The organism is Roseovarius conchicola (genome assembly GCF_041403425.1).
In the GTDB taxonomy this organism is placed as follows: Bacteria; Pseudomonadota; Alphaproteobacteria; order Rhodobacterales; family Rhodobacteraceae; genus Roseovarius; species Roseovarius conchicola.
This window is the reverse complement of sequence record NZ_JBGEHK010000001.1, coordinates 673,826-788,550: the sequence shown is the minus strand read 5'-3', so window position 1 is coordinate 788,550 and position 114,725 is coordinate 673,826. Positions and strand designations below refer to the sequence as shown.

The 114,725-nt window shown below is 58.4% G+C and carries 107 protein-coding genes, 3 tRNA genes and 1 other RNA gene (2 of these 111 running past the window's edge); 46 read left to right on the top strand and 65 right to left on the bottom strand.

Features of this window, described 5'->3' with window-relative positions:
• A protein-coding gene (locus V6N02_RS03720; RefSeq protein WP_371224563.1) for an ABC transporter substrate-binding protein crosses the window boundary here: on the bottom strand, positions 1-78 show its 5' end (the start). Its footprint begins 1,224 nt before the window's first position; 78 of the gene's 1,302 nt are visible here — the first part of the coding sequence; it begins with the start codon at positions 76-78; its stop codon lies off the left edge, out of view.
• Positions 79-194: 116 nt separating this feature from the next.
• On the opposite strand from V6N02_RS03720, the gene V6N02_RS03715 reads away from it, so the two are divergent.
• Complete coding sequence (locus V6N02_RS03715; RefSeq protein ID WP_371224141.1) at positions 195-1,538, top strand: NAD(P)-binding domain-containing protein; 1,344 nt, start codon at positions 195-197, stop codon at positions 1,536-1,538.
• Between the two features lie 108 nt (positions 1,539-1,646).
• On the opposite strand, the gene V6N02_RS03710 is transcribed toward V6N02_RS03715, so the two are convergent.
• Positions 1,647-4,031, bottom strand: coding sequence for a YbcC family protein (locus tag V6N02_RS03710; RefSeq protein ID WP_371224140.1), 2,385 nt, complete (start codon positions 4,029-4,031; stop codon positions 1,647-1,649).
• A gap of 5 nt (positions 4,032-4,036) precedes the next feature.
• A complete protein-coding gene (locus tag V6N02_RS03705) occupies positions 4,037-5,599 on the bottom strand; it encodes a proton-conducting transporter transmembrane domain-containing protein (protein ID WP_371224139.1) in 1,563 nt (520 codons plus the stop codon).
• 98 nt (positions 5,600-5,697) lie between these two features.
• On the opposite strand from V6N02_RS03705, the gene V6N02_RS03700 reads away from it, so the two are divergent.
• A complete protein-coding gene (locus tag V6N02_RS03700) occupies positions 5,698-6,561 on the top strand; it encodes a LysR family transcriptional regulator (RefSeq protein ID WP_371224138.1) in 864 nt (287 codons plus the stop codon).
• Here V6N02_RS03700 and V6N02_RS03695 read toward each other — a convergent pair.
• The 11 genes from V6N02_RS03695 to V6N02_RS03645 form a co-directional block, all read right to left on the bottom strand.
• Positions 6,558-7,388 (bottom strand): flavin monoamine oxidase family protein, encoded by an 831-nt coding sequence (locus tag V6N02_RS03695; protein ID WP_371224137.1) that lies wholly within the window; start codon positions 7,386-7,388, stop codon positions 6,558-6,560. The two genes, V6N02_RS03700 and V6N02_RS03695, sit on opposite strands and share 4 nt — an antisense overlap.
• On the bottom strand, positions 7,333-7,830 hold the full coding sequence (locus V6N02_RS03690) for an FAD-dependent oxidoreductase (RefSeq protein ID WP_371224136.1): 498 nt from the start codon (positions 7,828-7,830) through the stop codon (positions 7,333-7,335). The genes V6N02_RS03695 and V6N02_RS03690 overlap by 56 nt, the downstream gene beginning before the upstream one ends.
• A gap of 79 nt (positions 7,831-7,909) precedes the next feature.
• Positions 7,910-7,999, bottom strand: a tRNA-Ser gene (locus tag V6N02_RS03685).
• Positions 8,000-8,059: 60 nt separating this feature from the next.
• Positions 8,060-8,779 carry an alanyl-tRNA editing protein gene (locus V6N02_RS03680; RefSeq protein WP_371224135.1) on the bottom strand — a complete coding sequence of 240 codons (720 nt, stop codon included), beginning with the start codon at positions 8,777-8,779 and terminating at the stop codon, positions 8,060-8,062.
• On the bottom strand, positions 8,776-11,223 hold the full coding sequence (locus tag V6N02_RS03675) for a DUF3772 domain-containing protein (RefSeq protein WP_371224134.1): 2,448 nt from the start codon (positions 11,221-11,223) through the stop codon (positions 8,776-8,778). Before V6N02_RS03675 ends, V6N02_RS03680 begins: the two co-directional genes overlap by 4 nt.
• The gene (locus V6N02_RS03670) at positions 11,220-12,251 is read right to left on the bottom strand and encodes a cysteine synthase A (protein WP_371224133.1); all 1,032 of its coding nucleotides are present in this window, start codon (positions 12,249-12,251) and stop codon (positions 11,220-11,222) included. The genes V6N02_RS03675 and V6N02_RS03670 overlap by 4 nt, the downstream gene beginning before the upstream one ends.
• Before the next feature lie 57 nt (positions 12,252-12,308).
• On the bottom strand, positions 12,309-13,343 hold the full coding sequence (locus V6N02_RS03665; RefSeq protein ID WP_371224132.1) for an NUDIX domain-containing protein: 1,035 nt from the start codon (positions 13,341-13,343) through the stop codon (positions 12,309-12,311).
• Between the two features lie 9 nt (positions 13,344-13,352).
• The gene (locus V6N02_RS03660; protein ID WP_371224131.1) at positions 13,353-13,787 is read right to left on the bottom strand and encodes a TrgA family protein; all 435 of its coding nucleotides are present in this window, start codon (positions 13,785-13,787) and stop codon (positions 13,353-13,355) included.
• 19 nt (positions 13,788-13,806) lie between these two features.
• The gene (locus V6N02_RS03655; RefSeq protein ID WP_371224130.1) at positions 13,807-15,015 is read right to left on the bottom strand and encodes a class I SAM-dependent methyltransferase; all 1,209 of its coding nucleotides are present in this window, start codon (positions 15,013-15,015) and stop codon (positions 13,807-13,809) included.
• A 74-nt stretch (positions 15,016-15,089) separates the two neighbouring features.
• On the bottom strand, positions 15,090-16,511 hold the full coding sequence (locus V6N02_RS03650; RefSeq protein ID WP_371224129.1) for a cryptochrome/photolyase family protein: 1,422 nt from the start codon (positions 16,509-16,511) through the stop codon (positions 15,090-15,092).
• 63 nt (positions 16,512-16,574) lie between these two features.
• Positions 16,575-17,801: an aminotransferase class V-fold PLP-dependent enzyme gene (locus tag V6N02_RS03645; protein ID WP_371224128.1), complete on the bottom strand. Its 1,227-nt coding sequence runs from the start codon at positions 17,799-17,801 to the stop codon at positions 16,575-16,577.
• 329 nt (positions 17,802-18,130) lie between these two features.
• Here V6N02_RS03645 and V6N02_RS03640 point away from each other — a divergent pair, with 329 nt between their 5' ends.
• Positions 18,131-19,957 (top strand): BCCT family transporter, encoded by a 1,827-nt coding sequence (locus V6N02_RS03640; RefSeq protein ID WP_371224127.1) that lies wholly within the window; start codon positions 18,131-18,133, stop codon positions 19,955-19,957.
• A gap of 62 nt (positions 19,958-20,019) precedes the next feature.
• Here V6N02_RS03640 and V6N02_RS03635 read toward each other — a convergent pair whose 3' ends face one another.
• Entirely contained in the window at positions 20,020-20,994 is a 975-nt protein-coding gene (locus V6N02_RS03635; protein WP_371224126.1) for a hypothetical protein, read from the bottom strand.
• Positions 20,995-21,194: 200 nt separating this feature from the next.
• On the opposite strand from V6N02_RS03635, the gene ssrA reads away from it, so the two are divergent.
• From ssrA to V6N02_RS03595, 8 genes are all read left to right on the top strand, one after another.
• Positions 21,195-21,548, top strand: a transfer-messenger RNA (tmRNA) gene (gene ssrA, locus V6N02_RS03630).
• Positions 21,549-21,811: 263 nt separating this feature from the next.
• Positions 21,812-22,942 carry a Hint domain-containing protein gene (locus V6N02_RS03625; RefSeq protein WP_371224125.1) on the top strand — a complete coding sequence of 377 codons (1,131 nt, stop codon included), beginning with the start codon at positions 21,812-21,814 and terminating at the stop codon, positions 22,940-22,942.
• 178 nt (positions 22,943-23,120) lie between these two features.
• A complete protein-coding gene (locus tag V6N02_RS03620) occupies positions 23,121-23,942 on the top strand; it encodes a chromate resistance protein ChrB domain-containing protein (RefSeq protein ID WP_371224124.1) in 822 nt (273 codons plus the stop codon).
• The gene (gene chrA, locus V6N02_RS03615) at positions 23,939-25,186 is read left to right on the top strand and encodes a chromate efflux transporter (RefSeq protein ID WP_371224123.1); all 1,248 of its coding nucleotides are present in this window, start codon (positions 23,939-23,941) and stop codon (positions 25,184-25,186) included. The genes V6N02_RS03620 and chrA overlap by 4 nt, the downstream gene beginning before the upstream one ends.
• Positions 25,187-25,259: 73 nt before the next feature.
• Complete coding sequence (locus V6N02_RS03610) at positions 25,260-25,748, top strand: SspB family protein (RefSeq protein WP_371224122.1); 489 nt, start codon at positions 25,260-25,262, stop codon at positions 25,746-25,748.
• A 73-nt stretch (positions 25,749-25,821) separates the two neighbouring features.
• Positions 25,822-27,213 carry a class II fumarate hydratase gene (gene fumC / locus V6N02_RS03605; protein WP_371224121.1) on the top strand — a complete coding sequence of 464 codons (1,392 nt, stop codon included), beginning with the start codon at positions 25,822-25,824 and terminating at the stop codon, positions 27,211-27,213.
• The gene (locus V6N02_RS03600; protein ID WP_371224120.1) at positions 27,213-27,389 is read left to right on the top strand and encodes a DUF4169 family protein; all 177 of its coding nucleotides are present in this window, start codon (positions 27,213-27,215) and stop codon (positions 27,387-27,389) included. Before fumC ends, V6N02_RS03600 begins: the two co-directional genes overlap by 1 nt.
• Complete coding sequence (locus tag V6N02_RS03595) at positions 27,386-27,622, top strand: ribbon-helix-helix domain-containing protein (RefSeq protein ID WP_371224119.1); 237 nt, start codon at positions 27,386-27,388, stop codon at positions 27,620-27,622. Before V6N02_RS03600 ends, V6N02_RS03595 begins: the two co-directional genes overlap by 4 nt.
• Positions 27,623-27,638: 16 nt before the next feature.
• Here the strand turns inward: V6N02_RS03595 and V6N02_RS03590 are convergent, their stop codons facing one another.
• From V6N02_RS03590 to V6N02_RS03575, 4 genes are all read right to left on the bottom strand, one after another.
• Positions 27,639-27,836: a hypothetical protein gene (locus V6N02_RS03590; RefSeq protein ID WP_371224118.1), complete on the bottom strand. Its 198-nt coding sequence runs from the start codon at positions 27,834-27,836 to the stop codon at positions 27,639-27,641.
• Between the two features lie 215 nt (positions 27,837-28,051).
• Positions 28,052-29,419, bottom strand: coding sequence for a cytochrome P450 (locus V6N02_RS03585; protein WP_371224117.1), 1,368 nt, complete (start codon positions 29,417-29,419; stop codon positions 28,052-28,054).
• On the bottom strand, positions 29,416-30,648 hold the full coding sequence (locus V6N02_RS03580) for a hypothetical protein (protein ID WP_371224116.1): 1,233 nt from the start codon (positions 30,646-30,648) through the stop codon (positions 29,416-29,418). The genes V6N02_RS03585 and V6N02_RS03580 overlap by 4 nt, the downstream gene beginning before the upstream one ends.
• 53 nt (positions 30,649-30,701) lie before the next feature.
• On the bottom strand, positions 30,702-31,454 hold the full coding sequence (locus V6N02_RS03575; RefSeq protein WP_371224115.1) for a cytochrome c biogenesis CcdA family protein: 753 nt from the start codon (positions 31,452-31,454) through the stop codon (positions 30,702-30,704).
• Positions 31,455-31,520: 66 nt separating this feature from the next.
• Between V6N02_RS03575 and V6N02_RS03570 the strand changes: the two genes are divergently transcribed.
• A complete protein-coding gene (locus tag V6N02_RS03570) occupies positions 31,521-31,778 on the top strand; it encodes a sulfurtransferase TusA family protein (RefSeq protein WP_371224114.1) in 258 nt (85 codons plus the stop codon).
• Between the two features lie 65 nt (positions 31,779-31,843).
• On the opposite strand, the gene V6N02_RS03565 is transcribed toward V6N02_RS03570, so the two are convergent.
• The 7 genes from V6N02_RS03565 to purC all read right to left on the bottom strand — a co-directional run bounded on the left by V6N02_RS03565 (position 31,844) and on the right by purC (position 40,816).
• Positions 31,844-34,546, bottom strand: a complete 2,703-nt coding sequence (locus tag V6N02_RS03565) for an Rne/Rng family ribonuclease (RefSeq protein WP_371224113.1) — start codon at positions 34,544-34,546, stop codon at positions 31,844-31,846.
• A 422-nt stretch (positions 34,547-34,968) separates the two neighbouring features.
• The gene (locus tag V6N02_RS03560) at positions 34,969-35,868 is read right to left on the bottom strand and encodes a hypothetical protein (RefSeq protein WP_371224112.1); all 900 of its coding nucleotides are present in this window, start codon (positions 35,866-35,868) and stop codon (positions 34,969-34,971) included.
• Positions 35,869-35,932: 64 nt separating this feature from the next.
• Positions 35,933-37,270: a sigma-54-dependent transcriptional regulator gene (locus V6N02_RS03555; protein WP_371224111.1), complete on the bottom strand. Its 1,338-nt coding sequence runs from the start codon at positions 37,268-37,270 to the stop codon at positions 35,933-35,935.
• Positions 37,271-37,276: 6 nt separating this feature from the next.
• Entirely contained in the window at positions 37,277-39,037 is a 1,761-nt protein-coding gene (locus tag V6N02_RS03550) for a sensor histidine kinase (RefSeq protein WP_371224110.1), read from the bottom strand.
• Between the two features lie 87 nt (positions 39,038-39,124).
• A complete protein-coding gene (gene purQ, locus V6N02_RS03545) occupies positions 39,125-39,793 on the bottom strand; it encodes a phosphoribosylformylglycinamidine synthase subunit PurQ (protein ID WP_371224109.1) in 669 nt (222 codons plus the stop codon).
• Positions 39,793-40,032 (bottom strand): phosphoribosylformylglycinamidine synthase subunit PurS, encoded by a 240-nt coding sequence (gene purS, locus V6N02_RS03540; protein WP_371224108.1) that lies wholly within the window; start codon positions 40,030-40,032, stop codon positions 39,793-39,795. The genes purQ and purS overlap by 1 nt, the downstream gene beginning before the upstream one ends.
• A gap of 22 nt (positions 40,033-40,054) precedes the next feature.
• Complete coding sequence (purC, locus tag V6N02_RS03535; protein ID WP_371224107.1) at positions 40,055-40,816, bottom strand: phosphoribosylaminoimidazolesuccinocarboxamide synthase; 762 nt, start codon at positions 40,814-40,816, stop codon at positions 40,055-40,057.
• A gap of 159 nt (positions 40,817-40,975) precedes the next feature.
• On the opposite strand from purC, the gene V6N02_RS03530 reads away from it, so the two are divergent.
• Together V6N02_RS03530 and bmt are read left to right on the top strand one after the other, a co-directional pair.
• Positions 40,976-41,293: a DUF1476 domain-containing protein gene (locus tag V6N02_RS03530; protein ID WP_371224106.1), complete on the top strand. Its 318-nt coding sequence runs from the start codon at positions 40,976-40,978 to the stop codon at positions 41,291-41,293.
• A 258-nt stretch (positions 41,294-41,551) separates the two neighbouring features.
• The gene (bmt, locus tag V6N02_RS03525) at positions 41,552-42,562 is read left to right on the top strand and encodes a betaine--homocysteine S-methyltransferase (RefSeq protein WP_371224105.1); all 1,011 of its coding nucleotides are present in this window, start codon (positions 41,552-41,554) and stop codon (positions 42,560-42,562) included.
• 12 nt (positions 42,563-42,574) lie between these two features.
• On the opposite strand, the gene V6N02_RS03520 is transcribed toward bmt, so the two are convergent.
• Positions 42,575-43,660 carry a PA0069 family radical SAM protein gene (locus V6N02_RS03520; protein WP_371224104.1) on the bottom strand — a complete coding sequence of 362 codons (1,086 nt, stop codon included), beginning with the start codon at positions 43,658-43,660 and terminating at the stop codon, positions 42,575-42,577.
• A gap of 211 nt (positions 43,661-43,871) precedes the next feature.
• Here V6N02_RS03520 and V6N02_RS03515 point away from each other — a divergent pair, with 211 nt between their 5' ends.
• Together V6N02_RS03515 and V6N02_RS03510 are read left to right on the top strand one after the other, a co-directional pair.
• The gene (locus V6N02_RS03515; protein ID WP_371224103.1) at positions 43,872-44,576 is read left to right on the top strand and encodes a corrinoid protein; all 705 of its coding nucleotides are present in this window, start codon (positions 43,872-43,874) and stop codon (positions 44,574-44,576) included.
• 69 nt (positions 44,577-44,645) lie between these two features.
• Complete coding sequence (locus tag V6N02_RS03510) at positions 44,646-45,296, top strand: DUF1638 domain-containing protein (protein WP_371224102.1); 651 nt, start codon at positions 44,646-44,648, stop codon at positions 45,294-45,296.
• Between the two features lie 30 nt (positions 45,297-45,326).
• On the opposite strand, the gene V6N02_RS03505 is transcribed toward V6N02_RS03510, so the two are convergent.
• The gene (locus V6N02_RS03505) at positions 45,327-45,737 is read right to left on the bottom strand and encodes a SufE family protein (protein WP_371224101.1); all 411 of its coding nucleotides are present in this window, start codon (positions 45,735-45,737) and stop codon (positions 45,327-45,329) included.
• Between the two features lie 128 nt (positions 45,738-45,865).
• On the opposite strand from V6N02_RS03505, the gene V6N02_RS03500 reads away from it, so the two are divergent.
• On the top strand, positions 45,866-46,384 hold the full coding sequence (locus V6N02_RS03500) for a hypothetical protein (protein WP_371224100.1): 519 nt from the start codon (positions 45,866-45,868) through the stop codon (positions 46,382-46,384).
• Between the two features lie 6 nt (positions 46,385-46,390).
• On the opposite strand, the gene rnd is transcribed toward V6N02_RS03500, so the two are convergent.
• From rnd to purM, 3 genes are all read right to left on the bottom strand, one after another.
• Entirely contained in the window at positions 46,391-47,548 is a 1,158-nt protein-coding gene (rnd, locus tag V6N02_RS03495) for a ribonuclease D (protein WP_371224099.1), read from the bottom strand.
• Positions 47,549-47,633: 85 nt separating this feature from the next.
• On the bottom strand, positions 47,634-48,227 hold the full coding sequence (purN, locus tag V6N02_RS03490) for a phosphoribosylglycinamide formyltransferase (protein ID WP_371224098.1): 594 nt from the start codon (positions 48,225-48,227) through the stop codon (positions 47,634-47,636).
• Positions 48,224-49,270, bottom strand: a complete 1,047-nt coding sequence (purM, locus tag V6N02_RS03485) for a phosphoribosylformylglycinamidine cyclo-ligase (RefSeq protein ID WP_371224097.1) — start codon at positions 49,268-49,270, stop codon at positions 48,224-48,226. Before purM ends, purN begins: the two co-directional genes overlap by 4 nt.
• A 114-nt stretch (positions 49,271-49,384) precedes the next feature.
• Here purM and V6N02_RS03480 point away from each other — a divergent pair.
• Positions 49,385-49,461, top strand: a tRNA-Ile gene (locus V6N02_RS03480).
• An 82-nt stretch (positions 49,462-49,543) separates the two neighbouring features.
• Here the strand turns inward: V6N02_RS03480 and V6N02_RS03475 are convergent.
• The 9 genes from V6N02_RS03475 to V6N02_RS03435 all read right to left on the bottom strand — a co-directional run bounded on the left by V6N02_RS03475 (position 49,544) and on the right by V6N02_RS03435 (position 58,703).
• Entirely contained in the window at positions 49,544-50,647 is a 1,104-nt protein-coding gene (locus V6N02_RS03475) for a M56 family metallopeptidase (protein ID WP_371224096.1), read from the bottom strand.
• A complete protein-coding gene (locus tag V6N02_RS03470) occupies positions 50,622-51,029 on the bottom strand; it encodes a BlaI/MecI/CopY family transcriptional regulator (protein ID WP_371224095.1) in 408 nt (135 codons plus the stop codon). Before V6N02_RS03470 ends, V6N02_RS03475 begins: the two co-directional genes overlap by 26 nt.
• Positions 51,030-51,090: 61 nt before the next feature.
• Positions 51,091-51,486 (bottom strand): DUF2160 domain-containing protein, encoded by a 396-nt coding sequence (locus V6N02_RS03465; RefSeq protein WP_371224094.1) that lies wholly within the window; start codon positions 51,484-51,486, stop codon positions 51,091-51,093.
• 1 nt (position 51,487) lies between these two features.
• Positions 51,488-52,285, bottom strand: a complete 798-nt coding sequence (locus tag V6N02_RS03460; protein WP_371224093.1) for a carbohydrate ABC transporter permease — start codon at positions 52,283-52,285, stop codon at positions 51,488-51,490.
• Entirely contained in the window at positions 52,282-53,145 is an 864-nt protein-coding gene (locus tag V6N02_RS03455) for a carbohydrate ABC transporter permease (protein ID WP_371224092.1), read from the bottom strand. The genes V6N02_RS03460 and V6N02_RS03455 overlap by 4 nt, the downstream gene beginning before the upstream one ends.
• Positions 53,142-54,215, bottom strand: coding sequence for an ABC transporter ATP-binding protein (locus V6N02_RS03450; RefSeq protein WP_371224091.1), 1,074 nt, complete (start codon positions 54,213-54,215; stop codon positions 53,142-53,144). The genes V6N02_RS03455 and V6N02_RS03450 overlap by 4 nt, the downstream gene beginning before the upstream one ends.
• Position 54,216: 1 nt before the next feature.
• Entirely contained in the window at positions 54,217-55,281 is a 1,065-nt protein-coding gene (locus tag V6N02_RS03445) for an ABC transporter ATP-binding protein (RefSeq protein ID WP_371224090.1), read from the bottom strand.
• Between the two features lie 85 nt (positions 55,282-55,366).
• The gene (locus V6N02_RS03440; RefSeq protein WP_371224089.1) at positions 55,367-57,106 is read right to left on the bottom strand and encodes an ABC transporter substrate-binding protein; all 1,740 of its coding nucleotides are present in this window, start codon (positions 57,104-57,106) and stop codon (positions 55,367-55,369) included.
• Positions 57,107-57,395: 289 nt separating this feature from the next.
• Positions 57,396-58,703 carry an ATP-binding protein gene (locus V6N02_RS03435; RefSeq protein ID WP_371224088.1) on the bottom strand — a complete coding sequence of 436 codons (1,308 nt, stop codon included), beginning with the start codon at positions 58,701-58,703 and terminating at the stop codon, positions 57,396-57,398.
• A gap of 40 nt (positions 58,704-58,743) precedes the next feature.
• Between V6N02_RS03435 and V6N02_RS03430 the strand changes: the two genes are divergently transcribed.
• Positions 58,744-59,655: an MBL fold metallo-hydrolase gene (locus V6N02_RS03430; protein ID WP_371224087.1), complete on the top strand. Its 912-nt coding sequence runs from the start codon at positions 58,744-58,746 to the stop codon at positions 59,653-59,655.
• 78 nt (positions 59,656-59,733) lie between these two features.
• Positions 59,734-59,808: transfer RNA gene (locus tag V6N02_RS03425), tRNA-Asn, on the top strand.
• 24 nt (positions 59,809-59,832) lie between these two features.
• Here the strand turns inward: V6N02_RS03425 and V6N02_RS03420 are convergent.
• Genes V6N02_RS03420 through V6N02_RS03410 form a run of 3 tightly spaced genes read right to left on the bottom strand, consistent with a single transcriptional unit; the run spans position 59,833 to position 62,026 of the window.
• Entirely contained in the window at positions 59,833-60,963 is a 1,131-nt protein-coding gene (locus tag V6N02_RS03420; protein ID WP_371224086.1) for an alpha-hydroxy acid oxidase, read from the bottom strand.
• Between the two features lie 5 nt (positions 60,964-60,968).
• Complete coding sequence (gene comE, locus V6N02_RS03415; protein ID WP_371224085.1) at positions 60,969-61,523, bottom strand: sulfopyruvate decarboxylase subunit beta; 555 nt, start codon at positions 61,521-61,523, stop codon at positions 60,969-60,971.
• Positions 61,520-62,026, bottom strand: a complete 507-nt coding sequence (locus V6N02_RS03410) for a sulfopyruvate decarboxylase subunit alpha (protein WP_371224084.1) — start codon at positions 62,024-62,026, stop codon at positions 61,520-61,522. Before V6N02_RS03410 ends, comE begins: the two co-directional genes overlap by 4 nt.
• 119 nt (positions 62,027-62,145) lie before the next feature.
• On the opposite strand from V6N02_RS03410, the gene V6N02_RS03405 reads away from it, so the two are divergent.
• Positions 62,146-63,039: a LysR family transcriptional regulator gene (locus V6N02_RS03405; RefSeq protein WP_371224083.1), complete on the top strand. Its 894-nt coding sequence runs from the start codon at positions 62,146-62,148 to the stop codon at positions 63,037-63,039.
• Here V6N02_RS03405 and V6N02_RS03400 read toward each other — a convergent pair.
• Entirely contained in the window at positions 63,033-63,689 is a 657-nt protein-coding gene (locus tag V6N02_RS03400; RefSeq protein ID WP_371224082.1) for a response regulator transcription factor, read from the bottom strand. The two genes, V6N02_RS03405 and V6N02_RS03400, sit on opposite strands and share 7 nt — an antisense overlap.
• A gap of 268 nt (positions 63,690-63,957) precedes the next feature.
• On the opposite strand from V6N02_RS03400, the gene V6N02_RS03395 reads away from it, so the two are divergent.
• From V6N02_RS03395 to V6N02_RS03370, 6 genes are all read left to right on the top strand, one after another.
• A complete protein-coding gene (locus V6N02_RS03395) occupies positions 63,958-65,148 on the top strand; it encodes an aminotransferase class V-fold PLP-dependent enzyme (RefSeq protein WP_371224081.1) in 1,191 nt (396 codons plus the stop codon).
• A gap of 11 nt (positions 65,149-65,159) precedes the next feature.
• Positions 65,160-66,131 (top strand): 2-hydroxyacid dehydrogenase, encoded by a 972-nt coding sequence (locus V6N02_RS03390; RefSeq protein WP_371224080.1) that lies wholly within the window; start codon positions 65,160-65,162, stop codon positions 66,129-66,131.
• Between the two features lie 365 nt (positions 66,132-66,496).
• A complete protein-coding gene (locus V6N02_RS03385; RefSeq protein ID WP_371224079.1) occupies positions 66,497-67,438 on the top strand; it encodes an HpcH/HpaI aldolase/citrate lyase family protein in 942 nt (313 codons plus the stop codon).
• A 12-nt stretch (positions 67,439-67,450) separates the two neighbouring features.
• Positions 67,451-68,626, top strand: coding sequence for a malate--CoA ligase subunit beta (locus V6N02_RS03380; RefSeq protein WP_371224078.1), 1,176 nt, complete (start codon positions 67,451-67,453; stop codon positions 68,624-68,626).
• A 14-nt stretch (positions 68,627-68,640) separates the two neighbouring features.
• Entirely contained in the window at positions 68,641-69,528 is an 888-nt protein-coding gene (sucD, locus tag V6N02_RS03375; protein WP_371224077.1) for a succinate--CoA ligase subunit alpha, read from the top strand.
• Between the two features lie 148 nt (positions 69,529-69,676).
• Positions 69,677-70,159: a transglycosylase SLT domain-containing protein gene (locus V6N02_RS03370; RefSeq protein WP_371224076.1), complete on the top strand. Its 483-nt coding sequence runs from the start codon at positions 69,677-69,679 to the stop codon at positions 70,157-70,159.
• Between the two features lie 318 nt (positions 70,160-70,477).
• Here the strand turns inward: V6N02_RS03370 and glnT are convergent, their stop codons facing one another.
• The 11 genes from glnT to V6N02_RS03315 form a co-directional block, all read right to left on the bottom strand.
• Positions 70,478-71,812 carry a type III glutamate--ammonia ligase gene (gene glnT / locus V6N02_RS03365; RefSeq protein WP_371224075.1) on the bottom strand — a complete coding sequence of 445 codons (1,335 nt, stop codon included), beginning with the start codon at positions 71,810-71,812 and terminating at the stop codon, positions 70,478-70,480.
• Positions 71,813-71,877: 65 nt separating this feature from the next.
• Positions 71,878-73,224: an FMN-binding glutamate synthase family protein gene (locus V6N02_RS03360; protein ID WP_371224074.1), complete on the bottom strand. Its 1,347-nt coding sequence runs from the start codon at positions 73,222-73,224 to the stop codon at positions 71,878-71,880.
• A gap of 11 nt (positions 73,225-73,235) precedes the next feature.
• Positions 73,236-73,913: a GltB/FmdC/FwdC-like GXGXG domain-containing protein gene (locus V6N02_RS03355; protein ID WP_371224073.1), complete on the bottom strand. Its 678-nt coding sequence runs from the start codon at positions 73,911-73,913 to the stop codon at positions 73,236-73,238.
• A 1-nt stretch (position 73,914) separates the two neighbouring features.
• Entirely contained in the window at positions 73,915-74,811 is an 897-nt protein-coding gene (locus V6N02_RS03350) for a class II glutamine amidotransferase (protein WP_371224072.1), read from the bottom strand.
• Positions 74,812-74,901: 90 nt separating this feature from the next.
• The gene (locus V6N02_RS03345; protein ID WP_371224071.1) at positions 74,902-75,534 is read right to left on the bottom strand and encodes a helix-turn-helix domain-containing protein; all 633 of its coding nucleotides are present in this window, start codon (positions 75,532-75,534) and stop codon (positions 74,902-74,904) included.
• Positions 75,535-75,600: 66 nt separating this feature from the next.
• Positions 75,601-75,966, bottom strand: coding sequence for a carboxymuconolactone decarboxylase family protein (locus tag V6N02_RS03340; protein ID WP_371224070.1), 366 nt, complete (start codon positions 75,964-75,966; stop codon positions 75,601-75,603).
• A gap of 2 nt (positions 75,967-75,968) precedes the next feature.
• Entirely contained in the window at positions 75,969-77,657 is a 1,689-nt protein-coding gene (locus V6N02_RS03335; RefSeq protein WP_371224069.1) for a thiamine pyrophosphate-binding protein, read from the bottom strand.
• A 24-nt stretch (positions 77,658-77,681) separates the two neighbouring features.
• Complete coding sequence (locus tag V6N02_RS03330; protein WP_371224068.1) at positions 77,682-78,479, bottom strand: alpha/beta fold hydrolase; 798 nt, start codon at positions 78,477-78,479, stop codon at positions 77,682-77,684.
• Entirely contained in the window at positions 78,480-79,076 is a 597-nt protein-coding gene (locus V6N02_RS03325) for an amino acid synthesis family protein (protein ID WP_371224067.1), read from the bottom strand.
• A complete protein-coding gene (locus V6N02_RS03320) occupies positions 79,066-80,124 on the bottom strand; it encodes an LLM class flavin-dependent oxidoreductase (RefSeq protein ID WP_371224066.1) in 1,059 nt (352 codons plus the stop codon). Before V6N02_RS03320 ends, V6N02_RS03325 begins: the two co-directional genes overlap by 11 nt.
• Positions 80,125-80,139: 15 nt before the next feature.
• On the bottom strand, positions 80,140-81,612 hold the full coding sequence (locus tag V6N02_RS03315; RefSeq protein ID WP_371224065.1) for an aldehyde dehydrogenase: 1,473 nt from the start codon (positions 81,610-81,612) through the stop codon (positions 80,140-80,142).
• A gap of 106 nt (positions 81,613-81,718) precedes the next feature.
• Between V6N02_RS03315 and V6N02_RS03310 the strand changes: the two genes are divergently transcribed.
• Entirely contained in the window at positions 81,719-82,558 is an 840-nt protein-coding gene (locus V6N02_RS03310) for a LysR family transcriptional regulator (RefSeq protein WP_371224064.1), read from the top strand.
• Positions 82,559-82,561: 3 nt separating this feature from the next.
• On the opposite strand, the gene V6N02_RS03305 is transcribed toward V6N02_RS03310, so the two are convergent.
• Positions 82,562-83,611 carry a Hint domain-containing protein gene (locus tag V6N02_RS03305; RefSeq protein WP_371224063.1) on the bottom strand — a complete coding sequence of 350 codons (1,050 nt, stop codon included), beginning with the start codon at positions 83,609-83,611 and terminating at the stop codon, positions 82,562-82,564.
• 432 nt (positions 83,612-84,043) lie between these two features.
• On the opposite strand from V6N02_RS03305, the gene V6N02_RS03300 reads away from it, so the two are divergent.
• The 6 genes from V6N02_RS03300 to V6N02_RS03275 all read left to right on the top strand — a co-directional run bounded on the left by V6N02_RS03300 (position 84,044) and on the right by V6N02_RS03275 (position 90,466).
• Positions 84,044-84,994 carry an ABC transporter substrate-binding protein gene (locus tag V6N02_RS03300; RefSeq protein WP_371224062.1) on the top strand — a complete coding sequence of 317 codons (951 nt, stop codon included), beginning with the start codon at positions 84,044-84,046 and terminating at the stop codon, positions 84,992-84,994.
• 86 nt (positions 84,995-85,080) lie between these two features.
• Complete coding sequence (locus tag V6N02_RS03295; protein WP_371224060.1) at positions 85,081-86,118, top strand: quaternary amine ABC transporter ATP-binding protein; 1,038 nt, start codon at positions 85,081-85,083, stop codon at positions 86,116-86,118.
• On the top strand, positions 86,111-87,700 hold the full coding sequence (locus tag V6N02_RS03290) for an ABC transporter permease (protein ID WP_371224059.1): 1,590 nt from the start codon (positions 86,111-86,113) through the stop codon (positions 87,698-87,700). The genes V6N02_RS03295 and V6N02_RS03290 overlap by 8 nt, the downstream gene beginning before the upstream one ends.
• An 85-nt stretch (positions 87,701-87,785) precedes the next feature.
• A complete protein-coding gene (locus V6N02_RS03285) occupies positions 87,786-88,772 on the top strand; it encodes an arginase family protein (RefSeq protein ID WP_371224058.1) in 987 nt (328 codons plus the stop codon).
• Positions 88,773-88,775: 3 nt separating this feature from the next.
• Complete coding sequence (locus tag V6N02_RS03280; protein ID WP_371224057.1) at positions 88,776-89,822, top strand: alcohol dehydrogenase catalytic domain-containing protein; 1,047 nt, start codon at positions 88,776-88,778, stop codon at positions 89,820-89,822.
• A 296-nt stretch (positions 89,823-90,118) separates the two neighbouring features.
• The gene (locus V6N02_RS03275) at positions 90,119-90,466 is read left to right on the top strand and encodes a TfoX/Sxy family protein (RefSeq protein ID WP_371224056.1); all 348 of its coding nucleotides are present in this window, start codon (positions 90,119-90,121) and stop codon (positions 90,464-90,466) included.
• Positions 90,467-90,562: 96 nt separating this feature from the next.
• Here V6N02_RS03275 and ndk read toward each other — a convergent pair whose 3' ends face one another.
• A complete protein-coding gene (gene ndk / locus V6N02_RS03270) occupies positions 90,563-90,985 on the bottom strand; it encodes a nucleoside-diphosphate kinase (RefSeq protein ID WP_371224055.1) in 423 nt (140 codons plus the stop codon).
• 172 nt (positions 90,986-91,157) lie between these two features.
• Between ndk and V6N02_RS03265 the strand changes: the two genes are divergently transcribed.
• Both V6N02_RS03265 and V6N02_RS03260 read left to right on the top strand, forming a co-directional pair.
• Positions 91,158-91,781, top strand: a complete 624-nt coding sequence (locus V6N02_RS03265) for a YceI family protein (RefSeq protein ID WP_371224054.1) — start codon at positions 91,158-91,160, stop codon at positions 91,779-91,781.
• Positions 91,782-91,828: 47 nt separating this feature from the next.
• Positions 91,829-93,676: an ABC-F family ATP-binding cassette domain-containing protein gene (locus V6N02_RS03260; RefSeq protein ID WP_371224053.1), complete on the top strand. Its 1,848-nt coding sequence runs from the start codon at positions 91,829-91,831 to the stop codon at positions 93,674-93,676.
• Here the strand turns inward: V6N02_RS03260 and V6N02_RS03255 are convergent.
• A complete protein-coding gene (locus tag V6N02_RS03255; RefSeq protein ID WP_371224052.1) occupies positions 93,673-94,431 on the bottom strand; it encodes a Stf0 family sulfotransferase in 759 nt (252 codons plus the stop codon). The genes V6N02_RS03260 and V6N02_RS03255 overlap by 4 nt on opposite strands.
• A 111-nt stretch (positions 94,432-94,542) precedes the next feature.
• Here V6N02_RS03255 and V6N02_RS03250 point away from each other — a divergent pair, with 111 nt between their 5' ends.
• The 3 genes from V6N02_RS03250 (at position 94,543) to V6N02_RS03240 (ending at position 96,356) form a co-directional block, all read left to right on the top strand.
• A complete protein-coding gene (locus tag V6N02_RS03250; RefSeq protein ID WP_371224051.1) occupies positions 94,543-95,169 on the top strand; it encodes a MarC family protein in 627 nt (208 codons plus the stop codon).
• A gap of 37 nt (positions 95,170-95,206) precedes the next feature.
• Complete coding sequence (locus V6N02_RS03245) at positions 95,207-95,788, top strand: retropepsin-like aspartic protease family protein (RefSeq protein ID WP_371224050.1); 582 nt, start codon at positions 95,207-95,209, stop codon at positions 95,786-95,788.
• Between the two features lie 136 nt (positions 95,789-95,924).
• Complete coding sequence (locus V6N02_RS03240; RefSeq protein WP_371224049.1) at positions 95,925-96,356, top strand: DsrE family protein; 432 nt, start codon at positions 95,925-95,927, stop codon at positions 96,354-96,356.
• 16 nt (positions 96,357-96,372) lie between these two features.
• Here V6N02_RS03240 and V6N02_RS03235 read toward each other — a convergent pair whose 3' ends face one another.
• Positions 96,373-96,831 (bottom strand): DNA polymerase III subunit chi, encoded by a 459-nt coding sequence (locus V6N02_RS03235; RefSeq protein ID WP_371224048.1) that lies wholly within the window; start codon positions 96,829-96,831, stop codon positions 96,373-96,375.
• A gap of 1 nt (position 96,832) precedes the next feature.
• Entirely contained in the window at positions 96,833-98,302 is a 1,470-nt protein-coding gene (locus V6N02_RS03230) for a leucyl aminopeptidase (RefSeq protein WP_371224047.1), read from the bottom strand.
• A gap of 205 nt (positions 98,303-98,507) precedes the next feature.
• Here V6N02_RS03230 and lptF point away from each other — a divergent pair, with 205 nt between their 5' ends.
• The 5 genes from lptF to pdxA are packed head-to-tail and all read left to right on the top strand — an operon-like array spanning position 98,508 to position 105,127.
• Positions 98,508-99,629, top strand: coding sequence for an LPS export ABC transporter permease LptF (lptF, locus tag V6N02_RS03225; RefSeq protein ID WP_371224046.1), 1,122 nt, complete (start codon positions 98,508-98,510; stop codon positions 99,627-99,629).
• Entirely contained in the window at positions 99,626-100,717 is a 1,092-nt protein-coding gene (lptG, locus tag V6N02_RS03220) for an LPS export ABC transporter permease LptG (RefSeq protein WP_371224045.1), read from the top strand. Before lptF ends, lptG begins: the two co-directional genes overlap by 4 nt.
• A complete protein-coding gene (locus V6N02_RS03215; protein WP_371224044.1) occupies positions 100,714-102,921 on the top strand; it encodes an LPS-assembly protein LptD in 2,208 nt (735 codons plus the stop codon). Before lptG ends, V6N02_RS03215 begins: the two co-directional genes overlap by 4 nt.
• 5 nt (positions 102,922-102,926) lie before the next feature.
• Complete coding sequence (locus V6N02_RS03210; RefSeq protein ID WP_371224043.1) at positions 102,927-104,162, top strand: peptidylprolyl isomerase; 1,236 nt, start codon at positions 102,927-102,929, stop codon at positions 104,160-104,162.
• Positions 104,159-105,127: a 4-hydroxythreonine-4-phosphate dehydrogenase PdxA gene (pdxA, locus tag V6N02_RS03205; protein WP_371224042.1), complete on the top strand. Its 969-nt coding sequence runs from the start codon at positions 104,159-104,161 to the stop codon at positions 105,125-105,127. The genes V6N02_RS03210 and pdxA overlap by 4 nt, the downstream gene beginning before the upstream one ends.
• Before the next feature lie 220 nt (positions 105,128-105,347).
• Here the strand turns inward: pdxA and V6N02_RS03200 are convergent, their stop codons facing one another.
• The 5 genes from V6N02_RS03200 to V6N02_RS03180 all read right to left on the bottom strand — a co-directional run bounded on the left by V6N02_RS03200 (position 105,348) and on the right by V6N02_RS03180 (position 112,206).
• On the bottom strand, positions 105,348-107,402 hold the full coding sequence (locus tag V6N02_RS03200) for an oxidoreductase (protein ID WP_371224041.1): 2,055 nt from the start codon (positions 107,400-107,402) through the stop codon (positions 105,348-105,350).
• A gap of 50 nt (positions 107,403-107,452) precedes the next feature.
• Positions 107,453-107,878, bottom strand: a complete 426-nt coding sequence (locus V6N02_RS03195; protein WP_371224040.1) for a universal stress protein — start codon at positions 107,876-107,878, stop codon at positions 107,453-107,455.
• Positions 107,871-110,471 carry a TRAP transporter permease gene (locus V6N02_RS03190; RefSeq protein ID WP_371224039.1) on the bottom strand — a complete coding sequence of 867 codons (2,601 nt, stop codon included), beginning with the start codon at positions 110,469-110,471 and terminating at the stop codon, positions 107,871-107,873. Before V6N02_RS03190 ends, V6N02_RS03195 begins: the two co-directional genes overlap by 8 nt.
• Positions 110,472-110,536: 65 nt before the next feature.
• Complete coding sequence (locus V6N02_RS03185) at positions 110,537-111,517, bottom strand: TAXI family TRAP transporter solute-binding subunit (protein ID WP_371224038.1); 981 nt, start codon at positions 111,515-111,517, stop codon at positions 110,537-110,539.
• A 44-nt stretch (positions 111,518-111,561) separates the two neighbouring features.
• Entirely contained in the window at positions 111,562-112,206 is a 645-nt protein-coding gene (locus V6N02_RS03180; protein ID WP_371224037.1) for a GntR family transcriptional regulator, read from the bottom strand.
• A 139-nt stretch (positions 112,207-112,345) separates the two neighbouring features.
• On the opposite strand from V6N02_RS03180, the gene V6N02_RS03175 reads away from it, so the two are divergent.
• On the top strand, positions 112,346-113,521 hold the full coding sequence (locus tag V6N02_RS03175; protein ID WP_371224036.1) for an NAD(P)/FAD-dependent oxidoreductase: 1,176 nt from the start codon (positions 112,346-112,348) through the stop codon (positions 113,519-113,521).
• Between the two features lie 12 nt (positions 113,522-113,533).
• A protein-coding gene (locus tag V6N02_RS03170; protein ID WP_371224035.1) for an NAD(P)/FAD-dependent oxidoreductase crosses the window boundary here: on the top strand, positions 113,534-114,725 show its 5' portion. It continues 176 nt past the right edge of the window; the window shows 1,192 of its 1,368 coding nt (coding positions 1-1,192); its start codon is at positions 113,534-113,536; its stop codon lies off the right edge, out of view.

Here is a 114,725-nt window from a genome sequence, read left to right as displayed (position 1 = left end):
CGTATTGGTCATACCAACCGATAAACGCGGTAAGGCACCGCTGATCGCCAGGCGATGGGCAAAGCTTGAGGCGTCGATCTTGGTCCCTCCCGAAGATAGCAATTGACAGATTGGTTCAAATTTTGGCTTACTGAAATGAACCAATAAGACCAGTATCCAAATTTGGTCCACACCAATCAAGGGAGAATTACAAGATGTCCAAAAAACGTATCGCCGTGATCGGAGCAGGCCCGTCAGGCCTCGCCCAATTGCGCGCCTTCCAGTCTGCCAAGAAGAACGGCGAGGATATCCCCGAAATCGTCTGCTATGAAAAGCAATCGGATTGGGGTGGCTTGTGGAATTACACCTGGCGCACCGGTGTGGATGAAGATGGCGAGCCGTGCCACTGTTCAATGTATCGCTACCTGTGGTCCAACGGGCCAAAGGAAGGTCTGGAATTCGCCGACTACACGTTTGATGAACATTTCGGCAAGGAAATCGCCAGTTTCCCGCCCCGTGCCGTCTTGTTCGACTATATCAAAGGCCGTGTGGAAAAGGCCGGAGTACGCGATTGGATCAAGTTCAATCATGTGGTCCGCGATGTGCGCTTTGACGAGGGCACCGGCATGTTCACGGTCACGGCCAGGGATTCCAAAAATGATGCTGAAGAAGTGGGTGAGTTCGATCATGTAATCGTCGCCTCGGGCCACTTTTCAACGCCCAATGTGCCCTATTACCCGGGTTTTGAGAGCTTCAATGGCCGCATCTTGCATGCGCATGATTTCCGCGATGCACGCGAGTTTATCGACAAGGACATTCTGATTCTCGGCACCTCCTATTCGGCTGAGGACATTGGCAGCCAATGTTGGAAATATGGCTGCAAATCGGTCACCGTAGCGCACCGCACTGCACCCATGGGCTATAAATGGCCCGATAACTGGCAGGAGGTGCCCGCGCTGGTCAAGGTCGAAGGACGCACCGCTCATTTCAAGGACGGCACCAGCAAGGATGTCGATGCGATCATCCTGTGCACCGGCTATCGTCATCACTTCAACTTCCTGCCCGATGATCTCCGCCTGAAAACCGCCAACCGTCTGGCGGCTGCTGATCTCTACAAGGGGGTGGTTTGGACCAAGAACCCCAAAATGATGTATCTGGGCATGCAAGACCAATGGTATACGTTCAACATGTTTGATGCGCAGGCCTGGTGGGTGCGTGATCACATCATGGGTAAGATCGCCCTGCCCTCGCAGGCCGAGATGGAGGCCGATCCAGTCCGCCGCGAGGCCGAGGAAGACGCGATTGAGGATGATTATGGCGCCATCGCCTATCAGGGTGAATATGTGCTCGAACTGATCAGCGAAACGGATTATCCCAGCTTTGATGTCGAGGCCTCAAATCAGGCCTTCTACGAATGGAAGAAACACAAGAAGCAAGACATCATGGCCTTCCGCAACAACGGCTACACATCGCCGATGACCAAGAAGAAGGCGCCGCCGCACCACACCCCGTGGAAAGACGCGCTGGATGACAGCCTGGAAAGCTATCTGCAGACCTGATGCAGCAGCGGAGCGCACCCATATCAGAGTGCGCTCCGCTTTCTTCTTGCCAAAATATCCCCGCCGGAGGCATCTACCCTAAGGATTTGCGCCTTGCTCAGCCGATGATCACGCCGCGTTCAGCTTGCGCAGTTCCGCCTTACCACCCAGAGGCCGCCAGCTCCCGCTCTCATAGCGGCTGCTGATCCGTCCTTCCCCGTCCATCGTGAACAAGGCCAGCCAGCCGTTGTCAAACAACGCGCGGACCTGGGGATGGGTCTCAAGGATCGTGCTGATGGCTTCGGCTGGCGCTTCCACTACCACCGATAGGCGCAGCGGCTCATGGCGCAGGGTGTCGCCATCATGGACCGACTGCCACGGAAGACCGGCCCGCAACAGCCCGCCATTGCCTTCCACCACACCGATCCCGCCGGTCACGTTATGAAGCAGTTTGTTGCCTGCTCCAAAAGCCTCCGGCGCCAGGGCCGAACCTTTATATTGCAGTGAAATCCAGCTGGCCACGACCACAGGGGCCGTCAGAATCAACTCAAGTACGCCAAAGCCCTCATCCGCCTGCCAGTCGTAATCATGCAGGAATGCGCGGCCACCCAGATCCTGTCCGGCGCTACGCGACCGTGGCGCTGCAATGAACGCCGCACAGCCGGCCAGCCCCCATTCGGGGCGCAACTCGGACCAATCCACACCGCGCAGTGGCATATCCTCGGGCGTCTCGGCCCGGGGGAGCACCATGGCGCGTTCCATGCGCGCGGCGGTGGCAGCCTTGCTCAGTGCTGTCTTTAGCCGCGCGATCACTTGATCATGCGAGGCGTCGGGTTGGTCATCGTAAAGGCGCACCTCGTCCGATACGGTGTCATGCAGCCCTGCGATGAAATGGGTTGCATCGGGAATGTCGATGCCATGATCGCGCAATCCGATCCGCACCTCGGTGTCGTTCAGCAGCCCGGTCAGCAGACGGGCATTCACATCCCCCGCATGACCACCACAGGCCCCACATTGCAGCGCACTGGCATGAGGCGCGTTGGCCACGGTCGAACCGTGACCGGCGATCAGCACCAGACCGGCGAAGTTGTCGGTCAGCGACATAGCGCGCAGGATGGTGTTGGCTGCCCCGATCTTGTCTTCCAGCGGAAGGTCCAGACGCGGGGCCGGTTCGGCCTTTTCCTCGCGCAGGCTGGGCATGGCGTCGCGGATCAGCTTGCCGACGTACAGCGGCGCTGCGGCCTCAACAAAGGCGAAGGCCGACACGGCGGCCATTTTGAAGCGGCCCCAGGCGCGATGCGCGCGACGTTCCACCCGGCGGGCGAAATCGGCATTCGCAGCGCTATGGACGCGTGTCGAAACACCGGGGTTCAAAAGGATAGGCGCACGCGCCTCAACCATGTCCGAGGCTTCGGCCATATGTTCAACCGCCAAGCCAAAGAACCCGGCAAACCCGATGGTCTCTACGCCCTGATCTGCATTTTCCAGCGCCCGGCGCAGGATCTCCGAGCGCACGTCGATGCAGAAAGCGGCCTGAATGGCCGGTGTGTCGGCTTTGACCTCCACCTCGACCTGACCGTCTTCAAACCGTTCGGCCAGCGCGCGTTCAGCAGCGCGATCTGCGGCTTCCTGCAGTGCGGCATCCAGTCGGTCTTCGTGGCTGGGCTCCAGCGGTGCGGCAAACGCCTCACAGGTCTCAGCCCATTTCGCGCCAATCTCGTCCTCATAGCGCCGGTGCAGCAGCAGGTCCCAGATCAGGCGGATGGTCAGCAATTCAAACGTCGCCTCGTTGCGCCCGCCATCCCGTTCGGCAATCCAGCCCATGTGCCGGGCATATTGCGCCCATCCGCCCATGCTCATCAGAAGGCGGTGGAAATAGAACTCCGCGGCTTCCCCTGTCAGGTTCAGTTCGCCACAGGCGGCGGCAAACCCGGCGCGCGGGTCGTCTGGCAAGGCGGCGACGTCGCTGGCAAATCCGCTCAGGCCGGCGATGCCCGGTGTCAGATCGCGGCTCGCAAAGGCACGCCAAGAGGCATACAGCCCTTTATCGGGCGCTGGCCAGAACGCTTGTCCCTGATCAAAATGGGCAGCGGCCCATGCGCCGATCCGTTCGGTCACGAATTCCGACCATTCAACGCCCGTGGCGGCTTCGGCCAGTTCGGACATGTCAGGCAAAGCCTTGGGCTGTGGTGTCGGCGCGCTGAGGGCGCGGCGCAGAGCATCCCCGCTCAGACCCGGCTCGGTGGCGGCGGCGACCTCCAGATCAGCCTCGGTCAGCCGCCCCTCATCCCACATGGCGATCAGGTCGGTGCGGTCGCGGAACATCCGCAGACCGGCGACCCGGCCCAGGCGGGCGGCGGTCACCGCGCAAGGTTCTTGCGACTGGCCCAAAAAAGGGTTCACCGCAACTGTGGCCGACAGGGGGAAGGCCGGTGGGATATGGGCGATGGCAGCATCGGCGCGCCCAAAGAGCTCAAGCGAGAGGCCCGAGAAGACGAGTGTTGGCATGGCCATGTCAGTTATCCTTTCACGTTGGTGTTGGTATTGCGCCAGTGGCCGGTCATCCGGTCGGTCAACGCGTTGAGGTAAAGGCCGTTCATCAGGTGAACCCGCATGCCTGCCATCGCCGGGTGCCCTGCCCAGAGGGGAAACGTGGCCTGTGCCACGGCCGCCAGTCCGAAACTGGACACTGCGAGCGCGATCACCATCCAGATCAGCCCATCAGGGCTGGGCGGCGGCGGCAAAGTGCCCGCCGACAGCCCGGTCGCCCCGGTTTGCAGGCCGAAGTAACCGACCGTCGCCGCCCCCGACATCAGCGCCACGCGCCATGTCAGCGGCCACGGGGCCATGTCGGCCAGGCCTTGAGCGATCAGGTAAGCAACACCAAAGATCAGGATTGCCCCCAGCGCCACGGTCTGTGCGGGCTTATCAAGGATACCAAAGGCCATCCCGACCCCGGCATAGATCACCAGAGCCAGTCCAAAGGCCTTGGCCACTGCGCGCAGATCAGGCACAGCCACCGGGCCGGGACGGCGGATCGACGACACTTGCTCGACTGCGCCCCCAGCTGCGAGGAAGGCATGTGCCTTGTAAAGCGAGTGCGCCACGATATGCAGCAGGGCTAGTGGGAACAGGGCCAGACCGCATTGCAGCACCATGAAGCCCATCTGGGCGCAGGTGGACCAGGCCAGCGCGGTTTTCACCGCTGGCTGCGTCAGTGCCACGGCCGCACCGATCAACGCGCTGAACCCACCGATCAGGGCCAGAGTGGCCAACACGCCGGGCGAGGCCAGCAAGACATCGGCAAAGCGGATCAACAGGAAGCCACCGGCGTTTACCACGCCAGCATGCAGCAGGGCCGAAACCGGCGTGGGGGCTTCCATCACCTCGGTCAGCCAGCCATGGGTCGGGATCAGAGCGGATTTGAAGATCGCCGCAATGGCCAGCAGAATGCCGGCCAGCCAGAGCATCGGTGGAAGATCTCCGGCGCGTGCAGCGGCATTGATTTCGCCGATATCGGCGGTGCCGAAACCCCAGATCAGCAGGCCCGCCGCGCCCAGAAGTGCCGAGCTGCCGATAATGCCGGAAACGGCTTTCTTTTTGGCGGCGCGACGTGCACGCGGCCGATTTGGGTAAAACAGTAGCAGACGATGCAGGCCCACGCCTACAGCGACCCAGGCAAGAACCAGCTGTACGAGGTTGCCCGCCGTGACCAGAAGCAAAACACACCCCAGCGTCGTCGCCATACCGGCCATGAACGGCCCCTGCCGTGCTTCACCGTCCAGTGCGGTACGCGAGAAACGCAGCACAACCCAGCCGACGAAGGACACGGTCAGCATCATCGCGAGTGAGACGATATCGACCCTGACCGACAAGCCCAGCCCATTCACGCCCAGAACCGGGCTGGTTGCGGGACCGGTGAAGGCAAACCCGATGGCCGAGATCAGCCCCAGAGCGACAGCCCCAAGGGCTGCATACTCCGGCCAGCGCAGCCGCGCATCCGCGCGCGGCACCGGACGCAGGGTCAAGTGCAAGGCCACAAGAAACAGCCCGAACGGGGCCAAGAGGGGAAGAAGGGTCATGAGCACGTCTCCTTGAGTCGGTTTCACAAAGAGGTAGCGCCGATACTAATTCAATAAAAATACATTGATTAGTGATATTCGTTCTGTTTAATAGAACGATGTTGGAAATGAATTATCATCATCTGCGCTATTTTCGCGAAGTCGCGCATGAGGGCAACCTGACCCGTGCCGCCGAGCGGCTGAACTTATCGCAATCCGCTTTATCAACGCAAATCAGACAGTTAGAGGCGCGCTTGGGCCATGACTTGTTTGAACGGGCGGGCCGGAAACTGCTGTTGACCGAGGCGGGTCAGATCGCCCTGGACCATGCCGATCAGATTTTTGGCACCGGGGCCGAGCTTTTGGCCACTTTGGATCGCTCGGGCGAGGTTCGCCCGCCTTTACGGGTTGGGGCCCTCTCTACCTTGTCCCGCAACTTCCAACTGGCGTTTTTGCGCCCGATTCTTGCCGCTGGCGAAACCGATGTGATCCTCAAATCCGGCAGCGCCTCGGTCCTTTACGAAGCGCTTAAATCGCTGGCACTTGACGTGGTGCTGACCACCGAGCCGCCTCACTCTGAGGTTTATTCTGACTTCCGGGCCCACCGCATCGATGAACAGCCCGTCGGGGTTTATGGCCACCCTGCCCGGCTAAACTATCCGACTCTGAAAGACCTGCTGGCCGAACAGCCCATCATCCTGCCCACGGAAAGCCCTATTCGCACCGGGTTTGAAAGCCTTGTGGCGCGGCTGGGTATCACCCCACGCATTCTGGCAGATGTGGATGATATGGCGATGGTGCGTCTGTTGGCCCGGGAAAACGCCGGGATCGCGATTGCGCCCTCGGTTGTCGTGCGCGACGAGGTGGCGAGCGGTCTGTTGGCTGCAGCGCCTTTTGATCTTCGCATCAATGAAAGCTTTTATGCTGTTACCGTACGGCGCAATTTTCCGCATCAATTGCTGGATGAATTGCTGCCAGATTAGACGGCAGCGGTCTTCGCGCCGATCAGTGCGATGATTTCCCCAGCGGCCCGCAAGCCTGATTGGAATGCCCCGCTACAGGTGCCCTGCCCGCCAATGCTGGTTGCCTCGCCGGCGAAGAACAACCGCTCATCCACCGATTGGCCCAAAGCCTTGCGCTGATGCAGTTGGCCGGGCTTGGCACAGGCCCAGCTGCCCCGGGTCCAGGGTTCGCTGTTCCAGGCGGTCGGAATCGCGCGGGCCACATGTTTGCGAATATCGTTGCCAAAGATATCGGCGACCCGGTCAATGGCAAAGTCGGTGCAGGCCTGCGGCCCTTGTTTCTCAAGCCAAACACCCTGACGCCCGCCCATAAACACCATGGCAAGGTTCAAACCCATCGGGCAGGCGTTGACCTTGGCAAAGTCACCCGCATCGTTCCACGTGTTGTAATATCCGCGCCCCTCGGGGCCAAAGACATCCGTATCAAAATGCAGCCCGATCTTGTTTTCAGTTCCCATCGGCAGGGCATGGATGGCCTCGCTTTTCCACTCCGGCAGGTCGGGAGCGAACCGGATCTCACGCGAGGCAAGGATGCCGGTTGATACCGTGCTCAGCAGTACGCGCCCTTCGACCGTACCTTTGGGCGTTTCAACGCGCACGCCCTGCCCTGACCAATCGATGGCTGTCGCCGGAGCGTTCAGGGTCACCGGCACGTCCGCACCCCAATCCGCCACCAGATTGCCATAGCCACGCAGCACCGGGTATCCCAGCCCGCCGACCGAACTGTTGTTGTCAAAGGTCGAAATCTGGTCGGCGTCCAACCCCCAAGGAGGTGGAAATCCCGCCAAGAAGCGGCGGGGCAAACTCGTGGTCGATCTCGATAATGTCGCTCAGGGCGCTGTCAGTCGCAGCTTTGGCCCCCTTGGCCAGTTTTGCATGGGTGATTTCATAGAAACGCAGACAAGCTGCCCGTTCGTCATCATTCAGCAAGGCGCCATTGCGATGAAAACGTACACTCCCAAGGCGAAACAGGTCTTCCACATCCTTACCCAACGTGATGCCCATCTCATCCGCGATCGGGGTGAAAGGATTATCCGCCCCGCCAACCAGCCATGAACAGCCCAGATCAAACCAGACGCCTGGTGCGATTTCTTCGGAATAGGCGCGCCCACCTATGCGGTGAGATCCTTCCAGAATCGTGCAGGTCAGCCCGTGTCGGGCCAGTTCCTTGGCGGCGGACAAGCCTGCCGATCCGGCCCCGATGATGATAACGTCATCTGAATTGCTCATACTTAGTCTTACGACAGGAGCTTTGATTTGCGAACCCGCAAACACACAGACATCAACATCGCAGTATCGATCTGAAAGATGGCGGAGCGACAGGGATTCGAACCCTGGAGACGGTCTCCCGCCTACACACTTTCCAGGCGTGCGCCTTCGACCACTCGGCCACCGCTCCGTAAGCGCCTCTTTAGCGTCCGGGGTTGCAGAACATCAAGCGGATTTTGTCGAAAACGGCTTAATCATCCAGATGCAGGTGCACGCGACGGTTCTGACGGCCCTTGTTCTCGATCTTTCCAAGGCGGACGCGGCCGATTTCGCCGGTGCGGGCAACATGGGTGCCACCACAGGGTTGCAGATCGACTTGATCACGCCCCTGCCCAATCCGGATCAGGCGAACCTGCCCTGCCCCGGTTGGCGGTTGGACTGACATGGTTTTGACCAGACCGGGGTTGGCGCGCAGTTCGGCATCGCTGATCCAGTCTTCGGTCACGGGAAGGTCCGCATCAATCATGGCTTTCAGCGCATTTTCCAAAGGTGCCTTGTCAGTGGGTGCTTCGGGCATGTTGAAATCCAGACGGCCCTTTCCGGGGGCGATCGCGCCACCGGTGACCGGCAAGGGGATGACAACCGACAAAAGATGCAGCGCGGTGTGGACCCGCATGTGCTGATACCGGCGTGTCCAATCCAGCTTTTGCGTCACGTTGCTTCCCACGGTAGGCAATCCGACCGGTTCGGCAGGCACAAGGGCGATCTGATCCCCGTCGGCCTTAATCGCTGTTGCGACGGCAAGTTTCCCGCCAGCCCAATGCAGATGACCGCTATCTCCCGGTTGACCGCCACCGGTGGGATAAAACACGGTGGAATCCAGAACGACGCCGCCTTCAGGGGTGATGGCGATTACTTTGCTTTCGACCTCGCTGAGATAGGGATCGTCGCGAAACAGAAGCGCGCTCACCGATCGCCCCCATCACCAGCCGCGTCACCGTCGGAATCTCTCTCAGATGGGCTGACTTCGGTCTCGCCAGGTTCGATCTGGGGCGAGGCAGCAGGTGGGGTTGGGGGCGCACCCGGTGTACCTGACAGGGCCTCGGGATTGCGGATCCAGATGTCGCGTTGTGAGAACGGAATCTCGATACCTTCTTCGACGAAACGGCGGGCGATTTCATGGTTCATGTCCGATCTCACCGAGAGCACCCAATTCACGTCGCGCAGAATGGCGCGGATCTCAAAATCAAGCGAGTCCGAGCCAAAGCCCTGGAACACGACGTAAGGTGCGGGATTGGCAAGAACCATCGGATGGGCCTTGCCGACTTCCAGCAGGATTTCCTCGATCTTGCGCGTGTCGCTGCCATAGGCCACGCCGACGGGAACGATCACACGGCCAACGGTGTTGCCGCGGGTGTAATTGGTTACCCGTCCAGCAACCAGATCGGCGTTGGGCAGGATAACATCCGAGCGATCAAACGTTTCGATCCGGGTGGAACGCACCGAGATATTGCGCACGGTGCCATGCACCCCGCCCACCTCGATCCAATCCCCTTCCGAGATCGGTCGTTCGATCAGCAGGATGATCCCCGAGACGAAGTTTTCAACAATGGTCCTGAGGCCAAAACCGATGCCGACAGACAGCGCCCCGGCGACGATGGCAATCGAACTCAGGTCAAGCCCTGCTGACGTGATGGCGACCAATGCCGCGAGGAATATACCAATGTACCCGACGCCCGAGACGATCGCGTTGCGCCCACCCTGATCCAGCTTGGTCTTGGGCAGAACAGTGTTCTTAAGGGCACCCTGCAGCAACCGCGTCGCCATATAGCCGATGGCAAAGACCACGGCGAAGGTCAGGAAAATCGTAGGCGATACCGTAACGCCGCCCACATTCATACCTTCGGTAAAGCGCGTCCAAAGCTCTGACAGCTGTGCCGGACGTGCCCCCCATGCCATGGCAAAAATCGGCAATGATAACAGCACGAGTATCAGGCCGATCATTACCGGCACCAGTGATTCCGTCGCCCTGTCGCGGTTGCGGGTGATGGCCACATAAACCTCGACGATCAACCGTTGAAGCACCAGAAGGGCAGCCAGCAATTGCAGTGACAAGAGCGACGGAAACATCAGGAAATGGGCGAGCTTGAAATACCCGATTGCCGCCAGCAATGGCGATGCGATTCCCAGAACGGCCAGGGCCAGGGCCAGGAATTTGACGATCGAGTTTCGGAAGGTTTCCTCGCCATCGTCTCCGATCGCGTTCTTGCAGTGGCTCTGCAGCAGGCGCGCCATGCGCAGCAACATCAGCCCGGCAATCGCGATGAATGGAAACAAGACGACATTGATTGCTGTCTCGGTCCAACCCGAAAACTCGGAGACCATCGTAAAGAAGAAATAGGCCCCCGCAACAAACCCCAGCGAGGCCCCGTAGAGGCGCCCCGAGCGCCGCTGTGCCGGGTCAAGGTTCAGTGGCAAGGTCCGTGCTTCGCGCGCCGGGAAAATCCGCATGGCCAGCCAACTGGCCAACAGGAAGGCAAGGGTGGGTCCCGGTATTGCACTGATGATCTGTTCGCCGCGAAGCCCCACCAGATTGGTGAAGTAAACCGCCTCGGTCAGGGCAACGACGCCGAAAAACGGCAGGAACACCGATCCGAGCGAGACGACGAACGCACCGATCCAGCGCACCGCGCCGGGCTGATCCGTGAGCATCCAGTTGGTCGCCCGTTTGCTCCAGGCCCGACCCCGCGCCACCAGGACAAGCCCCAGCAAAACCAGCAGAGCCACCACCGGGAAATCATCCTTTGCCTCAGCACGCTGGACGGAATTGTTCCAGGCCGAGCTGAATTCACCACGTACTGAGGTCGCGGTGTTGTTGAGTGCCAACAAACCCGCTGCCCAATTGGCAGGATTTATCGGGGACGGCCCCAGCTCCAGCAGCTCTTCGGCCTGCCGTTCGCGGATGATATTGTCGATACCACTGATCAATCCGTCCGCGCGGCTCTGGGCCAGTTCGGCAATCCGCACCGGGGCCTGTAATTCAGCCAGACGTTCGTTCAGCAAGGTGCGGCTGCGGGCGATATTTGGTTCTTCCTCGCCCTCTTCGGGCACAGGTCCCAGAGCGTCAAGCTGGTTCTGAACGGTCGCGATTGCATTTGAATTGATGCTTTGGCCTGCAACGAATTTCTGCCGCCAGTCGGCCAGTTGCGCGCGCAGATCTTCCAAGGCGGCAGTGCTGGCACGGCTGGCTTCGATGGCCTCGTCCGCGCGGTCCGCCGTGCGCTGCCACGCCTCGTAGTCGGGAATTAGATTGGCCGGTTGCGCTTGCGCGGCAACCGGCAGGAATAGACTCGCCGCTGCGGCCCCGAACACGAGGGCCACGCTCAGACAGAGGATGCGCAGCAGATTACTCACTCCACAAATACCCCTGGAATGCTGCGCGGGGCGTGATCCAGCCAGCCCGGCGTGGGCAGCTCTTTTTCACGCAGGAATTCGGGGTTGAACAGTTTTGACTGGTATCGTGTGCCGTAATCACACAGCACGGTGACAATGGTGTGGCCCGGCCCCATTTCCTTGGCCATGCGGATCGCGCCGGCGATGTTCACGCCGGTTGATGCGCCCATGCACAGCCCCTCTTCCTGCAGCAGGTCAAAGACAATCGGCAGCGCCTCGTTGTCGCTCACCTGAGTAACGAAATCCGGGGCCAACCCTTCAAGGTTCTTGGTGATGCGCACCTGCCCGATCCCTTCAGCAATGGACCCGCCTTCGGATTCAAGGACACCGTGCTTATACCAGGAATAGAGCTTGGCTCCCATCGGATCGACCAGACCGATCTTGACGCCTTTGGACTGTAATGCCATCGCGACGCCGGTCAGCGTACCACCCGAACCGCAGGCACAGATGAAACCGTCTACTTTGCCGTCTGTCTGTTCCCAAATCTCTGGCCCGGTGGTGTCGATATGCGCCTGACGGTTGGCAATGTTATCGAACTGGTTGGCCCAGATGACTCCGTTTTGTTCGGTTGCTGCAAGTTTTTCGGTTAAACGCTCGGAATACCGAACAAAATTGTTCGGATTTGAATATGGGGCCGCCGGAACCTGCACCAGATCAGCCCCCGCCAGCCGTAGCATGTCTTTCTTTTCTTCGCTCTGGGTCTCGGGGATCACAATCACGGTCTTGAACCCCATCGAGGCCCCGACCAGTGCCAGGCCGATGCCTGTATTGCCGGCGGTGCCCTCGACAATCGTGCCACCCGGGGCCAGCGTGCCCTTGGCAACCGCATCTTTGATAATGGACAGGGCGGCGCGGTCCTTGACGGATTGGCCGGGGTTCAGAAACTCGCATTTGCCCAGAATGGTACAACCGGTTTCTTCGCTCGCGCGGCGCAGTTTGATCAGGGGCGTGTTGCCCACCGCTGCGGCCAGATCAGGTGCGAATGCCATCAAAACTATCCCCCGGAAATCATTGTATAACAGCTTTAGGACGGGTGCGGCAAAACCTCAAGCGGCTGCGCGCAATCGAGACCGGTTTGCCTTTAGCCAGATCAGCATCAGAACAAGCGGGCCGTTATTCGCCTCACCCGAGGTCAACAATGCCGCTGCGGCCTCATATGGCAGAACATGGGTGCGGATGTCTTCATGCTCGGCTTCAAGGCCGCCCTGCCCCTGTTCCATATCAGGCAAGTTGCACAGGCCCAGATAGCAATGAAAGTATTCAGTCGATGCGCCGGGCGAGCAATAGTGGCTTGAGATATGCTCGATCCCACGCAAGGCCAGCCCCGCCTCTTCCTGGCATTCGCGAAAGGCCGTGGCTTCGGGAGTTTCGCCTGCGTCGATGCGCCCCGCCACCGGTTCCAGAACCCAAGGATGGACATCGCCCCGGCCAAAGGGTCCCATACGAAACTGTTCGACCAACAACACCCGGTCGCGCGCCGGATCATAGGGCAACACTATGGTGGCATCTGTGCCCACAAACACTTCGCGCGGCAGAACATCGCTTGTGGTGCCATCAAACCTCGGGTGCCTTAGCTGGTAAGTACGGGTCAAGAAGAATCCCTTGTGGGGCGTATCCTGCGTTTCAATAGCGACACTGTCATGGGTCTGGGCCGAGCGGACATCTGTCGGCACGCTCAATTGTGCGGCAACCTCTGCGCCTGCGCGCGCCAAAATCATAGGCATGCGCCGTGCCAGTGTCGGCGCGTCAAGCTGTCCCGCATATCCAAGGGCTTCGGTCACGGCAAGTGGTGCGATCTGCCCCCAATCCCCGACCCAGTTGTCTTCGTTCCAATCGCCGGGTTTATCGTGCGCAACATGGATCACCACGCCGTCCGGCAATGCTTGAGCTTTCCCGCCAAGGGCCTCCTGCAGCAGGTCAAGCCCCTCGCGGTCGCTGATCACGCCATTCAATACAGCCCCTTCGCGTTCCACGGGAAGCGGGAAACAACCGGTATCATCCGGCAGTGCATAGCCCTGCACATGGTGTGGCTGCCCCGAAACGATCTGTGCCAGGGGACCGCAGAGAAACAGTCGTGTCATAGTAAAGACCTAGCGAGGGGTAAAACGGTTGGCGATCAACCCTGTCAAAATACCACCACCCACGATTATTCCGATCACTTTGGCGTCTAACAGGTATTGGCCGTAATCCACGGCATTATAGAAAACAGCTATGAGACCCTCGAACGGGCCGCCATGGCGCCCGGCAAGTGCATCGGCCAACATCAGGTTGAAACTCTGAGCGAACAGCCCCCAGAAGGTCAGTGCTGCTGCCCCTGTCAATCCACCGCTCAACGCCTCGGTCAAGCCACCTTGGACGCGCTTGCCGGTCACCCGCCAGCCACAGATAAGACCAAGTGCGACGTTGACCTGGTTGAACCAGCCAAATTGCGTTTGTTCGGGCAAAAGCGGGCGGATGGCTTCGGAGCCAAACCAGCCCACAATCGCAAGTCCAACGGCGGCAACCATCTTTGCGGAGGTGGGCATTTCATCGGTCAGGGGCATTTTAACCAGGTTTTGCGATGGTGATCTGTACTACGTTACAGTTACCCACCAAAAACGCCGAGGCACAAGAGGTCAGGTAAAAATTCCACATGCGCCGGAAACGGTCGTCAAAGCCAAGGGCAGCAACCTGGTCCCATTTCTCGTTGAATGTCTGGAACCAGCGCCGCAGAGTCAGATCGTAGCTGGCACCGAACTCCTTATTGCCATGCACGCTCAGGCCCGCGCGCTCGACCTGTTCCCGCAGCACCGTCGAACTGGGCAGCATCCCGCCCGGAAAGATGTATTTCTGAATGAAATCAACGTCATTTCGATAGTTTTCAAAACGGTCATCATCCACAGTGATGATCTGCAGCGTGGCCTTCTTGCCGGGGCGCAGGCGTTCGCGCACGGTGTCGAAATAGATCGGCCAGTATTTTTCGCCCACGGCTTCGAACATCTCGATCGACGCAATACCGTCATAGCTGCCCCGCTCGTCACGATAATCCTGCAGCTTTAAATTGACTTTATCGGAAAGCCCTGCCTTTTCAATGCGTTCACGGGCGTATTTCAACTGCTCTTCGCTGATCGTAAGACCTGTTACCTTTAAGCCACGTTGACCCGCCGCATATTCGGCAAACCCGCCCCAGCCACAGCCGATTTCCAGCACGTGATCACCGGGCTTAACCCCCATCTGATCCACCATGCTGGCATATTTGGCGATCTGCGCCTTCTCGGTGTCTTCTTGGCCGGTTTCAAACAGGGCCGAGGAATAGGTCATCGTATCATCCAGCCAAAGCCGGTAAAACGCATTGCCCAGATCGTAGTGATAACTGATGTTCTTCTTCGCCTGCGTGCGCGAGTTTCGGTTCAGCCAGTGACGCATCTTTTCATAAAGCCGCACCAGCCCCATGCCCGGAAAGCCATCGTAAACCGCATCGTTATCGGCATGGATGAAATCCATCAGCGCTTGCAGATCAGGTGTGCTCCACCACGCATCGAGATAGGCATCACAAAAACCCAGATAGCCTTCGCGCACCAGCCGGGCAAAACAATCCTCGTTATGGATCTGGATCACACCCACCGGTCCAGGATTGGGCCCTTCGGCCCGGAACACACGCCCATCGGGCAGTTCAAAATCCAGCCGACCAGTGTTGATCTGCTTGACCATCGCAAACACGTTAGAAAAATAACGCGGCAAATTGGCCTGGCCGGTCGTATCGGTCAGGATCATCGCCTGCTCCCCATTTGTCTTTTTGCGCAAGTTAGTGTGATGGGCCCTCACCGGCAAGGCCTTCTCGTCGGGTTTCAAAAACCACGCCCCTCATAGGCTGCAAGGGCTCGTTTACGCCCCTCGGCCAGATTAACCAGAGGATCAGGGTAGCGATCTGTTGCCGCGATTGACCAACTTTGCGGGATGGCATCAAAGAAAGAAAGCGCCTCAGCCGCAGGTGATGCTGCCCCTTCTGCGATCCAGCGTTTGGGGTAGGCATGATCGGGGTCAAACTTGTCCAGTTGCGTCTCGGGATTGAACACCCGGAAATACGGTGCCGCATCAGGCCCCGAGCCCGCCACCCATTGCCAGCCCATCGCATTCGAGGCCGGGTCCCAATCGGTCAGGCAGTGTTCAAACCAGCGCATTCCGATCTTCCAGTGCGACAGCAGATGTTTGGTCAGGTACGATCCAACAATCATCCGCGCGCGGTTATGCATCCGCCCAGTGACGTACATCTCACGCATGGCGGCATCGACGAATGGTACACCGGTGCGTCCCTGTTTCCAGGCGACCACATGGGGATGCTCTTCGTCTTCCTGCCAAGGAAAAGCTCCCCACTCGGACCGCCAGTTATCGGTCAGGATATGGGGCGTGTGATACATCAGGTGATAGGCAAACTCACGCCAGACCAGTTCTTTCAGCCAGTGTTCGGCCCCTTTCGCTCCTTCATTCAACGCCCGCAAACCTGCATGCCAGCATTGGCGCGGGGATATCTCACCCAAAGCGAGGTTTTCGGACATGCCAGAAGTAGCATCCAGGGCGGGAAGGTTGCGATCGTCCTTGTAGGCATCAATGGCGGTGTCGACAAACCAGTGCAGCCGATCTTGCGCGGCCTTCTCACCGACCCGCTGGTAAGGTAGACACACTGCTGCCCCCTGATGCATCTCCATCCCCAATTTCCAGTCGCTCAACATTTCGCTCTGCGGCCAGTTTTCGGGTGCAGGAATGGTGGAGGGGGCAGCACCGGGCGCAGGCACTTCGCGGTCTTTTACCGCGCGCCACATTGGAGAATAGACTCGGTAGAACCCGCCGGTCTTGGTCTCGACCGTCCAAGGTTCGAACAACACGTGACCCGAATGGCTGACAGCCTCGACCTCGATGGCCTTCAGTTCCGTTTTGATAGCTTTGTCGCGCAGAATGGCGTGCGGTTCATAAAGCCGCGACCAATGCACGGATTGGGCCCCAGTCTCGGAGATTAACGCCCGCAAAATCTCAAGCGCCTTGCCCCGGCGCAAGATGAGACGGCTTCCCTTATCCTCAAGTTGGCTGGCAAGCTTTTCCAACCCCAGACCCAACCGCCATTTCGGTGCCGCACCCAGGTTTTCGACGCTGTCATCATGGATAAACACCGGAATAACGGGCCCGCCCCGCTCACAGGCCGCCAGCAGCGCGGGGTTATCACTCAGACGCAAATCGCGCCTGAACCAAACAATCGTTGGTGAGGAATTGGTCATCTCTGCCCCTGGCCTCTTAAGCCTAAGTCTTTGCGCGAAATACGCCCGGGCCTTCGGGGTGGATCACAAAATCCGGTCAAGGGCGGATATTAGTTTTTCGACTTCTGCGGGGGATGTGTAATGCACAAAGCTGAGGCGCAAGACACCCTTATCCAGATCGATCCCCATAGATTGCAAGGGTCGCGATCCATAGAAGTCCCCACCTCCCGCCATAATACCATACTGGCTCAGTTCCGCTGCAGCCGCCTCACCTGGCCCAGGCAGTTCGACTGCCACGGTCGGGGCTTTGCATGTCGCATCCCGTGGGCCAATTAGGCGGGCTGAGTTTTTTTCGGCCAGATAGTCTAACAATGGCTGCAACAGACCGATCTCATGCGCGCGCATCAGATCGTGGACACCCGCGGTGCGTGTCGAGGCTTCTCCGGTGAGGCCGTGATGGTCAGCCAATGCATCGACATAATCGGCCATGCCTGCACAAGCCGCGACCTGGGCGTGATCAGGTCCGGCCGGGGTAAACCGCTTGTAGAGGTCACCGGCATTGAAATAGTGCCCCTGATTGGGCAAAAGCTGCCCAAGTTCACGCCGGATCACCATGATACCTTGATGCGGCCCATAGGTTTTGTAGCTGGAAAACAGATAGATATCGGCGCCCATTTGCCCAATGTTGGGAAATCCGTGCGGCGCATAAGACACGCCATCGACACAGACAAAAGCCCCTGCCGCATGGGCGCGGGCGGTGATTTCGACCACTGGATTGATCTCGCCCACGATATTCGAGCAATGAGGGAAACAGACCAGCCGAACGTTTTCATCAAGCAGCTCTTCAAGTCCGTCCAGTGGCAGTGTCCCCGTGCCAGGGTCAATCTTCCACTCGCGGATTTCGATGCCATCCTCAACCAACCTGCGCCAGGGGCCTGAATTGGCCTCATGGTCCTGATCCGTGACAATGATGGCCTCGCCCGGTGACATGAACTTGCGAAACGCCTGCGCCAGGACATAGGTGTTTTGCGTTGTGGACGGGCCAAAGCTCAACTCGTCACTGGCGACCCCCAACATCGCAGACAGGCGATTGCGGGCCTCGTCCATTTCTTCCCCGCCCAGCACACTGGCGGCGTAAGGTGCATAAGGCTGTACCTTGCGCTGCCGATAAAACCGTTCCAACCGGTGGATGACCGGAGCACAGGTGTAAGACCCGCCGGCATTCTCGAAAAAGGCCTGACCCTGCAACGAAGGCTCGTCAAAAGCCGGGAATTGCGCGCGCACAAAGTTGACATCCAGATTGGCGGCCATGCGAGTGGTCCTTTCAAAGGGTGTGAAAGCGATCCTCTGCCTACAAATGATCGCGGAGACTTTTGTATCTTGGCCAGAAAAACACCAAAGGCCCGGCCCGTGCAAGCTATCTCGCGTGAACCTTTGGTCTGGTACCGGTTGGACAAAACGTCGCATCCTGACAAGCCAGTGCCGCAAAACGCCAGTCCTTGATGACATTTGCGTGACAGGGTCGCCGGAATGGGAGCAATCTGAGGTATAAACGTCGCCTTTTCAGGCCGGAGGATGCGTGTCACGCGCCCTGCCCTCCCATACGCGCAATATAAATCAACGAAAAACAGGGAAACATCATGAGTATCAAACCTCCGTTTACGGATGTCGATATCAAGACGCAGGATGGTGGCTTTTACAAAGATAACAGCCTGCCTATCGCCTTGATTTCAAAATCAATTATGGTCGCCCTTGTGCTATGGGCGCTGGTCTTTCCGGCCAATGCGAACGGCACGCTGGGCAGCTGGAACAGTCAACTGCTGGAAGTCTTCAACCAGTTTTACATTGTCATCGTTGGCTTCTTCGTCTTTTTCCTGCTGGCCATCGCATTGATGCCAAAAACCGGCGCCCGGGTGATGGGAACGCCTGGTGAAAAGCCGGAGTTTTCGAACTTTTCATGGTTTTCCATGATGTTCGGCGCTGGTCTGGGCGTGGGTCTGATGGTTTTTGCCACCGCCGAGCCCTTGGGCCTGTGGGGGTCAAACCCCGTTGTGGTCGCCGGAGAGGTGCCGGGAAACACGCCCGAGGCATTGCAATCGGGCTTCCGTTATACCTTCCTGCATTACGGGTTCCACGCCTGGGCAATCTATGTGGTGACGGGCCTCAGCCTTGCGTACTACGCCTACACACGTGATATGCCATTGACCATTCGTTCGGCGCTGACGCCACTGTTCGGCCGGGCGATGAATGGCGTTTTCGGCCATATCGTCGACGTGCTGGGCGTGGTTGCCACGATCCTGGGTGTATCGGTCACCATCGGTTATGGTGTGAGCCAGTTCATTGACGGCGTCTATGCGATTACCGGTATGGACTGGATGATGAACATCACCGAAGGCGAAGCCCCGACACCGGGCAAGGTTGGCCTGATTGCCGGTCTGATCATGATCATGGGCATGTCGATCATCTCGGCTGTGTCTGGTGTTGGACGCGGGGTGAAATACCTTTCGAACCTCAATCTTGTTCTGTCGCTGATCTTGCTGATGACCTTCGTGATCTTTGGTTCGTTCGTCTTTGCGATGAGCACCTATGGTTCGGCCTTTGTCGATTACATCATCAACTTCGTCTCGCTCAGCTTCGGCTCGTACGGGCCGCAATCAGCAGCTGACTTTGCCGCTGCCCTGCCCGCAGATGCACAGCCTTTGGCCGGTGATCTGATGGCTGGTGCCACCAACGCCTGGGGCAGCTATGATGGCTTTGTTTCGGGTCTTGAAGGTGACGCTGCGGCGCTGCCGCCCGAAACGCTGGCCTCGGTCTATGAGGCGGGCAACCAGGGTCGTCAGTTCGGCTGGCAAGCTGGCTGGACCACGTTCTATTGGGCCTGGTGGATCGCGTTCTCGCCCTTCGTGGGCCTGTTCCTGGCACGCATCTCCAAGGGCCGCACTGTGCGTGAATTCATCATCGGGTGCGTGTTTGCCCCCGCTCTGGTGTGTTTCGCGTGGATGACCATCCTTGGTGGCACGGCGATTGATCTGGAAATGACCGGTGGGGCCGACGGGGCGATCATCGGTGCCTCTAACACCGCCAAGCTGTTTGTGACGCTGGGCCAGATGTTGGAGCCAGGTCTGCTGTCGGCGCTGACCATCATGTGCGTGGTGCTGATCATGACCTTCCTGGTCACATCTGCCGACTCTGGCATTCTGGTGATGAACACCATCATGTCGGGCGGCAGCCAGGAAACCGGCATCAAGCACCGCATTATCTGGGGTCTGATCCTGACCGCTGTGATTGGCACGCTGATTATTGCGGCGGGCGAAAACAACCCGATGGATGCCTTGCGCAATGCCATGATCATCGGTGCCCTGCCCTTTACCATGGTGATGGGTCTGATGTGTGTCGCGCTGGCCAAAGCGCTTTACCGTGACGGCAAACGGGAGAAGCTGGGACAGGTCAGCCAACCAGCTGAGTGATCCAGATCTAAACTGACGAAGCGGCGCTGCCTTCGGGTGGCGCCGCTTTTTTTGAGATGATGCTATTTGCGCCCAGTGCAGGTGATTGCCGTGATCGCGCCGCACGTACCTTTGCAGTAGCACTCCTGACTCTGATCGGCGGCGGCCACGTTGCCGGTCGTGACGCAATCCAGATGCACGGTGAAATCCCGCGTGCTGGGAACGTGACTGATCGAATGGGTATGGCCTTTCCATTTGCAGAAGCCGTCGGGCACCCATTTGCCACAGAAGGCACCCAGATCGTTCGTGCAGGCATCCAAGGGCACGCCCCGATCACCGACCGGGCTATAAACCACCGTGTTGCTTTCGCATATGGCAATCCGATCATTCATGGCGGCCACCTGATTGTTGGCCCAAGCAGCGTCCAGATTGGCGTGTTTAAGGCACTCGGCACGATCAAACTCGGGATTGGAGACAATCAGCTGAAAATCCTCACGGCCGGCGCAGGCCTCGTTGTGGCGTTGATAAAGGGGGCTGATAGCGGCCACGTAGAACCCGCATATGCCCTGTTTCTTTTGCGCAAGGCATTGCCCGATCTGCTGGTTGCGATTGTAGGTTTCGGTGGCGGCCGTGTTCATATGGACCGACATGCACCATTTGAAGTGCCCATCGTAATTGTTGTCAAAAGCGCTGTCCTGAAAGCCGCAATTCATCTCGGCATTTTGTTTTGCGCGGCGGACGGCATCAGTGGCATAGGCTTTGCAAGCGTTGCCTTGAATTTTCTGGCATTCGGCCAGCGCCCCGATACGGGCATTGTCTTCGGCGGTCAGATGCTGCATCTGCACCCCGGCTGACAAACACCACGCCTTGTGACCTTCGTAATTGTTACTCCAACGGCCACCGGTAAACCCGCAGCCTATGTTGTTATTGTGGTTGTTTTGAAACACCGCCTTTGCAGCGTAGGCATCGCAGTTGAGATTGGCATCAGCCCATAACGGACCACATGAAAGTCCAGCCAAAACCAGAAAAATGGATTGAATCACTTGGGTAAAACGCATGGCAGGCTCCCCAATCTATGCATTTTGGAACTTTTCCTTATCCCCCAGCCATCGTCAGGAGGGCGTCAATACCCGGCATAGTAACACAAACTGCACAAAAATTCAGCAACTTGCCTCTGACCCACAGGCGCAAAAGTCCCCGAAGTTGATTTTGCTTCCCCACTCAGAACGCGAAGCAGTGGTAAAATCAGGTGTTTTCCACCATTTGCAAATCAGCAAAGAGCTCTTATATTCATCAGGCTTGCTTCGGCAGGATATGGACATAAACGCGCTCATAATAAGCGGATCGGACCCGGGGGCGGTACCCGGCGGCTCCACCAAATTCCTTCGTTTGAGGATTTTGGGGGCCGAAACAGGATCGACGAACGTCTAAAGGGGTTAGCTTTGTCTCGGCTGTCTGCCACCGTTATCGGCGAAACTAAGCTAGTTGCAAACGACAACAAAGCTCCGATGGCTCTGGCTGCGTAAGCGGTTCGATCTATCGAAACCTTAAGTCCTTTCGCCTTGCAGCGATTGGCGGGGTCCGCAGGCACCTGGCAACAGAAGCCTGCACCTTCCCTCCCCCCGATTTTTGCGCCCCCGGACATGGGCACCGTTCCCGCAATGCCTGTGGCGTTCAGGCAACGGGATAACGCCCGATCCGCAACTTTCCGCCGAATGCCACATGGCCGCCCAATTTGCACGGCATAAGTGTGTTATCAGCTTCATACACCCGCGTAACATATCGCGGGAGAGATTGGGCAAAGAGCAATGACAGCGCATATCCGGCAGGTTTGCCAAACAAATACCTGTTGTGACGTGATCCGAACGGTCTGAGATGCCAAACATTACCGGCACCAGCGGCAATGACGATATCGACGTCACAAATGACAGCGGCACGCTGAACGGCACGCCTCAGGGCACGCCGATCGATAATATCCGTGCGCGCGGTGGCAATGACACGATCTCGGTCACCGACAGTACGATTTCGGGCAGTGTTCGCGCCAATGGCGGGGCCGACGAGGTCACCATAACGAACAGCACCGTTGACGGTGTGGTGGCCGCCGGAGGCGGTGGAGACACCGTCACGATCCAAGGGTCCACAGTTGGCAATGTCCGGCTTGGCGGCGGCAATGACACGCTAGATTTCATCGCTTCATCGGTCGACGGGGACATTCGCGGCGGCAATGGCACTGACTCGCTGAACCTGCCGGACGGGACTGTTATCAACGACGCGAATTTCGGGACAATCACCGTATCATCCGGAAGCAGTTATAGCCTGTCCAGCGGAACGTTCACACTACCGTCCGGAACGGTTGTCACTTACGCCAGCATGGAGGGCGGTACAGGGTTTCCTTGTTTCACACGCGACACCTGGATCGAAACACCGCAAGGGCCACGACGCGTTCAGCAGCTTGCCCTCGGTGACCATGTGCTAACCCAGGATAATGGCCCTAAACCCATCCGATGGATTGGCCGCCGCCGCCTGCGGAAAGAGGATATCGACCAGAATCGGAAATTGCGCCCCGTCACGATCAGCGCAGGCGCACTCGGGCATAACCTGCCCCGACGGACCCTGTCGGTATCGCGCCAGCATCGCATGCTGGTGCAATCCAAGATCGCCAAGCGCATGTTCGGTGTAACAGACGTGTTGATCCCGGCCATCAAGCTGGTCGCGTTGCCCGGCATCTTCGTGGATGACGCCTGCGACAGCGTCGAGTATTTCCATCTGCTGTTTGATCAGCATGAGATCATCTTTGCGGAAGGCGCACCGACCGAGAGTCTCTATACCGGCCCCGAAGCACTAAAAGCGGTCAGCCCGGCTGCCCGCCAGGAAATCCTGGAACTATTCCCAGAGCTTGGCGAGCTCGATTACCAGTTGAAACCCGCCCGTATGATCCCGCCAAACCGACGGCAGCGACAACTTATTCTGCGGCATCAAAAACACCACCGCCCCCTCTTGAGATGAGATGTGGCGCTCAGCGCCAGATGTCTTCCTTCTGTTCTTCCAATTGACAATACCTGTGCAATCGACAGGATGTGCATATGGGGCCCAACATGCGACTGCCCCGTGAGGCCACGGCCCAAAGTCGCATCCACTGAGGGCGTTTGGCGAAGGCTAAAGCTCCCTTGTCAGAGGATGTGTCATGCCTGCGCCCAATGAAATCACCGTTGCCCAACTGAACCGCCTGATCGGCACCTCCGAGTGCCCAGAAATCGTGGATATCTGCATTGATCCCGATTTTGCCGAAGACCCTTATCTGATCCCCGGGTCATGGCGGCACCCTCACTCAGACATCCCCGGTCTGATCACCCGCCTGAGCGGAGCCCGAGCCGTGATTGTCTGTCAGAAAGGCGCCAAACTCAGCCAAGGGCTGGCGGCGTGGTTGCGCGCTGAAGGCGTGGACGCCCAATATCTCTCAGGCGGTCAATATGGCTGGCGAGATACATCAGGCACGCAACGTATCCCCTTTGAAAAAATTCCAAAACCTGTCGAAGGCACAACCCTCTGGGTTACCCGACATCGGCCCAAGATTGACCGGGTTGCCTGTCCCTGGCTGATCCGGCGCTTTGTTGATCGACGCGCGCGCTTTCTGTTCGTCTCGCCCGCCGAGGTGGCCGGTGTTGCCGACCGATATGGAGCGACGCCATTTGATGTGGAGGATGTGTTCTGGAGCCATCGCGGCGACAACTGCACCTTTGACACAATGATCGAAGAATTCCAGCTGAACAGCCCTGCCCTGTCCCGCATGGCAGACATGATCCGTGGTGCTGATACCAACCGTCACGATCTGCATCCCGCCGCTGCCGGGCTATTGGCCGTTTCGGTGGGGCTGTCGCGCCAATACCGTGATGATCAGGCCCAGCTTGAGGCGGGCATGACGCTTTACGATGCGCTGTACCGCTGGGCGCGGGATGGCTATGAAGAGGGTCATGATTGGCCCACCAGCCGGGGACTGCGCGCGTGACACCTTCTTTGAGCGACCTGACACGGGTCTTCGGCCGCATCGGGGTTTTGTCCTTTGGTGGCCCTGCCGCGCAAATCTCGCTGATGCATGACGAGTTGGTCGAAAAGCACGGCTGGCTCAGCGAGAAACAATTTCTGGGCGCGCTGTCTTTTTGCATGTTACTGCCCGGACCGGAAGCCATGCAACTGGCCACGTATTCCGGATGGCGCTTGCGCGGCACGCTGGGCGGCCTGATCGCCGGGGTGCTGTTCGTTCTGCCCGGCGCGTTGGTAATCCTCGCCTTGGCCTTGGGATATGCGTTCTACGGGCAGATGCCGATCGTGCAGGCGGTTTTCGCCGGGATCAAAGCCGCCGTTGTTGCCATTGTCCTGCGCGCCCTGATCACGCTGTCGCGCAAGGCGCTGACCGGCTGGGATGCGTGGGTTTTGGCAGTGATCGGCTTTGGCGCAATGTTTTTCCTCAAGCTGCCCTTTCCTCTGCTCATCGCAGCAGCGGCAGCCTGGGGGTATCTGACCACCCGATCCGTGGCCGAGGAGCATGCTGACGTCGGCCCTTTGCCTTCTGCAGGCCAGACCATGCGCACCGTGGCAGTCTGGGGCGCGCTTTGGGCCACACCTGTAGCGTTGGCCGTGGCCACAGGTGCCTCTTTCCTGACCGATATAGCGCTGTTCTTCTCAACGCTCGCGGTGGTCACGTTCGGCGGGGCCTATGCGGTTCTGGCCTATATGACGCAAGCCGTGGTCGACACGCATGGCTGGCTTTCAACGCCCCAGATGATCGACGCACTGGGACTAGCCGAGACCACACCAGGGCCTCTGATCCTTGTCACGCAGTTTGTCGGCCTGCTGGCTGGTTTTGCCCAAGGGGGCGTTGGCCTTGCCCTTTTGGCAGGCGCAATGACCCTCTGGGTGACCTTCGTGCCTTGTTTCCTGTGGATTTTCGCAGGAGCGCCTTATGTCGAAGCCTTGTTGGCGCGCCCGCGTCTGAAGGGGGCGTTGAGTGCGATTTCCGCAGTGGTGGTCGGTGTGATCCTCAACCTGTCTGTCTGGTTCGCGCTGCATGTGGTTTTTGCCGAAGTTGGCGAAGGCGCCTTTGGCCCGCGCCCCGAACTGTCCAGCATCCTTTGGCAAAACACCGTGCTGATCGGAGTGGCCATGGCTTTGCTCATTGGCCTTCGATGGTCCGTGGTGCGCGTGTTGCTGATCATGGCAGCACTTGCAGGCGCGACCTATCTGATCGGCTAGGATTGGCCCCCGGAAGGCCTTTTGATTTCCCGGCAATATGCGTATGCTGAGTCGCAACTCACCGGAGGTCGGAATGTCAGGCTCGATTGATTACGGCAAACTGATGCATCGTGCGATGCGAAGCCTGATTCAAGAGGTTCTGCGCGACGTGCAACGCGATGGCCTGCCCGGTGCGCACCATTTTTTCATCACTTTCGACACCACCCATCCCGATGCCCGCCTAGCCGATTGGCTGCGCGAACGTTATCCAGAGGAAATGACCGTGGTGATGCAGAACTGGTTCGACGCACTTGAGGTCACGGATGAGGGCTTCTCGGTGACATTGAACTTCGGGGATGCGCCCGAAAACCTGTCCGTGCCCTATGACGCGATCCGCACTTTCGTCGACCCTTCGGTGGAATTCGGTCTGCGTTTTGAAAGCCAGGACGAGGATGATGCAGATCTGGCGGAACTGCCCCCGGCCTTGCATGAAGTGACCGAAAGCGAAGTGCCCGATGCCGAAGAAGAAGAGGCACCGCAGAAGGACGCGGATATCGTCAGCCTCGACAGTTTCCGAAAGTAGGCTCCTGCCCCTGCATTGAACTTTTCGATCCATCCGGTATGACAGGGGCAACTCTGCATCAAGGATCGAGCCGATGACAAATACCCGCACAGAAACCGATAGTTTTGGCCCCCTCGAGGTGCCCGCCGACAAGTATTGGGGCGCGCAAACGCAACGCTCGATCCTGAATTTCCCCATCGGTTGGGAAAAACAGCCCGTCGCTATCGTGCGTGCGCTGGGCGTGATCAAAAAGGCCTGCGCGCAGGCCAATAAAGAGCTTGGCAAGCTGGATGACACCCGTGCCGATGCGATCATTGAAGCCGCGGGCGAAGTGGTGGCAGGCAAGCTGGATGACAATTTCCCGCTTGTGGTCTGGCAAACCGGTTCGGGCACTCAAAGCAACATGAACGCCAACGAGGTGATCGCCAACCGTGCCATTGAAATTCTCGGCGGCACAATCGGTTCGAAAGATCCGGTGCACCCCAATGATCACTGCAATATGGGCCAATCCAGCAACGATACCTTCCCGACCGCGATGCATATCTCAGCCGCGATGACGGCCCATGACGTGCTGCTGCCGGGGTTGGAGAAACTGCATGCCGCCTTGCAGTCCAAGGTCGATGCGTTTGACGGCATCATCAAGATCGGTCGCACCCATACCCAAGACGCCACGCCCCTGACCTTGGCGCAGGAGTTTTCGGGCTATACCCATCAGGTCGCCATGGGCATTCAGCGGGTGAAAGACGCGCTGGGGCGGATTTATGAGTTGGCGCAGGGTGGCACCGCGGTGGGCACGGGCCTCAACACGACCAAAGGCTGGGATGTGATGGTGGCCAAGAACATGGCCGAGATAACCGGCCTGCCCTTTGTCACCGCCCCCAATAAGTTTGAAGCCCTCGCTGCCCATGACGCGATGGTGGAAATCTCCGGCGCGCTGAAGACCGTTGCGGCAAGCCTGTTCAAGATCGCCAATGACATTCGCCTGCTCGGGTCAGGCCCGCGCTGTGGTCTGGGCGAGTTGGTGCTGCCGGAGAATGAACCGGGCAGTTCGATCATGCCCGGCAAGGTGAACCCGACGCAATGCGAAGCACTGACACAGGTGTGTGCGCATGTGATGGGCAATGATGCGGCGGTGGGTTTCGCGGGGTCGCAAGGCCATTTTGAGCTGAACGTCTACAAGCCGATGATGTCCTACAACGTCCTGCAGTCGATGCAGTTGCTGGGTGATGCCGCCTCGGCCTTTACCGACAATCTGGTGGATGGGCTGCAGGCCGACGAAACCCGTATCGACAAACTGATGCGCGAGAGCCTGATGCTGGTCACAGCGCTGGCGCCCGAGATCGGTTATGACAACGCCACCAAGGTGGCCAAAACCGCCCATAAGAACGGCACCACATTGAAAGAAGAAGCCGTCAAACTAGGCTTCGTGGACGAAGAGACGTTCGAACGCGTCGTGCGCCCAGAAAACATGGTTGGCCCCAAGTAATGGCGCAGCCGGTCAATCTGAACCGGGTCCGCAAAGAAAAGGCCCGGGCCGAGAAAAAGGCTCGCGCCGATACCAACGCTGTGGCGTTCGGGCGTACCAAAGCGCAGAAAACCGCAGAGAAAGCCAAAACCGACGCCCAAGTCCGGGCCTTGGACCAGCACAAGCGCGAGCCATGAGCGGGCGCCCTGTCAAACGATCGCTCACTCTGCGAGGCCATCGCACCAGCGTGTCATTGGAAGAAGAATTCTGGCAGGCCTTTCGGGATATTGCCGCGAGAAAGGGTTTTCCCATCAACACCTTGGCTGCAGAGATCGACGAAGCCCGCGGAGTAGAACGCGGCTTGGCTTCGGCAATTCGCGTTCATGTCCTAAAAGATTTTCAAGGCCGTGATGCACAAAACAGCTCTTAAGACTGAACGTCTGGGTTCAGGCCATCCTTTGGAGGATACGATGGTCATCACGTAATTTATCATGGAACAAAGCGATCAATTCGTCGCGTTCCAGTTTGTCTTGATCTGGCATATTGTGATTAGCCACAGGAGATGCGTAAGTTTTCCCGTGATCAGAGATATGTTTTGACCCGAAAGACATGTTGCGCAGATAAAAACTCAGTAAGGCGGTCATACTCATACTCCACATAGCCGAGGCGACCTGCGGCCAGCCCTTGAAACACTCCGTAAAAGTTGAGAAAAATGCGGCTTAAAATCAACCCCTCCAACGGTGTTCATAAACAAACTTTCTATAGTAAATTATTCTATTTCAATGTCTTACGTGCCGATCCTCTATTTGTGACGCTGCGTCACGCCGACGTTTAGCGGATTTTCATTGTTGTCTAATTGTCAACAATCCTTACGTTTGGAGAGTTTTAACCAGATTCCGTCCTTGCCCCGCACTGTCAGGTGCGCCACCGGCATAGGTGCTTTGCCCTCTACGGCCTCAAACCGGAACATCCGGACCAGCATAGCCAAAAGCAACGGTCCTTCGATCATCGCAAAACCTGCGCCAGTACACACGCGCTGCCCGGCGGAAAACGGCATATAGGCACAGCGCATCCCGGCCTTGCCGTTCTCTGTCTTGAACCGGTTTGGATCAAACCCATCGGGGTTATCCCAAATCCGCTCATGGCGGTGTTGATGCCAAGGACTCAGCACAATCTGGCTGCCTTTTGGAACGGAGCGGTCGCGAAAGGTTTCCGGGCAGGCCGCCTCGCGCACCATCATCGGCACCGGCGGATAAAGCCGCAAGGTCTCACGAAACACATCGCGGGTAATCGACAGCTTTGACATGTCCTTGAAATCCGGGATGTCGTCCAGCTCTGCGGCCTCAGCGGCCAGTTTCTCCTGCCATTCCGGATAAAGCGCCAACAGATAGAGCGCCCACGCCAGGGCCGATGCGCTTGTCTCATGTCCCGCCAGAAAGAAAATCGCGACCTGATCAACCATCTCCTCTGTATCGAATGTCTCGCCAGTCTGCGGATCGGCGGTTGTCATGATCTTGGTGGCAAGGTCATCCGGTGCGCTGCCCGCTTCAATCTGGGCCATGCGGGTCTGCGTCAGTTGTGTGATTAACTGACGGATCACCCGCGCGGTGCGTTTCGTCTCGGCCTTGTGAAACCGCGGGAACCAGCGTGGCAAAGGCAGGAACGCCCCAAGGTTCAAAACCGGTTGAGTGCGTTGATGTTGGCGAAATTCTTCGAACACGCGGGTCGCAACTTCGTGTTCGATCGGAATCGAAAACAGGGTGCGAAAGATCACATCGGCGGCGGCGTGGCTGGTCTCGGGCTCGATATCAAGCGGGGTGCCGTCGGCTATCGCCTCAAGCCGCACCACGGCGTACTGTCCAGCCTGCACCATGGCTGGAAAAACATCACGCAATCGCCCGCCTTCGAACGCCGGGTCAATGATGCGCCGCTGGCGTTTCCATGTCTCACCATTGGTGACAAACACGGAATTCCCCAAAAGCGGGTTCAGCCCTTCGCGAATGCGATCGGATTTTGGAAAGTCATCGGGGCGTTCTTTCAGGACCAGATCCACCAATTCAGGTTGATTGCACATGAATGAGCGAAAGAACGGCGTGCGAAACTCGGCCATCCAGGCCCGATAGAGCCGCTTTGGTTGGGCCGAAAGGATGTCTTGCCGAAACAGTTGCGCATACCGGCGCAGCGATACGCGGCCCTCGCGCGCGGGTGGTTTGGGCGGCAGCGTCATGGAGCAATGCTCGTGTATTTGGAAACGCTATGCTCAATCCGGCTGGGGGATGGGGCGCGGCCTTCATAGCGTTTGCCCAAGGGCAATGGTCCGGCAGTGATCTGGAAGTAATCGTAGTCACCCGGGCGATCAAAGGCACAGAGATATTGGAAATGCAGCCGGAAGAAGCGCCAGCGCAATTCTTTCCAACGTTCGGGGCTGAGCGTCTGGGTGAAGGCCGCCGACATCACCAGCGGCCAGCGTTTCCCTTCTGGCGCCACGCCCGACACGCCAACCGGATCGCACAGCGCAAAGGCGCAACCATCGCCCGGCGCGGTGACGTCGATCCATGACAATTCCTGACGGGTGGACAAAAACTGCAAATCAGCTCGCAAACGGTGCGCATCAAGCAAGAAGGATACCATCGGCACCACTTGCCCTAACGATAGAAAGGCCAGGGCTGGCCCATCCTCGGGCACCCGCCCCTGCCGGATCAAGTCAGACAAGATCGACACCCCCAGATGAGCGCCCGAAGAATGGCCAACCACCAGCACCTCGTCTACATCGCCCTGCAGGGCCTCGGCAATCTCGTCGGTGAACTCGGCCATGCGCGCCTCAAGCTCTGGCGGGTTGGCGCCCTTGGAAGCGGCCGAATAGGCGTAGTCATGCATCAGATAATAGGCGAATAGCTTGTTGTCCTTGGATTTAAACCACTTGAGCAACACAATGATCACTGCCACGCCCACCGCGATCGCAATCATCTGACCAACCTCGCCCAGCAAAGGCATCAATACCACCTTACCGGCCCAAACGCTCAAACCACCGGCGAGCAGGGCCAGTATCAATTGGACGATCAGAAACACTACTGGATAAAGTGCCGCGATCACCGGCCCCTTGCGCAGTTTCATCAGTCGAAACAAAGCACCAGAGGCTATGTAGATCCAGGCGGTCCGGATCATTTGTAGATAGGTGGCAAGGATCCCCTGATCCATGCTGTCCTTGACGATATCAGACCACACCAACACCTGAAAATCAGCCTGCGTATCATGGCCACCAATGGACGCCTCAACATGCCAGCCATAGCGCGCTCCACCCTGCCCCGGTGACAAGGCAATCTTGTATCCCGACACGTCTGCCTGCGCCGCGCTTTCCTTGCGGTACAGCTCGCGATAGCGGCGCGGATGAATGGGATCATACCCGGGAATGTAAAACACCTGCCTGCGCTGGACAGGTTTGGAACCACTGCTCATAGCCAACCTCTGCTCGCGCGCAGGGTAGCGCAGGAAATTGGCAAGAGTAAGACCTATCCGATATTGGCCATGGCCGGGAACATCTCGAGCAGCCAGAAGGAAAAGGCCGAGAAACCACCCGTCAGCATCAACAGCCCAATGGTCCAGAGCAACAGACCCATCACGCGTTCGATCTGCTCCATATGGCGTTTCATCCACGCCATGAGCCCGCCAAGGCGTGGAAGGAAGGCCGCAACAAGCAGGAAAGGCACACCAAGCCCGATGGCATAGACCGCCAGCAAGGTTGTGCCGCGCGTCACGGAAGCCTCTGATGCGGCGAGAGACAGGATTGCGCCCAGCTGCGGACCGATACAGGGCGTCCAACCGAAGGCAAAGGCCAGACCCAGCACATAGGCACCGAACGATGATCCGCCCCGATCACCGGCATCCAGACGAGCCTCGCGATCCAGAAAGCCGATCCGGTATATGCCAATGAAATGCGCCCCGAAAATCATAACGATCACGCCAGCAATCGTGTTGAACCAATCCTGATACTGCAAGAACATGATCCCCGCGGCGGAGGCGGCAAAGCCAAGCAGCAGGAAGACCGTGGACAGGCCCATAACAAAGAACAACGCAGGCACAATCGCCCGATTGCGCGCTGATGTGTCAGTCGACAGATCCGAAACGGTCACGCCACTCATATAGGCCAGGTAAGGCGGTACGATGGGCAGCACGCAGGGGCTGAGAAACGAGATCACGCCAGCAGCAAGCGCCACCAACATGGCAGGCAAAAGGGCGGCGTCTATGATTTCGATTCCAAACATACGCCACACTTAGTCTGTTCCGATCCCAAGGTCACGGGCGCAGAAGGTCACAACCTCGTGGACAGCATGAAACATCAAGATTATGTCGCAGGTATGGAAGAATCTGAGATCATCGATGCCCGGGGCCTGTTATGCCCCCTGCCCGTTCTGAAGCTGCGCAAACGGTTAAAACCGGTTGCGGCGGGCGCATGTGTCGATCTGTGGGCGGATGACCCAGCAGCCGTGATCGACGTGCCACATTTTTGTTCCGAGGCGGGTCATGAACTGATTTCAGTGACCGAAGCAGACGGGCATCAGGTCTACCGCGTTCAGAAAATCAGCTAGCCTTTTGCTAAACGCCCAAAGAAAAACCGCGCCTATCAGGGCGCGGTTTCTGTTTTGCAAGATGCTCAGCGGCCCAGTGACCACCACCCCTTACGCTTGGGTTTATCCGGGTCCGGTTCGACTGCTGTCGTTTCGACCACAGCTGGCGCCGGGTCAGGTGCTGCCTCGGCCATCACTGGTTCCGGCGCAGGCGCGGCTTCTGCGGCAGGCTCTGCCTTCTTGCGCGGAGCGCGCTTGCGCTTGGGCTTTTCTTCCGGCGCAGGGGCCTCTGCCTCGGGGGCGTCGCCCTCGGCAGCGGCGGCAGCTTCCGCTGCCTCTTTGTCTTTCTTGGTGGTCCGCCGCTTGCGTGTGGCTTTCGGTTTTTCCGCGGCCACGGCATCCTCGGTCACAGGTTCGGAAACCGGCGCATCCTCTGCCGGAGCTGCGTCTGCCTTTGCCTCATCCGCAGCTTTGGCCGGTTTGCGGCGGCTGCGTGTGCGCTTCGGTTTAAGCTTGGCCTCAGCCTCTGCCTCGGCTTCGGTCTCTGGCTTGGCGTCATCGGCATCCCCATCCGCAGATGCGGCCTCGGTCGATGCACCTTCGCCGTTTTCCGCATTTGCAGACGCATCGCCCGGCGCTGCGCCCTCTTCACCGTCACGACGGTTTTTCGAGCGGCGACGACGACGGCGGCGGCGCTTCTTGGGCTGACCTTCCTCTTCACTGGCTTCGGGACGGGTGTCCTGCTGTGCTTCGGTTGCGGCTTCGTCCTCGTCCACTTCGTCCATGAGCGAACTGTCGACGGACACCACGGCAGCAGAGGCTTCGGGCACGACCCGTGTGGCGGTCTTGAACTTCTCCATGGCGAAATCCGGGCTGACCAGCATCGGATCGCCTTCGATCCGAACGGACAAGCCGTAGCGGCTTTCGATCTGGGCCACATGTTCGCGTTTCTGGTTCATCAGGTAGTTGGCAATCGCCACCGGTGCCTTGACCAGCACTTCGCGCGAGCGACGGCGTGTACCCTCTTCCTCGATCTGGCGCAAAATACTCAGCGCCATGTTGTCGTCCGAGCGGATCAGACCAGTGCCGTGGCAAGCCGGGCATGGCTGCGTCGTGGCTTCGATCATACCGGGACGCAGACGTTGACGGCTCATCTCCATCAGACCAAAGCCACTGATCCGACCCACTTGAATGCGGGCGCGGTCGGTTTTCAGCTTGTCCTTCATACGCTTCTCGACAGCGGCGTTGTTCTTACGCTCGTCCATGTCGATAAAGTCGATCACGATCAGACCGGCAAGGTCACGCAGGCGCAATTGGCGCGCCACTTCCTCGGCGGCCTCAAGGTTGGTCTTGGTCGCCGTGTCCTCGATCGAACCTTCCTTGGTGGCCCGGCCAGAGTTCACGTCGATCGCCACCAGCGCCTCGGTCACACCGATCACGATGTAACCACCCGATTTCAACTGCACCGTGGGATTGAACATCCCCGACAGGTAGCTTTCCACCTGGAAGCGCGCAAACAGCGACAGGCTTTCGCTGTACTGCTTCACGTTCTTGGCATGGGACGGCATGATCATTTTCATGAAGTCCTTGGCGATGCGATAGCCGCGCTCGCCTTCCACCAGAACCTCGTCGATATCGCGATTATAGAGATCGCGGATCGAGCGTTTGATCAGGTCGCCCTCTTCATAGATTTTCGCCGGCGCGATGGATTTCAACGTCAACTCGCGAATTTGCTCCCACAGGCGTTGGAGGTATTCATAGTCGCGTTTGATTTCTGATTTGGTGCGCTTGGCCCCGGCGGTGCGCACGATCAGGCCCGCGCCTTGGGGCACGTCAATCTCGCTGGCGATTTCCTTCAGCTTCTTGCGGTCGGGTGCGTTGGTGATTTTACGTGAAATGCCACCGCCACGGGCAGTGTTGGGCATCAGCACGCAATAGCGACCTGCCAACGAAAGATATGTGGTCAGGGCAGCACCCTTATTGCCACGCTCTTCCTTGACAACCTGGATCAACAGGATCTGGCGAACCTTGATAACTTCCTGGATTTTGTAGCGCCGCGGGCGCGGTTTGCGGCGCGGACGGATGTCTTCGGCATCGTCATCGTCTGCCACCGATTCGATGGTCTCGTCCTTGTCGGCCGCTTTGGCCTTGGGCGTATCATCGTCGTCGTCGTCGTCAGGTGCCTCGGTCGCGGCTTCGTCTGGTGACTCTTCAGATGCTGTATCATCAGTAGCGTGATCGTCACCGCTAACATCGCCTTCTTCGACCGGCGTTTCGGCAACCGTCTCCATCGGCGAGAGACCTTCAAGATCATCCGCCGGGGCCGCATCGCCCTCACCGTCCAGATCAATCGTCTCCATCCCGTTGATTTTTTCGTCTTCGGGATCCGTCGCGACAACCGCGTCCTCGGCCTTGGTCGCCTCGGCCTTGGCCTTGCCACGCGAGCGACGGCGGCGCTTGGGCTTTTCCTCTTCCTCGTCGCGGGCTTTCTGAGCCTCGACGTAGGCGCGTTCTTCTTCCAGAAGCGCCTCGCGATCCGCGACAGGGATCTGGTAGTAATCCGGGTGGATTTCCGAGAACGCCAGGAACCCGTGGCGATTGCCGCCATAATCCACGAACGCCGCCTGCAGCGACGGTTCAACCCGTGTTACTTTTGCAAGATAGATATTTCCGGCGAGTTGCCGTTTGTTTTCGGATTCAAAGTCAAATTCCTCAACCTTGTTTCCGTCGACCACCACAACGCGGGTCTCTTCCGCGTGGGTGGCATCGATAAGCATTTTCTTAGCCATGTTTTCCGTGTGCACGCCAGCAATCGCCGCGGCCCGGGTGGGGCCGTGCTTTGCGGGTGGTGTCTATTGAGGGCGATGGCGCGCGTGTAACGAGACGCGCTCTGGGCGGCCTCTGCTCGGACATATGTCTGTGTCGCGCGTTGCATCGCGGTTCTTCTTCTCCAGCGTCGTTGGTGACGCCATTGCGAAAACCTGCGCTCACTGATGGGCTCAGGTCGTATGTTCGGCCCCGTTTCAAAGGGACCCAATCGGTCTGTTCAGATGTCTGGAAGGGTATCCACGAAGTCTGATACAGCGAAACTCTCAAGGACAAAGTGAACGGCTTTGCGCCGGCGTCCTTACGCTCACCTTAATGTCGATTGCCCTCGGATGACAATGGGTAATCTGCCCTGACCCGTTTTCCGGTTTCAACCATAGGGTGATTAATCCAGCACTCGACGACATTCATATTGAGCATCGCTTAAATCCTCAGTGCCGCAGAACCAATCCTTTCGATCCTCGCGCCACTCGTAAGTGAGTGACGTGCCATAGGTGGTGTTTTCCGGGAAAAGCGGTGGCGCAAAGGCGCTGCGGGGCACGTAAAAGGTCAGATAGTCCGGGTCCAACGCGCCGAGGTCGAGCATTTGATCCATCAGAGGCGCGGCCAGCGCCTGGAGCAACAGCTTATCCCCAAGCAAGGTCCCGGACGGCATCTGTCGTAAGGCCTCCTCGACGGCCCCGGCACGCGAGCGAAAGAAAGGCCGCTGCGCGATGATTACATAATCAAATTCAGGCCGCACGGCATCTGCCGGGGCGGGTTGAGCGAAATAGCTTCTGAAACCGTCGGGTTCCGCCACATATCGCTGCAATGGTGCTGTGGTCATGTCAATCGGCTGGCCCAGATCAAGCCCGGCAACCGCCTCGGGCGTCAAGCCCCACATCGGCGCTTCATCCCGCAGAAGCATCAAAGCTGCGCACAACCCGCGACTACATTCGCTCGTGGGATTGATGAAAAGCACCTGCTTGTCCCGCAGATCAGGAGCCGGCTTGCGAATCTCGGCACCCGCCACACGACGTTCCTGCCACGCTAACAAGGCGCTATCGAGTGCCGGAAGGACAAAGGCAACCACCACCCCGGCGGCGGCCAGCATCCAGAATGCCCTCTTCTTGCGAGTGACCGCCAAGGTGATGAGCGCGATGATCAACGCCAGATAAAGGATCGACACCAACGCAAACAGCGCCAAAGCCTGCCCCAATCCGTCGAAGCTGGGTTCAGCCCATGCCGGTTGCGCGGCCATCAAAATGACCGCGACAGCAAACCCTGTGACATTTCTGAACATCATCCCCTGCCCGCCACCTTTCCTCCCGGCCCGGCCTAACGCAAAGGCGGGTTGTCGGAAAGGGCGCTTAGCCGAGGTAATCGGTGCGCTGGAGACCGTATTTCGCCATCTTTTCGTTCAGGGTACGACGCGGCAGGCACAATTCTTCCATAACGGCGGCAATCGACCCCTTGTGGCGGCGCATGGTGTTGTCGATCAACATCCGCTCAAAAGCTTCAACATATTCCTTCAGGGGTTTGCCTTCGGTGGTCATCACCGGCTGCATATCCTGATGATCCGACATCAGAAGCGAGGCGATTGTACCGCTGCCGCGGCGTTCCTGCAGCACGGCGCGTTCGGCCACGTTATGTAGCTGGCGTACGTTGCCCGGCCATGGGGCCTGCAGCAACTGAGCCGCTTCCTGCGCGGTGACCTGCGGCGGCTCACAGCCGTAATCATCCGCAAACTCTTCGCCAAAGCGGGTGAACAGGGTCAGGATATCTTCGCCCCGCTGTCGCAGCGGCGGGACAATTATACGCAACGCGGCAAGGCGATAGAACAGGTCCGAGCGCAGCGCATCTTCGCAGGTCTTGTCCTGTTCCTGCATGTTGCAGATCGCGACGATGCGCGTTTCCGGCGGGGTGCCCTCTTCATTGATGAAATTCAAAAGCTTAGCTTGCGCTGCATCGCTCAGCGCCTCGATATCTTCCAGCACAAGTGTGCCACCGCGCGCCTCTTCGACAGCAGGTAACTGGCTGTCTTCGGGCTGCATCGGGCCGAAAAGCCGCTTGATAATGGCATCTTCCTCAAAGCCCGCGCAGGACACCAACACGAATTTCTTACCCGCGCGCGATCCAACCGCATGCAACGCGTGCGCCACCAGCGTCTTGCCGGTACCGGTTTCACCTTCGATCAGGACGTGGCCATCGGCCTGCCCCAGATCGAGGATATCTTCCTTCAGACGTTCCATCACCGGGCTGGACCCGATGAGTTTCTTCATCAATTGCCCGCCTTCGGACAATTCACGACGCAAGGCGCGGCTGTCCAAAGTCATGCGGCGCGAGGCCGTGGCCTTTTTGGCCAATTCGTTCATCCGGTCAGGATTGAACGGCTTTTCAAGGAAATCGAACGCGCCCACGCGCATCGCTTCAACCGCCATCGGCACATCGCCGTGGCCGGTGATCATGATGACCGGCAGACTGCTGTCGGTGCCCATCAGCTTTTTGAGGAACTGCATCCCGTCCATACCGGGCATCTTGATGTCAGTGACCACGATGCCGGGGTAATCGGCGCCCAAAACCTTCAGCGCGTCTTCGGCACTTGGAAAAGCCTCGGTGTCATAGCCCGAAAGGGCCAACCACTGGCTGATCGACTGACGCATGTCCTTTTCGTCATCGACGATTGCGATTTTCATGGCACTTGGCATGGCTCTTTACTCCGCTGCACGTGTCTCTTCTGGTAATATGGGTAGCTGCATCTCAAATACAGCCCCCCCCGATGCCGCGTTGCGTGCAGTCAAGCGGCCTCCCAAGTCGTTCACGATGCCTGACGAAATCGCAAGCCCCAAGCCAACGCCGTCGCCCGGTTGTTTGGTGGTGTAAAACGGCTCGAACAGGTTATCGAGATCCTCGATACCGGGGCCATTGTCACGCACGGTCAGCATCGCGGTTTCGCCCTTGGCCAACAGAATGTCGACCTCAGCGTCTTGGGTATTGCGCGTAGCATCCAACGCGTTACGCAGCAGGTTGATCATCACCTGTTCCACGCGCACCCTGTCGCCCATGATCATCACCGGCTCTTGCGGGATGGCGCGGGTGATCTTAACCTGGCGCTGGCGCAATTGCGGTTCCATCATCGCCAAGGCCGAAGACAGCGCATCGCCCATGTTTACAGGCTCAAACTCGTTCCCGCCCTGTCGTGCGTAGGACTTCAACTGCTTGGTGATCGCGCCCATGCGTTCGATCAGATCGTCGATCCTCTGGAACGAACTGACTGCCTCGTCCGGGCGATTGCGTTTCAGCAATAGCCGCGCGCCCGCCAGATAGGTTTTCATTGCCGCCAGCGGTTGGTTTAGTTCGTGGCTGACCGCCGCCGACATCTCGCCCAAGGCCGCCAGTTTCGAGCTTTGCGCCAGCGTCTGCTCGGCCACGGCGAGGTTCTCCTGCACCCGTCTGCGCTCGGCGATTTCCCGCTGTAGCCTTGCGTTCAATGCGCGAAGCTCTGCCGATTCCCGTTGGAACATCGCCATGCGAAACGCGGTCTTTCGGTTCAGGAAATAAAACGCCAAAGCCAGAAGAATCGCAAAGACCATGATTTCCAGCGCGAGGACACCATTCACCTTTTCGCGCACCGAGGCATAAGTGGTGAAACCGGCAATCCGCCAGCCTCGAAATGCCACGCGCCCCTCGACACGCATCACCGCCTCGCCTTCAAGATAGGCGTCGGCTGGCACCATGGTCCAATCGGCCGTGGTTTGAATGGCGCGCTGGATCGCACTGGCCACTGGTTCGCGTGCCAACGCCTCCTGCTCGCTCAGGCCGCGCCAGCGTGGCTCGGTCGCCAGAATGATCCGGCCTTCGCTGTCGGTGACCAGAACCGCGTCCGAGATCCCGGCCCAGGCGCGTTCGTATTTTTGAAGGTCCACCTCGACAACGATCACGCCGATCAGTTGGCTCTGGCTTTGCACGCGGCGGGAATAGTAAAACCGATAGATTCCGGTTTCATCTTCGAGAACATGAAAAATTGTTTCACTGGAACGGCTTGCGTCGACAAAGTAAGGTGCCTGCCGGTGATTTTCGCCCAGCATGTTCCTCTCGCTGGAAGCCACTGCGCGCCCATCATTGTCCAGCAAGGTCAGCGCCTTGGCCCCGATTTCATCCAGGAACGAGATCAACCGCTGAGTCGACTGAGCAAAATCGCCGGAGTTCAGGGCGGTGATCAAAGCCGGGTCACGCGCTAGAAGCTGCGGAACAATCGCGTTTTGGCGCAACTCACTCAGAAGGTTGCCACCGTATAACACCAGCCGCAATTCGGCGCGGTTGCGGGTGTTTTCAGTGAACCTGTCTGTCAGCAGCCGGTTCGTTACCGACACCACTGCAATCGCCATTCCAATCAGCAACAACAACGCCAGCCGCGCGCGCCACCCGGTGGTGCGCATCCGTTTGACTGGTTTGGACAGCGGCGGCTTGATCATCTGATCAGACTAAAGCGTTTTTGGGAAAACTTGAATCACAACTTTTCCAGAACCGCATTCGGGGCAGATTGCCCGCGCCTGAAGGTGTCAGGCATGCACCACATGTTTGACGAGGCTGTCAAAAAGTACTGCGCCTTCGGTATTACCATGAGCCGGATCGGCCATACGCTCGGGATGGGGCATCATGCCCATCACCCGGCGATTGGGCGACAGGATGCCAGCGATATTATCCTGTGATCCATTGGGGTTATCCGCATAAGTGAATGCGATGCGATCTTCGGCTTTGAGGGCTTTGATCGTCTCGTCATCGGCGTGGTAATTGCCATCGTGATGGGCGATCGGGATTGTAATGGTCTGTCCGGCTTCGTACCCGGCAGTATAGGCGCTTTTATCCGTGGTCACGGTCAGATCAATCGCCTTGCAGATGTATTTCAACCCGGCATTCCGCAGTAACACCCCCGGCAACAGGCCGGTTTCTGTCAGCACCTGAAAGCCGTTGCAGATGCCCAGTACATATCCGCCTTTTTCGGCGTGCGAGACCACAGACCGACAAATTGGTGAATTCGCGGCAATCGCCCCGCAGCGCAGATAATCGCCAAACGAAAATCCGCCCGGAATGCCAATCAGATCAATCCCATCTGGCAGCGAGGTGTCCTTGTGCCAGACCATCGACACTTTGGCCCCTGCCCGCTCGAACGCCACAGCCATGTCGCGATCACAGTTGGAGCCCGGAAAGACGATGACAGCCGCATGCATCAGCTCAACTCCACACTGTAGCTTTCGATCACCGTATTGGCGAGCAGCTTTTCACACATCTTTTTGACTTCGGCCTCGGCTTTGGCGGTATCTGTTTCGGTCAGGTCCAGCTCGATCACCTTGCCCTGGCGAACGCCCTCGACACCGTCAAACCCCAGCTGACCCAGCGCGTGGCGCACAGCCTCGCCCTGCGGATCAAGAACCCCGTTTTTCAGCATTACGTGTACGCGTGCTTTCATGTCGCTTATCCTGTCTTGCGCCTCAGTTGATCAATGTCGGCCGTTGCATCGGCGTTGCATTCTTGGGCATCACACCCAGACGGGTCGCAACTTCGGTATAGGCATCCGTCAGGCTGCCCAGATCGCGGCGGAACACGTCCTTGTCCAGCTTCTGGCCGCTTTCGATGTCCCAAAGGCGGCAGCTGTCGGGGCTGATCTCATCGGCGATGATCAGACGTTGGAAATCGCCATCATAGACCCGGCCAATCTCGATCTTGAAATCGATCAGACGGATGCCGACGCCATACATGATACCGGCCATGAAATCATTCACGCGCAGCGCGAGGCTGAGGATATCATCCATGTCCTGCTGGCTGGCCCAGCCAAAGGCGGCGATATGTTCCTCGGTGACCAGAGGGTCACCAAGCGAGTCGTCTTTCAGACAGTATTCCACGACGGGACGCGGCAGTTGCGTGCCCTCTTCCATCCCTAGGCGCTTGGCCATGGTGCCGGCGGCAAAATTGCGCACGATCACTTCCAGTGGCACGATCTCGCAGGAGCGTACCAACTGTTCACGCATGTTCAGACGCTTCAGGAAATGTGTGGGCACACCGATATTGTTCAAACCGGTCATGAAATACTCGGACAGCATGTTGTTCAACACGCCCTTGCCCTCGATCACGTCCTTCTTCTCGGCATTGAACGCTGTCGCGTCATCCTTGAAATACTGTATGATGGTGCCCGGTTCGGGCCCCTCATAAAGTGTTTTCGCCTTGCCTTCGTAAATCTTTTTGCCGCGTGCCAATGGAGACCCCGTCGCTTGGCCGGGGCCCAATCCCCGCCGCCATAGCGCCCTCATAGTCTATGGGCTGCATTGTCGCAAGATGGCGCGAGGGGTCTTGCGAAGGCCGACACAGAGTTGCATATCAAAGAGGATAGTAACGCTGACACCGGGGAACCGCCGATGAGCACCTTTGACGACCGCGAAACCGCCTTTGAAAACAAATACGCCCATGACGAAGAGATGCAGTTCAAGGCCGAAGCCCGCCGCAACAAGCTGTTGGGTCTTTGGGCGGCGGACCTGATGGGCAAATCCGGCGACGAGGCCGACGCCTATGCCAAGGAAGTGATCATCGCTGATTTTGAAGAAGCCGGTCACGAGGACGTGGTGCGCAAAGTGGCAGGCGATTTGGGTGATCTGGCCGATGCCGACACCATCCGCAACAAAATGACCGAGCTGATGGCCGAGGCCAAGGCGCAAGTGATGAGTGAAGTCGAGTAACCAAGCCTCACTCACTGAGATGCGAAGGCGCGGCACCCTAACGGTGTCGCGCTTTTTCATTTCACCAATTCAATGCGTTAGTCTGGGATAATGCAGTACGCAGGTGAACGGTAGCGACGACGAATTTGCCTGATCAATCTCATTGATCCACGCACGCGACCGAGTATCAATTCCTCTCATCAACATCATGAGAAAAATGCATTTGCGATGACCGCGCAAACATGAAAGACGAAGGAGCTTCCCGAAAGGACTCCTCCCATGACCAACGCGCTTTCCAAGATGATGACCACCCGGGACTGGATCTTGGCCGATGGGGCGACAGGCACCAACCTGTTCAATATGGGACTCTCCTCGGGCGACGCGCCCGAGATGTGGAATGACGAACATCCTGACAAGATCAACCTGCTCTACAGCATGGCCGTGGATGCGGGCAGCGATCTGTTCCTGACCAACTCGTTTGGCGGCAATGCCGCGCGGCTCAAGCTGCACGGCGCGCAGAAACGTGCCCGGGAACTCTCACGCATTTCGGCCGAGATTGGCCGCGACGTCGCCGACAAACGTGACCGCGACATCATCGTTGCAGGGTCTGTCGGCCCGACAGGCGAAATCATGGCCCCGATGGGTGAGTTGACCCATTCACTGGCGGTCGAGATTTTTCATGAGCAGGCCGAGGGCCTGAAAGAAGGCGGCGCAGATGTGCTGTGGCTGGAAACCATCTCGGCCCCTGAAGAATACAAGGCCGCCGCCGAAGCATTCGCGCTGGCGGACATGCCGTGGTGCGGCACGATGAGCTTTGACACAGCCGGGCGCACCATGATGGGCCTGACCTCGGCGGATATGTCGACCATGGTCGAAAAGCTGGACAATCCGCCGATTGCCTATGGCGCGAATTGCGGGGTTGGAGCATCTGATCTGTTACGCACGGTTCTGGGCTTTGTGGCACAGGGCAACGAGCGCCCCATTGTCGCCAAGGGCAATGCCGGAATTCCGAAATACGTCGATGGGCATATCCACTATGACGGCACCCCCGACCTGATGGCCGACTACGCCTGCCTGGCGCGCGATTCCGGCGCCACGATCATCGGCGGGTGTTGTGGCACCATGCCCGAGCATTTGTCGAAAATGCGTACAGCCCTTGAAACCCGCCCCAAGACAGATCGCCCCACCCTGGAACAGATCACCCAGGCCTTGGGCGCATTTTCATCCGCTGTGGATGGGACCGAAGAAGGTGCCGAGGCCCCGAAACGCAGATCACGCAGGCGCCGCTGAAGGCGTATTGCTCTAACCAAACAGTCTCAGCTGGTCGCCTTTATGTGGAGGCGGACAAAACAGATCGCATCTGAGTTCCGGTTGTGGCTTATCTAATCCCAACCGTCTTGCTGCCTTTCGGAAGCGTTGCGCGACAAGTTCGGCGTAAGGCCCGGTGCCGCGCATACGTTTGTGCCATTTGGCCTCATACTCCTTGCCGCCATGCATATCGCGGACATGACCCATGACTTTACTTACACGGTCAGGATAATGGGCGGCCAACCAATCCTGAAACAGCGGCGACACTTCCAATGGCAAGCGCAGCATGATCCAGCTGGCTGCAGTGGCCCCGGCCCGTGCCCCGGCCGCCAACAACGCCTCAAGCTCGTGATCGGTGAAGCCCGGGATCAGGGGTGAGGTCATGACGCGCACCGGCACGCCCGCCGTGGCCAACCTGGTGATGGTTGCAAGTCGGCGGGCGGGCGATGGGGCGCGCGGTTCCAGAGCACGGCACAAGCCATCGTCCAGCGTGGTCACCGAGATACCGACCCGTACCAATCCCTGAGCCGCCATCTCGGATAGGAGATCCAGATCACGCTCGATCAACGTCCCTTTGGTGACGATCGCCACCGGGTGCTTAAAGTCTCTCAAAGTCTCAAGACAGTGCCTTGTAATCATGTGTGTTTTCTCAATCGGCTGATAGGGATCGGTGTTGGTGCCAATCGCGATTGGGCTGACCTTGTAGCGGCCTGCGCGCAATTCCTTCGCCAACACCTGGGCCGCATCGGGCCGGGCCACCAGACGCGTTTCAAAATCCAGCCCCGGCGACATCCCCAGCCACGCATGGGTGGGACGCGCGAAGCAGTAGATGCAGCCATGCTCACAGCCACGATAAGGATTGATCGAACGATCAAACGGCAGGTCAGGTGAACGGTTGTAACTGATCATCCGGCGTGGGCGCTCAAGGCTGACCTGTGTACGCAAGTAAGTCTCGTCTTCGGGAATGTCCCACCCATCAGAGTCATATCCGACGCTATGGCGTTCATACCGGCCAACCTGATTGCTGACTGCGCCTCGGGCGGGGCGTTTAACGGTGGGTTTGACACTGTGATCGGGCATGAAGCCCACAGCTTGGAACAAATCAGGAACAAATGCAATAAGCTCAACAAGACGTTGAATAAGTTGACGCTGACATCCCACTTTTCTGCAGTATAAGTCGGTACGGGCCCGGTCAATGTCGCAATCCGAACAGTCGGCCTGCGTCAAAATGACCAAAAGGGGACAGAAGCAACACGCACGCGGCAAGCGTGCTTAGCCCTAAGGAAATCACATGTCTGACGAAGAAGACGACATCATCCTGTCGGAACTGGACGACGAAGAGCTGGTCCAGCAAATGTTTGACGATCTCTACGATGGCCTCAAAGAGGAAATCGAAGAAGGCGTGAACATTCTTCTGGAACGCAAATGGGCACCTTACGACATCCTGACCCAAGCTTTGGTGGGGGGCATGACAATCGTCGGTAAGGATTTCCGCGACGGTATTCTGTTTGTCCCCGAGGTGCTTCTGGCCGCGAACGCAATGAAGGGCGGCATGTCCATCCTGAAACCGCTGCTGGCCGAAACCGGTGCGCCACGTGTCGGCAAGATGGTGATCGGGACCGTGAAGGGCGACATTCACGACATCGGCAAGAACCTTGTGTCGATGATGATGGAAGGTGCGGGCTTTGAAGTGGTCGATCTGGGCATCAACAACCCGGTCGAAAACTACCTGGAAGCCTTGGAAACCGAAGCGCCCGAGATTTTGGGTATGTCGGCCCTGCTGACCACAACAATGCCTTACATGAAGGTCGTGATCGACACGATGGTGGAACAGGGTATTCGCGATGACTACATTGTTCTGGTGGGCGGTGCGCCCTTGAACGAAGAGTTTGGCAAAGCCATCGGTGCAGACGCCTATTGCCGCGATGCCGCTGTGGCCGTCGAAACTGCCAAGGATCTGGTAGGCCGCAAGCATAACCAAGGTGCGACGGGCTAAGCCAAACACCTGGCGTGATTTGGACGGCCCGCAGAAAATGCGGGCCGTTTGTTTTTGGGGAGTTGGATTATGACCCTGGCGCTGAACGATGATCAACTGACCGAAGATGGGTTGGGCGTTGCAACGCCCGGCGGTCAGATTCTGCTGATTGCTTGCGGCGCGCTGGCCCATGAAATCCTGGCAATCAAACGCGCCAATGGCTGGGATCACATGGTGCTGCAATGCCTGCCCGCCAAATATCACCTTTACCCGGAAAAGATCGTCGATGCGGTGGAAGAAACGGTCCTGAAAACCCGCGACATCTATGAGCAGGTATTTATCGTCTATGCCGATTGCGGCACCGGCGGACTACTGGAGGCCAAATGTGCCGAGCTTGGCGTCGAGATGGTGCCCGGGCCGCATTGCTATTCGTTCTTTGAAGGCAATGACACCTTTGCCGAGCATGACGATGAAATCACGGCATTCTACCTGACAGATTTTCTGGTCAAACAGTTCGACGCCTTCGTTTGGAAGCCGATGGGATTGGACAAACACCCGGAGCTGCGGGACATGATGTTTGGCAATTACACCAAGCTGGTCTATCAGGCGCAGACCAAAAACGAGGCTCTGGAAACCAAGGCCCGCGCCTGTGCAGACAGGCTGGGACTGGACTATGAATATCGGTTTACAGGGTATGGCGACCTGGCCAACGTACTCAAAGAAAAGTCCGCAAGCACCTGATTTACCAAACTCTTAGGCGCATGCAACAAATCAAGCGGCCTCGGCTGCGACGTGACGAATCCGCTCGATCATCGCGCGCAACCCGTTTGAACGCTGCGCAGAGAGGTGATCGTTCAACCCCAACCGCGCCATTTCAGCCAGGGCATCTACGCGCGCCACCTCACCTACGGGCAAACCGTTATATAGGGCGCGCAGCACCGCAATCAGCCCGCGGACGATCATCGCATCGCTTTCGCCCTCGAACGTGAACACACCGCCTTCGGTCTTGGGATGCAGCCACACTTGTGAGGCACAGCCATCGACCTTGGTGGCCGGCACTTTCAACGCATCCTCCAGCGGGTCCATCGCCTTGCCCTGATCAATCACATAGCGATAGCGGTCTTCCCACTCGTCCAGAAACTCGAAATCCGCAACGATATCTTCAAACGCTTCGGTGGCCATGATCTTTCCCTTTCAGATGCGCTCAATCAGGTAAGGCGCACAAAGCACAACGTCCAGTACCCGCTTATATCTTTTCATCGCGCGCGGGATAGGGTAGGTCCAAAGAAAAGCAAAGGGGCGTGGGGCCGATGCGGACCGTTGTAACTCTTCTGATGATTTCGACGCTGACACTCAGCGCATGCAGTGCGTGGCGCGAGTCGCGGGTCAACCCCTCGAACTGGTTCGGGGGCAGCCGCTCTGCCCCGGTTGAAACTGCTGATCCGGCCAGCACCAATCCGCTGCTCCCCGAGCGCGGCAACACGATTTTCCGTCGCGACAAACGCGAACGCTATGAGGGTACGTTGGTTGCGCAGGTCAGCGACCTTGTGGTCGAACGCAATCCCTATGGCGGCATCGTCCGGGTGACGGGCGTCTCGGCGCGGCAGGGTGCGTATGATGTGCGCCTGATCTCGGAGACGGATGGCGAACCCGTGGACGGTGTGCTGACATTCTCGCTGAAGGCCGTGCAGCCAACCGATCAGGGCCTTGGCAACACCACCACCCGCACCGTGCGCGTCGGGCGATTTGTCTCAACCGCTGTGTTGGAACGCACCCAGACTATTCGCGTGATCGGCGCAACCGAGGCGCGCACAACAGGACGGCGTTGATCCGGATCAAAGCTCTACGATTTTGATCGCGTTGCCCTTGGCTGTGAGGGCAAGCCCGCCATCGCACAGCCGAAGCGCATCCTTGCCAAAGACATCGTTGCGCCATCCCTTGAGGGCCGCCACATCGCGCCGGCCAGCCGAGATCGCATCCAGATCAGCGGCGGTGGCGATCAGTTTCGACGCCACACCGTATTTCTCGGTCTTCGCTTTCAGCAGCACCCGCAACAGATCGGCCAGCGCGGGGTTAATCTGCAGTTTTTCACGGTCGCGGTCGGCTTTTGGAAGCTTGTCATTTGGACAATCCAAGCCAGCCTTGACCGCCGCCAGAATACCGTCGGCAATGTCACCGCGCCGCGCCTCGCGCAGCAACAGGCGCGAACGGCCCAGATCCTGATGTGTGGCGGGCTTGGTTGAAGCCAGTTCAACCAGAGCGTCATCCTTGTACACCCGGTTGCGCGGGATATTGCGCGACTGCGCGTGATTTTCACGAAAGCGTGCCAACTCGCGCACGATGGCCAGGAACCTTCCGGAGTTGTTACGCGTCTTCACGCGTTTCCAGGCGTTTTCAGGGTCAATCGCATAGGTCGCCGGGTCTGTCAGAATCTCCAACTCTTCAGCCACCCATTTCTCGCGGCCTGTCTCGTGCAATTTGGCGGCCAGAAATTCATAGATGTCGCGCAAATGTGTCACGTCTGCCAAGGCGTAGGTTTTCTGTGCCTCGGTCAGAGGGCGGCGTGACCAGTCGGTAAATCGCGAGGTCTTGTCCAGACCCTGCCGGGCGATCTTGCGCACAAGTGTCTCGTATCCGACCTGCTCGCCAAAGCCACAGACCATGGCGGCGACCTGCGTATCGAACATCGGTTTCGGGATCACGCCCGCATCAATCTGAAAAATCTCAAGGTCCTGACGCGCGGCGTGGAAAACCTTCACAACCGACGTGTCCAGAAACAGTTCGTGCAGTGGCTTTAAAGAGAGCCCATCGACCAGTGGGTCAACCAGAACAGCACTATCCGGGCCATCATCCGGGATCGCCAATTGCACCAGACAGAGTTTCGAGTAATAGGTGCGTTCGCGCAGAAACTCGGTGTCGACGGTCACATAATCATAGTCGCGCGCCTTCGCGCAGAATTCGGCCAGGGCGTCGGTTGTGGTCAGCGTTTTCATCTGGAGATGTCTGGGCTCATAAGGGGATCAGGATCAAAGTCGGACCGGTATAGGCGAGCGGACCGGGAAAGGGAATGGCCTGTGGTCAGGGCAGGAAAACCGGGGTGCGATTCCCCTCGGCGAACCTGCGTAAAACGACCGGATAGAGAACATGCTCTTGCGCCAGTACCCGGGCGGCCAGCCCTTCGGCTGTATCGCCGGCCTTAATCGGAACACGAGCCTGCCCCAGCAACGGCCCTGCATCCAGTTCGGCGGTTACCTCGTGGACGGTGCAGCCTGCCTCGCTGTCGCCTGCCTCCAATGCGCGGGCATGGGTATTCAACCCGGGGTATTTGGGCAGCAACGAAGGATGGATGTTCAGCATCATCCCATCCCAGCGACTGACATAGTGTTCGGTCAGGATACGCATGAAGCCAGCATGACAGATGATATCGGGTTGGACGGCCTCAAGCTGTTCATTCAACACGGTTTCAAACGCCACCCGATCACCTTTGAAAGGACGGTGATCGACCACCACCGTGGGCACACCGCGCACAGCCGCCTTATCAAGCCCACCAGCATCTGGATTGTTCGACAGCACCAACACCGGGCGCGCCGGGTGATCGCCGCGCATACTGTCCAGCAGCGACACCATGTTCGAGCCGCCGCCAGAAATCAGGATCGCTACCCGTTTACTCACGCAAGTGTCCCGGCATAGACCATGCCCTCAGCCGACGTAACATGGCCCAACCGGATCACGGTTTCGCCCTCACCTTCCAGCAAGGTGGTCAGTGCATCGGCCTGTTCCGCATCAACGCTCAGGATCATCCCGACCCCGCAATTGAAGGTTTTCAACATCTCGGCCTCTGCCATGCCGCCTGTCTGCATCAGCCATTTGAATGTCCCGGGCAGTGTCCAGCTGTTGAGGTCAATCTCGGCACCCATTCCATCGGGCAGCACCCGTGGCAGGTTCTCGGTCAGCCCGCCGCCAGTGATATGGGCCAGAGCATGCACGCCCCCTGCCCGCACAGCCTTCAACGCCTGCGTCACATAAAGCCGTGTGGGTGTCAGCAAGGCCGCGCCGAGCGCGCCCTCGTCCCAAGGGCAATCCGCATCCCAGCCAAGTCCAGACATCTCGACCAGCTTGCGCACGAGAGAATAGCCGTTGGAATGCACACCATCACTGGCCAGACCCAGCAGAACATCGCCTTCAACGACACCCGATGGCAGATCGCTGCCCCGTTCCATCGCGCCGACAGCAAACCCCGCCAGATCAAAGTCGCCATCGGAATACATGCCCGGCATCTCGGCCGTTTCCCCACCGATCAGCGCACAGCCCGAACGGACGCAGCCCTCGGCAATCCCCTCAACAATCCGCGCGGCCTGCTCGGTTTCCAGTCGCCCGGTGGCGAAGTAATCAAGGAAGAACAGTGGTTCGGCCCCCTGACAGACAAGGTCGTTCACGCACATGGCCACCAGGTCAATCCCGATCGTGTCCACGTTTCCGGTATCAATCGCAATACGCAGCTTGGTGCCCACCCCATCCGTGGCCGCCACCAGCACCGGATCGACACATCCCGCCGCCTTAAGATCAAACAAAGCACCAAAGCCACCCAGACCGGCCATGACACCGGGTCGCGTGGTGCGCTTGGCCGCTGGTTGGATGCGTTCTACCAGCGTGTTTCCGGCGTCGATATCCACACCGGCATCGGCATAGGTGATCCCGTTTTTTGCGTCACTCATGAGGGGCAGCTCTCCGTCTTGCGTCTTGGGGCCTGCGGTAACCCATCGTCCGAGATTTCGCAACGCCCAAAGCCTTGACGCTCTGGCGCGGCACTCGTAGGTAAAGCGCAGGTGGGGCCTGTAGCTCAATTGGTTAGAGCAGAGCGCTCATAACGCTTTGGTTGCGGGTTCAAGTCCTGCCGGGCCTACCAGACTACACTTTGCGCAATGTATCCAACGCACATGACGCGTCGCACCGAAAGGCGCACCGTTTCAGAAGTGATCAAAACAACGTCAGTAGCCACGCGTAATGGCATCTAAACGCTCCAAGTTGATGATTGTAGACAGCATCAACTGATCCTGGCTCCAGTCATCTGGCTGGCGGATTGAAGCGGCAGCTATCGAGACGCTCAGGGCCAAGACCAAAATGGTGCCCCCCAAAACCAACCCACTCTGACCGCTGGCCTTGGGTTTCGTGTACATTGCAAGGATACGGGTTTCGAGCGAGCGGCGTGAGGTGTTGGTCGTGTTGCGCAAGAAGGCGACATTCAAGGCGCTCGGTTCAGGCCCAGATATCTGACGCTCGCAGTAATCCAGAAGGCATCTGGCATAGCTGTGTGGGTCAATGCGCCGGGTTTGCATAACCTGCTGGTCGCAGCTTAACTCTCGAAGACCATCGAAGGCGCGTTTCCAGAAATAAAATGCCGGGTTCCAATAGAGGATCGGGCGCAGCATTTCGAACGCCAGTTCCCATTCCACGTCCCCGGCGCGTAAATGCTGAAACTCGTGCGCGATGATCATGCGAAACTGTGACGGATGGGTCAGCAAATGCGTAGGCAAAACTACGTAACGACGCCTCAGGCCACGCGCCGCGAATGGCACAGCAACCGTGTCGGATATCAACACGTCAGTGTGCGCGGTCCGTCGCCATAAAAATCCACTGGCGATTGCCTGCCGCACTTGCATGAGCGATCGTATCGTGCGCCACAGATGATAGAGCGCGCCCAACCCCAGCACCAAAAGGCCGAGGACAGCCAGTGGCGCGGTACCATTCAAGACTCCGTTGACCACCCTGTCCCGTGTGCCCAACAGGGCCTCGAACTCGGTCGCGGGCAGCGCAATGTCGCCACGCAGATAGGCGGCAATGGCCATGTCATGAAGGGTCAGCGGCGTATTCGGATAAAGGGTCTGGCTGATGATGGTGCCGAAATAGGCAATCAAAGGGCTGCAGAGCGTCAGCACCAGAACGGCCTTCAGAAGCGTCAATTGCCGGCGGTAATCGTGCTGCAATCCCAGCCGGGCGATCACGGCTTGAGTCAGGCGCCACGCACCAAAGGCCAACACCAGCAGGATGTTGGCGTATATGAACAGGTCAAGAACCGTCTGCATCGCCATCATTTCGCAGCCTTTCGTCCACGAGCGCGCGAATATGCTCGAGGTCCAGCGCTGTCAGCCTTGTGTCGCCAACCAGATGCGCCACCAAGGACGCAGGCGTATCATCAAACAACGTGCGCGACAGGTTCTGTAGCGAGTGTGACTGGTACTTGTTCTTCTCAAGCAGCGGCACATAGACCAGCGTCTTGCCTTCCTTGCGGCTGTCCACAAATCCCTTCTGTTGAAGGATACGCAGGATGGTGGCCCCGGAGGTATACGCCAGGTTCCGCTCGGGCGGCAGGCGGTTCAGAACATCGCGGACTGATCCTTCGCCAAGGGCCCATAATTCAGTCATGAACTCCAGCTCGACCTCGGTGAGCAAATTGGCCTGTCGTTTTCTTCTCATTCCGTCACATCTTTGGTTCGTTGCGTACTACGTGCCTCCGGGAAACTCTAAGCCCGATTGGCTAAACTTTCCAGAACACAAACACGCCCCATCCCATGGCGATAAAAAGCGGTATCCAGATCGGCTGTCCGAACAGACCAAGCCAGGCCAGGAAAATGTAGGCCGAGCCCAGAAGCGTGATGAACAACCGGTCGCCCAGCGTGGTGGTCAGCCCCAGCACACCCTTGCGTTCCAACCCGTCACGAAAGCGGAACCCTTCAAGCAGTCCGATCAGGGCAATTGCGCCAAAGATGCCGATGAACACCGCAAGCGTGGCCGGGGTCCAGGCCATCCAGAAATCGGGCCAGAGCGGAGCGGTCCAGGAAAACCCCTTGTCGTCTTCCTTGGCAACGCTGCCCCAGCTGTTCTGGGCAAAGGCCGGGGTAGACAGCAACAGAAAAACGGCAAACCAACGCATATCAAACCCTCCCCATCGCAAAGCCGCGCGCGATGTAGTTTCGGACGAACCAGATGACGATAGCCCCGGGAATGATGGTCAGAGTGCCCGCCGCCGCCAACAGGCCCAGCTCGTATCCGGCGGAGGATGCCGTGCGGGTCATGACCGCCGCAATGGGTTTCGCCTCGACTGCTGTCAGGGTCTTTGCCAGCAGCATCTCGACCCATGAGAACATGAAGCAGAAGAACGCGGCGACACCAACGCCCGCCTTGATGTTGGGCAAGAAGATTTTGACGAAAAACCGCGGAAAGGAATAACCGTCAACATACGCCGTCTCGTCCAACTCTTTCGGAATGCTGCGCATGAACCCTTCAAGGATCCAGACCGCCAGCGGAATGTTGAACAAGCAATGCGCCAGCGCCACGGCCAGATGCGTGTCAAACAGCCCGACCGAGGAATAAAGCTGAAAGAACGGAAGAGCGAACACTGCCGCCGGGGCCATCCGGTTTGTCAGCAGCCAGAAGAACAGCTGCTTGTCGCCTAAGAACCGATAACGCGAAAACGCATAGGCCGCCGGCAGCGCCACACAGATCGAGATCACCGTGTTGATCGACACATAAAGGATCGAGTTGATGTAGCCCCAATACCACGTGGGATCGGTGAAGATCGCGATATAGTTGTCGAAGGTCACTTCCTTGGGAAACAGTGAAAAACCGGACAGGATGTCATTCGTCGTCTTAAAGCTCATCGCGACAAGCCAGTAGATCGGCAGCATCAGGAAGAGGATGTAGACAATCGGGATGGTCGAGCGTTTTTTCATTGCTTGTCGTCCTTCGTCATCACCACGTAGAAGACCCAGCTGACCAGCAGCGTGATGGCAAAATAGATCAGGCTCATCGCGGCCGCCGGGCCAAGGTCAAATTGCCCCAAAGCAATCTTCACCAGATCAATCGAGAGCAGCGTGGTCGAATTGCCCGGCCCGCCGCCTGTCAGCACGAAAGGCTCGGTGTAGATGTTGAAACTGTCCATGAACCGCAAAAGGATCGCGATGGTCAGCACCGTTTTCATCTTCGGCAGTTGGATATAGCGGAACACCGAAAAGGGCGATGCCCCATCGATCTTGGCCGCCTGATAATAGGCATCCGGGATCGAAACCAGACCCGCATAGCACAACAGCACGACCAGAGAGGTCCAGTGCCAGACATCCATGACGATCACTGTGATCCACGCCGACAGCGGCTGTTGGGTCATGTCATAGTTGATGCCCAGAACATCATTCATGAAGTATCCCAGCATTCCGACTTTGGGCAGGGCAAAGATGTTCCACATCGCACCTACCACATTCCACGGGATCAGCATCGGCAGCGCCATCAGCACAAGGCAGACCGGCACCCAGAAACCCTTGCGCGGCATGGAAAGCGCGATGATGATTCCCAGAGGCACTTCGATTGCTAAGATAATGGCAGTGAACAGGAACTGGCGGCCAAGCGCGGCCTGGAAGCGTTCCGAACGTAGGATCTGTTCGAACCAGTCCAGCCCCTGCCAGAAAAACTGGTTGTTGCCGAAGGTCTCCTGCACTGAATAATTGACCACCGTCATCATCGGCACCAGCGCGTTGAACGCCACCAGAAACAACACCGGCAACACGAAGAACCACGCCTTTTGATTTTCGGTTCTCATGTGCGCCTCGCAGTTGCGATCCAGCCATCACGATAGATGCGGGTTTTCTCGGGCGCGAAGCTCAGATGCACGGCGCTGCCTGTCTCGGGGGGCTGGGTTTCACTGACAGCTTTCAGGGTGCTTTCGCCGATCTTTGCTTCGATCACGAAATGCCGGCCCACGTCCGAGACTTTGGTGACATGCGCGGGGATGCCGCTGTCTGAAATCGCGATATGCTCAGGCCGGATGCCAAGGGCCAACGCGCCATGGCCGGTTTGCACAGGGCCTTCCAGATCAACGTTGTGACCTTGGAACAGCGCGCGGTTACCCTGCAACTCACAAGGCAGCACATTCATGCCGGGTGAGCCTATGAAATGACCGACAAACGTGTGCTGTGGACGCTCGAACAGCTCGATCGGGGTGCCGATCTGCACCACTTCGCCCTCCTGCATCACGACAACCTCATCCGCAAAGGTCAGCGCCTCGGTCTGATCGTGGGTGACATAGATCATCGTGGCCTTCACCCGCTGATGCAGCTCTTTCAACTTCGAGCGCAGTTTCCATTTCAGATGCGGGTCGATCACGGTCAGCGGTTCGTCGAACATCACGACATTCACATCATCCCGCACCAACCCGCGCCCCATCGAGATTTTCTGCTTGTTGTCCGGGCTGAGATGCGAGGCGCGGGTTTCCAGCATCTCGGAGACGTCCAGCATCTCTGCAATCTCGGCGACGCGACGGTTGATCACCTCAGCGGCGAAGCCTCGGTTCTTCAATGGGAAGGCAAGGTTTTCCCGCACAGTCATCGTGTCGTAGATCACCGGGAACTGGAACACCTGCGCAATGTTGCGTTTGTCAGGCGGCAGGCCTGTCACGTCCTTACCATCAAACAGAACCTGCCCCTCGGACGGGGTCAGAAGGCCCGAGATGATGTTGAGCAAGGTCGACTTGCCACAGCCTGACGGCCCCAAAAGGGCATAGGCCCCTCCGTCGCGCCAGGTGACGTCAATTTCCTTCAGCGCATAGTCGTCCGGTGATACGGGCGACGGAAAATAGCTGTGTTTCAAGTGGGATAGCTTGATTTCCGCCATGTCAGGCCACCCTTGTTCCGTCGGAACCAAAATAGCGGCAATGCACTGGCTCCATGTAAAACGTATGTTTTTCGCCCACCTCATAAGCGTGCACGCCCGGTGCCAGCGAGACCCATGCCTCTACTGTGCCCATCTCGAAATGGGCGCTGGAATCCGAGCCAGAGATTTCGGTGACAAGGACGGTCCCGGTCAACGGTACATCGGTATCGGCCTGCCGCATAGGGGTCACCCGGTGCGGGCGCACCGCCACGGTATAGGCCCCGTCGGTCAACCCCGCAGCATCACCGCTGAGGGACCAGCTTGCGCCATTTTGCATGACGGCAAGATCGCCTTGCTTGGTGACGGGGGCCAGATTGATGGGCGGATCGGAAAACACCCGCGCGGCGGCGATGTTTTCGGGGTTGCGGTAAATCTCGGCGGTGGGGCCAAACTGCGTAACCTGCCCGTCCGACATCAGGGCCGTCTTGCCGCTCAGCAAAAGGGCCTCTTCCGGTTCGGACGTGGCATAGACCACCACCGCACCGCGCCCGGCAAAAAGCTCGGGCAATTGTTCGCGCAGTTCTTCGCGCAGCTTGTAATCCAGATTGGCCAGCGGCTCGTCCAAAAATACCGCGCGGCTTTCCTTGGCAATGGCGCGGGCCAGGGCCGTGCGCTGTTGCTGCCCACCCGACAGCTCGCTGGGGCGGCGGTTCAGCATGGGGCGCAGTTGCAGCAGATCGGCGGTTTCTTCAACGCGCCCTTCGATCTCGCTTTGCGGCATCCCCGCCACACGCAGAGGCGAGGCGATGTTCTCAAATACCGACATGGTCGGGTAATTGACGAAAAACTGATGGACCAGACTGATGTTGCGTTTCTGGGTGGAAACCCGGCTCACATCCTCTCCGTCCATCAGGATGCGCCCCCCGGCCAGCGGGTCCAGCCCGGCCATCAGCTTGATCAAAGACGTCTTGCCCGAGCCGGTGGCCCCCAGCAACACGTTGAAATGGCCCGCCTCCAGCCGCAAATTCGTCGGCTTGATATGGGTTACACGACCCACCCTCTTGGAGGCATCTTGAAGTTCTATCATCCCCGGCAGTCCACCCGTACCCGTCTCAGGTCATGTGTGAGACCGCCACGTTTCGGCAGCGGTCTCGTTGTTTTCAGCGCAAGGCTTACTGGGCCTGCCAGCGTGCGACCAACTCGTCATAGTTGACGGTCTCGCCCTGTGGCTTTTCATTCTCCAGCTTGGCCTTGGGGGCACCGGGCTGGCTCAGCCAGTACTCGGCATCCTGTTCGTCATTCAGACGCGGACCACAGCCGCCATAGATACCGGCCCCTTCGTCAGCGGCCTGCATCCGGGCCATGGTGATGTCCATTTCCTCGGCCAGACGATCCATCGCCTCTTGCGGCGTGAAGGCCCCCGAGTTCACGTCACCGATCTGCTGCCACCAGATTTGCGCCAGCTTCGGATAGTCCGGCACGTTGATGCCGGTGGGAGACCATGCCACCCGGTCAGGCGAGCGGTAAAACTCGACCAGACCACCCAGTTTGGCCGCGCGTTCGGTGAAGCTTTCGTGATTGACCGAACTGTCGCGGATGAAGGTCAGACCCACATGCGACTTCTTCACATCGACGGTTTTCGAGGTCACAAACTGGGCGTAGAGCCAAGCGGCCTGCGCACGATCCGATGGTGTGGATTTCAGGAAGGTCCAGGACCCAACGTCCTGATAGCCAACCTTCTGCCCTTCGGTCCAATAGGGGCCATGCGGGCTGGGCGCCATCCGCCACAGCGGGTTGCCATCGGCGTCAACAGTGTTGTTGCCTTCTGATTGCGGTTTGACCATGTCGGCGGTGAAGGCCGTGTACCAGAAAATCTGCTGCGCCACGTTGCCTTGGCTGAGCGCCGGTAGGGATTGATAGAAATCATAGCTGGCCGAGCCCGGAGGCGCGTAGTTGCGCAGCCATTCGTCCCATTTACGGATCGCATAAACAGCCGCCGGACCGTTGGCCGCACCGCCACGTGTGACAGAGGCCCCGACCGGGTTACAGGTGCCGGCTTCCATGCGGATGCCCCATTCGTCCACGGGCACGCCGTTGGGCTCACCCACATCGCCAGCGCCGGCCATCGAGAGCCACGCATCGGTCATGCGCCAACCAAGGTCAGGCGCGCGCTTGCCGTAATCCATGTGACCATAAATCCGGGTGCCGTCGATTTCTTGAACATCATTGGTAAAGAACTCGGCGATGTCCTCATAAGCCGACCAGTTCACCGGAACGCCGAGGTCATACCCATACTTTTCTTTGAACGCGGCTTGGTTGGCCTCGTCATCAAACCAGTCCTTGCGGAACCAATAGAGGTTCGCAAACTGCTGATCCGGCAGTTGGTACAGATTACCATCCGGCCCGGTGGTGAACTGGATGCCCATGAAATCCTCAAGGTCCAGCGTGGGCGATGTGGTTCCGGCCCAGTCACCCGCCATCTGTTCGGTCAGGTTATACGCCAGCTGCAGCCGCGAATGCGTGCCGATCAGATCGCTGTCATTGACATAGCCGTCATAGAGGTTCCGGCCGGTCTGCATCTGGGTTTGCACCGCTTGCACGACCTCACCCTCGCCCAGAATCTGGTGGTTCACCTTGATCCCGGTGATCTCCTCGAAGGCTGCTGTCAGAACCTCGGATTCATAGCCGTGGGTTGGAATGCCCTCGGACAACACGTTGATTTCCATGCCAGAATAAGGCGCAGATGCCTCTATGAACCACTGCATCTCGGACAGTTGCTCTTCTTTTGACAAGGTTGATGGCTGAAATTCTTCGTCGATCCAGCGTTGAGCGGCTGCTTCGTCCGCAATAGCACTGGTAGACCCCGCGATGACGGCTGCAACCGCCACGGCGGAGAAAAGATACCTACGCATCTTTGTCCTCCCTTATGATTTAATCCGGCAGACACCAGACTTCATAAAGCGTGCATTTAAGCAGCTTGTTTTGTCAAACTAAAAAATTAGTAATAAGCCGGGACACGCAGAGTTTGGCAGTGAATTGGCTAGGTGTGCGGACATCTAAACTCATGGATTTTCATACAGGCCAGTCACATTTCAGGTTGCAACAAACACTCTGACACTGTTCGCTCGCGAGGCAGGCAAGACACAGCGCGAGGATGCCATGGACGCACAATCTGTTAAACGGATTCACTCCCCGCGCGATTCACCGCCCGATCACAATATCCGCGCGCAGGCCGCCAAGCCGCTGGCTTTCGCTAAGCCGCACGACGCCGCCGTGGGCGCGGGCAATATCCATTGTGATCGCAAGGCCAAGGCCAACCCCTGCCCCACGGTCCTGATTGCGCGCCTGATCCAGCCGCGCGAAAGGCTTCATCGCCTCGCCACGCCTCTCCGGCGGAATGCCCGGTCCGTCATCCTCAACCCGGATTCGCAGGGATTTTTCCGACAGCAGCACCGACACCTCGGCCTTGCTGCCATAGCGCACCGCATTGCCGACCAGGTTCTCAACGGCACGCCGAATCCCTCCGGGGCGCAGCGGCAACTCACCCTCGCCTTCGATCAAGACCAGTTCGACCGGCACTTTGGCACGCTGAAAATCCTCGACAATCTGGCGCACAAGGGCGATCGGATCGACCGGTTCGGGTTCCCCCTCTGATGCGCCGCGGGCAAAATCCAGAAACTCATCCAGCAGGCGTTGCATTTCCTCGACATCCTGCAGCATCGGCCCGCTGTCGTCTTCGTCCAGCATGCTGAGGCCCAGTTTCAGCCGCGTCAGCGGCGTGCGCATATCATGGCTGACGCCTGACAACATCAGTGTGCGTTGTTCGATCTGGCGCTCGATCCGGGCGCGCATGTCCAAAAATGCACTCCCGGCCGCGCGCACCTCGACAGCCCCCGCCGGGCGATAGGTCACGTGACGGCCGCGCCCAAACGCCTCGGCCGCGCGGGCAAGCCGGGTAATCGGGCGCAGTTGATTGCGCAGGTAAAGATAGGACACAATGGTCATCAATATCCCGATCACCAACATGTTCACAGGCAATTGGTGCGGATTTGACGCCGACACGCGCCGTCGATCAAACTCTAGCCGGATCACCTCGTCCCCGCGCGCCACGTAAAGCAGCACCGTCCTCTGATCCGGCAAAACCACCGCTTCGATATCCGGCAGCAAGCGACGCAACTCGCGGGTCACAACACCCGCGGTCAGATCGAACCACCGCCGTTCATCCGCTTGCGGTACGCTCTGCGGCGGTACAGCTTGCGCGCCGATCAACAGGGTGCGCGCCGCCTCCGATGCACCGATCTCGGCGGCGCTGACTGTCTCATCCGCCAGTAACAACCGCACTTCTCGACTGACCGACAAGGTCATTTGCCGGGTCACCCCATCGAAATGACGTTGCACGAACACCACCGACACCACCAATAAGACCGACAGAACCGGCAACAAAAGGATCAAAAAAGCACGCCCATACAGGCTGCGCGGCATATAAGATTTGAGCCAGCGGAAGTTCATGGGCTAAACCTAGCTGTGCCGCGCAGGAAGAGGAAGGCCCATGACAGCCCGTGACGCATTCAACCCACCGGTGGGCGTGGCCGAAACCCTTGGTCCCGGCCTGCGGCGTATTCTGGCACCCAACCCGTCGCCCATGACCTATCGGGGCACAAATACCTATCTTTTGGGAGACAGTGATCTGGCGGTGATCGATCCCGGCCCGGATGATCCCGCCCATCTGGCCGCCATTTTAGGCGTTGTGAAACCGGGGCAGCGCATCACACACATCCTTGTCACCCATTCCCATCTCGATCATTCCCCTCTCGCTCCTGTTCTGGCGTCGCGAACCGGTGCGCCCGTTTTGGCGTATGGCAATGCCAGTGCCGGGCGCAGTGCGGTAATGCAGGATTTGGCCGCCGCCGGGCTGGCACGGGGTGGCGAAGGTGTGGACCAGGCCTTTCAGCCTGATATCGTGCTGGTCGATAAGGAAATTATCGAGGCCGATGGCTGGCGACTAACAGCCCATTGGACGCCGGGGCACTTCGGGAACCACATGAGCTTTGAATGGGGTGACGTTGTCTTTACCGGCGATATCGTGATGGGCTGGGCCAGTTCTCTGGTGTCGCCCCCAGATGGCGACCTCACTGACTTCATGGCCTCCTGTCGCAAGCTGCAAACCCTGTCGGCCCGCACCTTTCACTCCGGGCATGGTGCGCCGATCACGGATCCCGCCGCACGGCTTGACTGGCTGATCACGCATCGCCTGACCCGCGAAGCATCTATCCTCGGCACGCTCGCAAACGAACCCGGCACGGTGTCCGAACTGACCCAAGCTATCTACACAGACACGCCACCCGCCCTCATGCACGCCGCCGGGCGCAACGTATTGGCCCATCTGATCGACCTTCATGGACGCGCCCTTGTGCACCCCAACGGCCCTCTGTCCGAAACCGCACAGTTTCATCTGGCGTAACCCGATCTGCGCAACGCGAAAAAGAGTCACAAACCCTCTGGACGCGGTGAATCCGTATTGCTATATGCGCCTGCATGGTCCGGCGTAGCTCAGCGGTAGAGCAGTTGACTGTTAATCAATTGGTCGTAGGTTCGATCCCTACCGCCGGAGCCAATTTTCCCGAAAAGTGAGAACTGCTTAGGCCGCGGGTACGTCTGCAAGTGCCTCAGGCGTGACATCCAGAATATCCCCCAGACCCAGTTGGGCCAGCGTGATGCTGACCTCATCGGCCAAGAAGCCTGCCATCTGATCCAGGCCGCGCGCACCGCCCGCTGCGATGGCGAAGGAAAACGGGCGGCCCATGAACACGAAATCGGCGCCCATGGCGTAGGCTTTGACGATGTCCTCACCGCTGCGCAGGCCGCTGTCGTAGAAGAGCGGCATGTCGGGGCCGACAGCAACCCGGATGTCACCCAGGGCGAGGATGGCTGGAACAGCTCCGTCCAGTTGACGCCCGCCATGGCTGGAAACCTGTATGGCATCGACACCGTGGGACTGCAGCTTCAGGGCATCGCCAGAATCCAACACACCTTTGATGACCAGCTTGCCATCCCATCTGTCGCGCATGCGTGCCAACAACTCCCAAGTGGCCCCTGCCCGGCTGCTTGTGCGATTGAACGCGCCATGTTTGCCGCCGAAGTTCCCCATCTCGGGTTTGCCGTGGAGCAGCTGCGGGATCGCCCAACCGGGGTGACAGGCAAAATCGAGAAACTGGCTGGGTCCGATCCTGAACGGCATTTTGAAACCCCGGCGCAGCTCGCGTGGGCGGCGCCCCACCTCGGGCACGTCCACGGTCAGCACCAAGGTTTCATAGCCTGCCGCCTTGGCGCGCGACAGCAGTTGCTCTGACGTCTCAGTGGCGCCGCTGACATAGAGTTGAAACCAGGCTCGCCCCTCGGCACGGTTGATCATCTCTTCGAGCGAAGTTGACGCGACGGTCGAAACGCCCACGGGGATCTTGTGACGGGCGGCCAATTCGGCCAACAGTCGGTCTGCCGAAGGCGATGTCAGATTGCACATACCCATCGGTGCGATGCCGAAGGGCAAACCCGTCTCGGCACCAAACAGCCGGGAAGTAATGCTGCGATGCTCCACATTGTTGAGGATGCGGGGACGCAGCCACAAATCGCGCATCACCTGTCGGTTCAGCGCCTCGCCATGTCCTGTGCCTGCAGCCCCGTCTATATAGTCAAAGATCATCCACGGCAGCCGCCGTTTCGCAATCCGCCGCGCATCGTCAAAGCAGTGGATAGTATTGTCGAACAACATGCGGCTTATGCCTGCACTGCGCCCATGAAGCGATCTCGGATGACGACTGGGTCTTTGGTGATGACCGGCAGCTTGATATTGCCGCTGTCACATTTGCACACGATCACGGTCATCTGGCGGGCATCAATCGCCTCCTGCAGTACATTGGCGGTGTCTTCGGCCTTGCATTCCAGCACATTCTCGCAGCCACAGGCCGCGGCGACAGCCGCCAGCGAGGTTTTCTTGCCTGCGTAAGTCGGTTGATCACCGGTCGAACCGTAGGATCCATTGTCGATGATCAAGAGGATGAAGTTGTCCGCCACATTATTGGCAATCGTTGGCAACGTGCCGAGATTGGTCAGGACCGAGCCATCGCCATCAATGGAAATCACCGTCTTGTCCTGCGCCAGGGCTACGCCCAGACCAATGGACGATGACAGCCCCATGGTGCCCAGCATGTAGAAATTTGACGGTTGGTCGTCAATCATATGCAGTTCCTGGCTGGGCAGGCCGATGTTACAGATCACCAGTTGGTCACGAAGGATGGGCGCGATATCGCGGAATACGTCGGAACGGATCATTGGTCTCCGTAGCCTCCCCAGAAGGACGCATCCGTCAGGATCGCCACAGGTTTGTTGCACATGAACGTGTATTTCAGGATCGTGTCAAACTCGTCAGCATCGGATTCCTTGTGGAAATGGTAGGTCGGGATATGCAGCTGGTTCAGCAGCGCCTTGGTATGCACCGCCATCTCCACCTGACAGGCCACCGGTTCACGCAGTTCGCCGCGATAGCTGATCAGCATCGGCAGAGGCATGCGGTAGAACTGGGTCAGCGTGACCAGCGTGTTCACGGTTACGCCAATGGCCGTGTTCTGCATAATGATTGCGGGGCGTTTGCCGCCCATGAAGGCCCCGGCGCACAGGCCCATGCCTTCATCTTCTTTGTTAGCGGGGATGTGATAGATTTCAGGCCGGGCTTCGACCTCATCAATCACGCCGGCAAGTTGTTTACAGGGGACGGTCGTAATGAAATCGACATCGTTGGCCACGAAATCGTCGACGAGTTTTGCGCTAATGGACATTGCGGGCTCCACAGTAATTACTGGGCTTTTTTGACGTAAACCTGGCGTATTGAAAGTCATATTTTCTTGCGCTTCTTTAAACCCCTGCTTTACTTTACGAGTCGCGCATGGAGGAGCGAATGACCATTTCACTTTTCAAAACACTGATCGCTGTGTCCGAAACAGGCAGTTTTGGCGGAGCGGCAGATGTTGTCTGTGTCACCCACGCCGCGGTGGGCCAACAGATGCGGCGGCTGGAAGAGAACCTGGGTGTCACGCTGTTTGACCGCTCGGAAAAAACTCCACGCCTGAACCAGTTGGGCAAGGCCTTCGTGCCCAAAGCCAAGGCTGTTGTGCAGGCCTATGATCATATTCTGGACGATCTGACAGGCGACCCGCGTATGATCGGCGAGTTGACTCTGGGGGCTGTGCCGTCGACCATTCTGAGCTTGATCCCGAAAACCGCCAAACGCCTGACCGGGCTTTATCCCGATCTGCACCTGCGGATCGTGCCGGGCCTGTCCCTGTCTCTGTTAGAGCAGGTAGAAAAAGGTACGCTGGATGCAGCTGTCCTCAGCCAACCCCTGCGCGTACCGGATCAGCTGAACTGGACCCCGTTTTTCGAGGAAGAGCTGGTCTTGCTGACCGCACCCGAGATCACCGAGCCTGATCCGCTGTGTATTCTGGCCACGATGCCCTATATCCGCCACACCCGTCAGGCCGGGGTTGGGCAATTGGCCGAAGACTGGCTGTCGCGCCAGAAGGTCAAAGTCAACGATACAATGGAGATGGGATCGCTGGAAAACGTGGTCAGTATGGTGGCGCATAATCTCGGCGTATCCGTTGGGCCAAACATGTGCCTGCCCGACCCGGTTTTTCAGAGCCTGCGCAAAGTCCCTCTGGGTTCATCTGCCCCGGCGCGCACGCTGGGGGTTCTGACCCGGGCGGATTGCTCGAAATTGCGACTGGTAGATCGATTGCTGGAGCAGATCAACGCCGTGGTGGCAGATCACGCAGAGGCCCGGTCTCAATAGTTCCCGGCCACGTATTTCGCAATGGCCCCACCCCGCGAATTCACGTCCAGTTTCTGGTATATCGCCTTGAGGTAATACTTCACGGTATTCTCGCTCAGCCCCAAACGCGCGGAAATCTGGAAATTGGTCAGCCCATCGACCAGCAGCGCCAGAATCTCATGCTCGCGCCGCGACAGGACATCGGCGTTTTCGTTGGTTAGGCGGCGCAGAATATCAGTGGGCACAATCGAATGACCTTCCACAAGATGCACCAGAATCTTCGGCAGGCTGGCCAGGATCTGTCCCATCATGCAGACCGAATTTGCGCCGGTCTTGATCGCCGTGCGGATGAAAGCAAACTCGGTGTCCTCAGCCACGACAACCACCATCACATGCGGATAGTCTTTGCGCACCATGTCCAGAATCTGATTGAGATCACCGTCACTCAGACGCACGCCCAGGATGAGGATGGTTTTGCCGGTCGCAGCGGACAGATGCGCCTTCAGACTGGCTTTGTCAGTGGCAAATTCGCCCAGGCGTACCTCGGGAATCTTCGCCACCAGGCTACCGATGCCCTGACAGACAATCACCTGCCGATCCGCCACTATGACCTTGGGCAGATCATTAGGCTCAGCTTCGTTTGTCGCAGTGATTGTATTCGTTTGTTCCATCGCAATAGCTTACACCATTTTTCTACCGCTCCCATCCCCCTCGTTGCGACACAGCGCCACCGGAAACCGAACGAAACAAGGGGTTTACGGTATGCGCTGGTATGCGAGCCAGACCCGGATGTGCCGCTTTCACCCGAAGGGGTGGGATCGCCCTACCCGTTTGTTCACCCGGTTCTGCCTCGGGGCCTCAGGGCCATTCGTCCGGGCGTTACCACGGTGCTGCCCCGAACCTAGTCTTCCCCAAACCTCATTTGCGGAGACGAACATCATGAACGGCTACAAACATCTTTTCATCCCCGGCCCCACCAATGTGCCGGAACCTGTCCGTCAGGCCATGAACGTCCCCATGGAAGACATGCGCGCGCCAGATTTCCCCGAGCTGGTGAACGGGCTGCTGGCCGATATGAAAAAAGCCTACCGTACCGAAACCGGCCGCGTCTTCATGTTCCCTTCATCAGGCACAGGTGCCTGGGAATCGGCGATCCAGAACACGCTGAACCACGGTGACAAGGTGCTGATGTCGCGCTTTGGTCAGTTTTCTCTGCTCTGGGTCGACATGGCCGAACGTCTGGGTCTGGATGTGGAATTGTGCGAGGTCGAATGGGGCCAGGGCGTACCGCTTGAAGAGTATCGCAAGGCGCTTGAGGCCGATAAGGGCCACGCGATCAAGGCGGTCTTTGCAACGCAAAACGAAACCGCCACCGGCGTGACATCGGACATTGCCGGTGTGCGCAAGGTGCTGGACGAGGTGGGCCACCCGGCGATGCTGTTTGTCGACGGTGTCAGCTCAATCGCCTCCATTGAATTCGAAATGGAGAAATGGGGCGTGGACCTTGCCGTGTCCGGCTCGCAGAAAGGCTTTATGCTGCCTGCCGGTCTGGGCTTTCTTGGTGTGTCAGAAAAGGCGCTGGAGGCCAACAAGGCACAGCATAACGCCGGGATGGCACGCTGCTATTTCAGCTTTGAAGACATGATCAAGCTGAACGATACCGGATACTTCCCATACACCCCCGCAACCCAGCTTTTCCGGGGTCTGCGCTGTGCGCTCGACATGATCCTTGAGGCTGGCATGGAAAGCATCTGGGAACGTCACAACCGTCTTGCAGGTGGCGTGCGCGCTGCCGTTGACGCATGGGATGGCTGCGAGTTGGTCGCGCGCGGACCGGAATGGGCCTCCGACACTGTCTCGGCCATTTACGCCCCCGAAGGTGTGGATGCGCGCGATGTGATTTCAGGTGCTTATTACAAGTACCAAACTTCGCTGGGCACCGGTCTGAACAAACTGATGGGCAAGGCGTTCCGCATCGGGCATCTTGGGTCCCTGAACCCGGTGATGTTGTGCGGTGCGATTTCAGCCGCTGAAATGGCATTGCTGGATGCAGGTGCCAAGATCGAGCCGGGCTCGGGTGTTGCCGCCGCGCAGGAACATTACCGCGCCACGACCCCGTCGGGCGCATAAGGAGGCAATCCATGAAAATTCTCGTCACTCGCGCCTGGCCACAAGAGGCCGAAGACCGTCTGATCGCCCAAAATCTGGGCGAGGTCACCCTGCGCAATCCCGACACCCCGATGAGCCATGACGAATGGATGGCGGCCGCGCAGATCTACGACGTGATCATGCCCACGGTCTCGGACAAGATCCCGGCCGAGTTCTACCCGGCCGCCAAAGGCAAACTGCGCGTCTTTGCAAATTACGGCGTCGGCTTTAACCACATCGATATCGACGCAGCGCGCGCCAATGACATCACCGTGACCAACACCCCTGACGTGCTGACCGATTGTACCGCCGATCTGGCCATGGGCCTTATGCTGGCCGCCGCGCGCCGCATTGGCGAGGGCGAACGCGAGACCCGCGCGGGCAACTGGATCGGCTGGCGCCCCACCCATATGATTGGCAAGAAAGTGACCGGCGCGACCTTGGGCATTATCGGTTTTGGCCGCATTGGTCAGGCCATGGCACGCCGCGCACATTACGGCTTTGGCATGAAAATCGTGTTTCAGGACGCCTGGGACGTGCCCGCCGATATCAAGGCGGCCAATGGCAATGCCGAACAACTGCGCAGCATGGCCGAGGTGGCCGCCACCTGCGATTTCCTGTCGCTGCACTGCCCCGGTGGCGATGACACCTACAAGATGATCAACGCCGATGTGTTCAATGCGATGAAACCCGGTTCGATCCTGGTGAATTCCGCACGGGGTGATGTGGTGGATGAAGACGCGTTGTTCGATGCGCTGGACAGTGGTCGACTGGCAGCTGCCGGATTAGATGTCTATCACAACGAACCGGCACTCGACGCACGTTTCATGAAATACGAGAACCTTGTGCTGGCCCCGCATCTGGGAAGCGCAACAGACGGCACGCGCGCCGCCATGGGCCACCGCGCCATCGACAACCTGGTCGCGTTTTTGAAGGGTGAGACACCGGTCGATCTGGTCACCTGAAACACTTCAGTCCACATTCAGGCACAGGCCGTCAGCTCCCCGGGGGCTGGCGGTTTTTCATGGCTAAGCGCCAGGCCGAACCACGCGGTGCGATTCGTCCGTCGCCCGGTCACGACCATCCCGGCATGAGCATAAGTTTCCGATCATAAACCATTGTTTTCTTTAGGTGGTTTCTGCAGCGCAGAAAGTATTCATTGGCATCCCGACCCCCACGAAACGGGTAGTGCCACCCTACCCGATCAGGCCCGCCCCCCAACCCCGCGCCGCCTTTCTTACCCGAGGGAAAGTAGGAAACGTGTTGGCCAACCGCGACACTGGATCATGGAATGGCCCGGCAATCGCCCGCCTTTGAAAGGAAGTCCAACATGAGTTACACGCTGCACCCGCTGAAAAAACAACGCCTGCAAAGATCCGAACTGGCTGTGCCCGGATCGAACCCGTCGATGATCGACAAGGCGGCCGACTCGAATGTGGATTGCATCTTCCTTGATTTGGAAGATGCCGTCGCGCCGCCCGAAAAGGTGCAGGCCCGCGCCAATATCATTCAAGCCCTGAACGATATCGACTGGAAGGCCAAGGGCAAGACGATGTGTATCCGCATCAACGGCCTGGACACGCATTACATGTACCGCGACGTGGTCGAGATCGTGGAACAGGCCGGTCAGCATCTCGATACCATTCTGGTGCCGAAGGTGGGTGTACCTGGCGATCTCTACACGGTTGAAACGATGGTTTCCCAGATCGAAGAAGCCATGGGTTTTACCCATCAGATCGGGCTTGAGGCCCTGATTGAAACCGCCCTTGGCATGGCCAATGTCGAAGCGATTGCAGCCACGCCGGGCCGTTTGGAAGCGATGCACTTCGGTGTCGCGGATTACGCAGCCTCAAACCGTGCACGCACCGTGGTCATCGGTGGTCTGAACCCCGACTACCCCGGTGATCAGTGGCACTTTGCGCTTTCGCGCATGACCGTGGCCTGCCGGGCCTACGGGTTGCGTGCCATTGACGGGCCGTTTGGCGATTTCAGCGATCCTGACAGCTATATTCTGGCTGCCAAACGCGCTGCAGCCTTGGGAATCGAAGGCAAATGGGCCATCCACCCCAGCCAGATCGACATGGCAAACGAGGTTTTCTCGCCGCCTGAGGCCGAGGTGACCCGCGCGCGCAACATCATCAAGGCCCTGCGCGAAGCCGAAGCGGCAGGCAAAGGCGCGGCCAGCCTCGATGGTAAAATGATCGATGCCGCGTCCGAACGCATGGCCAACAATGTCATCACGGTGGCTGATGCCATCGCCGCTAAAGGCTAAGGAGACTGTCCTATGGATATTCATGAATATCAGGCCAAAGAGCTGCTCAAGAGCTTTGGCGTTAATGTACCCCGGGGTGGCATTGCCTACAGCCCTGAACAGGCTGTCTATCGGACATCCGAGCTTTCGGGTGACAAGTGGGTGGTCAAGGCGCAAATCCATTCCGGCGCCCGAGGCAAGGCGGGCGGTGTGCGCATCTGTTCGACCGAAGAAGAGGTGTCGGATGCCGCAGCATGGATGCTGGGTCGCAAGCTAGTCACGCACCAGACCGGCCCGCAAGGCAAGCTGGTCAGCCGTCTTTACATCGAAGAAGCCACCAATATCGCGCAGGAACTTTATCTGGCCTTCGTGATGGACCGCAAAGAAGAGCGCGTCGTGGTTGTGGCCTCGGCACAGGGTGGCATGGAAATCGAAGAGATTTCCGAGAAGGAACCCGATTCCATAGTCCGTTCGGTCGTCGACCCTGCCGTTGGCATGCAGGCCTTCCAAGCGCGTGAAATCGCATTTTCACTTGGCCTTGATGCGTCACTGATCAGCCAGGCGGCCAAAACCATCACCGGCTGTTACAAGCTGATGGAAGAGAAAGACGCCAATATGGTCGAAATCAACCCGCTAGTGGTTACCGCCTCGAACGAGATTGTAGCGCTGGACGGGAAATTAAGTTTCGATGATAACGCTTTGTTCCGCCATCCGAATATCTCAGAACTGCGTGACAAAAGCCAGGAAGACCCGCGCGAAACCTATGCCGGGGATCGCGGCCTGAACTATATCGGCCTTGAGGGTGAAATTGGCTGTATCGTGAACGGTGCGGGCCTGGCGATGGCAACGCTCGATATGATCAAGCAATCCGGTGGTGAACCGGCTAACTTCCTCGATGTAGGCGGCGGCGCCAGCCCCGAACGTGTGTTAATGTCCTTCAAGGCCGTTCTCAATGACAAGAACGTCGAAGCGATTTTAGTCAACATCTTTGCCGGCATCAACCGCTGTGACTGGATCGCCGAAGGGGTGATCCGTGCCGTCAAGGAACTTGATCTGAAAATTCCTCTCGTGGTCCGCCTTTCGGGCACCAATGTCGAGGAAGGCCGCAAGCTGATCGCCGATAGCGGTCTAAACATCACAACTGCCGAAACCCTCGCCGAAGCTGCCGAACTGGTGGTGGGTGCGTGGAAAACGGCACGCGACGCATAAGGGAGGGCCAAGATATGTCCATCATCATCGACAAAGACAGCAAGGTTCTGGTCACAGGCCTCACCGGGCGCATTGGCAGCTTTCACGCCGAGGAAATGCGCGAATATGGCACCAATGTCGTGGGCGGCGTGACGCCTGGCAAAGGTGGCACCACGCATAATGGCCTGCCCGTGTTCAACACCGTTAAAGGGGCCGTGTCCGAGACCGGCGCCGATCTGGTCATCGCCTTCGTGCCCCCACCCTTCGCGGCGGACAGCATCATGGAAGCGGCGGATGCAGGCATCAAAACCTGCGTATGCATTGCCGACGGCATTCCTGCGCAGGACATGATCAAGGTGAAACGCTACATGCGCCGCTACAAGGCCGAGAAACGCATGCGTCTGATCGGGCCGAACTGCGCCGGGATCATCACTCCGGGTCAGGCTTTTGCCGGTCTGATGCCGCCCCATATCTACCTGCCGGGGCGCGTGGGTATCATTGGTCGGTCAGGTACGCTTGGTTACGAGGCCGCCAGCCAGATGAAGGAAAAAGGCATTGGCGTCTCCTCCTCCATCGGCATCGGTGGTGACCCCATCAACGGGTCGTCCTTCCGCGATATTCTTGAACTGTTCGAGCAGGACGAGGGTACCGATGCGGTGGTTCTGGTCGGCGAGATCGGCGGCCCGCAAGAAGCCGAAGCAGCCGAATACATCCGCGATCACATGAAGAAACCCGTTGCCGCTTACATTGCGGGTCTCTCGGCCCCTAAGGGGCGTACCATGGGCCATGCCGGTGCCATCGTCTCGGCCTTTGGCGAAAGCGCTCAGGAAAAGGTCGAGATCCTCTCCGAGGCAGGCGTCGCCATCGTACCGACCCCGTCGGCCTTTGGTCCGGTGGTCGAAAAGATGCTGAAAGCGGCCTGATCAGAATGCCCCGGCCCGCCATCCGGGCGGGCCGGGGTGTCGATCTGCCCTGACGCGACCGGGCAAAAACCGGCGCATCTAGCGCGGCGCCTCTTGTCATGGCGCGTTTGATCTGGCCTTTAGGGGGAAACGGTTAAAGGGTTCCCCAATGATCCTGCGTCTCTTGTTTGTACTGCTGTTGTCCGTCACGGCAGCCTGTTCAACCTCCGAAGCCCCAGCACCGGCGGCGGATGTCCCGCTCTACCCGAATGAAACACCTGAAATACGCGCTTTGGTAAACCAGTATGCCGATTTCTACGAGGTGCCGCGTCCCTTGGTGCACAAGGTCATCCAACGCGAAAGCGATTATCGCCCGCGTGCCCGCAACGGCCCCTACTATGGGATGATGCAAATCCTGCCCGCCACGGCGCGGGGTATGGGGTTTCGCGGCTCCCCCAACGACCTACTGGATGCCGAAACCAACCTGACATGGGCGGTGAAATATCTCAAAGGCGCGTGGATGGTCTCGGGCGGCGATCTGGATGCCGCGGTGATGTGGTATGCGCGTGGGTATTACTATGAGGCGAAACGCCAGTGCCTGCTGGTCGAAACCGGTTTGAATGACCGTGAGACGAACAGGGCCTGCGGCTGAGCGTTCCAGTGTAAAAGGGCAGAAGTAAACAATGGCGGCTTTGAGCCCTTTGCGGTCATTAAATTAAGCCGCGCGATGGCCAGACCGCGGGGTGGCGAACCGACCTTTGTGCAGAGCACTTTATGGCCGCCAAATCCGCAGAAGATCAGAGCGGCGCGCTTCCCTTGCCAAATCGCCAGCCCTTGCGGGCGGTCTGGCGATCGCGCGGCGGCTTCGCCTTGATTCCGCGCGGGGGCAATGCCGGCTCCGTCCCGCACAGCTGCCATTAAAGTAAAGGCGCGGCTTGGATGCCACGCCCTCAAAAGCATTGGACGCAGATCAGATATCCAGCGTGTGCTCTTTTTCCCAATGGCTGAAATGGGTGACAAAGCTGGTCCATTCCTGATGTTTCATCTTCAGGTACGCCGCCGAGAATTCCTCGCCCATAGACGCTTTCAGCTCTTTGTCTTTGTCATAAAGCCGCAAGGCATCCAGCATGTTCAGCGGCAGCTTGGGCGCGCCGCGCACCTTGTGGCCCTCCGCATACATGTCGATATCCCAGCGCTTGCCCGGATCAGCCTCTGTGCGCATCCCCGAAAGGCCCGCCGCGATAATCACCGCCTGCAAGAGATAGGGGTTCACCGCCCCGTCCGGCAGGCGCAGCTCGAAGCGCCCCGGGCCCGGCACCCGCACCATATGGGTACGGTTGTTGCCGGTCCATGTCACCGTGTTGGGCGCCCAGGTGGCCCCTGACATGGTGCGCGGTGCGTTGATGCGTTTGTAGCTGTTCACCGTCGGGTTAGTGATCGCGGCCAGGGCGCTGGCATGTTTCATGATGCCGCCAAGAAAATGAGCGCCCTGTTCAGAGAGGCCCAGTTCGGCCGTGGGACTGCCGCCGGTGGCATCCGTCGCAAAGACGTTGGTCTTGGCCGCAGCGCCCGGCGCATCCCAGACCGAGATATGCGCATGGCACCCATTGCCGGTCAGCCCTTCCACAGGCTTGGGCATGAAAGTGGCACGGAAGCCATGTTTCTCGGCCACGGATTTGGTCATGAACTTGAAGAAGCTGTGCTTGTCAGCCGTGGCGAGGACATCGTCGAATTCCCAATTCATCTCGAACTGGCCGTTCGCATCTTCATGATCGTTCTGATATGGCCCCCAGCCCAATTCCAGCATGTAATCGCAAATCTCGCGCACCACGTCATAACGACGCATGACGGCCTGCTGATCATAGCAAGGTTTTTCAGCCGTATCGAATTCGTCACTCAGCTGTGTGCCATCCGGCGTCAGCAGGAAATACTCGGCCTCGATGCCGGTTTTCACATGCATGCCTTCCCCGGCAGCCTCGGCGATCAGGCGCTTGAGCACATTGCGCGGGGCCTGCGCCACCGGTTCGCCTTCCATCATCGGATCGGCCGGAACCCAGGCCACTTCGGGTTTCCAAGGCAGTTGAATCACAGCATCCGGATCCGGCACGGCCAGCATATCGGGATGCGCCGGTGTCAGATCCAGCCAGGTGGCAAAGCCGGCAAATCCTGCGCCCTCTTCCTGCATATCGGCAATCGCCTGAGCAGGCACAAGCTTGGCCCGTTGACCGCCAAAAAGGTCCGTGTAGGAGATCATGAAGTATTTGACGCCCTTTTCCGCGGCGTAGGCGGCCAGATCAATGCTCATCTGCAATAGTCCTTTTCCCTGTTGTCGTCGTCAGGGGGCGGTTGCCCCGCCTCCCCGCATATTTGTTAATACCCTGTACCTGGCTTTCCCGGATACCAATCAGTGCCTGCCAACGGTATCTGCGCCATGGCCGCGGCTTCAAGAGTCAATGCGCACAAGTCTTCGGGTTCCAGATTGTGTACATGGCTTTTGCCGCAGGCCCGCGCCAAAGTCTGGGCTTCTAATGTCATCACTTTCAGATAGTTGCGCAGCTTACGTCCAGCCTCGACCGGGTCAAGGCGCGCCGACAGTTCCGGGTTCTGCGTCGAAATACCCGCTGGATCCCGCCCTTCGTGCCAATCGTCGTAGGCCCCTGCCGTGGTGCCCAGCTTGTTATACTCGGCCTCCCATTTGGGGTCATTGTCACCTATCGCCACCATCGCGGCTGTGCCGATGCTGGTCGCATCCGCCCCCAGCGCCAGAGCCTTGGCCACATCGGCACCGGTGCGAATACCACCTGAAACAATCAGCTGTACTTTTCGGTGCATGTCCAGATCCTGCAGCGCCCGAACAGCCTGACGGATACAAGCCAGAGTTGGCTGCCCCACATGTTCAATGAACACATCCTGCGTCGCGGCCGTGCCGCCCTGCATGCCGTCCAGCACCACGACATCGGCCCCGGCCTTGACCGCCAAAGTCGTGTCAAAATAAGGCCTTGCACCCCCGACCTTCACGTAGATCGGCACTTTCCAACCGGTGATCTCGCGCAGCTCAAGGATCTTGATTTCCAAATCGTCCGGTCCCGTCCAATCGGGGTGACGACAGGCGCTGCGTTGATCGATCCCCTCGGGCAGGTTGCGCATCTGCGCCACGCGTTCGGTGATCTTCTGGCCCAAAAGCATGCCTCCGCCACCGGGCTTGGCGCCCTGCCCGACAACCACTTCGATGGCGTCGGCACGGCGCAGATCATCCGGGTTCATGCCATAGCGGCTGGGCAGGTATTGATAGACCAGCTTTTCGGAATGGCCGCGCTCTTCCTCGGTCATGCCACCATCGCCCGTCGTGGTCGAGGTGCCCGCCAATGTCGCCCCGCGGCCCAGCGATTCCTTGGCTTGACCGGAGAGCGAACCAAAGCTCATCCCCGCGATGGTGATCGGGATATCCAGCTCGATCGGGTTCTTGGCATAGCGCGTGCCCAACACCACGTTGGTGTCACAGCGCTCACGATATCCTTCCAGCGGATAGCGCGACACGGATGCCCCCAAAAACAGCAGGTCGTCGAAATGCGGCACTTTGCGTTTCGCTCCGCCGCCCCGGATGTCATAGATGCCCGTCGCCGCCGCGCGGCGGATTTCGGCGTTTACCTCGGGGCTAAATGTGGCCGATTGGATCGGCACGGTGCGGGGAATGTGATGGTCGTCGTCCTTCGCCATGTCGATCTCCTTCAATATGCGTTGTCGATGTCAAAGTTATAGAGCTTGCGGGCCGAGCCATAGCGCGTGAATTCTTCCGGCTTGGCATCTACCCCGGCGCGCTCCAGAAGGTCGCTCAGCAGCGCGATATGTTCAGGGCGCATCTCTTTCTCTTCGCAATCCGCCCCAAGGCTTTTGACCGATCCGCGCACGAACAGCCGCGCCTCATAAATCGAATCCCCCAACGCCTCGCCCGCGTCACCGCAGACCACGAGGTTGCCCGATTGCGCCATGAAGGCCGACATATGACCAACATTGCCCTGCACCACGATGTCGATCCCCTTCATGGAAATCCCGCAGCGGCTGGCAGCATTGCCCTTGATCACCAGCATCCCGCCATGGCCCGTGGCCCCGGCATATTGGCTGGCGTCGCCTTCAACGATGACGGTGCCACTCATCATGTTCTCGGCCACACCGGGTCCGGCGCTGCCATCGACATGCACAGTGGCTTGTTTGTTCATGCCGCCACAGTAATAGCCGGTCGAGCCACGCACGGTGACTTCAATCGGCGCGTCCAGCCCCACGGCAATCGCATGGCTGCCCTTGGGGTTCACAATCTCCCAGGCGGTTTTGTTGGTTGTCGCGGCCTGAGCGTGCAGTTCCTCGTGCAGCGCGCGCAGCCCTTTCTCTCCCAAATCGAATGTCTGCATCTTAATGGTTCCAGAAATAGACGGTTGCGGGTTCAGGCTCCCAGACGCGGGCGTCTTCGATGCCCGGCAGGCTGACCAGGGCGCGATATTCGCTGCCAAAGGCCACATATTGGTCGGTTTCGGCCATCACGGCGGGTTTGCAGGCAATCGGGTCGCGCACCACGCCAAAGCCGTCCTTGGTGCCCACGACGAAGGTGTAAAACCCGTCGAGGTCATCGATGCCGCTTTCCAGCGCCTCACCCAACGTACTGCCATTCTGCATCTTCCACGTCAGGTAAGCAGCGGCCACTTCGGTGTCGTTTTCGGTTTCCACCGTCACACCCTGACGCGCCAGCTCCCTGCGCAACGAGTTGTGATTGGACAGAGATCCGTTGTGAACGAGACATTGATCGGCCCCGGTGGAAAACGGGTGCGCGCCCAGCGTCGTCACCGCACTTTCCGTGGCCATGCGTGTGTGGCCTATGCCATGGGTACCTTCCAGCCGCGGGATATCAAACCGTTCGGCCACATCACCGGGAAGGCCCACTTCCTTATAAATCTCAATGGTTTCCCCGGCGCTCATCACCCGCGCTTCGGGTCGAAGATCTTTCAAGGCAGCCCGCGCATCGCGCATCTTCTCTTCGGGCAGATCAATCACCGCATGGGTGTCTTTGGCCCGCAGATGCACCGCAACACCCAATTGCTCGGACAGTTCGTCCTCAAGTCCATGAAAAGTCTCAACGGGGTCGCCCGACTGGATGGTCAGCTTGGCGCGCCCCTCAGCGTCATCACCATAAACCGCGATCCCGGCACTGTCCGGGCCGCGGTCCGTCATAGTGATGAGCATTTCGGTCAACATCTCACCCAGCTTGGGTTCGAGCGATTTATCTTTCAAAAATAGTCCGACGATTCCACACATCGGCGCCTCCCTTACTCTTTGGCAGGAAACCTAGCGCAGCGGCGCGACCACTTCAACCATAAGAATTAATTTTTCCTGTGAGGAAATTTATCAGGAGCCGGACTGCGGGTAAGAAATCACCGAAATGTAGCGAATAGGCAGTGAAATCAACTCGTCCGGCCCATGGGGGGCGTCAGCGTCAAAAAACAAGCTGTCACCAGGTTTGAGGTGAAAACTCTGATCGCCGTGACGATACCCGACTTCACCTTCCAGCACATAAAGCAGCTCGATGCCTTCATGTTGAAAGGTCGGGAAAATATCGGATTCCGCTGTCAGGGTGATCAGGTAGGGTTCCACCATCACACCACTGGAATTGGCCCCAAGGTGGCCCAGCAACCGGTACTGGTGCCCTGCCCTTGTCCCGGCGCGTTCGCGTTCAACGGCCTCACCCGCTTTGACATGCACCGCCTCGCGCCGTTCCTCGAAACGGCGAAAAAATGCCGTCACAGGCACACTCAGAGCCGCTGACAGGGTTTGCAACGTGGTCAGGGATGCCGAGGTCACACCGTTCTCGATTTTTGACAGCATCCCGACGGACAGCCCTGTCGTCTGCGCCAGGTCGGCCACGGTCATCCCGCGCTGGCGGCGAAACTCGCGGACCTCACGGCCAATCGCCGTCTCAAGATTTTTCTCGCGAATGTCCTGAACCTTGTGGGGATCCTGGCTCAGTTTTGATGTGGGCATCTGGCTCTTATTCCTTCAAATCTCACCAACAATGAGAAATCCCCGCCCGGATTACAAGCGCATGGCTCACTCGGGCTTGGCGAGCTTTTCCAACTCCTCGGCCAGAATAGGTGCCCCAAGGGTCATCGAGTGTACCCCCATGATCGAGGTCAATTGCAACACTTCAAGAATTTCTTCCTGTGTCGCCCCTTCGCGCAAGGCGTTCTGCATATGGCGCCGCACGCCGGGTGCCCAGAGATGGGTGGTGGCTGCATTGATCGCGATCATGATCAGTTCTTTGGTTTTCTGCGGCAACGGCCCTTGTTTTTGCGGCACGGCGCGAAACGCCAGAAACGCCTCAAGATAGTCCGGGTCCATCTCGGCCATCAGATCCCAGATCGGGTTCCAGTCTTCGGTCTGACGTTGTGCATCCGTGGCGGGATAGTCGCTCATCTTCATCCTCCGCGATGTTTGAAACTGTCACGCCGGAAGGAATAGAGCGCCTCAGGGTCCACCATCGTGTCAATCACGGCCGGTTTGCCACAGGTCAGCGCATCTTCAATCGCCTGCGTCATCTGATCCAGTGTTTCGGCGCGATAACCTTTGGCGCCGTAAAGCGCGGCCAGCTTATCAAATGGCGGGCTTGATACATCCGCGCCGATGTAGCGTTGACCAAAGAAATCCTTTTGATAGGCCTTCTCGGCCCCCCAACAGCCGTTGTTCATCACTACAGTGACGGTGTTGATGCCATAATCCACAGCGGTACTAAGTTCAGAAACGGTCATGCCAAACCCGCCATCGCCCATCAGGGACACAACGGGACGGTCAGGCGCGGCCAGCTTGATCCCCAGACCTGCGGCGAAGGAAAAGCCAACAAGCCCGAAATCAAGCGGCGTGAACAGGCTTTTGGGATGGTGATAGTTCAACGCATCGGTCGCCTGAAGGCACAATGTACCTGCATCCATCGTCACGGCCGCGTCTTGGGGCAAGACATCCCGCAAAGTCTTGAACAGGCCGGTCGGGTGAATCGGCATCGCATCGATTTGTGCATCGGCATCCCGCTTGCTTAAGTAAGCCGCGCGCTCGGCTTGAAACGCATTCGTCCAGGCCTCTGCCGTGGCGCGCTTGTCCAGACGCTTAACTTCCGCGCGTATCTGATCGGCCACAATGGGCGCATCGCCCATGATCCCCATTTCCACCGAGAAGTAGCGGCCAATCGCGGTCGGCTCTTGCTCCACATGGATGATCTTGGCGTCTTCATTAATGTTATCATAGGTGTAGAAGGTGGCGTTAAAGCCGATCCGCGTACCAAGGGCCAGGATGACATCAGCCTCTTTCACCAATCGGGAGGCCACAGCATTACCGCGCGGTCCCATCTGCCCGGCATTAAGCGGGTGCCCAAACGGCACCGCATCACCATGCCCCGGCGAGGTGACCACAGGGCAGTTCAGCGCCTCGGCCAGCGCCATGCATTGATCTGCCGCGCCCGTGGTCTTGATCCCGCCCCCGGCGATGATCACAGGTTGTGTGGCCTCCGACAGTAAGGCCACGGCCCGGGTGATCGCCTCAGGCGCGCCAGCGGGTGGTGCGTAGGGGCGATACTGATGAGGGGTCTGGAATGTCTCAAACTCGGCCTGCCCGGCCAGAACATCGCGCGGCAGGTTCAGCTGCACCGGGCCTTGCCGTGGCGCCATCGCCTCGCGAAACGCCTCGCGCATCATTTCCGGCACGCGATCCGTGTTGGTGGCGGTCCAGGTTTTCTTGGTCACGGGCCTGAACAGGGCATCCTGATCAACCTCTTGAAAAGCATCACGATATTTATGCCCGCTGGCCAGGGCCCCGGCGATGCTGACCACTGGCGAATAGGCCGCTTTGGCCTGCGCCAGCCCGGTGACGAGATTGGTGGCACCGGGGCCGTTCTGCCCGGCCAGCACCACGCCCGCCTGCCCGCTCATCCGCGCAAACGCATCGGCCATATGGGTGCCGGTCCGTTCGTCATGCACCCCGATAAAGGTGATCTCGGGCGCATCATAAAGCGCGTCGAAGATCTCCATCGTGGCCGAGCCGATCAGGCCAAACACATGGGTGGTTCCTTCGGCCTTCAGCGCCTCGACGGCCGCCTGACCACCTGTCAGTTTTGTCATATGATTGGTCCCGTTCGCTCTGTCTCAGCCCAATATGCGGCCAAGGAAATCTTCAATGCGCCCGGCAAACAACCCGGGACGTTCGATCAAACCCAGATGTTGCAGGCTTGGAATAATCTGCACCTCGGCCCCGGCAATCTCGTCGCCGATGGCGTGGCTCATCGCAGGGGTCGACCCGCTGTCATTCTCGCAGGTCACCACCAATGTGGGATGGGTGATCGGCGGATCAGGGCGGATCAGCTCGACCACGCCCGACGCCAAAACCTGCCGATTCAGGGCATAGCTGTGATGATCATTGGCCAGAACGACTGCGCGAATTTCATCCACCAAAACCTTGTTATCCCGACGATATTCGGCGGTGAACCACCGCTCCAACGTGGCATCAATCGTGGCTTCGGGCCCACCGGCGCTGGTGTCCCTCGCGCGCTGTTCCACCAGATTTTGTTGTTCTTCCCCGCGTTCATGCGGGGAATTCAGGATCACCAGTGCCGACACCCGGTCCGGGTGATCCATCGCCACGCGCCGATTGATCATCCCGCCCAGCGAAAAGCCCACCAAGGCGGCCTTGTCGATGCTCAATTCATCCATCAGGACGATCAACTGTTGGGACAGGGTTGTCAGGCTGGGCACCTCATTCGGCAAAGGCGTCTCACCATGCCCGTTCAGATCGTAGGATAACACCCGGAACTGCCCGACCAACAGCCGCGCAATCGGACCCCATGTGCTGGCCCGTGTCATGCCCAGCCCGTGAATCAGCACCACAACGGGCGCGTCTTCCGGTCCGCTCAACTCATAGGCCGTGCCTCCTGCGCTTACCGGCATCTAAACGCCCGCCGGATTGTCAACATCCCGGCCCATTTCCTTGAGGTCCGCATAGCGATCCCCGATCCGGTGATTGGGATGGCCGCCGATCGACGCACCAAGCGCGATGATGATCTCATCCTCGGCCGGGGCATCGGGCACTTGAATATGAATGGTCTGATAATGCGAGCGGCGTCCGCCATCATCCTTGTCCATTAGCGGAATGATCAGCGAAGTCCCCGCCGCCCCCCGCGTATTGGAGAACACCAGATAGCTTTTGGCATCCACCGCCTCGCGGTACTGATTTCCAAACCACAACGTATGGGTCAGGCCCTGACCATGTTCCTGCTCGCCGCCCATGCCGACAACCGAGGCCTTACCATACCCTTCGACGGTGCCACCGGTTTCTTTCAAAACCATATCGGTCAGCAGTTTGCCCAGCACAGGCCCGTGTTCGCGAATTTCCGGGCCAAGGTCTTCGACATGCCCCATCCCGAACCACGGGTTGCGGATGATCGCCATGGCGGTGACCAGAATGGTCGGCTCTGCCACGTCCTTCCAGCCTTCCCGGTAAGTGGTCTGGACCTGGCTCAACGTCCGGCGCAATTCAACCGGCATGGGCCATTTCCTTCTCTGCAAAGGCCGGCATCACCTTATCGATGAATAACTGAAGAGATCGCTTTTGTTGGTCCATATCCATCCCCATCGAAGCATAATAGATAAACGCATCGACGCCTAAAGCCTCGTAAGCGCGCAGTTTTTCAGTAACTTCGGCAGGAGAACCGAACATCAGGTTTTCTTCCAGCATTTGCGGGTCAACCCTTGCGTTTCCATCCAGGGTTTCCAGCGGCACCTGCTCAGGGAAACCATTGATCACTTCGCCTGACTTCATCATCAGGTTGCCGAACTGGCCCAGAACCCCGCGCACCGAGGCCATGGCAGCCGCGCGATCCTCTTTATTGTCATAGACAGCCGAATGTCGCATCAGCGACCATGTGCCGCCATACTTGCCACCATTCTTGGCAATCGCATCATCCAGCCGGGCACGATAGGTCTCGGCCTCGCTCATCGGCATGGTCAGCGGCCAGGACATGATATTGCAGTTATGTTCGACCGCATAATCAAAGGTGATCGGCGCGCGGGCGGCCACCCATACGGGCACGTCAGGCTGCACCGGTTTGGGGCAGGATGTGGCGGTGGGGAACTGCCAGAATTCGCCATCATGCTCGTAATCTCCTTGCCAAAGGTTCTGCACGACGGGCAGCATTTCCTGCATATAGCGCCAGCTGTCACGCTGATCCAAACCGGGCTTCATGCGGTCAAATTCCCTTTGATACGCACCCGACCCAATGCCAAACTCAAGACGTCCATCGCTGATCAGGTCCAGAAACGCGGCTTCACCCGCCAGATCAATCGGATGCCAATAGGCGGCGTTCACCACGCCCACACCCAGGCGTATGTTTTTGGCATGTTCACCCCACCAGCCAAGGATCTGGAACGGGTTGGGGGCAATTGTCATCTCAAGCGCGTGGTGTTCCGCCGCCCAGGCGATCTCGAACCCGGCGGCATCCGCCATTTTCACCATCTCAAGCGTGTGATCGCGCACCGCTTTCATATCGGTCTCGGGGCTCATCCGCTCCAGATTGATCGCAATATGAAATTTCATCTCTCTCTCCTTCGCTCAACGCATTTGAAACGGATTGCCGATAGGCGCATCCGACGTGTTCATCCACACGGTCTTGGGACGGGTGTAATCATAGACTGCCTGAAACCCGCTTTCGCGGCCATAACCACTTGATTTCATGCCGCCAAATTCGGCCACAGGGCTGATCACGCGGTAAGTATTGACCCAGACGATCCCGGCACGCACCGCTCGGCTTACCCGCAGCGCACGAGCAGAGTTGCGGGTGAAAATCCCGGCGGCCAGTCCATGTTCGGTGTCATTGGCCAGCGCCAGCGCCTCTTCTTCGGTGCGGAACCGCAAAACACTCAGGACCGGGCCAAACAGCTCGGTATCGACGATGTGCAGATGCGGCCCGGGGCAATCAATGATGGTGGGCTGATAGAACTGATCACTGCCCGCATCGGCACGCGCGCCTCCGCATAGAACGGTGCCGCCCTCCTCCACTGCGCGCGCGACTTCGCGTTCGATCGTTTCGATCTGGCCCTTGGTGCAGAGCGGCCCCATCTGCGTGTCCTCGGCCATCGGATCCCCGATACGAATGCCACTTGCGATCTCGACCATCCGGGCGAGGAACTCATCTGCAATATCCTCGTGCACGATCAGTCGAGACCCTGCGACACAGGATTGCCCCGAGGCCCCGAAAATGCCCGCGACCGAGCCGTTGACGGCACTTTCCAGATCGGCATCGTCAAAGACGATAAACGGGGACTTGCCGCCCAGCTCCAGGCTAACCTGTGCAAAGTTCTGGGTCGTGTTCATCAGCACATGCTGTGCCGCAATCGGCCCGCCGGTGAAGGACACGCGCGCGACCAGGGGATGACTGGTCAAAACCTTGCCGCAGGGATCTCCATGGCCGGTCACAATATTGACCACGCCATCGGGAATGCCCGCCTCGGCAATCAAACGGCCGAATTCGAGGATCACGGCAGGGGCATGTTCCGAGGTTTTCAGCACCACGGTGTTGCCCGCCGCCAATGCAGGGCCGATTTTGACGGCTGTCAGGAACAGTTGCGAGTTCCACGGCACCACCGCTGCCACCACGCCCAAAGGTTCGCGATTGGTGAAAACGAACATGTCAGGTTTGTCGATGGGCAAGGTGTCGCCGCTGATCTTGTCGGCAGCACCCGCATAGAACATCAGGAATTCAGCGATGTATTTGGCCTGCCAGCGGGTCTCGGAAAACATCTTGCCGCTATCGCGGGTTTCGATCTCGCCCATTTCTTCGGACTTCTCGGCCATGAGGTCCGCCAATCGGCGCAAACACGCGCCCCGTTGGCTGGGTGTCATGTCGGCCCATGGTCCTTCATAACAGGCTTTGTGGGCTGCTTTGACAGCGCGGTCCACGTCCTCGGCCGTCGCCTCGGGCGCGGTGGCCCAAACGTCTCCGGTGGCGGGATTGACGGTTTCAAACCGCTTTCCATCCGAGGCATCAACCCACGCACCCCCGATCAACATCTGATAGTCTTTCATACCGTCCTCACCTGTTCGCTGCGGCATAGTTTGCCACAACCGTATAATTCTTGATATTGAATTGTTTTGCTGCATAAGTGCAAAAACTTCGAATTGAGAGGCCGTGATGAACCTGAACGCCCTGCAAACCTTCCTGTCGATTGTCGATACGGGCAGTCTGGTCCGCGCGTCTCATCAGTTGAACGTCACGCAATCGACGGTCACGGCCCGGCTGAAAACGCTGGAGGAGGAATTGGGGCAGACATTGCTTACGCGCCAGAAATCCGGGGCGACACTGACCCCGGCGGGCACCAAGCTATTGCGCTATGCGCGGATCATGACCGGGCTATGGCGCCAGGCCAAGCATGACACCGCCCTGCCCTCTGGTCTTGAAAGCATCTGTACCTTTGGTTGCGACCGCGAGTTGTGGCACGGACCCGGTCGTGCATTCTTTGATGGCGTGATTTCAGGGCATAAGGAAATGGCCGTGTCGGTCCTGCAAGGCAGTGCACAAGATCTGGAGCGATGGCTGGGAGACGGGATGGCGGATGTGATCCTGACCTACGACTCGGTGGCACGCGGCAGTCAAACCGTGCATCCCTTGCCGCCCGAGGAACTGGTGCTCTATTCCACCAACCCGGACACGCCAATAGATGCCGATCCGCACTACATCTTTGTTGATCATGGCGAGGAATATCGCCGGCAGCATGACGAGGCGTATCACAATGCCGGGATCGCACGGATCAGCTTTGACAGTTCCTGGTGGGCGCTTCAGTGCCTTTTGGAACGCGGTGGGTCCGCCTACCTGCCTCGCGCATTGGCCGCTTTTTACGTCGGGGACGGCCGTTTGCACACCCTGCGCGGCGCGCCGGTTTTTACGCGCAAGAAAAGCCTGATCGTAAATGATAGTGCAGCCGCAAATTGGTCATGGTTCCTGCCTTTGGTCAATATGCTACGCAATACTTGAGGGTCAGGCCGCACGGCGTGCAACCGCTGCAAAGGCACGCCGAGCTGCTCCAACAGTAAGGCAAGGCAAGGCAGCGGCGGGCATCTTGGTGATGTTCAGTTTGCGCCCAAGGGCACAGGCCACCGTCGAACGTTGCGCACGGCTGAGCGTCGTCAGGATTTGCGGGCCGAGCAAAAGCGTCTCTGACACCACGCCATCTGCAAGGATCAACTGATGATCGGCACAAAGCAGATGGTGCCAGACGATCTGACGTTTGCCCAGCATGTAGCGCACCCCGCGCAGGCACACCAACGCCTTGGCCGGGACGAGACAGGGGCTTTCAAAAACGCTGTCAAGCTGCCCCGGCAAACCCACAGCAATACGGTGCTGACCCGAGACAACCAGATCACGTGCTGGTCGCCCGGGCCCCAATGCACCGGATTTGATCAGCACCGGTTTTTGATGCCCATTCGCCCCATCCAGAGGCTGCACCCCCGACCAGACCCAGCGAACGTCATGAGAGGTGCCATCATAAGTGCAAACCCTGTCACCCGCTTGCAGGGTCTCAACCGGACGCGGGCCTTCGGGCGTTGCAATCAGGGTGCCAGGTCCATAACAGGCCGGAATACTCCCCTGGTTTGGCGTGGATTGGGTGAAATACCCGGCCCCGCCATTGTCCGATTGCAGCGATTGGCCGAACCCGGCCGACCCCACACTCAAACTGGTCAGGCCTACCGCTGGCCCCGTGGCGCCGGTGACAGTGTTACCATCATACGAGACGAATTGCTGAACGTTGCCCGACCCGTCCACTAAGGCAACCGCGTCATCCGGGTACATGTTGCCCATCGTATTGCCGACCGAAAAGCCCGGCGTTCCGGCGTCAACCGTGTAAACGTCATGCCCCCCCATGGTGCCATTTGCGACCCCCAATGGATGGGATGAGATAATCGCACCCGTATAGTCATAGATATGAACCATATAGCCGGACGGGTCAGTGCCTTCGGGCAAGGCAATCTCAAGGAACTCCTCATTGCTGTTCCCCACATATCGAAACTCAGAAATGTATCCAGCCATCGCCAATACCTCCGCGCTCAGCGGCGCAAGACTGTCGCCGGGACCTTTAACATTCCTCGAAAATGGCTGATCTATTTGTATTGAATTTTAAAGTTCGCTCCAGATGGCCGTAATTTGGGCCTCTAACTTCGGATTGTCTGAAGCCCCTTTTCGATAACCTGAAAATGATCAAAAGAATCGACGAAAACTTTCATTTTTCAGGTCTTTTTTACCTGCGCTGCCCTTGTCAGCCCTGCGAAGGCTGTGGTCCTATAAGCGCGAGCGGGATACCCGCCATCACTCAAAAAAGGACAGAGCGGATCAAACCGCCCGTGCCAGGGAGATACAATTTACCAACGAAATCCGCGACCGATGCAGGCCATCGGCGCATGCTGTTTGCTAGACAGCCAAAAACCCGTCGCAAAAACCCGACGGATCAACAAGGAGAGAAAGATGAAGAAATTTACCACACTGATGGGCACCACCTTGATGGTCGCCGCTGGCCCCGCGCTGGCAGCTGACGTTGTGATCGGCGTGCCGAACTGGGCGTCGGTCAATGCCACAGCACATGTGCTGGAAGTGGTGATCGAAGAAAACCTGGGTCTGGATGTGGAACTGCAGAACGGCACCAACCCGATCGTCTTCGAAGCGATGGACAAAGGCTCGATGCATGCCCACCCCGAAGTCTGGATGCCCAACCAGCAGAACCTGCATGACACCTATGTCAAAGACAAAGGCACGGTTGTGATGAACGAAAACCCCGTTCAGGCCGAGCAAGGCATGTGTGTTCCCAAATACATCGCCGAAGAGCATGACATCAAAACCATTGATGACCTCAGCGATCCCGACAAGGTTGCAATCTTTGACACCGACGGTAACGGCACGCCTGAAGTGTGGATTGGCGCACCCGGTTGGGCCTCAACCGTGGTTGAGAAAATTCGCGCGAAATCATATGGCTACGATCAAGTCTTCGAGTTGACCGAGTATGAAGAAACCATTGCCTATGCGAATCTCGCCAACGCCACCAAGGCCGGTGACCCCTGGGTCGGTTTCTGCTACAGCCCGCATTACATCTTTGTGACGCAAGAGCTGCATGTTCTGGAAGAGCCCGCGCATGACCCGTCGACATGGACCATTGTTCAGCCCACGGACGATCCTGATTGGCTGGAAAAATCCGAGGCCTCGACCGCGTGGAACGGTGCCACCCTGCACCTGCACTACTCGAAAGCTTTGGAAGAAGCCCATCCCGAAGTTGCGGCCCTGTTCCGGAACTTCCAGATGCAGGGCGATGACCTGAGCGCAATGGGCAAAGCCCTGGCGGTTGACGGTCAGGAAGCTGGCGATTTCGCCAAAGCCTGGGTTGCGGAAAACGAAGAAACCGTTCTGGGCTGGTTGACGAACTAAGCCATACCAATTGGCCGTCGCGACGTGTGTTGCGGCGGCCTCTCTATATCTGAATGACCGCGAAAAGCGGACCAACGGGGGATGGTATGGACGACCCAGTCGTAAAACTTAAAAATGTCTGGAAGATTTTTGGCGCGCGCGCTGACGAGGCGATGGAGGCTGTTCTTAAAGAAGGCCTGACCAAACCTCAGGTGCTGGAGCGCTTTGGCTGCGTGGTGGGCGTTCAGGACGCCAGCTTTGAAGTGCCTCGCGGTGAAATCTTCTGTATCATGGGCCTGTCTGGCTCGGGCAAATCCACATTGGTGCGCCATATCAATCGGTTGATCGAGCCGACATCTGGCAATATCGAAATTCTGGGGCATGATGTGTCCAAGATTTCCGAGGCCGAATTGCGCCGCATCCGATCCCAGCAGATCGGCATGGTGTTTCAGCATATGGCGCTGATGCCGCACCGCTCGGTGCGCGACAACGTGGCCTACCCGCTGGAAATTCGCAAAGTCTCGAAATCGAAACGCTGGGCGGTGTCTGACCACGCCTTGGGCTTGGTCGATCTGACCGGCTATGAAGATCGCTTGCCCAAGGAACTGTCGGGCGGGATGCAGCAGCGTGTGGGCATCGCCCGCGCCCTCGCTTCGGACCCCGAAGTGCTGTTAATGGACGAACCCTTCTCGGCGCTTGACCCGTTGATCCGCCTGCAGTTGCAGGATCAGTTCAAGGCGCTGGTCGCGCAGTTGCAGAAAACCACCCTGTTCATCACCCACGATCTGGACGAGGCCATTCGAATCGGCCACCGCATCGCCATCATGAAAGACGGCGTGATCGTACAGATCGGCACGCCTGAAGACATCGTGATGAACCCCTCGGACGATTATGTACGTGAATTCGTACAAGGCATCTCCAAGCTGAAACTGGTCAAGGCGCACTCGATTATGGAGCCGCTGGACAGCTACAAAGGGTCGCTTGATGGCGCACCGCGCGCCGATCATGGCGCGGATCTGGATCAGTTAATTGATCTGGCCGTGGAAACCGAACAACCGGTGGTGATCACCGAAGCCGGCACCGATGTGGGTGTCGTCACCAAACCGCGCCTTCTGCGCGGCATCCAGGGGGGCAAAGATGACTGATACTGCCACAGAATTGAAAGTCACCGCCGCCTCGGACATCGAGGTGGATCGCGACACGCTGGACGCTTCGATTAAGGAGTTTGCCGAAGTAAACGGCGACTACTATGTCGAGAGCTTCCACCAGATCCACGACAACACCAGCTTTGTGCCCAAGACCTTCAACATCTGGGCCGCGGTTCTGGGGCCGCTCTGGGCCTCGTCGCGGGCGATCTGGGGGATGTTCTGGGGCTTCCTGATCCTTGAAATCATCGCCTGGGTGCAAATTGGGCGCGGCCTTTGGGGCACGCCGGGATCGGAATTCCTGGAACGGGCAGCCAAGCAGGCCGAAACCATGCAGAGGCGGCTGGATCAGGCGGCTGCGGCCACCGAACAGGCCGATATCGACCGTTTTACCAAGCTGGCCGACAATATGCAGCGGGCCATCGACACCAACTTGGAGAAGGTCGAACAGGCGCAGGCCGAGGCGACCGGCATCATGATCACTGGCATCATCATGCTTCTGATCTTCAAGGTCATTCAGGGGCTTTATGCCAATACCGTCTATGAAAAACAGTATTCCCGCTGGCGGATCGAGCCCGACAGCACGGAAAGCGGGCGTTCAAACCGCAACGCCATTCTCGGCGCGGTTCTGACCGTCGCGATTGCGCCGCTGGTGATTTATCGCTTCACGGTCAATGCCACGATGGACCTGCTGACCACCTTCCCCGAGCGGCAATTGTCAGAATATGCGCTGGGTGAAGGCAATGGCACGTTCTTCTCGGTCATCGCCTCGTGGATGGAAGCGCGCATCGATGCCGCTGCCATTGCGGGTGGGGACGTCTTTGACGGCATTGTCTCGGGCGTCCGGTCGGTTCTGGACGGTTTGACCATCGCACTGAACGATTCCCCCTGGCCGGTTGTGATGCTGGTGATTGCGGTTGTTGCCTGGCGCTCGGCGGGCCCTCGCGTGGCCATCTTTACCGTCGCGTCAATGGCCTACATGTCCTTGCTGGGCTACTGGGCTCTGGCCATGGAAACACTGGCGCTGGTTGGCGCGGCTGTGTTGCTCTGCGTGGTGATCGGCATTCCGCTGGGCATCTGGTTCGGGAAGTCGCGCCGCGCCTACCGGATGGCCGAGCCGGTGCTGGACCTGATGCAGACCCTGCCGGCCTTCGTTTACCTGATCCCGATCATCGCGTTTTTCGGCACAGGTAACCCACCCGGCATTCTGGCCACGATCATCTTTGGGATGCCGCCGGTGATCCGCCTGACCGCTTTGGGGATGCGTGGCGTGCCTGAAAGCATCAAGGAGGCGGCAGACGCCTTTGGCGCCACGCGATGGCAAAAACTGAAGGATGTGGAAATTCCGCTGGCCCTGCCCTCGATCATGGCCGGTGTGAACCAGACCATCCTGATGTGCCTGTCCATGGTTGTGATCATCTCGCTGATCGGCGGCGGTGGTCTGGGTCAGGAAATCCTTGAGGCCTTGCAATACGCCGCCAAGGGCCCCGGCCTGCTAGGTGGCTTTGCGATCCTATTCCTCGCCATGGTGATGGACCGTGTCGTACAAGGCGCCTTCAAGCGCCAAGATCAAAAAGAGTGATCTAACGTCTTACTGATCTTGCCTTTTGAGAAAGGCCCAGGCTTAGATTGGCCCGGGCCTTTTTCATGCCCTATGGAGCTTCGACATGACTGACTCTTATCAAAAGTCCATGATGGATAATCTTTATTGGTGGGGTATTCCCACCATGTTCCGCGCGCCCAATGAAGGCCCCGAAGGACAGGACATCGCGCTTGTCGGGGTACCGCATAGCACCGGCAATGGCACAACCGAACGGGATCAGCACCTGGGCCCCCGCGCGCTGCGTCATGTTTCTGCCGTGCAGCGGCGCGTTCATATGGAGTTTCAGATTGATCCCTGGAACAGCGCCAAGATTGCCGATGTGGGCGATGTACCCTTTCCGCGTGCCAATGATAACGAGGATTGCATCGAGCAGATCACAGCCTTCTATAAGGACATCGATGCGGCTGGCGCACGCCCGGTATCCATCGGAGGTGATCATTCGATCACCGGTGGGATCGTAGAGGCCCTCGGTGGCGGCAAGCTGGCAGGCGGAGAGCCGGTCAGCTTCCTGCATCTGGATGCCCATACGGATGTCTTCACCAAGGTTGATCACTTCCTCGGCGCCAAGAAATCGGCGGCGCATTGGGGCGCCTACCTCGCAGATCAGGGACAGGTCGATCCTACCCGGTCGATGCAGATCGGGTTGCGCGGTCATCCCCGCAGTCTGGACTGGCTGCAGCCCTCCTACGACTATGGCTATAACGTTGTAACCATGAAGGATTTCCGTCAGCGTGGCCTAGCCGATGTTGTAGCGCAGACCAAAGAAGTGCTGGGCGACCGGCCCGTCTACATCACTTTTGACCTTGATTGCCTTGATCCCACTGTTGCCCCCGCAGTGTCCAATCTGGAACCCGGTGAGAAAGGCTTTGATATCGACGAAGCCGTCGGCATTGTCCGCGCAGCACGGGGCCTGAACATCATTGGCGGCGATGTGGTCTGCATGATGCCCACCAAGGACAGCCCCAACAATATCACCGCCCTGACTGCCGCGGCGGTGATGTTTGAAATGATCTCGATGATCGCGGAAAACACCGCGAAGACAAAGGTCTGATCCATGAAAGCTGCTGTCATGTCCGAATTCGGCGGCGCGTTACCACTGGAGACCGTGGCAGATCCGGAGTGTCCGCGTGATGGCGCGATTGTCATGGTGCGCGCCTGTGGTGTGTGCCGCTCGGATCATCATGCCTGGAAAGGGGCCGATCCCGACGTGGCTCTGCCTCACATCATGGGGCACGAGTTTTCCGGCGATGTGATCGCCACGGGCCCGGACTGTCGCGGCATCAAGATCGGCGACCGGGTCACCGCCCCCTTCGTGCTGGGCTGTGGTCATTGCTCTGATTGCCGCGCAGGTGAGCCAACCATTTGCGAGATCCAGAACACCATCGGCTTTACGATCCCTGGTGCCTTTGCCGAGCAGATCGCGATCCCGCAGGCCGATTTCAATCTTGTCGCTCTGCCAGACGATATGAGCTATGTGGCCGCCGCCGGGATGGGCTGTCGGGTCACCACCGCCTTTCGCGCCGTGGTCGATCGCGGGAGGTTGCAGCCGGGCGAATGGCTGGTGGTCCATGGTTGTGGTGGTGTTGGCCTGTCGGCTGTCATGATCGGAGCCGCCTTGGGTGCGCAGGTGATGGCTGTCGACGTGAATGACGAAGCGCTGGCCATGGCGCACGGCCTTGGGGCCAATGCGGTTCTGAACGCGGCCTTCGGCGATGTGGGGCCTGAAGTGCAACAGGCCACCGGCGGCGGCGGGCATGTGTCAGTCGATGCGCTTGGCATCACCACCACGTTTGAAAACTCGCTGCGCAGCCTGCGCAAAATGGGCCGTCATGTGCAGATTGGCATGCCCGTCGGGACTCATGCCACACCAACCCTGCCTTTGCTTGAGCTGGTTTATGCGCGCCAACTGACCCTGCATGGGACGCGCGGGCTTGGCCCTGCGCGGTTTGCCTCGCTGTTCGAGATGATCAGCGCCGGGCGCATGGATCCTGGGCGTCTTGTGACCCAGACATTGCCCCTCAGCGGCGCGCATGAGGCCCTAAAGTCCATGGATCGTTTCCAAAACTATGGTGTTTCGGTCATAGATCAGATGGATTGTTAACGTATCGTCAACCACGGCCACACTTTCGCCACATTTCCCTCCAAACCTCGTCTGCATCCGCAGATAATTCCTGTGGATAACTATAAAAGCGCCAGTCGGGTGCTCCGGCTGGACTGCTGATAAAAAACAGGAGCAGACCAATGCCAAATGTGACACCCAAGCCCCCCAGCAAACCTGCAGGCAAACCGAAACCGACTCAGCAAAACCAACCCAAGATCATCTCGAAACAGGTTTTCACCGACTTCGCCGCGATCTGACCGGTTTCCGTCGGTAGATTTGTCCACTATCCTGCGGGTATGACAGGCACATCCGTATCAACAATCCGTAATCTTGGCCCCGCAGTTGAGGCTGCTTGCCAACATGCAGGTATTGCGTCGGCGGAAGAGTTGCGCGCCTTGGGCGCGGATGCAGCCTATGCCCGCCTGATCGCCACTGGCACCTCACCCCACTTCATAGGGTATTACGCGCTTATCATGGGTTTACAGGGGCGTCCCTGGAACGACTGCCAGGGCGATGAGAAACGCCAACTGCGCGCCCGCTTTGATGCGATCAAGGCCGCAAACACGCCTTCCCCAAAATCCGAACTTGAACAGATGCTTGATCAGATTGGTGTGATTGAACCTTCCGAGAGAAGCCCGAACTGATGTGTGTCACAAAGCGCTGCGCACCTGTTAACCGGGCTAAAAAAGAACGGCGCATCTCTCGACACGCCGTTCCAAAAGAAAATCCGAACAGATGGTTTAGCCCACCAGTTCCAGACCTGAGAAGAAATACGCGATCTCAACCGCTGCGGTTTCCGGTGCGTCCGAACCGTGAACCGAGTTTTCACCGACCGACTCGGCAAATTCGGCGCGCACGGTACCCGGCGCGGCGTCGGCAGGGTTGGTCGCGCCCATCACTTCGCGGTTCTTGGCAATGGCACCCTCGCCTTCCAGAACCTGTACAACCACCGGCTCGCTGGCCATGAACTCGCACAGTTCGCCGTAAAACGGGCGCTCGGCGTGGACGGCATAGAACACACCCGCCTGTGCAGGGGTCAGATGAATGCGTTTTTGCGCGATGATGCGCAGACCTGCATCCTCGAACTTGGCGTTGATCTTGCCAGTCAGGTTGCGTTTGGTTGCGTCGGGTTTGATGATGCTCAGCGTGCGTTCAACAGCCATGTCAGCCTCTTTCAGTTCAGTGTTTGCGCGCCTGGCCCAATGCCCGCGCCCCTCATTGGCGGCTGCGATAGCATGGGGCAAAGGCTTTGAAAAGCGGCGAATGCGCTCTGGCCCGTCCTGACCAATATGCCTAGGATTGTTGCCAACCGAGCCTCAGAGCGGAGTCTTTATCATGTTATCATTTCTTTTCATCGCAGTGCTGCATGCCGGTGCGCATGGCGACACCACGGGCCCCGCCGCGATCCCTGCACAGGAATTTCGGCTGGACCCGAGCCATGCCAGTCTGGTCTTCTCTGTCAACCATCTGGGCCTGACCAATTACACCGCCGGGTTTGACAGCTTTGATGCCACGCTTACCCTGGATCCGGCCAATCCCGCCGCAGCCAAGCTGACCGCCACGATCAACCCATCTTCGTTGGACCTGCCCAGCCCGCCTGAGGGTTTTCTCGATGCCATGCTTGCCGCCCCTTGGTTCGATGTCGCCACCTATCCGGCGATCACGTTCACCTCTGACAGCGTCACGCTGACCGACGAAGACAGCGCCACGGTGACAGGCCAGATGACAATGTTGGGAGCTTCGGCCCCGGTCACACTGCAGGTGGATCTGAACGGGGCAATTCCCGCTGGCACATTCGAGCCTCACGCGCGCATCGGGTTTTCGGCCACCGGAGAAATCAACCGCTCGGCTTTCGGCATGACTTACGGTGTGCCTGAACCCGGTTCTACCGCTGGTGTCGGCGACCTTGTCACGTTCCGCATCGAGGCCGAGTTCACCGGCACCATCCCCGCAGAGTGAGCAAGGGGCGTTGACGCCACCGCACAGTTGCGGCATGGCTCGACCCCATGTTGCGCATTGATGATATCTCTTACTCGGTGGCCGGCCGCCCGCTGATCGAAAACGCCTCGGTCACAATTCCGGGCGGTCACAAAGTGGGCATTGTCGGGCGCAATGGCACTGGCAAAACAACGCTGTTCCGACTGATCCGGGGGGAACTGGCGCTGGAATCGGGCGCGATCACCCTGCCCCAGCGCGCGCGTATCGGAGGCGTCTCTCAGGAAGTACCCGGCAACGAGGTTTCGTTGATCGACACGGTCCTTGCCGCCGATACCGAGCGCACGGAATTGCTGGCCGAATCCGAAACCGCGACAGACCCGACCCGGATTTCGGACATTCAGATGCGACTGGTCGACATTGATGCCTGGTCCGCCGAAGCGCGCGCGGCCACCATCCTGCGCGGTCTGGGGTTCAGCAGTACCGAACAGCAACAACCCTGCTCGGATTTTTCAGGCGGGTGGCGCATGCGCGTCGCTTTGGCGGCCGTGCTGTTTTCTCAACCCGATCTGTTGCTGCTGGATGAACCGACCAACTACCTCGACCTTGAAGGTGCGCTGTGGCTGGAAACCTATCTGGCGAAATATCCACACACCGTGCTGATCGTTAGCCATGATCGTGGATTGCTTAATCGTGCCGTGGGCTCGATCCTGCATCTCGAAGACCGCAAGCTGACGCTGTATCAGGGCGGGTATGATACGTTTGCGCGTACCCGTGCCAGCCGGATCGCCGCCGCCGAATCCGAAGCCAAAAAACAGGAGGCCCGTCGCGCCCATCTGCAAAGCTTTGTGGATCGGTTCCGCGCCAAGGCCACCAAGGCGGTGCAGGCGCAATCCCGTCTCAAGATGATCGAGAAGATGACCCCGATCACCACGCCGAAAGAGGCGGCGTTGAAGAAATTCACTTTCCCGTCACCAGAGGAGCTGTCGCCACCGATCATCGCGATTGAAGGGGCCTCGGTCGGCTATGATGGACAGGCGGTCCTGTCACATCTGGACCTGCGTATTGATCAGGATGATCGCATCGCCTTGCTGGGCAAGAACGGCCAGGGGAAATCCACGCTTTCCAAGATGTTGGCCGATAAACTTAAACCACTACAGGGCCGAATGACGACCGCGTCGAAATTCCGCGTCGGCTATTTCGCACAACATCAGGTGGAAGAGCTGCATGTGGACGAAGCCCCGATTGATCACATCCGCCGCCTGCGCCCCGATGAAACGCCGTCACGCCTGCGCGCGCGCCTCGGTGGGTTTGGCATCGGTGCGGAACAGGCCGAAACGCTGGTGGGCAAACTGTCGGGTGGCCAAAAAGCGCGCCTGTCGCTGATGCTGGCCACGATTGATGCGCCCCATATGCTGATCCTGGACGAACCGACCAACCACCTTGATATCGAAAGCCGCGAGGCCCTTGTGGAGGCACTGACCGCCTATACCGGCGCGGTCATTCTGGTCAGCCACGACATGCACCTGCTCAGCCTCGTGGCGGATCGGTTGTGGCTGGTCAAGGACGGGCGCGTGGCGCCCTATGACGGTGATCTTGAAAGCTATCGCGCCGCGTTGCTGGCCGGCGACAAACCGGCCAAGACCAGCAAACCCAAACCTGCGAGAAAACGCCTGTCGCGCGACGAAATTCTGACCCTGCGCCAAGAGGTGCGCAAATGCGAAGATCGGGTCAACAAACTGAACGATATGCGTGACAAGGTGGCCGACAAACTGGCGCAGCCGTCGATGTACGAAGAAGAAAACGCCGCGCAAGCCGCGGGCTGGAATAAGAAATACGCCGAAGTGATGGATGGAATCGAACGCGCCGAAGGCCTTTGGATGAAAGCGCTTGAGCGGCTGGAAAAGGCGGAACGTTAAACCTGCTCCGCCAGATAGCGCGCGGCCCATTCTTCGTTCATCGAATCCGCCAGCTTGGCCACCGGAAGAGTCAGTGTTTTTGCCACAGCCGGGTCCTTCCCCAAATACTCCAGAATCTGCGCCAACACTCCCCACGGGTCGGCGGCCAGCGCGTCATAGGTGAGGGTTAGCGGCCGGATGCCCTGACGCGCGAACCACCCCTGCCATTCGCGCTCGTAGGCCTCGAACAATGCAATCTGTTGGCCAAGTGCTGCACGATCGTACACCGGGTCGCGGTGAGGTGCCAAACGCTCAATCTCGGTGCCGTCCGGCGCACGATGCCAAAGCCCGCTTTGTTCGGCTTTCAGGTATGAAATCGCCTGATCCAGCTTGTTTTCGCGGGTCAGGTAAAGATAGGCCGTACGCCCGAAAACCGCATCTATACGCGCCACATCGCCGTCCAATCGCGGATGAAGTTGTGCAAGTTGCTGAAAGAAAAACACAGCGCTGTGCTGTTGCAGCCGCAGCCCGAACATATCAGTCTTGCCCCTCCCATAGGCGCGTGCAGCCCCAAGGGCGGCGCGCACAGCCTCAGAGTGGGACGCGAAGGGTACGCCTTCCAGATCGTAATAGCCCAGCCACGCCTCCAGCGATGGTTCGTGGAAATGGGAATCTGGCAACCCGCAACACTGCGTGGCTTTCAGCAGCCCACATAACAACGTACTTCCACTGCGCGGGCTGGTGCACAGGATGTAGGATTGAACGGGTTTTGTCATGCGCGTCTCCCTGCGTTTGCACTATCACGAGGATGCGTGGCCGATAACATGGCTTGGCAAATCGCACTGGGCATGATGCAACGGGGGCACCCCCGAATCCACGGACAGGTTATGGACGTCGCTTTTCTGATCACCGCTTTTGTCACGCTTTTCGTGATCATTGACCCCATTGGGATGACGCCCCTCTTCGTGGCGCTGACCCAAGGAATTGAAGAGCGTCGGCGCCGTCTGATCGCGCTGCGTGCCTGCGTGACGGCTGCCCTGATCCTGATCGCCTTTGCCGCCTTTGGCGAGGCGGTGCTGGGCTTTATCGGCATTTCCATGCCCGCCTTTCGCATTGCCGGGGGCATCCTGTTGTTTCTGACCGCGCTGGACATGCTGTTTGAACGCCGCACCAAACGGCGTAAGGCCACATCGGACGAGGCTGAGGAGGAAGAGGGCGACGATCCATCGATCTTTCCGCTGGCGATTCCACTGATTGCGGGGCCCGGCTCGATCGCATCGGTTATCCTGCTGGCCGGACAGCGCCCGGGGATCGAAGGATTGGCCTGGGTGATTGGCGTCATGCTGGCGGTGGTCGCACTGGTCCTGCTGTTGTTCATGACAGCGGGCGTGTTGGAAAGACTGCTGGGCAAGACCGGCATCAACGTGATCACCCGTCTGTTCGGCATGTTGCTGGCCGCGCTGGCGGTACAGTTCGTATTGGACGGCTTGCGTGGATTTGGGCTGGCGGGATGACCTTCTCAATCCTGCCCCCTGCCCCTATATCTTAGATATGAGCGAGTATGATACAGGTCGTTTGATTTATCTGGCGCTACTGGGCGGCGCTGTTGTGCTTTGGTTCTTTGCCCAGAACCGCAATTCCCTGGGCAAACTCACGCAACATGCCTTGGTCTGGGGGCTGATCTTTATCGGTGTCATCGCGGCAGTGGGCCTTTGGGGCGACATCCGCCACACCGTGACACCCGGTATTGCCAATGTCACCGCTGACAACCAGATCGAACTGGCCCGCGCCATGGACGGGCATTACTATCTCACCGCCGATGTGAACGGTGCGCCGGTGGATTTCGTGGTGGACACCGGGGCCACCGGCATCGTGCTGACCCATGACGATGCTGAAGCGGCCGGGATCGACACAAGTACATTGGCCTATGTCGGTCGCGCATTCACAGCCAATGGCGAGGTGCGCACGGCCCCGGTCACGCTGGACAGTATCAATGTCGGTCCTTTACGCGACACACGTGTGCGCGCCACGGTCAACGAAGGCGAGATGGACCGCTCGTTACTTGGCATGGACTATCTTCAGCGATTTTCCAGCGTTGAAATCAGGGGCGGAAAAATGGTTCTGACCCGCTGAGCTTTTAAATTTAAAAACATATTCAATTTTTTATATATGTTTGATCTGGATCAAGGCCTTTCCGTAGCCCCCTCTCTACCTCTGACCTTAAACCTGACTTTACGATTCAGGTTTATGGATCAAAGGAGATACCACCATGCGCCGACCCTTACTTGCCACCCTCTTTGCCAGTCTGTTCTCCCTGCCAGCGCAGGCCGATGGTCCGGCCGATCTTGTCACCATCCTAACCAGTGACGAGCCACAGACCCAATTGATGAGCATGGTCCTGACCATGCAATCGCTGAAGCAAGGTGCCAATACCTACACGCTGCTCTGCGGCCCGGGCGGAGATTTGGCATTGAAGGATGCCCCGGCCAGCGCAACCGCGCCACAGGAACCCAAAGGCATGACGCCACAGGGATTGATGCAGATGATCATGGCCGAAGGCGGCATGGTCGAGGTCTGTGCGATTTACCTGCCCAACAAGGGTGTCGGACCAGACGCGTTGCTGGACGGGATCACCCCGGCCAAGCCTGCTCCGATGGCGGCGCGTTTGCTGGGGGACAACACCCGGATCATGTCGTTCTGAGCGATGGGGAAGAGGGTCACGCTTCGGCCTTCTTCTCCCATTTGCCGCTTTCTTCGGACCAGTATTGCGCCGCACATCCAGTGTCAGTCAAAATCTTCCAATGGCCCCGCGCCGTCTGAACCGCAGCATCATCATGGCCGTCAAACAGCACACAGACCCGTTCCATTTTGGTGACTTCTTGTGGATCAGGCTCGGCACCGTCGATCAGCATCACGCAGGCCGGATCGTTGGGATAATGCGTCTCGTCGGTCAATAGAATAGGCTGTTGTTCGGCATGCGGAGCACTGGCCAACCCGTGAGGCAAGAACCCCTCATCCGGACCTAACCACAGCTTTTGATCCAGCCAGTCAAGGCGGGCCTTGTCCGCGCCCCGCACCGCCACCCGCCAGCCCGCGCCCTGCGCCTTTCCCAGAAGGATCGGCAAAGTCGCCTCAAGCGGGGCGCGTGTGAGGTGATAGAAGAAGGCGGCGCCCATCTCAGCCCTCGTATTTATCCGCCACCAGACGATTGAGCGCCATGACACCCCAGCCAGTCGCCCCTTTCGGCGCATAGGCTGTTTCAGATTTCACGCTGGCCACGCCAGCGATATCCAGATGGATCCATGGCACGTCGTCCTTAACGAACCGCTTGAGGAATTGCGCCGCTGTGATTGAGCCCGCGGGGCGTCCGCCGACGTTCTTCATATCGGCAATCTGGCTTTTGAGCTGGTCGTCGTAGGCCGGGTCCAGCGGCATCTGCCATGCGCCTTCACCCTCGGCCTCGGCGGCCTTAAGGAAATCCTTGCAGAACGCATCGTCATTGGCAAAAACGCCCGCCTTTTCATGACCCAAACCGATGATGATCGCGCCCGTCAGGGTGGCCAGATCAATCATCGCGGCGGGTTTGTAGGTTTCCTGCGTATACCAGAGCACATCACACAGCACGAGACGGCCTTCGGCATCGGTGTTGATCACCTCGATCGTGTCACCCTTCATGGAGGTCACCACGTCACCGGGGCGCGTGGCGCGATCCGAGGGCATGTTTTCGACAAGGCCCACAAGGCCGACCACGTTGGCCTTGGCCTTGCGCAGGGCCAGCGCGCGCATGGCACCGGCCACGACGCCCGCGCCGCCCATATCCATGGTCATGTCTTCCATGCCAGCGGCGGGTTTAAGGCTGATACCACCGGTGTCAAACACAACGCCCTTTCCGATCAAAGCCAGAGGCGCAGACCCTTTCTTGCCACCCATCCATTCCATGATCGCCACCTTGGAAGGGCTGATGCTGCCATGTCCCACCGACAGCAGTGATCCCATGCCAAGCTTTTCCAGTTCTTTCTCTTCCAGAACTTTAACGGTCAGGCCCAACGCTTCCATATCCTTGATGCGCTTGGCGAATTCGGTGGTGGTGAGGTGGTTTGCCGGCTCAGCCACCAGATCGCGGGTGAAATGCACGCCCTCAACCACGGCCAGCAGCGGGGCGGCATCGGCCTTGGCCTCGTCAGGTTTTGCAACCATCATGGTCACGCCGCCAATCTCTTTCTCCTCGGCTGTCTTGTGGGCGGTGAATTCATAGGCGCGCAGGGCGATCCCTTGGGCAAGGTCGGCTGATCGACGTACAAGTCCGGCCAGAACGCTTAGCGCTGCCTCGCCCTTGACCTTGCCCAAAGCAACACCGGCTTTGCGGGCCAGATCGGGTTTGGCATTGCGCGGCAAACACACCACATCCAACGCGTCAGCAGCCATGCCGGTGGGATAGTTCAGGGTCTTAACCTCACCCTCTTTCATCTTTTCAACCGCACCGCTTTCCACCATGCGGGCCAATGCGCCCTTGGTCAGGCGATTCACCCGACGCGCGGACGGATCCATCTTACCTTCCGGTGTCAGGAATACCGCGACCCGGCCCTCCGTCGTGGCAATCTGATCCAGATCGGTTTCAATGAAATCTACGGCGACAGGTGTGGTCATTTTGGCGCTCCTATTGACGAATTTGAACCAGACCTAGCGCGCCTGCAATTGATTGACCAGCCGTGCGCGCTGTGGATCGGCGGTCAGGTTCCTGCCGATCATCAAAAAGAGACGTATTTGCAGTTTTCCCCTTTGGGGAATTCCGATAGGTTGACCACAAGATTTCGTGTTCGGGGGAATGTAGGTGGCCAGATTCGACAGATATATGCTGTCGCAACTCATGGTGCTCTTCGGATTTTTCGCGCTGGTTCTGGTGTCGATCTTCTGGATCAACAAGGCCGTGCGAATGTTTGACCGCCTGATCGGCGATGGCCAGCCGGCCTGGGTTTTTCTTGAGTTCACCGCCCTGACCCTGCCCGGTGTGATCGGTGTAGTGCTGCCTATCGCCGCCTTTGCCGGAGCGGTTTACGTTACCAACCGGCTGAGCACGGAAAGCGAACTCACCGTGATGCAGGCCACGGGATATTCGCCCTGGCGTTTGGTACGTCCGGTCTTCATTTACGGCGCAATCATCGCAGTGATGATGTCGATCCTGACCCATCTTCTGATCCCCGTCAGCCTGTCTCAGCTGCGCCTGCGCCAGGCCGAGGTGACACGCAACATCACCGCAAAGCTGCTGACCGAGGGCGAATTTCTGCACCCTGCCCCCGGTATCACCTTCTACATTCGCGACATCACGCCCGATGGCGAGTTGAAGGATGTTTTCCTGTCAGACCGTCGCGACATGGACAATCCGGTGACCTATACGTCGGGGCGCGCCTTCCTGGTGCGCGAAGGGGGCGGAACGAAACTGGTGATGCTGTCGGGGCTTAGTCAAGTGATGCGCAAAAACGGCAACCGCTTGTTCACCACCCATTTCGAGGATTTCTCTTACGACATTTCCAGCTTGATCTCGCGTGACGAGATCACGTTGAATAACATCGCCTTTGCACCCACGCCTGAATTGCTTTTAACCCCACAGGCCGCGTCAGAACGCACCGGGGCAACCCTGGGACAGGTCGCATTTGAGGCCCATAACCGTTTCAATCAGGCCCTGCTTTGCATAGTCGCGGCCATGGTGGGCTTTGCCACTCTGCTGCTGGGCACGTTCAGCCGGTTTGGCGTCTGGTGGCAAATCGTGCTGGCATTCTTTCTATTGGTCGGCATCAAGTTGGTGGAAGGCGTTGTGTCCGGCCCGGTTTTGGCCAAGGCGGCATTGTGGCCATTGCTATATGTTCCTGCCGCTGCGGGCGCCTTGCTGACCGCGGTAATGCTATACCTAGCCGCCAATCCGGGCTGGTTCAAACGACTGTTTCAACGGCGCAGATCGGCGGGGGGCGCGGCATGATCCTGCATTTCTATTTTGCCCGAAAGTTCTTTTGGACCTTCACCCTGATCGCGCTGGTCTTCGTGGTGTTGCTGGGTCTTATTGATCTTGTGGACGAATTGCAGGATTTCCCCGAATTGCCCTTCTGGTCGGTGGCCGAGATCGTGCTTCTGAACCTGCCCCATGCCAATTACGAAATCCTGCCACTGGTGATGATCCTTGCCACCGTGGCGCTTTTCTTGCGCTTGTCACGATCCTCGGAGCTGGTGGTAGTGCGGGCTGCAGGACGATCAGCGTTGAAGGGGCTGGTCGCCCCGGTCACCGTGGCGGCCCTGATCGGCATCCTGACCATCACCATGCTAAACCCGATCGTGGCGGCCTCGTCCAAACGCTATAACGATCTGGTCAACGGGTATCTGGGCGGCGGCTCGAACGTGTTGGCCATCGCCTCTGAAGGGTTGTGGCTGCGTCAGGGCAGCCCGAAGGGACAGACCGTGATCCATGCGGTGCGTGCGAGTTCTGATGTCAGTGTATTGTTCAACACCACCTTCATTTCCTTTGATCCCACAGGCATTCCGCTGCGCCGTGTCAATGCAGAAACCGCCGAGCTGAAACAGGGCGAGTGGCTGCTCAGCAATGTCAAATTGTGGGATCTGAGCGCGGGCACCAACCCCGAGGCGACCTCCCAACAGTTGGACCAACTGACCGTGCCATCAGCGTTGACACAGGACCGGATCATCGACAGCTTTGGCAAGCCGGAATACATCCCGCTCTGGGATCTTCCCGCCTTCATCGCTCAGCTTGAAGAGGCCGGGTTTTCCGCCCGCCGCTATGCGGTCTGGTTCCAAATGGAATTGTCACGTCCCCTGTTCCTGATCGCGCTCGTCCTGATCTCGGCAGCATTCACGATGCGTCACGCACGCCTGTCCAACACGGGCATGTCAGTGCTGATCGCAGTCTTGCTGGGCTTTACGCTCTATTACATCCGTAACTTTGCGCAGATACTTGGCGAGAACGGGCAAATCCCCATTCTTCTGGCGGCCTGGGCTCCCCCTGTGGCGTCGTTCCTCTTGGCGATAGGCATCCTTCTGCATATGGAGGATGGATGACGCTGCGCGCATTTCTTCTGGTGATGCTGGGGCTGTTTGTGATGCCCTCTATAGGCCACCCCGTTTCGGCCCAGTCCAACCTGCCCGTGGCCAGTGACACGGCAACGCCTGCCCTTCTGGTGGCTGATGATGTGTATCTTTCGGGCGATGACACGCTGGTGGCCGAGGGCAATGTCGAGGCGCTTTATGAAGGACGCCGCCTGCAGGCCGAACGCATCACCTATGACCGCACCACCGATCAGTTACGGATTGAGGGACCGATCACCTTGCAGGACGAGGAAGGCCGCATTTTGGTGCTGGCAGATACGGCCGAGTTGGATCGTTCGCTGCAAAACGGCATCCTGGTCGGTGCGCGCGTGGTGATGGATGATCAGTTGCAATTGGCCGCGCACGAGATGAACCGCGTCAACGGGCGTTACTCTCAACTCTATAAAGCCTCCGTGACCTCCTGTCGGGTCTGTGAGAACGGGCGGCCTCCTCTGTGGCAAATCCGAGCACGCCGTGTGATCCATGATCAACAGGAACAGCAGCTTTATTTCGATGATGCACAAGTCCGGGTGCTGGACACGCCAATCCTGTACCTGCCGCGTCTTCGCCTGCCAGACCCGACGCTGACGCGCGCCACAGGCTTCCTGATCCCAGAAATCTACAGCTCTTCAACTTTGGGCACCGGCGTCAAAGTGCCGTATTTCATCAAGCTCGGTGATCACGCTGACCTGACGCTGACGCCTTTTATCGCCACCAAGACGGCCACGCTCGAATATCGTTTTCGTCAGGCATTTCGAAATGGTGAGGTCGAATTCAACGGCGCCTTTTCAGACGACGATCAGGGCGTCCGCTCTACCCGCGCCTACATTTTTGGCGAAGGACGGTTCGAGCTGGGACTCGGCTTTAACCTGACCTTCGATATCGAGGCGGTGAATGACGACACATACCTGCTGGATTACTCCTATTCCAACAAGGACCGGCTTGACAGTCAGGTGGCTATCGAACGGGTCCAGCGCGATGAGTACATCCGTGGCGCGATCACCCATTTCCATTCGTTGCGCATCGGCGAATCCAATTCAACCCTGCCCACCATCGCACTAGACGCCGAATATGAACGACGGTTTTTCCCGTCCCGGCTGGGTGGTGAACTGGTGTTCTCGGCACTGGCCCATAGCCATTACCGCTCGTCTGATCTGACGACGGATGGGCCTGACTTTGATGTCTATGCCGATGGCCGTGACGTGACACGCATCACCACCTCAGCCGATTGGGCACGCAACTGGGTGCTGCCGTTGGGGGTGTTGGCACGGTTTCAGACCGGACTGGCCATTGACAGTGTATTCGTGGACCAGGCCGGTGGCACCTCGCTCAGTGAGGATACCGAAGTCACTCCCTCCAGCTCGATACAATTGCGTTGGCCATTCCTGAAACAGACCCGCACAGGCGCAAGCCATATCATCGAACCGATGGTCCAGTTGGGCTGGGCTGGGGGCAATACCAGTAACCTGCCCAATGATCAGTCCACTCATGTCGAATTTGACGAAGGCAACCTGCTCAGCATGTCGCGCTTTCCTGAGGCCGACCGGCGAGAACGCGGGCTTTCAGCGGCCTATGGCCTGAGTTGGAGCCGGATTGATCCAAGCGGTTGGGAAAACACGCTTGTGCTGGGGCAAGTCGTGCGCGAAGAACGCCAACTGGACGTTAGCGGGCTCAGCAGTTTTTCCAACACGTCGGGGCTGCAAAGCCGGCATTCGGATGTTCTGGTGGCCGGACAGTTGAAGACCCCTTTTGGGTTGGGTCTGACTGCGCGCGGGTTGTTTGACGGGGCCTATGACACCACCAAGGCCGAGGCGCGCGCCAGTTGGAAAAACGATCTGGCCGATATAGGGGCCACCTATATCTGGCTGCGCGCAGACCCGGCCGAGAACCGCCCCAGCACAACCTCTGAATGGGCGATCGACGGAAGTTACCGCATCTCGCGCCACTGGACGGGCAGCGCCAATTGGCGCTATGACGTGGCCAGTGATCGGAATGTGACAGCGGGGGTCGGCCTGACTTACACGAATGAATGCGTAGAGGCGAAACTTTCGGCCTCGCGCCGCTTCACCTCTTCGACTATTCTGGAACCATCGACAGATATCAGCTTCACCGTGGCATTGCGCGGCTTCACCACCAAAACGCAGGACAAAAGCTACGTCCGGACATGCAGGAACTAACCTAAATGACCCTTTCGTTTCGTAAAATCACCGTCGCCCTGGCTTTTTCGGTTGCCCTGGCACTGCCAGCCATGCCGACGATTGCGCAAAATCTGTTCGAGCCGGTGATCATCGTGAATGACCAATCCATTACCCGTTACGAGCTACAGCAACGCGCCCGAATGATGCAGCTGTTTCGCGCGCCCGGCAACCCGGCGGAACTGGCCCGCACCCAGCTGATCGAAGACCGCCTGAAGGTCGATGCCGCACGCGCGAATGGCATTATTCTGGAAGACCAGGACATCCAGCTTGGCATGGAAGAGTTTGCCTCGCGTCTCAACATCTCGGCCGAACAGCTGATCGCACAGCTGGAAAGCGCGGGAGTGTCAGGCAGCACATTTCGCGATTTCGTGCGCGCAGGCCTGACCTGGCGAGAACTGACCCGCGCCCGGTTCGCGCCGCGCGTGTCGGTTACCGAGGATGACCTTGAGCGCGCCAAAGCCGCCGTGTCGGGAAGCAGCTCCAGCGTGCGTGTCTTGCTGTCAGAAATCATCATGCCGGTCCCTCCCGGACAGGCAGAAGCAGTGCAGGAGCGCGCGGCACGCATTTCAGCAAACACCACCACCGAGGCGCAGTTCTCCGCCGAGGCTCGCCGGTATTCGGCCTCGCGTACACGCGGTCGCGGCGGACGCATGGAATGGATGCCGCTCACCAATCTGCCACCCCAATTGCGCCCGATCATCCTTGGGCTGGCCCCCGGACAGGTCAGCGATCCTTTGCCGCTTGAGAATGCAATCGCCCTGTTCCAACTGCGCGACATCGAAGAGCAGGACGCCCCTGCCCCTGAATACAGCGCAATCGAATATGCAATCTATTATCTGGCTGGCGGGAGCACCGAAGAGAATCTGGGGCGTGCGCAGCAGATCGAGAATGACACCGACACCTGCGACGACCTTTATGGCATCGCCCAGGACCAGCCCCCCGAGGTGCTTGAACGCACCAGCGAAGCCCCTGCAGATATTCCCCAGGATGTTGCTATCGTACTGGCCCGGCTTGATCCCGGCGAAATCGGTACCGTCACCCGCTCGGGCGGCGAAACGCTGGGTGTGGTTATGATGTGTGGGCGCTCTCCGCTGTTGGAAGGAGAAGGCCCGACCGATCAGGACCTGACCGCCTTTATCACCAACAGCCGGCTGGACAGCTTTGCAAGCGGCTATCTGGAAGAATTACGAGCCGAAGCGCGGATCATCGAAAAGGAATGACGGCGCCCGTCGCGCTTTGTTGTGGTGAGCCTGCCGGGGTTGGCCCCGAGTTGGCAGCGGCGGCGTGGTCGGCCTTGCGTGATAGCGTTCCGTTTTTCCTGATTGGCGATCCTGCGCACGTGCCTGAAGGCACCCCCATGACCACGATCACTTCGCCGGATGAAGCGATCAAAGCATCGGCCCACGCCCTGCCGGTTTTGCCCCATATCTTCCCGGGTGATCTGACCCATGGGCGGCCCGACCCAGCCCACGCGCAATCGGTGATCGACGTCATCGCGCGCGGTGTCGATCTGGTGCAATCCGGTGCCGCTCTGGCACTTTGTACCGCACCGATCCACAAACAGGCGCTGCAGGACGGTGCTGGCTTTGCCTATCCGGGCCACACCGAATATCTGGCAGCATTGGCGGATGTGCCACGGGTGGTGATGATGCTGGCCTCGGATCAGCTGCGCGTCGTGCCCACAACGATCCATATTCCCCTGTCCGATGTCCCCGCAGCGCTGACACCCGAGTTGCTGGAAGACACCATTCGCATCACCCATGCCGCCCTGATCCGCGATTTTGCAATTGCGGCCCCCCGTCTCGCCATTGCCGGGCTGAACCCCCACGCAGGGGAAGGCGGCAAGATGGGACAGGAAGAGATCAACCTGATCGACCCGGTGCTGTCCCGGCTACGTGACGCGGGTTTTGATGTGATCGGCCCGCTATCGGCGGACACGCTGTTTCACGCTGCCGCACGCCAAACCTATGACGCCGCAATCTGCATGTATCACGATCAGGCCCTGATCCCGATAAAGACACTGGATTTCGATCGAGGCGTGAATGTCACGCTGGGCCTGCCTTTCGTGCGGACCTCACCGGATCATGGCACGGCGCTGGATATAGCAGGTCAGGGTATTGCCAATCCAACCTCGCTGATCGAGGCCTTGAAAATGGCGCAAAGGATGGCCTCCTGCCGATCTTGAAAGATCCCTTTGAGCCCTTTGCAGAAGTCTCAAAATCTCGCTGCGCGCGTTCGCAGCGAAATTCTTGCGGCTTGAGCACCAACTATCGCGTCGCAATGCAACACGATAGGCGGCCATTCGAATTGCCCGCAGATTACCCCTGTGCACCAACCCGCTCAGAGTAGACACGCGCTGACAAGCAATCGGCAGCAGAGAATGATGCAATCCTTTGTCCCTCCATCTAGATCAGCATACATAGTCTGCTGGCGTCCAAAATCGCGGCATGAATGCCTCGGGCGGATACGCAGTCACCTATTCTGAACAGCGCATACGGTGCATTTTCCTGACCTCCTAATGTCAGACCCGGCTGTGTGTCAGCGTTGAGAAATGCGCTGATGTCGATTTGTCCTGAGTTTACGGAGCCAGGCGCAAGTTCATCATAAAGGTCATCCATCGGAACAGTTCCGGCATCTATAACCACTTGGTCAAAGGACTGGATAAGTCGTTTGCCGCTATACTCATTGCGGAACGTGGCCTGGATTTGATTTCCGTCCCGCGCCAGTTTCGAAAGACGCTCATCGGTCTTTATTCTGACCCCGGCCCCATATAGATTCCGCAGATGAATGGCATGGTTGGTCACGCCAACATCTTCAGCAATCATCCGGTCCGGTGTCACCAATTCTACATTCGCACCTGACGACAAAGCGTATTCTGCCGCTGTAACACCGCTTTGACTGCCGGTTTCATCATAGATTAACACGTTCGATGCGACCGCTACCTCACCTGATAAGATATCCCAGGTCGAAGTGCCAAGAGAGCTACCGCCTTCTACGATGTCCATGTCCGGGATGCCGCCCGTCGCCAAAATGACAACATCTTTTGCAACGTCTTCAATATCTGTCGCATCCACATGGGAATTGAATCGAAACGTCACCCCTAATTCAGTGCAGCGGTCAAAGAGCCACCGCGTAATGCCGAGCATGTTTTGCCGCCACGGTATCCGAGATGCGTAGTAGATCTGGCCACCCGGTTGCGTTTGAGCTTCGAACACAGTGACGGCATGCCCGCGTTCGGCGCAAATTCTGGCAGCCTCCAGCCCCGCCGGACCAGCCCCGACAATAACGATATTTCGTTTCACATCGGCGGGCTTCGTGTCATGTGCCAGGACTGTTTCGCGGCCCGTTACGGCGTTGTGCACGCAAAAGGCATCCCCGCCGCGATAGATGCGGTCGATGCAAAACCCGGCCCCGACACAGGGTCGTATTTCGTTGTCTTTGCCCTGCAAATGTTTTCGGACGAGATGAGGATCAGCGATCTGGGCACGTGTCATGCCGATAAGGTCCACATGACCCTCTGACACTGCATAATTTGCTGTCGCCAGATCCGCGACACCCGCGGCATGCAACACTGGCAGACCGGATGCCCGACGAACCTTGCCTGCCAGTTCGATAAATCGACCGGATGGGAACGCCATGCTGGGAACTGTTTCAGCGACACCCGCCTTGGTCCAGTTGGCCCCCCCTGAGACATTGAGGCAATCGACCAACCCAGTTGTTGCGTGTGCCAGGGCAATGGCAATGCCATCTTCTTCGGTGATGCCGCCATCCTGAAACTCATTGGCGGTGAACCTCAGGCTTACGATGAAATCGTCGCGAACGGCATTGCGAATTGCCTCGAGAACTTCCATGCCAAATCGAAGCCGGTTTTCGAAGGACCCACCATAGTCGTCCGAACGTCGGTTCGATAACGGACTCCAGAACTGACCAATCAGATGCCCCGAGGCCAACAGCTCGATCCCATCGAGGCCCCCATCGCTGCATCGGCGCGCAGCCGCCGCGTAATCGTGAACTATCCTGCGGATATCGGACGTTTCCAACATCTTTGGCATCGCACCATGGGCAGGTTCGCGGATGGCCGAAGGGGCCACCGTCGGAAGCCAGTTGCCACTGGTCGGGCGTGTTCGGCGGCCTGCGTGGCTGAGTTGGCACATCAGGGCGACATCATGTGTATGGATACGTTTCGCGAAATTCGTCAGGTAGCCTACAACCCTGTCATCGCTCAGGTTCAACTGCCCGAAAGATGCAGGGGAATCCGCCGAGACCGAAGACGCGCCCCCGAACATCGTCATCGACAGCCCACCCTTAGCTTTCTCCTCGTGATAGGCTTGGTAACGCTCGCCCGGCATTCCATTCTCGGCATAGGCCGGGGCGTGGCTGGTGCTGATAATCCGATTTTTGAGGGTCAGGTGACCCAGCTCGAAGCTGTCGAACAGACGCTGATAGGGAGACGTGTTCATAGGCACCTCCGAGGGCACATGCTGCCGCGACTTGCCGCCAGCAAGTGCATCTATTCCCGAACGATCATGACTGAGCAATTTGCATGACGAACGACTTTTGCCGCGTTTGGCCCCAACAGGTAATCGCTTAGCTCAGGGCGGTGCGACGTCATAACAATAATGGACGCCCCGACCTTTTGTGACATGGCCAAAATCTGGTCGTAGATCGCGCCATGAGCGACAATGTGGTGTACCTTCATCCCTGCCAGGTCTTGCGCATCCGAGAACGCATGAAGTGCTTTTTGTGCAGCTTCCGTCGCATCATGCGTGAACCCCGAGGGAAAGAACGTCGACGTGAAGCTGTCGAGTGGCTGAACAACCGTTAGCAGATGAAGGACAGCATCGCAGCCTTTAGCGATCTGACATGCCGAGCGGATGGCTTTATGGCTCGCCTCCGGGTGCCCCAGGTCAATCGGAACCAGGATATCATCATACATTTTCGGTCACCTGCTCCTGACTTTTTCGACGCCGTACAAGCTGCCCGCCGACGATCCCCAACAAGGCCAGGTAGGCGGGGATGTAGAACCATTCTTTAGCCATTCGCGAGTTCGGTTTGTTCAATTCGAGAACTTTCCAATCGAAATCCACGCCCCACTTCTGGGCCGGGCTGTCAAAGGCAACATTGTCTACAAAGACCCCCTCCGGATCAAAGCGCATCTCCATGCCCGTTGCGTCAAGCAGGCGATCTTCGCCTGATGCACCTGTCTCGCCAAGCGGAATGGCCACAACACGCTGAATGATATCTCCGCTGAAGTTTTCGCCTTCCATCAGCATCTGAATCTGAGCGCCATTCTCTGCGTCTTCAACGACTTGGTAGATCAAGGTGGGATCAACCTTCTCGAACGGAGGCTGAAGCCGATCCAACCAGAACTCGGGCCGCAGAAGCGACAACGCGATCACAATCATCAGCGCACTTTCCAGCCTGAAGCTGCGCACGAAGAAGTACCCTTGCGTTGCCGCGGCAAAGACACACATTGCGATGGTGGATGACACGATGATAAGCGTCGCACTCCACCAGTTCTCGACGCCGATCAACAAGAGCTCCGGATTGAACACAAAGATGAAGGGCAAGATCGCGGTCCGAAGCGAATAGTAGAAGGCCTGAATGCAGGTCTTCATGGGGTCTGAACGCGCGACAGCAGCGCCTGCGAAACTGTCTACAGCGACAGGCGGTGTCGTTCCCGACATCAGGCCGAAGTAGAACACAAAGAGATGCACAGCAAAAAGCGGGATGATCAATCCGTTCTGCGCGGCCAGCACGACCAGCGGCTGTGCCATCACACTCGCGACAACGATGTAGTTTGCCGTTGTGGGCAGGCCCATGCCCAGCACGATGCACATGATTGCCGTAAACAGTAGCATAATCATGACGTTGCCACCCGACACTGCATTGATGATCTCGGTCATCAGCAACCCCAGGCCGGTCAGAGAGACGACGCCGACGATGATGCCTGCAGCACCCATCGCGACGGCGATCCCGACCATGTTGCGGGACCCGGCGATAAACCCCTGAGTGAGATCGTTGAAGCCTTCGCGCAGACCGTCGCCCGGTCCTCCCGTGGTTTCACCGCGGAAACGAGCCATCAATGGTTTCTGGGTGAGCATTATCGCCACCATAACCACAATGGCCCAGGATACGGCGAGACCCGGGGAGAGACGCTGTACCATCAGGCACCAGACGAGAACACCAATCGGCAACGCAAAGTGCAGACCCGCCATCAGGGTGGGTTTGAGTTTTGGAATCTCGACCAGCGGCGCGTTGGGGTCGTCGATCTCAAGCTCCGGATAATGTGCGGCGATTTTGAGCAACCAGATATAGAGAGCAATCATGAGAACCCCGGCCAGAGGCGTGACGTAGGCGCCTGCGACCATGCCCAGGCCGGTTGCAACCGCATAGACGATGCCAGCGACCAGCGCGACGGCCCCAAACCCGAACATAAAGCGTCCCAAACTTTGCAGAAGTGTACTTTCCTGCACTTTGGCAAGAACCGGCATGTTGGCTTTAACTGCTTCGAGGTGCACGATATAAAACAGGCCGATGTAACTGACGATGGCAGGGACAAAGGCGTGCACAACCACTTCAAAGTAAGTGATGCCAACAAATTCGGTCATCAGAAAGGCAGCCGCCCCCATGACCGGGGGCATGATCTGGCCATTGATCGAAGATGAAACTTCGATCGCGCCCGCTTTTTCGCCAGAAAATCCGATACGCTTCATCAACGGAATGGTGAACGTCCCGGTTGTCACCACATTGGCAATGGCTGATCCTGAGATCAGGCCGGTCAGGCCAGATGAAACAACGGCGGCCTTGGCGGGCCCGCCCCGCAGATGGCCCAACATCGAGAACGACAGTTTGATAAAGAAGTTCCCAGCCCCGCCTTTGTCGAGAAGCGCGCCAAAGAGAACAAACAGAAAGATGAAGCTGTTGGAGACGCCGAGCGGCAGGCCAAAGACGCCTTCGGTCGTCAACCACATGTGATCGACGTATCGGTTCAGCGAAAAGCCGCGATGCGAGATCAGTTCAGGCAGCATTGGCCCGACGAAAACGTAGACCGTAAAAACAGTGGCAACAATGACAAGTGACAGGCCAAGCACCCTGCGGGTGATTTCCAGAACCAGTATGATGCCGAGAATGGAAGAGATGGTTTCTGCGGTGGTCCGAATGCCCCCCGCATTTTCGACCACATCCCGATAAAATACCAAGATATAAAGCGCGCAGCCCGCAGCAAGGATAGCAAAAATCCAGTCGTAGAGCGGGATGTATTTGCGCGGTGCGGACAGAAAAGCCGGGAAGGTCAGGAAGCCCAGGAACAAAGCAAAGGCCAGGTGGATTGCGCGTTGCTGGCTGTCGTCAATAAGGCCTATCCCCGTAACGAAAGGCAGAGGCGACGCCATGTAGAGTTGATAGATCGGCCAGAAGATTGCGACACCCAGAATGATTTTGCGTGCCAGCCCGGAAGGGTCCCGGGCACCTGTATCGTTCTCGGCGATCAGGTCTTCCAATTCTTCTTGATGTGCTTTGTCTGACATGTTCGCCGTCCCCCGGAAACAAGGAAGGGCGCATCAAACCGACGCGCCCTTCGCATTTTTTTGTTTTATTTCAGCAAGCCAACTTCACGGTAATACCGCTCGGCACCCGGGTGATACGGCGCCGACTGACTGTTAGCGACCGCGCCTTCACGCGTGACATAGGTGTACAATGTGGATTGCGCCTTGAAGTCTTCGAAGTTGTCGAACACAGACTTGACCAGATTGTAGACCACTTGTTCATCCGTGTCTGCGGTCGCTACCACGGTCGCGGCGAGACCCCAGGTCTGTGCGTCTTCGGACTGCCCTTTGTAGGTGCCCGCCGGAATTGTGGACGGAGCGTAGTACGGAAACTCATCGATCATCGCGTCGATGGTCTCGTCGCTCCAGCTCAGGATAGACGCGTCACAGGTGTTGGTCGCCTCAGTGATCGAGGACGCCGTAATACCCGTCGTATAGAAGAACGCGTCGATCTTGCCGTCACAAAGCGCCTGCGCCTGTTCACGCGAGGTCAGACGTGTTGCCTGGCCGAAATAGCTATCGGGCTCAAGATCATAGCGCGACAGTGCGAAGGTCATCGTTGCTTCCGTGCCGGAACCCGCATTGCCGATGTTGACGGTTTTGCCTTCCAACTCGGGGAACGCGCTCAGGCCCAGATCAGCACGCGCAACCAAATGTGCGGTATCGAGGTGCAGCGAAAAGAGGAAGCGAAGGTCTTCATTCGCGCCATCTTCTTCGAACTTGGATGTGCCGTTATAGGAATGGTACTGCCAGTCCGATTGAGAGATAGCGATGTCCATTTCGCCCGCCTGGATGGAACGGAGGTTGGCAACAGAACCGCCAGTCGATTCGACGGTGCAGCGGATGTTGTGCCCCAGCTCCTTGCGGCTTTTGTTCAAAACGTTGCAAATGAAGCCACCGGTCGGATAGTAGCCGCCGCCGATACCGGCGGTTCCGATATTGACGAATTGCCGCTCTTGGGCCGAAGCGCCGGTGGCGGCAACCGCTGCAACACTCATCGCGACCGCCAGCTTAGTTAGTTTACTCATTTGGGTACTCCCTATTTCTGTCATTGAGTAAGGATGGAAAAGGCTCATGCGCCCCGCCTCAGGAATGCGGCGACCTCTTTTTGAGTCACTTCAATATGCTTGCGCAGCTTGTCCACCGCTGTGTTGATGTCGCCGCGCTCACAAGCGTCGAGAATTTCATCATGTTCGCGCATGGGGCGTTCTAGGCCGCTGGCCGTCGAAACCAGTAGCCGCAGATATTGTCCCAGCTTTGCCTGCAGATCGTTGATCATGAGAAGCAGCTGCGTGTTTCCGCAAGGCTCATAGAGCATTTGGTGGAAACGCAGGTTCGCGTCGCTCCATTCGGCGACTTGGGTGCGTCGAGCATAATCCGACAGCAGTTTGCGCATGTCCCGAAAGTCGCTTTCGATCATATTTGGGATTGCCAGCTCCAAAGCCCGGCATTCCAAAGCGATCCGGATGTCCAGTAGCTGGAGGATTTCGCTCTCTGAATATCCTCGGACAGCAGCACCCTTGTTGCGCTCAAAAACCACCAATTGGTCAACTTCAAGACGCCTAAGTGCCTCGCGAACCGGGATTTTACTGACGCCAAAGCGCTTGGCTATCTCGTCCTGCCGCAAAGGCGTTCCGGGCTTGATGGTGCCTGACAGAATTTGCGTTCTTAGCTCATCATAGATGGGGTCGGCGGCACTTAGCGTCATTTTGAACATCCGAATTAAATCAATTTCGGATTTGATCCTTGCAAATCGTATACTATTTTGTCAACTTATAATACGTACACCGCCAAGGCATTGGTGTTGTTAAAAAATTAATCGGCTGAAAAATCCCAGTGCAAAGGGAATCAAGGGCATGAAGTACGACATCGCAATAATTGGTGGTGGAATCATGGGGTCGGCTGCGGCCTATTTTCTCGCACGCTCCGGTATCGCTGGATCGGTTTGCGTAATCGAACCCGACCCAAGTTACGAATTCGCAACAACGCCCCAGGGCGCAGGGGGTGTGCGGCAGCAAATGAGTGTCGCGGAAAATGTCCAGATGTCCACATTCAGCCTCGGATTCTACAAAAACTTTGAGAATGAGCTGTCGGACATTCCCGATCTCCCGGACATCAACTTCACCGAGCAGGGTTATCTGTTTGTCGTGACCAAAGACGGTGAAAAGACCCTGCGCAGAAACCAGGCGTTGCAGTCTTCGCTCGGCGTCAACGCCGACCTGATCGACTATGCCGAACTGCGGCGCCGTTTCCCTTCTGTTGAGCGCGATGACATTGTGCTGGGTTGCCATACGCCCGATGATGGCTGGATTGATCCAAATGCGGGGCTATGGGGTTTCCGTCGCGCGGCAGAGCATCTCGGGGTTCAATACATCAAGGCAAAAGTCACTGGGATTGACAGCGACAGCAAAAAGGTAACGTCCCTTGGTCTGGACAACGGCCAGCGCATCGAAGCGGACTTGTTCATCAATACCGCTGGTCCATGGGTGGCCCCCCTTGCCGAGATGACCGGAGGTCACCTGCCTGTTGTTCCCATGTGCCGCGTTCAACACTTCTGGAAATGCGCCCACGAGATTGAACCTCTGCCACTGGTCAAGGACGAAAGTGGCATGTTCTTCCGGCCGGAAGGGGACGGATTTGCCGGGGGGCGTCCCAGTTTTGATATCGAACCCGGGTTCGTTGACGACATCTATTCCGGCTTCTTTGCAAATTACTTCGAAGACACGATCTGGCCGATGATGGCGGCGCTGGTTCCCAAATTCGAAGAACTCAAGCTTCAGCGCAGCTGGTTCGGACACTACGCGCAGAACACCTTGGACGGAAACATGATTATTGGCCGGTACTCCCCGGGCCACGACAATATCATCACAGCGTGTGGATTTTCGGGGCACGGGATTATGCATGCTCCGGCGGTCGGGCGCGCCTTGTCCGAACTGGCGCTCACGGGTGGCTATCAAACCATCGACCTGTCGCGCTTGGAGTTCGCGCGGGTTCAAGAAAATCAACCTCTGCCTGAAATCGGAATCAAATAAAGGGGCAATCCAGTGGCCACGACAACCAATCAAGTTGCCATTCTTGGTTCCGGAATCATCGGGATAGCGACCGCCTACTTCCTGGCTAAAAATCAAGGAATTACCCGGATCACTTTGATTGACCGGGATCAGCCGATGTCGTTTACCTCTGCCCAGTCGGGTGAAAACTACAGAAACTGGTGGCCCCATCCGACCATGGTTTCGTTCACCAACAGAAGCATCGATCTGTTGGAAGAAATTGCGCGAAACAGCAACAACCGGATCAACATGAACCGGCGTGGATATGCGCTGGCAACACGAAATGCAAACATCGATGGGCTGGTGCGACAACTGCACGACGGACTGAAGGACGACGCGGATCGACTACTTCGGTATCACACCGCGCGTAGCTCAAATACCTATCATTCATTTGCCAAACCGAACTGGAAAGGCGTTCCCGATGGCGTCGACATTCTGCAAAATCAAGATTTGATACGGTTGAACTTCCCAAGTTATGACCGGGAGGTTGCCACAATCATACATATCCGGCGGGGCGGCGATATTAGCGGTCAGCAGTTGGGCATGTATATGCTCGAGTACCTCAAAGAACTCGGCGTAAACCGTGTTGTTGGGGATGTGCAGAGCGTGACCTCACACGATGGATTCCAAGTTGAAGTACAGACCCCGGACGGAACGCAGATGATTGAAGCTGATATCTTCGTCAACGCCGCTGGGCCGTTTGCGGGCAAGATCGCTGAAATGCTCGGTGTCGAACTGCCGATCTACAATACCTTCCAGCAGAAAATTGCGTTCGAGGATCGGCTGGGCGCGGTCCCGCGCGCTTTGCCTTTTTCAATTGATCTCGACAGCCAGGAGATTGATTGGAATGCTGAGGAGAAAGAAATGCTTCTTCAGGATCCCGACTTCGCGTGGCTTGCCCAAGAGTTGCCGGGCGCAATTCACTGCAGACCGGATGGGGGCGACGGTGGACAGTGGGTTAAACTGGGCTGGGCTTTTAACGAAACTCCGGCAGAAGCCACTTGGGAACCCCCTCTGGATGACAACTACCCCGACATCGTGTTGCGCGGCGCTGCGCGACTGACGCCAGCTCTCAGGCAGTATTACGGCAAGCTTCCGCGAAACATGCACCATTATGGAGGGTGGTACACCCGAACAGAAGAAAACTGGCCGCTGATCGGCAGTATGGGACCGGACGGTGCTTTCA

Bases quoted from the DNA above. Each gene is read 5' to 3' on its own strand.
- V6N02_RS03455 (WP_371224092.1), bottom strand. From the start codon at position 53,145: ATGAGAACCGAAAATCAAAAGGCGTGGTTCTTCGTGTTGCCGGTGTTG.
- V6N02_RS03635 (WP_371224126.1), bottom strand. From the start codon at position 20,994: ATGCGTTTTACCCAAGTGATTCAATCCATTTTTCTGGTTTTGGCTGGA.
- V6N02_RS03660 (WP_371224131.1), bottom strand. From the start codon at position 13,787: ATGCCCACCTCCGCAAAGATGGTTGCCGCCGTTGGACTTGCGATTGTG.
- V6N02_RS03460 (WP_371224093.1), bottom strand. From the start codon at position 52,285: ATGAAAAAACGCTCGACCATCCCGATTGTCTACATCCTCTTCCTGATG.
- V6N02_RS03530 (WP_371224106.1), top strand. From the start codon at position 40,976: ATGAGCACCTTTGACGACCGCGAAACCGCCTTTGAAAACAAATACGCC.
- V6N02_RS03250 (WP_371224051.1), top strand. From the start codon at position 94,543: ATGGACGTCGCTTTTCTGATCACCGCTTTTGTCACGCTTTTCGTGATC.
- V6N02_RS03715 (WP_371224141.1), top strand. From the start codon at position 195: ATGTCCAAAAAACGTATCGCCGTGATCGGAGCAGGCCCGTCAGGCCTC.
- V6N02_RS03240 (WP_371224049.1), top strand. From the start codon at position 95,925: ATGCGCCGACCCTTACTTGCCACCCTCTTTGCCAGTCTGTTCTCCCTG.
- V6N02_RS03315 (WP_371224065.1), bottom strand. From the start codon at position 81,612: ATGAAAGACTATCAGATGTTGATCGGGGGTGCGTGGGTTGATGCCTCG.
- V6N02_RS03230 (WP_371224047.1), bottom strand. From the start codon at position 98,302: ATGACCACACCTGTCGCCGTAGATTTCATTGAAACCGATCTGGATCAG.
- V6N02_RS03280 (WP_371224057.1), top strand. From the start codon at position 88,776: ATGAAAGCTGCTGTCATGTCCGAATTCGGCGGCGCGTTACCACTGGAG.
- V6N02_RS03290 (WP_371224059.1), top strand. From the start codon at position 86,111: ATGACTGATACTGCCACAGAATTGAAAGTCACCGCCGCCTCGGACATC.
- V6N02_RS03435 (WP_371224088.1), bottom strand. From the start codon at position 58,703: ATGAACTTCCGCTGGCTCAAATCTTATATGCCGCGCAGCCTGTATGGG.
- V6N02_RS03345 (WP_371224071.1), bottom strand. From the start codon at position 75,534: ATGCCCACATCAAAACTGAGCCAGGATCCCCACAAGGTTCAGGACATT.
- V6N02_RS03180 (WP_371224037.1), bottom strand. From the start codon at position 112,206: ATGTTCAAAATGACGCTAAGTGCCGCCGACCCCATCTATGATGAGCTA.
- V6N02_RS03330 (WP_371224068.1), bottom strand. From the start codon at position 78,479: ATGCCGGTAAGCGCAGGAGGCACGGCCTATGAGTTGAGCGGACCGGAA.
- V6N02_RS03445 (WP_371224090.1), bottom strand. From the start codon at position 55,281: ATGATAGAACTTCAAGATGCCTCCAAGAGGGTGGGTCGTGTAACCCAT.
- V6N02_RS03560 (WP_371224112.1), bottom strand. From the start codon at position 35,868: ATGATGTTCAGAAATGTCACAGGGTTTGCTGTCGCGGTCATTTTGATG.
- V6N02_RS03235 (WP_371224048.1), bottom strand. From the start codon at position 96,831: ATGGGCGCCGCCTTCTTCTATCACCTCACACGCGCCCCGCTTGAGGCG.
- V6N02_RS03360 (WP_371224074.1), bottom strand. From the start codon at position 73,224: ATGGCGAAGGACGACGACCATCACATTCCCCGCACCGTGCCGATCCAA.
- V6N02_RS03390 (WP_371224080.1), top strand. From the start codon at position 65,160: ATGAAAATTCTCGTCACTCGCGCCTGGCCACAAGAGGCCGAAGACCGT.
- V6N02_RS03585 (WP_371224117.1), bottom strand. From the start codon at position 29,419: ATGACGCTGCCGCCCAAACCACCCGCGCGCGAGGGCCGCGTATCGCTG.
- V6N02_RS03335 (WP_371224069.1), bottom strand. From the start codon at position 77,657: ATGACAAAACTGACAGGTGGTCAGGCGGCCGTCGAGGCGCTGAAGGCC.
- V6N02_RS03665 (WP_371224132.1), bottom strand. From the start codon at position 13,343: ATGACACGACTGTTTCTCTGCGGTCCCCTGGCACAGATCGTTTCGGGG.
- V6N02_RS03200 (WP_371224041.1), bottom strand. From the start codon at position 107,402: ATGAACACGTCTCCCTATCAGCGTCTGTTCGACAGCTTCGAGCTGGGT.
- V6N02_RS03385 (WP_371224079.1), top strand. From the start codon at position 66,497: ATGAGTTACACGCTGCACCCGCTGAAAAAACAACGCCTGCAAAGATCC.
- V6N02_RS03625 (WP_371224125.1), top strand. From the start codon at position 21,812: ATGCCAAACATTACCGGCACCAGCGGCAATGACGATATCGACGTCACA.
- V6N02_RS03690 (WP_371224136.1), bottom strand. From the start codon at position 7,830: ATGAGCAATTCAGATGACGTTATCATCATCGGGGCCGGATCGGCAGGC.
- V6N02_RS03260 (WP_371224053.1), top strand. From the start codon at position 91,829: ATGTTGCGCATTGATGATATCTCTTACTCGGTGGCCGGCCGCCCGCTG.
- rnd (WP_371224099.1), bottom strand. From the start codon at position 47,548: ATGAAAACGCTGACCACAACCGACGCCCTGGCCGAATTCTGCGCGAAG.
- V6N02_RS03515 (WP_371224103.1), top strand. From the start codon at position 43,872: ATGTCTGACGAAGAAGACGACATCATCCTGTCGGAACTGGACGACGAA.
- V6N02_RS03190 (WP_371224039.1), bottom strand. From the start codon at position 110,471: ATGTCAGACAAAGCACATCAAGAAGAATTGGAAGACCTGATCGCCGAG.
- comE (WP_371224085.1), bottom strand. From the start codon at position 61,523: ATGATCCGTTCCGACGTATTCCGCGATATCGCGCCCATCCTTCGTGAC.
- lptF (WP_371224046.1), top strand. From the start codon at position 98,508: ATGCTGTCGCAACTCATGGTGCTCTTCGGATTTTTCGCGCTGGTTCTG.
- V6N02_RS03570 (WP_371224114.1), top strand. From the start codon at position 31,521: ATGAAACATCAAGATTATGTCGCAGGTATGGAAGAATCTGAGATCATC.
- V6N02_RS03245 (WP_371224050.1), top strand. From the start codon at position 95,207: ATGAGCGAGTATGATACAGGTCGTTTGATTTATCTGGCGCTACTGGGC.
- V6N02_RS03505 (WP_371224101.1), bottom strand. From the start codon at position 45,737: ATGGCCACCGAAGCGTTTGAAGATATCGTTGCGGATTTCGAGTTTCTG.
- V6N02_RS03320 (WP_371224066.1), bottom strand. From the start codon at position 80,124: ATGAAATTTCATATTGCGATCAATCTGGAGCGGATGAGCCCCGAGACC.
- V6N02_RS03590 (WP_371224118.1), bottom strand. From the start codon at position 27,836: ATGACCGCCTTACTGAGTTTTTATCTGCGCAACATGTCTTTCGGGTCA.
- sucD (WP_371224077.1), top strand. From the start codon at position 68,641: ATGTCCATCATCATCGACAAAGACAGCAAGGTTCTGGTCACAGGCCTC.
- V6N02_RS03295 (WP_371224060.1), top strand. From the start codon at position 85,081: ATGGACGACCCAGTCGTAAAACTTAAAAATGTCTGGAAGATTTTTGGC.
- V6N02_RS03565 (WP_371224113.1), bottom strand. From the start codon at position 34,546: ATGGCTAAGAAAATGCTTATCGATGCCACCCACGCGGAAGAGACCCGC.
- V6N02_RS03340 (WP_371224070.1), bottom strand. From the start codon at position 75,966: ATGAGCGACTATCCCGCCACGGATGCACAACGTCAGACCGAAGACTGG.
- pdxA (WP_371224042.1), top strand. From the start codon at position 104,159: ATGACGGCGCCCGTCGCGCTTTGTTGTGGTGAGCCTGCCGGGGTTGGC.
- V6N02_RS03555 (WP_371224111.1), bottom strand. From the start codon at position 37,270: ATGCCAAGTGCCATGAAAATCGCAATCGTCGATGACGAAAAGGACATG.
- V6N02_RS03420 (WP_371224086.1), bottom strand. From the start codon at position 60,963: ATGTTGTTCGACAATACTATCCACTGCTTTGACGATGCGCGGCGGATT.
- purS (WP_371224108.1), bottom strand. From the start codon at position 40,032: ATGAAAGCACGCGTACACGTAATGCTGAAAAACGGGGTTCTTGATCCG.
- V6N02_RS03620 (WP_371224124.1), top strand. From the start codon at position 23,121: ATGCCTGCGCCCAATGAAATCACCGTTGCCCAACTGAACCGCCTGATC.
- V6N02_RS03575 (WP_371224115.1), bottom strand. From the start codon at position 31,454: ATGTTTGGAATCGAAATCATAGACGCCGCCCTTTTGCCTGCCATGTTG.
- V6N02_RS03640 (WP_371224127.1), top strand. From the start codon at position 18,131: ATGAGTATCAAACCTCCGTTTACGGATGTCGATATCAAGACGCAGGAT.
- V6N02_RS03465 (WP_371224094.1), bottom strand. From the start codon at position 51,486: ATGCGTTGGTTTGCCGTTTTTCTGTTGCTGTCTACCCCGGCCTTTGCC.
- V6N02_RS03510 (WP_371224102.1), top strand. From the start codon at position 44,646: ATGACCCTGGCGCTGAACGATGATCAACTGACCGAAGATGGGTTGGGC.
- V6N02_RS03275 (WP_371224056.1), top strand. From the start codon at position 90,119: ATGACAGGCACATCCGTATCAACAATCCGTAATCTTGGCCCCGCAGTT.
- bmt (WP_371224105.1), top strand. From the start codon at position 41,552: ATGACCAACGCGCTTTCCAAGATGATGACCACCCGGGACTGGATCTTG.
- V6N02_RS03400 (WP_371224082.1), bottom strand. From the start codon at position 63,689: ATGGAACAAACGAATACAATCACTGCGACAAACGAAGCTGAGCCTAAT.
- V6N02_RS03710 (WP_371224140.1), bottom strand. From the start codon at position 4,031: ATGGCCATGCCAACACTCGTCTTCTCGGGCCTCTCGCTTGAGCTCTTT.
- V6N02_RS03265 (WP_371224054.1), top strand. From the start codon at position 91,158: ATGTTATCATTTCTTTTCATCGCAGTGCTGCATGCCGGTGCGCATGGC.
- V6N02_RS03650 (WP_371224129.1), bottom strand. From the start codon at position 16,511: ATGACCAATTCCTCACCAACGATTGTTTGGTTCAGGCGCGATTTGCGT.
- ndk (WP_371224055.1), bottom strand. From the start codon at position 90,985: ATGGCTGTTGAACGCACGCTGAGCATCATCAAACCCGACGCAACCAAA.
- V6N02_RS03175 (WP_371224036.1), top strand. From the start codon at position 112,346: ATGAAGTACGACATCGCAATAATTGGTGGTGGAATCATGGGGTCGGCT.
- glnT (WP_371224075.1), bottom strand. From the start codon at position 71,812: ATGAGCATTGATCTGGCCGCCTACGCCGCGGAAAAGGGCGTCAAATAC.
- V6N02_RS03355 (WP_371224073.1), bottom strand. From the start codon at position 73,913: ATGCAGACATTCGATTTGGGAGAGAAAGGGCTGCGCGCGCTGCACGAG.
- V6N02_RS03195 (WP_371224040.1), bottom strand. From the start codon at position 107,878: ATGTATGATGATATCCTGGTTCCGATTGACCTGGGGCACCCGGAGGCG.
- lptG (WP_371224045.1), top strand. From the start codon at position 99,626: ATGATCCTGCATTTCTATTTTGCCCGAAAGTTCTTTTGGACCTTCACC.
- V6N02_RS03655 (WP_371224130.1), bottom strand. From the start codon at position 15,015: ATGATCCTGACCGATACGACCGGCCAGGCCAATTTGCCGCGTTATTTT.
- V6N02_RS03285 (WP_371224058.1), top strand. From the start codon at position 87,786: ATGACTGACTCTTATCAAAAGTCCATGATGGATAATCTTTATTGGTGG.
- V6N02_RS03700 (WP_371224138.1), top strand. From the start codon at position 5,698: ATGTTGGAAATGAATTATCATCATCTGCGCTATTTTCGCGAAGTCGCG.
- V6N02_RS03380 (WP_371224078.1), top strand. From the start codon at position 67,451: ATGGATATTCATGAATATCAGGCCAAAGAGCTGCTCAAGAGCTTTGGC.
- fumC (WP_371224121.1), top strand. From the start codon at position 25,822: ATGACAAATACCCGCACAGAAACCGATAGTTTTGGCCCCCTCGAGGTG.
- V6N02_RS03440 (WP_371224089.1), bottom strand. From the start codon at position 57,106: ATGCGTAGGTATCTTTTCTCCGCCGTGGCGGTTGCAGCCGTCATCGCG.
- V6N02_RS03215 (WP_371224044.1), top strand. From the start codon at position 100,714: ATGACGCTGCGCGCATTTCTTCTGGTGATGCTGGGGCTGTTTGTGATG.
- V6N02_RS03450 (WP_371224091.1), bottom strand. From the start codon at position 54,215: ATGGCGGAAATCAAGCTATCCCACTTGAAACACAGCTATTTTCCGTCG.
- V6N02_RS03600 (WP_371224120.1), top strand. From the start codon at position 27,213: ATGGCGCAGCCGGTCAATCTGAACCGGGTCCGCAAAGAAAAGGCCCGG.
- V6N02_RS03645 (WP_371224128.1), bottom strand. From the start codon at position 17,801: ATGGCCGCCAATCTGGATGTCAACTTTGTGCGCGCGCAATTCCCGGCT.
- V6N02_RS03210 (WP_371224043.1), top strand. From the start codon at position 102,927: ATGACCCTTTCGTTTCGTAAAATCACCGTCGCCCTGGCTTTTTCGGTT.
- V6N02_RS03350 (WP_371224072.1), bottom strand. From the start codon at position 74,811: ATGTGTGGAATCGTCGGACTATTTTTGAAAGATAAATCGCTCGAACCC.
- purQ (WP_371224109.1), bottom strand. From the start codon at position 39,793: ATGCATGCGGCTGTCATCGTCTTTCCGGGCTCCAACTGTGATCGCGAC.
- V6N02_RS03670 (WP_371224133.1), bottom strand. From the start codon at position 12,251: ATGGCATTCGCACCTGATCTGGCCGCAGCGGTGGGCAACACGCCCCTG.
- V6N02_RS03610 (WP_371224122.1), top strand. From the start codon at position 25,260: ATGTCAGGCTCGATTGATTACGGCAAACTGATGCATCGTGCGATGCGA.
- V6N02_RS03325 (WP_371224067.1), bottom strand. From the start codon at position 79,076: ATGCCGGTTGAATTGCGCCGGACGTTGAGCCAGGTCCAGACCACTTAC.
- V6N02_RS03470 (WP_371224095.1), bottom strand. From the start codon at position 51,029: ATGAGAAGAAAACGACAGGCCAATTTGCTCACCGAGGTCGAGCTGGAG.
- V6N02_RS03430 (WP_371224087.1), top strand. From the start codon at position 58,744: ATGACAGCCCGTGACGCATTCAACCCACCGGTGGGCGTGGCCGAAACC.
- V6N02_RS03305 (WP_371224063.1), bottom strand. From the start codon at position 83,611: ATGGCTGGATACATTTCTGAGTTTCGATATGTGGGGAACAGCAATGAG.
- V6N02_RS03185 (WP_371224038.1), bottom strand. From the start codon at position 111,517: ATGAGTAAACTAACTAAGCTGGCGGTCGCGATGAGTGTTGCAGCGGTT.
- V6N02_RS03595 (WP_371224119.1), top strand. From the start codon at position 27,386: ATGAGCGGGCGCCCTGTCAAACGATCGCTCACTCTGCGAGGCCATCGC.
- V6N02_RS03705 (WP_371224139.1), bottom strand. From the start codon at position 5,599: ATGACCCTTCTTCCCCTCTTGGCCCCGTTCGGGCTGTTTCTTGTGGCC.
- V6N02_RS03500 (WP_371224100.1), top strand. From the start codon at position 45,866: ATGCGGACCGTTGTAACTCTTCTGATGATTTCGACGCTGACACTCAGC.
- V6N02_RS03310 (WP_371224064.1), top strand. From the start codon at position 81,719: ATGAACCTGAACGCCCTGCAAACCTTCCTGTCGATTGTCGATACGGGC.
- V6N02_RS03370 (WP_371224076.1), top strand. From the start codon at position 69,677: ATGATCCTGCGTCTCTTGTTTGTACTGCTGTTGTCCGTCACGGCAGCC.
- V6N02_RS03475 (WP_371224096.1), bottom strand. From the start codon at position 50,647: ATGATGGCGATGCAGACGGTTCTTGACCTGTTCATATACGCCAACATC.
- purM (WP_371224097.1), bottom strand. From the start codon at position 49,270: ATGAGTGACGCAAAAAACGGGATCACCTATGCCGATGCCGGTGTGGAT.
- V6N02_RS03520 (WP_371224104.1), bottom strand. From the start codon at position 43,660: ATGCCCGATCACAGTGTCAAACCCACCGTTAAACGCCCCGCCCGAGGC.
- V6N02_RS03550 (WP_371224110.1), bottom strand. From the start codon at position 39,037: ATGATCAAGCCGCCGCTGTCCAAACCAGTCAAACGGATGCGCACCACC.
- V6N02_RS03300 (WP_371224062.1), top strand. From the start codon at position 84,044: ATGAAGAAATTTACCACACTGATGGGCACCACCTTGATGGTCGCCGCT.
- V6N02_RS03405 (WP_371224083.1), top strand. From the start codon at position 62,146: ATGACCATTTCACTTTTCAAAACACTGATCGCTGTGTCCGAAACAGGC.
- V6N02_RS03395 (WP_371224081.1), top strand. From the start codon at position 63,958: ATGAACGGCTACAAACATCTTTTCATCCCCGGCCCCACCAATGTGCCG.
- V6N02_RS03580 (WP_371224116.1), bottom strand. From the start codon at position 30,648: ATGAGCAGTGGTTCCAAACCTGTCCAGCGCAGGCAGGTGTTTTACATT.
- V6N02_RS03410 (WP_371224084.1), bottom strand. From the start codon at position 62,026: ATGTCCATTAGCGCAAAACTCGTCGACGATTTCGTGGCCAACGATGTC.
- V6N02_RS03255 (WP_371224052.1), bottom strand. From the start codon at position 94,431: ATGACAAAACCCGTTCAATCCTACATCCTGTGCACCAGCCCGCGCAGT.